The sequence below is a fragment of the Curtobacterium sp. PhB172 genome (assembly GCF_003752545.1).
Classification (GTDB): Bacteria; Actinomycetota; Actinomycetes; order Actinomycetales; family Microbacteriaceae; genus Curtobacterium.
Map to the genome: position 1 here is coordinate 54,681 of NZ_RKIF01000005.1, position 111,824 is coordinate 166,504.

General features: G+C 71.1%; 111 protein-coding genes (2 of these 111 cut by a window edge). 51 read left to right on the top strand and 60 right to left on the bottom strand.

Features of this window, described 5'->3' with window-relative positions:
• The 14 genes from EDF42_RS01230 to EDF42_RS01295 all read right to left on the bottom strand — a co-directional run.
• Positions 1–108, bottom strand: partial view of a DIP1984 family protein gene (locus tag EDF42_RS01230; protein WP_123339224.1) — the start only. Its footprint begins 357 nt before the window's first position; 108 of the gene's 465 nt are visible here — the first part of the coding sequence; its start codon is at positions 106–108; its stop codon lies beyond the left edge, outside the window.
• Between the two features lie 45 nt (positions 109–153).
• Positions 154–1,485, bottom strand: coding sequence for a glutamate-1-semialdehyde 2,1-aminomutase (hemL, locus tag EDF42_RS01235; protein ID WP_123339225.1), 1,332 nt, complete (start codon positions 1,483–1,485; stop codon positions 154–156).
• On the bottom strand, positions 1,482–2,537 hold the full coding sequence (gene hemB / locus EDF42_RS01240; protein WP_260212631.1) for a porphobilinogen synthase: 1,056 nt from the start codon (positions 2,535–2,537) through the stop codon (positions 1,482–1,484). Before hemB ends, hemL begins: the two co-directional genes overlap by 4 nt.
• Positions 2,534–3,250, bottom strand: a complete 717-nt coding sequence (locus EDF42_RS01245) for a uroporphyrinogen-III synthase (protein ID WP_123339227.1) — start codon at positions 3,248–3,250, stop codon at positions 2,534–2,536. The genes hemB and EDF42_RS01245 overlap by 4 nt, the downstream gene beginning before the upstream one ends.
• 35 nt (positions 3,251–3,285) lie before the next feature.
• Positions 3,286–4,245: a hydroxymethylbilane synthase gene (gene hemC, locus EDF42_RS01250; RefSeq protein WP_123339228.1), complete on the bottom strand. Its 960-nt coding sequence runs from the start codon at positions 4,243–4,245 to the stop codon at positions 3,286–3,288.
• Positions 4,242–5,477 carry a ferrochelatase gene (locus EDF42_RS01255; RefSeq protein ID WP_123339229.1) on the bottom strand — a complete coding sequence of 412 codons (1,236 nt, stop codon included), beginning with the start codon at positions 5,475–5,477 and terminating at the stop codon, positions 4,242–4,244. Before EDF42_RS01255 ends, hemC begins: the two co-directional genes overlap by 4 nt.
• A complete protein-coding gene (hemQ, locus tag EDF42_RS01260) occupies positions 5,474–6,217 on the bottom strand; it encodes a hydrogen peroxide-dependent heme synthase (protein WP_123339230.1) in 744 nt (247 codons plus the stop codon). Before hemQ ends, EDF42_RS01255 begins: the two co-directional genes overlap by 4 nt.
• Positions 6,218–6,284: 67 nt before the next feature.
• Positions 6,285–6,515: a DUF3618 domain-containing protein gene (locus EDF42_RS01265; RefSeq protein WP_111083767.1), complete on the bottom strand. Its 231-nt coding sequence runs from the start codon at positions 6,513–6,515 to the stop codon at positions 6,285–6,287.
• Between the two features lie 32 nt (positions 6,516–6,547).
• Positions 6,548–7,006 carry a phage holin family protein gene (locus EDF42_RS01270; protein WP_123339231.1) on the bottom strand — a complete coding sequence of 153 codons (459 nt, stop codon included), beginning with the start codon at positions 7,004–7,006 and terminating at the stop codon, positions 6,548–6,550.
• Complete coding sequence (locus EDF42_RS01275; RefSeq protein ID WP_017887727.1) at positions 7,003–7,257, bottom strand: hypothetical protein; 255 nt, start codon at positions 7,255–7,257, stop codon at positions 7,003–7,005. The genes EDF42_RS01270 and EDF42_RS01275 overlap by 4 nt, the downstream gene beginning before the upstream one ends.
• A 100-nt stretch (positions 7,258–7,357) precedes the next feature.
• Complete coding sequence (locus EDF42_RS01280) at positions 7,358–8,698, bottom strand: NAD(P)/FAD-dependent oxidoreductase (RefSeq protein WP_123339232.1); 1,341 nt, start codon at positions 8,696–8,698, stop codon at positions 7,358–7,360.
• A complete protein-coding gene (gene hemE / locus EDF42_RS01285) occupies positions 8,695–9,801 on the bottom strand; it encodes a uroporphyrinogen decarboxylase (protein WP_123339233.1) in 1,107 nt (368 codons plus the stop codon). The genes EDF42_RS01280 and hemE overlap by 4 nt, the downstream gene beginning before the upstream one ends.
• Before the next feature lie 27 nt (positions 9,802–9,828).
• Positions 9,829–10,494 carry a hypothetical protein gene (locus EDF42_RS01290; RefSeq protein WP_148053808.1) on the bottom strand — a complete coding sequence of 222 codons (666 nt, stop codon included), beginning with the start codon at positions 10,492–10,494 and terminating at the stop codon, positions 9,829–9,831.
• Between the two features lie 5 nt (positions 10,495–10,499).
• Entirely contained in the window at positions 10,500–12,341 is a 1,842-nt protein-coding gene (locus EDF42_RS01295; RefSeq protein WP_123339235.1) for an alpha/beta hydrolase, read from the bottom strand.
• A 111-nt stretch (positions 12,342–12,452) separates the two neighbouring features.
• On the opposite strand from EDF42_RS01295, the gene EDF42_RS01300 reads away from it, so the two are divergent.
• Both EDF42_RS01300 and EDF42_RS01305 read left to right on the top strand, forming a co-directional pair.
• Complete coding sequence (locus tag EDF42_RS01300) at positions 12,453–13,775, top strand: glutamyl-tRNA reductase (RefSeq protein WP_123671556.1); 1,323 nt, start codon at positions 12,453–12,455, stop codon at positions 13,773–13,775.
• Between the two features lie 23 nt (positions 13,776–13,798).
• Entirely contained in the window at positions 13,799–14,203 is a 405-nt protein-coding gene (locus EDF42_RS01305) for an NUDIX domain-containing protein (RefSeq protein WP_260212658.1), read from the top strand.
• Between the two features lie 4 nt (positions 14,204–14,207).
• Here the strand turns inward: EDF42_RS01305 and EDF42_RS01310 are convergent, their stop codons facing one another.
• A complete protein-coding gene (locus EDF42_RS01310) occupies positions 14,208–14,483 on the bottom strand; it encodes a hypothetical protein (protein WP_123294504.1) in 276 nt (91 codons plus the stop codon).
• Positions 14,480–14,947, bottom strand: coding sequence for a hypothetical protein (locus tag EDF42_RS19165; RefSeq protein WP_260235074.1), 468 nt, complete (start codon positions 14,945–14,947; stop codon positions 14,480–14,482). The genes EDF42_RS01310 and EDF42_RS19165 overlap by 4 nt, the downstream gene beginning before the upstream one ends.
• Between EDF42_RS19165 and EDF42_RS19170 the strand changes: the two genes are divergently transcribed.
• Positions 14,874–15,281, top strand: a complete 408-nt coding sequence (locus tag EDF42_RS19170; RefSeq protein WP_260212659.1) for a DUF4232 domain-containing protein — start codon at positions 14,874–14,876, stop codon at positions 15,279–15,281. The two genes, EDF42_RS19165 and EDF42_RS19170, sit on opposite strands and share 74 nt — an antisense overlap.
• Positions 15,282–15,411: 130 nt before the next feature.
• Positions 15,412–15,831: a GNAT family N-acetyltransferase gene (locus EDF42_RS01320; RefSeq protein WP_260234961.1), complete on the top strand. Its 420-nt coding sequence runs from the start codon at positions 15,412–15,414 to the stop codon at positions 15,829–15,831.
• Between the two features lie 42 nt (positions 15,832–15,873).
• On the opposite strand, the gene EDF42_RS01325 is transcribed toward EDF42_RS01320, so the two are convergent.
• From EDF42_RS01325 to EDF42_RS01335, 3 genes are read right to left on the bottom strand one after another with little or no spacing between them, the layout of a single operon-like run.
• Positions 15,874–16,812 carry a serine hydrolase gene (locus tag EDF42_RS01325; RefSeq protein ID WP_123671250.1) on the bottom strand — a complete coding sequence of 313 codons (939 nt, stop codon included), beginning with the start codon at positions 16,810–16,812 and terminating at the stop codon, positions 15,874–15,876.
• Positions 16,812–18,776: a M13 family metallopeptidase gene (locus EDF42_RS01330; RefSeq protein WP_123671557.1), complete on the bottom strand. Its 1,965-nt coding sequence runs from the start codon at positions 18,774–18,776 to the stop codon at positions 16,812–16,814. Before EDF42_RS01330 ends, EDF42_RS01325 begins: the two co-directional genes overlap by 1 nt.
• A gap of 39 nt (positions 18,777–18,815) precedes the next feature.
• Positions 18,816–20,264, bottom strand: a complete 1,449-nt coding sequence (locus EDF42_RS01335; RefSeq protein WP_123339240.1) for a hypothetical protein — start codon at positions 20,262–20,264, stop codon at positions 18,816–18,818.
• A gap of 98 nt (positions 20,265–20,362) precedes the next feature.
• On the opposite strand from EDF42_RS01335, the gene EDF42_RS01340 reads away from it, so the two are divergent.
• The 6 genes from EDF42_RS01340 to EDF42_RS01370 all read left to right on the top strand — a co-directional run bounded on the left by EDF42_RS01340 (position 20,363) and on the right by EDF42_RS01370 (position 26,658).
• Positions 20,363–21,700 carry a uracil-xanthine permease family protein gene (locus tag EDF42_RS01340; protein ID WP_123671251.1) on the top strand — a complete coding sequence of 446 codons (1,338 nt, stop codon included), beginning with the start codon at positions 20,363–20,365 and terminating at the stop codon, positions 21,698–21,700.
• A gap of 368 nt (positions 21,701–22,068) precedes the next feature.
• Positions 22,069–22,881 carry an isocitrate lyase/phosphoenolpyruvate mutase family protein gene (locus tag EDF42_RS01350; protein ID WP_123339242.1) on the top strand — a complete coding sequence of 271 codons (813 nt, stop codon included), beginning with the start codon at positions 22,069–22,071 and terminating at the stop codon, positions 22,879–22,881.
• Positions 22,882–23,057: 176 nt separating this feature from the next.
• On the top strand, positions 23,058–23,861 hold the full coding sequence (locus tag EDF42_RS01355) for a hypothetical protein (protein ID WP_148067586.1): 804 nt from the start codon (positions 23,058–23,060) through the stop codon (positions 23,859–23,861).
• A complete protein-coding gene (locus EDF42_RS01360) occupies positions 23,861–25,039 on the top strand; it encodes a sensor histidine kinase (protein ID WP_123671253.1) in 1,179 nt (392 codons plus the stop codon). The genes EDF42_RS01355 and EDF42_RS01360 overlap by 1 nt, the downstream gene beginning before the upstream one ends.
• Complete coding sequence (locus tag EDF42_RS01365; RefSeq protein ID WP_123339245.1) at positions 25,036–25,692, top strand: response regulator transcription factor; 657 nt, start codon at positions 25,036–25,038, stop codon at positions 25,690–25,692. The genes EDF42_RS01360 and EDF42_RS01365 overlap by 4 nt, the downstream gene beginning before the upstream one ends.
• Before the next feature lie 99 nt (positions 25,693–25,791).
• A complete protein-coding gene (locus EDF42_RS01370; protein WP_260235067.1) occupies positions 25,792–26,658 on the top strand; it encodes an arginase family protein in 867 nt (288 codons plus the stop codon).
• A 13-nt stretch (positions 26,659–26,671) separates the two neighbouring features.
• Here EDF42_RS01370 and EDF42_RS01375 read toward each other — a convergent pair whose 3' ends face one another.
• Complete coding sequence (locus EDF42_RS01375) at positions 26,672–27,493, bottom strand: ornithine carbamoyltransferase (protein ID WP_123671255.1); 822 nt, start codon at positions 27,491–27,493, stop codon at positions 26,672–26,674.
• Positions 27,494–27,623: 130 nt separating this feature from the next.
• Here EDF42_RS01375 and EDF42_RS01380 point away from each other — a divergent pair, with 130 nt between their 5' ends.
• From EDF42_RS01380 to EDF42_RS01400, 5 genes are all read left to right on the top strand, one after another.
• Entirely contained in the window at positions 27,624–28,946 is a 1,323-nt protein-coding gene (locus EDF42_RS01380; protein WP_123671256.1) for an MATE family efflux transporter, read from the top strand.
• 68 nt (positions 28,947–29,014) lie between these two features.
• The gene (locus EDF42_RS01385) at positions 29,015–30,187 is read left to right on the top strand and encodes a lipopolysaccharide biosynthesis protein (RefSeq protein WP_148067588.1); all 1,173 of its coding nucleotides are present in this window, start codon (positions 29,015–29,017) and stop codon (positions 30,185–30,187) included.
• A 191-nt stretch (positions 30,188–30,378) separates the two neighbouring features.
• Positions 30,379–30,768, top strand: a complete 390-nt coding sequence (locus EDF42_RS01390; RefSeq protein WP_123339250.1) for a tautomerase family protein — start codon at positions 30,379–30,381, stop codon at positions 30,766–30,768.
• A gap of 678 nt (positions 30,769–31,446) precedes the next feature.
• Positions 31,447–31,989 carry a VOC family protein gene (locus EDF42_RS01395; RefSeq protein ID WP_123671258.1) on the top strand — a complete coding sequence of 181 codons (543 nt, stop codon included), beginning with the start codon at positions 31,447–31,449 and terminating at the stop codon, positions 31,987–31,989.
• Positions 31,982–32,785, top strand: a complete 804-nt coding sequence (locus tag EDF42_RS01400; protein ID WP_185040710.1) for a MerR family transcriptional regulator — start codon at positions 31,982–31,984, stop codon at positions 32,783–32,785. The genes EDF42_RS01395 and EDF42_RS01400 overlap by 8 nt, the downstream gene beginning before the upstream one ends.
• 110 nt (positions 32,786–32,895) lie before the next feature.
• Here the strand turns inward: EDF42_RS01400 and EDF42_RS01405 are convergent, their stop codons facing one another.
• Together EDF42_RS01405 and EDF42_RS01410 are read right to left on the bottom strand one after the other, a co-directional pair.
• On the bottom strand, positions 32,896–33,552 hold the full coding sequence (locus EDF42_RS01405) for a hypothetical protein (protein ID WP_123339253.1): 657 nt from the start codon (positions 33,550–33,552) through the stop codon (positions 32,896–32,898).
• On the bottom strand, positions 33,549–35,288 hold the full coding sequence (locus EDF42_RS01410; RefSeq protein ID WP_123671558.1) for a CocE/NonD family hydrolase: 1,740 nt from the start codon (positions 35,286–35,288) through the stop codon (positions 33,549–33,551). The genes EDF42_RS01405 and EDF42_RS01410 overlap by 4 nt, the downstream gene beginning before the upstream one ends.
• A 116-nt stretch (positions 35,289–35,404) precedes the next feature.
• On the opposite strand from EDF42_RS01410, the gene EDF42_RS01415 reads away from it, so the two are divergent.
• Positions 35,405–36,043, top strand: coding sequence for a TetR family transcriptional regulator (locus EDF42_RS01415; protein WP_123671260.1), 639 nt, complete (start codon positions 35,405–35,407; stop codon positions 36,041–36,043).
• Here EDF42_RS01415 and EDF42_RS01420 read toward each other — a convergent pair.
• The gene (locus EDF42_RS01420; RefSeq protein WP_123671261.1) at positions 36,009–36,947 is read right to left on the bottom strand and encodes an amidohydrolase family protein; all 939 of its coding nucleotides are present in this window, start codon (positions 36,945–36,947) and stop codon (positions 36,009–36,011) included. The two genes, EDF42_RS01415 and EDF42_RS01420, sit on opposite strands and share 35 nt — an antisense overlap.
• A 48-nt stretch (positions 36,948–36,995) precedes the next feature.
• Between EDF42_RS01420 and EDF42_RS01425 the strand changes: the two genes are divergently transcribed.
• Both EDF42_RS01425 and EDF42_RS01430 read left to right on the top strand, forming a co-directional pair.
• Entirely contained in the window at positions 36,996–38,087 is a 1,092-nt protein-coding gene (locus EDF42_RS01425) for an amidohydrolase family protein (protein ID WP_123671262.1), read from the top strand.
• Positions 38,084–38,680: a TetR-like C-terminal domain-containing protein gene (locus tag EDF42_RS01430; RefSeq protein ID WP_123671263.1), complete on the top strand. Its 597-nt coding sequence runs from the start codon at positions 38,084–38,086 to the stop codon at positions 38,678–38,680. The genes EDF42_RS01425 and EDF42_RS01430 overlap by 4 nt, the downstream gene beginning before the upstream one ends.
• Before the next feature lie 59 nt (positions 38,681–38,739).
• Here the strand turns inward: EDF42_RS01430 and EDF42_RS01435 are convergent, their stop codons facing one another.
• A complete protein-coding gene (locus EDF42_RS01435; protein WP_185040712.1) occupies positions 38,740–39,867 on the bottom strand; it encodes a LacI family DNA-binding transcriptional regulator in 1,128 nt (375 codons plus the stop codon).
• A 106-nt stretch (positions 39,868–39,973) separates the two neighbouring features.
• Here EDF42_RS01435 and EDF42_RS01440 point away from each other — a divergent pair, with 106 nt between their 5' ends.
• The 11 genes from EDF42_RS01440 (at position 39,974) to EDF42_RS01490 (ending at position 50,588) form a co-directional block, all read left to right on the top strand.
• Positions 39,974–41,368 (top strand): MFS transporter, encoded by a 1,395-nt coding sequence (locus tag EDF42_RS01440; protein WP_260234965.1) that lies wholly within the window; start codon positions 39,974–39,976, stop codon positions 41,366–41,368.
• Between the two features lie 9 nt (positions 41,369–41,377).
• Positions 41,378–42,073, top strand: coding sequence for an endonuclease NucS (gene nucS / locus EDF42_RS01445; protein WP_017887754.1), 696 nt, complete (start codon positions 41,378–41,380; stop codon positions 42,071–42,073).
• 224 nt (positions 42,074–42,297) lie between these two features.
• The gene (locus EDF42_RS01450; protein WP_123339258.1) at positions 42,298–42,540 is read left to right on the top strand and encodes a hypothetical protein; all 243 of its coding nucleotides are present in this window, start codon (positions 42,298–42,300) and stop codon (positions 42,538–42,540) included.
• A gap of 11 nt (positions 42,541–42,551) precedes the next feature.
• The gene (locus EDF42_RS18775; protein WP_185002932.1) at positions 42,552–42,764 is read left to right on the top strand and encodes a hypothetical protein; all 213 of its coding nucleotides are present in this window, start codon (positions 42,552–42,554) and stop codon (positions 42,762–42,764) included.
• Between the two features lie 159 nt (positions 42,765–42,923).
• Positions 42,924–44,837 carry an alpha/beta fold hydrolase gene (locus EDF42_RS01460; RefSeq protein ID WP_123671264.1) on the top strand — a complete coding sequence of 638 codons (1,914 nt, stop codon included), beginning with the start codon at positions 42,924–42,926 and terminating at the stop codon, positions 44,835–44,837.
• Positions 44,837–45,433: a DUF5819 family protein gene (locus EDF42_RS01465; RefSeq protein WP_123339260.1), complete on the top strand. Its 597-nt coding sequence runs from the start codon at positions 44,837–44,839 to the stop codon at positions 45,431–45,433. Before EDF42_RS01460 ends, EDF42_RS01465 begins: the two co-directional genes overlap by 1 nt.
• Entirely contained in the window at positions 45,430–46,224 is a 795-nt protein-coding gene (locus EDF42_RS01470) for a bifunctional 2-polyprenyl-6-hydroxyphenol methylase/3-demethylubiquinol 3-O-methyltransferase UbiG (RefSeq protein WP_185002935.1), read from the top strand. The genes EDF42_RS01465 and EDF42_RS01470 overlap by 4 nt, the downstream gene beginning before the upstream one ends.
• A complete protein-coding gene (locus tag EDF42_RS01475) occupies positions 46,221–47,159 on the top strand; it encodes an ABC transporter ATP-binding protein (protein ID WP_123671265.1) in 939 nt (312 codons plus the stop codon). The genes EDF42_RS01470 and EDF42_RS01475 overlap by 4 nt, the downstream gene beginning before the upstream one ends.
• Entirely contained in the window at positions 47,149–48,345 is a 1,197-nt protein-coding gene (locus EDF42_RS01480; RefSeq protein WP_123671266.1) for an ABC transporter permease, read from the top strand. The genes EDF42_RS01475 and EDF42_RS01480 overlap by 11 nt, the downstream gene beginning before the upstream one ends.
• Positions 48,346–48,627: 282 nt before the next feature.
• The gene (locus tag EDF42_RS01485; RefSeq protein ID WP_111057287.1) at positions 48,628–49,302 is read left to right on the top strand and encodes an HAD hydrolase-like protein; all 675 of its coding nucleotides are present in this window, start codon (positions 48,628–48,630) and stop codon (positions 49,300–49,302) included.
• On the top strand, positions 49,299–50,588 hold the full coding sequence (locus EDF42_RS01490) for a CynX/NimT family MFS transporter (protein WP_123339264.1): 1,290 nt from the start codon (positions 49,299–49,301) through the stop codon (positions 50,586–50,588). The genes EDF42_RS01485 and EDF42_RS01490 overlap by 4 nt, the downstream gene beginning before the upstream one ends.
• 50 nt (positions 50,589–50,638) lie before the next feature.
• On the opposite strand, the gene EDF42_RS01495 is transcribed toward EDF42_RS01490, so the two are convergent.
• Positions 50,639–51,472 carry an SDR family oxidoreductase gene (locus EDF42_RS01495; RefSeq protein WP_123671267.1) on the bottom strand — a complete coding sequence of 278 codons (834 nt, stop codon included), beginning with the start codon at positions 51,470–51,472 and terminating at the stop codon, positions 50,639–50,641.
• 37 nt (positions 51,473–51,509) lie between these two features.
• Complete coding sequence (locus tag EDF42_RS01500) at positions 51,510–52,148, bottom strand: nucleoside/nucleotide kinase family protein (RefSeq protein WP_123671268.1); 639 nt, start codon at positions 52,146–52,148, stop codon at positions 51,510–51,512.
• 54 nt (positions 52,149–52,202) lie between these two features.
• Here EDF42_RS01500 and EDF42_RS01505 point away from each other — a divergent pair, with 54 nt between their 5' ends.
• Together EDF42_RS01505 and EDF42_RS01510 are read left to right on the top strand one after the other, a co-directional pair.
• Positions 52,203–52,571 (top strand): VOC family protein, encoded by a 369-nt coding sequence (locus tag EDF42_RS01505; protein ID WP_123671269.1) that lies wholly within the window; start codon positions 52,203–52,205, stop codon positions 52,569–52,571.
• 76 nt (positions 52,572–52,647) lie between these two features.
• On the top strand, positions 52,648–52,836 hold the full coding sequence (locus tag EDF42_RS01510) for a hypothetical protein (RefSeq protein ID WP_148053812.1): 189 nt from the start codon (positions 52,648–52,650) through the stop codon (positions 52,834–52,836).
• 127 nt (positions 52,837–52,963) lie between these two features.
• On the opposite strand, the gene EDF42_RS01515 is transcribed toward EDF42_RS01510, so the two are convergent.
• From EDF42_RS01515 to EDF42_RS01535, 5 genes are all read right to left on the bottom strand, one after another.
• Positions 52,964–53,404, bottom strand: a complete 441-nt coding sequence (locus tag EDF42_RS01515) for an NUDIX hydrolase (protein ID WP_123294468.1) — start codon at positions 53,402–53,404, stop codon at positions 52,964–52,966.
• Positions 53,405–53,482: 78 nt separating this feature from the next.
• The gene (locus EDF42_RS01520) at positions 53,483–54,073 is read right to left on the bottom strand and encodes a TetR/AcrR family transcriptional regulator (protein ID WP_123671270.1); all 591 of its coding nucleotides are present in this window, start codon (positions 54,071–54,073) and stop codon (positions 53,483–53,485) included.
• Positions 54,074–54,153: 80 nt separating this feature from the next.
• A complete protein-coding gene (locus tag EDF42_RS01525) occupies positions 54,154–55,476 on the bottom strand; it encodes a carboxylesterase family protein (RefSeq protein WP_123671560.1) in 1,323 nt (440 codons plus the stop codon).
• 10 nt (positions 55,477–55,486) lie between these two features.
• Positions 55,487–56,719 carry an MFS transporter gene (locus tag EDF42_RS01530; protein ID WP_123671271.1) on the bottom strand — a complete coding sequence of 411 codons (1,233 nt, stop codon included), beginning with the start codon at positions 56,717–56,719 and terminating at the stop codon, positions 55,487–55,489.
• Positions 56,720–56,723: 4 nt separating this feature from the next.
• Positions 56,724–58,022, bottom strand: coding sequence for an MFS transporter (locus EDF42_RS01535; protein WP_123294465.1), 1,299 nt, complete (start codon positions 58,020–58,022; stop codon positions 56,724–56,726).
• Positions 58,023–58,277: 255 nt separating this feature from the next.
• Between EDF42_RS01535 and EDF42_RS01540 the strand changes: the two genes are divergently transcribed.
• Together EDF42_RS01540 and EDF42_RS01545 are read left to right on the top strand one after the other, a co-directional pair.
• Positions 58,278–59,078, top strand: a complete 801-nt coding sequence (locus EDF42_RS01540) for a sugar phosphate isomerase/epimerase (protein ID WP_185002937.1) — start codon at positions 58,278–58,280, stop codon at positions 59,076–59,078.
• A complete protein-coding gene (locus tag EDF42_RS01545; protein ID WP_123671272.1) occupies positions 59,054–60,190 on the top strand; it encodes a Gfo/Idh/MocA family protein in 1,137 nt (378 codons plus the stop codon). The genes EDF42_RS01540 and EDF42_RS01545 overlap by 25 nt, the downstream gene beginning before the upstream one ends.
• A gap of 117 nt (positions 60,191–60,307) precedes the next feature.
• On the opposite strand, the gene EDF42_RS01550 is transcribed toward EDF42_RS01545, so the two are convergent.
• The 6 genes from EDF42_RS01550 to EDF42_RS01575 form a co-directional block, all read right to left on the bottom strand.
• Positions 60,308–60,922, bottom strand: a complete 615-nt coding sequence (locus tag EDF42_RS01550; protein WP_111083743.1) for a TetR/AcrR family transcriptional regulator — start codon at positions 60,920–60,922, stop codon at positions 60,308–60,310.
• Positions 60,923–61,059: 137 nt separating this feature from the next.
• On the bottom strand, positions 61,060–61,596 hold the full coding sequence (locus tag EDF42_RS01555; protein ID WP_123671273.1) for a MarR family winged helix-turn-helix transcriptional regulator: 537 nt from the start codon (positions 61,594–61,596) through the stop codon (positions 61,060–61,062).
• 18 nt (positions 61,597–61,614) lie between these two features.
• Entirely contained in the window at positions 61,615–61,797 is a 183-nt protein-coding gene (locus EDF42_RS01560) for a hypothetical protein (protein WP_123292879.1), read from the bottom strand.
• A 450-nt stretch (positions 61,798–62,247) separates the two neighbouring features.
• Entirely contained in the window at positions 62,248–62,874 is a 627-nt protein-coding gene (locus EDF42_RS01565) for a hypothetical protein (protein WP_123671274.1), read from the bottom strand.
• Between the two features lies 1 nt (position 62,875).
• Positions 62,876–64,915 carry a primary-amine oxidase gene (locus EDF42_RS01570; RefSeq protein ID WP_123671275.1) on the bottom strand — a complete coding sequence of 680 codons (2,040 nt, stop codon included), beginning with the start codon at positions 64,913–64,915 and terminating at the stop codon, positions 62,876–62,878.
• Positions 64,916–64,995: 80 nt separating this feature from the next.
• Positions 64,996–66,489: an APC family permease gene (locus EDF42_RS01575; protein WP_123292882.1), complete on the bottom strand. Its 1,494-nt coding sequence runs from the start codon at positions 66,487–66,489 to the stop codon at positions 64,996–64,998.
• A 208-nt stretch (positions 66,490–66,697) separates the two neighbouring features.
• On the opposite strand from EDF42_RS01575, the gene EDF42_RS01580 reads away from it, so the two are divergent.
• From EDF42_RS01580 to EDF42_RS01600, 5 genes are all read left to right on the top strand, one after another.
• Positions 66,698–68,215 carry an APC family permease gene (locus EDF42_RS01580; protein WP_123671276.1) on the top strand — a complete coding sequence of 506 codons (1,518 nt, stop codon included), beginning with the start codon at positions 66,698–66,700 and terminating at the stop codon, positions 68,213–68,215.
• Entirely contained in the window at positions 68,212–68,862 is a 651-nt protein-coding gene (locus tag EDF42_RS01585; protein WP_260234974.1) for a helix-turn-helix domain-containing protein, read from the top strand. The genes EDF42_RS01580 and EDF42_RS01585 overlap by 4 nt, the downstream gene beginning before the upstream one ends.
• Positions 68,863–68,905: 43 nt before the next feature.
• The gene (locus EDF42_RS01590) at positions 68,906–69,592 is read left to right on the top strand and encodes an SDR family NAD(P)-dependent oxidoreductase (RefSeq protein ID WP_123339278.1); all 687 of its coding nucleotides are present in this window, start codon (positions 68,906–68,908) and stop codon (positions 69,590–69,592) included.
• Positions 69,593–69,842: 250 nt separating this feature from the next.
• Positions 69,843–71,054, top strand: a complete 1,212-nt coding sequence (locus EDF42_RS01595) for a sensor histidine kinase (protein WP_123339279.1) — start codon at positions 69,843–69,845, stop codon at positions 71,052–71,054.
• Positions 71,051–71,725: a response regulator transcription factor gene (locus EDF42_RS01600; protein WP_123339280.1), complete on the top strand. Its 675-nt coding sequence runs from the start codon at positions 71,051–71,053 to the stop codon at positions 71,723–71,725. Before EDF42_RS01595 ends, EDF42_RS01600 begins: the two co-directional genes overlap by 4 nt.
• Here the strand turns inward: EDF42_RS01600 and EDF42_RS01605 are convergent.
• From EDF42_RS01605 to EDF42_RS01635, 7 genes are all read right to left on the bottom strand, one after another.
• Positions 71,722–72,483: a triose-phosphate isomerase family protein gene (locus EDF42_RS01605; protein WP_123339281.1), complete on the bottom strand. Its 762-nt coding sequence runs from the start codon at positions 72,481–72,483 to the stop codon at positions 71,722–71,724. The genes EDF42_RS01600 and EDF42_RS01605 overlap by 4 nt on opposite strands.
• A complete protein-coding gene (locus EDF42_RS01610; RefSeq protein ID WP_123339282.1) occupies positions 72,480–74,186 on the bottom strand; it encodes a dihydroxyacetone kinase family protein in 1,707 nt (568 codons plus the stop codon). The genes EDF42_RS01605 and EDF42_RS01610 overlap by 4 nt, the downstream gene beginning before the upstream one ends.
• Entirely contained in the window at positions 74,183–75,574 is a 1,392-nt protein-coding gene (locus tag EDF42_RS01615; protein ID WP_123339283.1) for an MFS transporter, read from the bottom strand. Before EDF42_RS01615 ends, EDF42_RS01610 begins: the two co-directional genes overlap by 4 nt.
• 118 nt (positions 75,575–75,692) lie before the next feature.
• The gene (locus EDF42_RS01620) at positions 75,693–76,454 is read right to left on the bottom strand and encodes an SDR family NAD(P)-dependent oxidoreductase (RefSeq protein WP_123339284.1); all 762 of its coding nucleotides are present in this window, start codon (positions 76,452–76,454) and stop codon (positions 75,693–75,695) included.
• Positions 76,455–76,465: 11 nt separating this feature from the next.
• The gene (locus EDF42_RS01625; protein WP_123339285.1) at positions 76,466–77,419 is read right to left on the bottom strand and encodes a 3-hydroxyacyl-CoA dehydrogenase family protein; all 954 of its coding nucleotides are present in this window, start codon (positions 77,417–77,419) and stop codon (positions 76,466–76,468) included.
• Positions 77,416–78,414, bottom strand: a complete 999-nt coding sequence (locus tag EDF42_RS01630; RefSeq protein ID WP_123671277.1) for a sugar phosphate isomerase/epimerase — start codon at positions 78,412–78,414, stop codon at positions 77,416–77,418. Before EDF42_RS01630 ends, EDF42_RS01625 begins: the two co-directional genes overlap by 4 nt.
• A 92-nt stretch (positions 78,415–78,506) precedes the next feature.
• Positions 78,507–79,223, bottom strand: a complete 717-nt coding sequence (locus EDF42_RS01635; protein WP_123339287.1) for a GntR family transcriptional regulator — start codon at positions 79,221–79,223, stop codon at positions 78,507–78,509.
• An 89-nt stretch (positions 79,224–79,312) separates the two neighbouring features.
• Between EDF42_RS01635 and EDF42_RS01640 the strand changes: the two genes are divergently transcribed.
• Complete coding sequence (locus EDF42_RS01640) at positions 79,313–80,185, top strand: phosphotransferase family protein (protein WP_123671278.1); 873 nt, start codon at positions 79,313–79,315, stop codon at positions 80,183–80,185.
• Positions 80,186–80,228: 43 nt separating this feature from the next.
• Here EDF42_RS01640 and EDF42_RS01645 read toward each other — a convergent pair whose 3' ends face one another.
• The 5 genes from EDF42_RS01645 to EDF42_RS01665 form a co-directional block, all read right to left on the bottom strand.
• Positions 80,229–81,218 carry a matrixin family metalloprotease gene (locus tag EDF42_RS01645; protein ID WP_148067590.1) on the bottom strand — a complete coding sequence of 330 codons (990 nt, stop codon included), beginning with the start codon at positions 81,216–81,218 and terminating at the stop codon, positions 80,229–80,231.
• A 113-nt stretch (positions 81,219–81,331) separates the two neighbouring features.
• Positions 81,332–82,249, bottom strand: coding sequence for a GNAT family N-acetyltransferase (locus EDF42_RS01650; RefSeq protein ID WP_221180995.1), 918 nt, complete (start codon positions 82,247–82,249; stop codon positions 81,332–81,334).
• Between the two features lie 83 nt (positions 82,250–82,332).
• Positions 82,333–84,276, bottom strand: a complete 1,944-nt coding sequence (locus EDF42_RS01655; RefSeq protein ID WP_260234977.1) for a prolyl oligopeptidase family serine peptidase — start codon at positions 84,274–84,276, stop codon at positions 82,333–82,335.
• A gap of 2 nt (positions 84,277–84,278) precedes the next feature.
• On the bottom strand, positions 84,279–86,063 hold the full coding sequence (locus tag EDF42_RS01660; protein ID WP_123671563.1) for an N-acetylglutaminylglutamine amidotransferase: 1,785 nt from the start codon (positions 86,061–86,063) through the stop codon (positions 84,279–84,281).
• Complete coding sequence (locus EDF42_RS01665) at positions 86,063–88,630, bottom strand: carboxylate--amine ligase/circularly permuted type 2 ATP-grasp protein (RefSeq protein WP_123671281.1); 2,568 nt, start codon at positions 88,628–88,630, stop codon at positions 86,063–86,065. Before EDF42_RS01665 ends, EDF42_RS01660 begins: the two co-directional genes overlap by 1 nt.
• 86 nt (positions 88,631–88,716) lie before the next feature.
• Here EDF42_RS01665 and EDF42_RS01670 point away from each other — a divergent pair, with 86 nt between their 5' ends.
• Positions 88,717–89,433, top strand: coding sequence for an ABC transporter ATP-binding protein (locus tag EDF42_RS01670; protein WP_123671282.1), 717 nt, complete (start codon positions 88,717–88,719; stop codon positions 89,431–89,433).
• Positions 89,430–90,719 (top strand): hypothetical protein, encoded by a 1,290-nt coding sequence (locus EDF42_RS01675; protein WP_123671283.1) that lies wholly within the window; start codon positions 89,430–89,432, stop codon positions 90,717–90,719. Before EDF42_RS01670 ends, EDF42_RS01675 begins: the two co-directional genes overlap by 4 nt.
• A 363-nt stretch (positions 90,720–91,082) precedes the next feature.
• On the opposite strand, the gene EDF42_RS01680 is transcribed toward EDF42_RS01675, so the two are convergent.
• The 5 genes from EDF42_RS01680 to EDF42_RS01700 are packed head-to-tail and all read right to left on the bottom strand — an operon-like array spanning position 91,083 to position 96,762.
• Entirely contained in the window at positions 91,083–91,943 is an 861-nt protein-coding gene (locus EDF42_RS01680; protein ID WP_123671284.1) for an ABC transporter permease, read from the bottom strand.
• Positions 91,940–92,875: an ABC transporter permease gene (locus EDF42_RS01685; protein ID WP_123339295.1), complete on the bottom strand. Its 936-nt coding sequence runs from the start codon at positions 92,873–92,875 to the stop codon at positions 91,940–91,942. Before EDF42_RS01685 ends, EDF42_RS01680 begins: the two co-directional genes overlap by 4 nt.
• Complete coding sequence (locus EDF42_RS01690) at positions 92,872–94,092, bottom strand: PotD/PotF family extracellular solute-binding protein (protein ID WP_221180461.1); 1,221 nt, start codon at positions 94,090–94,092, stop codon at positions 92,872–92,874. The genes EDF42_RS01685 and EDF42_RS01690 overlap by 4 nt, the downstream gene beginning before the upstream one ends.
• On the bottom strand, positions 94,089–95,276 hold the full coding sequence (locus EDF42_RS01695) for an ABC transporter ATP-binding protein (RefSeq protein WP_123292904.1): 1,188 nt from the start codon (positions 95,274–95,276) through the stop codon (positions 94,089–94,091). Before EDF42_RS01695 ends, EDF42_RS01690 begins: the two co-directional genes overlap by 4 nt.
• A 31-nt stretch (positions 95,277–95,307) precedes the next feature.
• Positions 95,308–96,762: an aminobutyraldehyde dehydrogenase gene (locus EDF42_RS01700; RefSeq protein WP_123671285.1), complete on the bottom strand. Its 1,455-nt coding sequence runs from the start codon at positions 96,760–96,762 to the stop codon at positions 95,308–95,310.
• Positions 96,763–96,895: 133 nt separating this feature from the next.
• Between EDF42_RS01700 and EDF42_RS01705 the strand changes: the two genes are divergently transcribed.
• The 4 genes from EDF42_RS01705 to EDF42_RS01720 are packed head-to-tail and all read left to right on the top strand — an operon-like array spanning position 96,896 to position 101,521.
• The gene (locus EDF42_RS01705) at positions 96,896–97,378 is read left to right on the top strand and encodes an Lrp/AsnC family transcriptional regulator (RefSeq protein ID WP_035809531.1); all 483 of its coding nucleotides are present in this window, start codon (positions 96,896–96,898) and stop codon (positions 97,376–97,378) included.
• Positions 97,375–98,817 carry an aspartate aminotransferase family protein gene (locus EDF42_RS01710; RefSeq protein WP_123292906.1) on the top strand — a complete coding sequence of 481 codons (1,443 nt, stop codon included), beginning with the start codon at positions 97,375–97,377 and terminating at the stop codon, positions 98,815–98,817. The genes EDF42_RS01705 and EDF42_RS01710 overlap by 4 nt, the downstream gene beginning before the upstream one ends.
• 2 nt (positions 98,818–98,819) lie before the next feature.
• A complete protein-coding gene (locus tag EDF42_RS01715; RefSeq protein ID WP_123671286.1) occupies positions 98,820–100,184 on the top strand; it encodes an FAD-binding oxidoreductase in 1,365 nt (454 codons plus the stop codon).
• Entirely contained in the window at positions 100,184–101,521 is a 1,338-nt protein-coding gene (locus tag EDF42_RS01720) for an NAD(P)/FAD-dependent oxidoreductase (protein ID WP_123671287.1), read from the top strand. Before EDF42_RS01715 ends, EDF42_RS01720 begins: the two co-directional genes overlap by 1 nt.
• A gap of 5 nt (positions 101,522–101,526) precedes the next feature.
• On the opposite strand, the gene EDF42_RS18600 is transcribed toward EDF42_RS01720, so the two are convergent.
• Entirely contained in the window at positions 101,527–101,994 is a 468-nt protein-coding gene (locus tag EDF42_RS18600) for a hypothetical protein (RefSeq protein ID WP_148053814.1), read from the bottom strand.
• Between the two features lie 91 nt (positions 101,995–102,085).
• Between EDF42_RS18600 and EDF42_RS01725 the strand changes: the two genes are divergently transcribed.
• A complete protein-coding gene (locus EDF42_RS01725) occupies positions 102,086–102,427 on the top strand; it encodes a VanZ family protein (protein WP_123671288.1) in 342 nt (113 codons plus the stop codon).
• Between the two features lie 493 nt (positions 102,428–102,920).
• Positions 102,921–103,574, top strand: coding sequence for a DUF1345 domain-containing protein (locus EDF42_RS01730; protein WP_123671289.1), 654 nt, complete (start codon positions 102,921–102,923; stop codon positions 103,572–103,574).
• A gap of 6 nt (positions 103,575–103,580) precedes the next feature.
• Here EDF42_RS01730 and EDF42_RS01735 read toward each other — a convergent pair whose 3' ends face one another.
• Complete coding sequence (locus tag EDF42_RS01735; protein WP_123671290.1) at positions 103,581–104,399, bottom strand: SDR family oxidoreductase; 819 nt, start codon at positions 104,397–104,399, stop codon at positions 103,581–103,583.
• Between the two features lie 106 nt (positions 104,400–104,505).
• On the bottom strand, positions 104,506–104,946 hold the full coding sequence (locus tag EDF42_RS01740) for a VOC family protein (protein WP_123339303.1): 441 nt from the start codon (positions 104,944–104,946) through the stop codon (positions 104,506–104,508).
• Between the two features lie 60 nt (positions 104,947–105,006).
• Here EDF42_RS01740 and EDF42_RS01745 point away from each other — a divergent pair, with 60 nt between their 5' ends.
• The 4 genes from EDF42_RS01745 (at position 105,007) to EDF42_RS01760 (ending at position 110,015) form a co-directional block, all read left to right on the top strand.
• Complete coding sequence (locus EDF42_RS01745) at positions 105,007–106,041, top strand: nitrilase-related carbon-nitrogen hydrolase (protein ID WP_123671291.1); 1,035 nt, start codon at positions 105,007–105,009, stop codon at positions 106,039–106,041.
• Positions 106,038–107,048 carry an agmatine/peptidylarginine deiminase gene (locus EDF42_RS01750; protein WP_123671292.1) on the top strand — a complete coding sequence of 337 codons (1,011 nt, stop codon included), beginning with the start codon at positions 106,038–106,040 and terminating at the stop codon, positions 107,046–107,048. Before EDF42_RS01745 ends, EDF42_RS01750 begins: the two co-directional genes overlap by 4 nt.
• Before the next feature lie 161 nt (positions 107,049–107,209).
• Positions 107,210–108,631 (top strand): APC family permease, encoded by a 1,422-nt coding sequence (locus tag EDF42_RS01755; RefSeq protein ID WP_123671293.1) that lies wholly within the window; start codon positions 107,210–107,212, stop codon positions 108,629–108,631.
• Between the two features lie 19 nt (positions 108,632–108,650).
• Positions 108,651–110,015, top strand: coding sequence for an NAD-dependent succinate-semialdehyde dehydrogenase (locus EDF42_RS01760; protein ID WP_123671294.1), 1,365 nt, complete (start codon positions 108,651–108,653; stop codon positions 110,013–110,015).
• Between the two features lie 84 nt (positions 110,016–110,099).
• On the opposite strand, the gene EDF42_RS18780 is transcribed toward EDF42_RS01760, so the two are convergent.
• The 3 genes in view from EDF42_RS18780 to EDF42_RS01770 are tightly spaced (at most 36 nt apart) and all read right to left on the bottom strand, a layout consistent with a single transcriptional unit that may run on beyond the window.
• Positions 110,100–110,261, bottom strand: a complete 162-nt coding sequence (locus tag EDF42_RS18780) for a hypothetical protein (RefSeq protein WP_185040715.1) — start codon at positions 110,259–110,261, stop codon at positions 110,100–110,102.
• 36 nt (positions 110,262–110,297) lie between these two features.
• A complete protein-coding gene (locus tag EDF42_RS01765; protein ID WP_123671295.1) occupies positions 110,298–111,686 on the bottom strand; it encodes an NAD(P)/FAD-dependent oxidoreductase in 1,389 nt (462 codons plus the stop codon).
• Positions 111,683–111,824, bottom strand: the 3' portion of a protein-coding gene (locus EDF42_RS01770) for an NAD-dependent succinate-semialdehyde dehydrogenase (protein ID WP_123671296.1). 1,391 nt of this gene lie beyond the right edge of the window; 142 of the gene's 1,533 nt are visible here — the last part of the coding sequence; its start codon lies off the right edge, out of view; the stop codon is at positions 111,683–111,685. Before EDF42_RS01770 ends, EDF42_RS01765 begins: the two co-directional genes overlap by 4 nt.

The following is a 111,824-nucleotide window of genomic DNA, read 5'->3' on the forward strand; positions in this document are numbered from 1 at the left end:
GGGCTCCTCACCCTCTTGGTAGCGGGCGTTCGCGGCGATGCGGCCGCGCAGTTGTTCGATGCGCTTCTGCAGGTCGGCGCGCTCGATGAGGGCCTCGGCGAGTTGCATGTGGCCAGTCAACCAGCCGCGGCTCCAGCACGGAGCACCCGCCCCCTACGCCGCCGCGGCGGCCGCTGCCTTCGCTGCTGCGGGCAGCGCGTCGAGGATCCGCCCGACGGCCCGCTCATCGTGGGCGGCCGTGACGAACCATGCCTCGAACACGCTCGGCGGCAGGGTCACGCCGGCGTCGAGCATCGCGTGGAAGAACGGGGCGTACCGGAACACGTCCTGCGCCCGCACGTCGTCGTAGTTCCGCGGGGCGGTGTCCGTGAAGGCGAACGAGAACAGGTTGCCGGCGCGCTGCACGGTGTGGGCGACGCCCTCGGCCGACAGTGCGTCCGACGTGGCCGCGGAGATGACCGAGGCCGTGCGGTTCAGCGACTCGTACACCGACGGCGTCGCGGCCCGGAGCGTGGCGATGCCGGCGGCGACCGCGAGCGGGTTGCCGGACAGGGTGCCCGCTTGGTACACGGGGCCGAGCGGGGCGAGGAAGTCCATGACCTCGCGTCGGCCGCCGAGCGCGGCGAGGGGCATGCCGCCACCGATGACCTTGCCGAACGTGATCAGGTCGGGCTTCCACCCGGCGCCGTCGGGGACGACCTTCGACGCCTCGAGGCCCCACCAGCCGGCCGACCCGACGCGGAACCCGGTCAGGACCTCGTCGACGATGAGCAGCGCCCCGTGCGCCTGCACGATCTGCGCGAGCGCGCGGTTGAACCCGCGCTCGGGAGCGAGCACGCCCATGTTCGCCGCGGCGGCCTCGACGATGACGCCGGCGATGCGCTCGGAGTGCTCGTCGAACGCTCGGCGGACGGCGTCGAGGTCGTTGTACGGCAGCACCAGGGTCTGCGCCGCGGTCTCCTCGGTGATGCCCGCGCTGCCCGGCAGGGCCAGGGTGGCGACACCCGATCCGGCCTCGGCGAGCAGGGAGTCGGAGTGCCCGTGGTAGTGCCCGGCGAACTTCACGAGCAGGTCGCGGCCGGTGTAGCCGCGGGCCAACCGGATCGCCGTCATCGTGGCCTCGGTGCCCGTCGACACCATGCGGAGCTTCTCGATGGGGCCGTCGCCGTCGACCGACACCCGCTGCTTCACGAGCTCGGCGAGCTCGGTCTCGCCCGGGGTCGAGGCGCCGAAGGACAGTCCCCGCGCGGCGGCCTGCTGCACGGCCTCGACGGTGCCGGGGTGCGCGTGTCCGAGGATCGCGGGACCCCACGACGCCACGAGGTCGACGTACTCGCGCCCCTCGGCGTCGGTGACGTACGCGCCCTTCGCCGACACCAGGAAGCGCGGGGTGCCGCCCACCGATCCGTAGGCACGGACGGGCGAGTTCACGCCGCCGGGGATCGCGTTCTTGGCGCGGCCGAACAGCTGGTCGTTCGTGGTCATTCGGGGGCCTTCCCGGTCGAGGCGATGCCGGCGACTGCGGCGGTGGTGCCGGAGGTGCGGAGACCGGCCTCCTGGTTGAGCTTCCGTGCGATGTCGACGGCGAAGTAGGTCAGGATCGCGTCGGCGCCGGCACGCTTGATGCCGATGAGCGACTCCATCGCGGCGGCGTCGCGGTCGATCCAGCCGTTCTGTGCGGCTGCCGTGATCATCGCGTACTCGCCGGAGATCTGGTAGGCCCAGACCGGCACGGGCGACGTCGCAGCGGTCTCGGCGAGCACGTCGAGGTAGCTCATCGCCGGCTTCACCATGACGACGTCGGCACCCTCGTCGACGTCGAGCGCGACCTCGCGCAGCCCCTGTCGACCGTTGGCGGCGTCGATCTGGTAGGTCCGCCGGTCGCCGACGAGCGACGACGAAACGGCCTCGCGGAAGGGGCCGTAGAAGGCGGACGCGTACTTGGCCGCGTAGGCCAGCAGCGCGGTGCCGGTGTGACCGGCGACGTCGAGCGCGTCACGCGCGGCGGCGATCTGGCCGTCCATCATCCCGCTCAGGCACACCAGTTCGGCGCCGGCCTCTGCCTGAGCGACCGCCATGTCGCGGTACCGCAGCAGGGTGGCGTCGTTGTCGACGGAGCCGTCCGCCGCCAGGACGCCGCAGTGGCCGTGGTCGGTGAACTCGTCGAGGCACAGGTCGGACTGCACGACCAGCTCGTCACCGACCTCTTCCTTCGCCACGCGGATGGCCACGTTGAGGATGCCGTCGGGGTCGGTCGCCCCGGATCCGGTGGCGTCCTTCGTGGTCGGGACGCCGAACAGGTTCACGCCGCCGATCCCGACCTCCGCGGCCGTCACCAGGGCGCGACGGAACGAGTCGAGCGAGTGCTGCTGCACGCCCGGCATGCTCGAGATGTCGACGGCGTCGGTGGCGCCCTCGCGGATGAACATCGGCAGCACGAGCTCGGCTGGGTGCAGCCGGGTCTCGGCGACGAGCCGTCGCATCGCGGGGGTGGCACGGAGTCGACGGGGGCGGACCTGGGGGAAACGGCCGGTCACGGGTGGCCTTCCTGTTCGGGGGCGGTGGGGTTCAGGGCCTCGACGACGGCGTCGAGCAGGGCTTCTGCGGACCGGGTGGGTCCGATCACGTGGACCGGCAGTCCGGCTGCGCGCGCGTCGGCGGCGGTTCCGGGGCCGATGCAGGCCACGAGGGTGCGGGGGTCGAGCGGGGTCATCCGGCGGGCGATCTCGCGGGCGACGCTGCCGCTCGTCACGAGCACCGCGTCGGGCACCGCGTCGAGGGTGATCGGCTCGTCGCCGGTCCCCACGGTACGGTACGCGACCACGTCGTCCACGTCGATGCCGCGGGCCCGCAGCCCGTCGACGAGGGTCGGCGCGGCGATCTCGGAGCGCGGGAAGAGCACGGTGCCGTCGGTGTCCGGCAGCGCGTCGACGAGGGCAGCGGCCGAGGCCTGCTCCGGCACGAGGTCGACGACCCAGCCCGCAGCACGCGCGGCACGGGCTGTCGGCTCACCGACCACCGCAACGCGGACACCGGACGGGAGGCCCGCCACGCGTTCTGCGAGCACCGTCACGGCCGTCGCACTGGTCACCACCACCCACGCGTACCCGGCCATGCGGGCGACGGCACGGTCGAGCGGGCCGCAGTCGAGCGGCGGCTCGGTGGTGATGATCGGGACGACCCGCGGGTCGAGCCCGCGCTGCCGAGCCGCCGTCGCGACGCGCTCGCCCCACGCGCCACCCCGGGGGATGACGACGACGGGAGCGGGCGTGTCCGTGACGGGCTCTACTTCACCGAGTCGGCGAGGTCCGCCAGGTCACCGGCACCGTTCTCGAGCAGCTCGGCGGCCACGCGGCCACCGACCTCGAGTGCTTCGGCAAGACGGTCCTGCGCGGATCCCTCGAGCACGGCCGCGTGCGACGCCGTGCGGTACTCGGCGCCGTCGGGGCTGTAGACCGTAGCGGAGACGAGCAGGAGCTCGGCGTCCACGACCGCGGTCGCACCGATCGGGGCGGAGCAGCCGGCCTCGAGCTTCGCCAGGACCTCGCGCTCGGCCGACACCGTCAGGCGGGTCGGGGCGTGCTCGATCTTGCGCAGTGCGGCGAGCAGGTTCGTGTCGGTCTCAGCAGCACGGGTCTCGATCGCCAGCGCGCCCTGCCCCGGAGCACTCGGCCAGAAGCCGAGGTCGAGCAGTTCGGTGGCGGCCGACAGCCGGTCGATGCGGGTGAGCCCGGCGGCGGCGAGCACGACGGCGTCGAGGTCGTCGTCCACCCGGCCCAGGCGGGTGTCGATGTTGCCGCGGATGTCGATGACGTCGAGGTCGGGGCGCTTCGCCTTGAGCTGCGCGACGCGACGCGGTGAGCCCGTGCCGACCTTCGCGCCCTCGGGCAGGCTCTCGACGGTCGCGCCGTTCCGCGCCACGAGGACGTCGCGGGCATCGGCACGCTTCGGCACGGCAGCGATCGTCAGGCCCGGGTACGGCGCGGTCGGCAGGTCCTTCAGCGAGTGCACCAGGACGTCGACCTCGCCGGCGACCAGGGCTTCGCGCAGGGCGCTGGCGAACACACCGGTGCCCCCCAGTGACGCGAGCGAGGCGCGGTTCGTGTCGCCCTCGCTCGTGACCGTGACGAGCTCGACCGGACGACCGGACGCCGCTGCCAGGCGGTCGGCGACGTCCTGCGACTGCGCGACCGCGAGCCGGCTGGCGCGGGTGCCCAGCCGGATCGGGGTCGGTGCGTCGGTCACGGGGCGACGCCGGCGGCGGCGGGCTTGAAGCCGGCGCGGACGTTCTCGCAGCAGCCCGGGCGGCACACGTCGTACCAGGGACCGATGTCGGTCAGGTGCGGACGCTCGCTGGTGGGGGTGCCGTTGACGCGCTCGAGCACCAGGTCGACGAGACCGGAGACGTAGGCCGGGTCGACACCGGGGGTCTGCGTGCGGACCGACCAGAAGCCGAGCTCCTGCGCGGTCTCGGTGGCTTCCTCGTCGAGGTCCCACATGACCTCCATGTGGTCGCTCACGAAGCCGAGCGGGACGATGAGCACGGCGCGGGTCGAGCCGCCCTTGAGCTCCTCGTTCATGTAGTCGTTGATGTCGGGCTCGAGCCACGGCTGCGTCGGGGGGCCGGAGCGCGACTGGTACACGAGCTTCCAGGCGGGCTTGGACGTGCCCTGCAGGTGTGCGTGCTCGGGCTGCTCGAGCAGCTCCGCCCACGCCTGGTCGAGGACGACCTGCGCGACGGCGAGGTGCTGGGCCTCGTAGGCGCCGTGCTCGTCGAAGCCGCGGTAGTCCGGGCCGGACTTCGCAGCGTCGGTCGACGGGATCGAGTGCGTCGAGAACAGCACGTGCAGCTCGGTCGCGACCTCGAGCCGAGCGTTCTCGGCGATGGCCTTCGCCATGCCGTCACGGACGCCGTCGACGAACGGGCGGACGAAGCCGGGGTGGTCGAAGAACTGCCGGATCTTGTCGATCTCGATGGTGCCGAGCAGACCGGTCTCGTCGAGCACGCGCGCATAGTCCTCGCGGTACTGGCGGCAGCTCGAGAACGACGAGTAGGCGCTCGTGGCGATCGCGATGAGCTTGTTGTAGCCCTTGTCCGCGGCCTCGGTGAAGGCCTGCTCGAGGTAGGGCTCCCAGTTGCGGTTGCCCCAGAGCACCGGCATGTCGATGCCACGCGAGGCCAGCTCGGCCTCGAGCGCCGCCTTCAACGCGCGGTTCTGCGCGTTGATCGGGCTCACACCGCCGAAGTGCCGGTAGTGGTGCGCGACCTCTTCGAGCCGCTCATCGGGGATGCCGCGGCCGCGGGTGACGTTGCGCAGGAAGGGGATGACGTCGTCCTGGCCCTCGGGGCCACCGAAGCCGGCGAGCAGGATCGCGTCGTAGGCGGTCGGGACCTCGACGTGCTCCGGGCCGGAAGCGGCCGCGGGGGTGGCGGCGAGGACGGGCTGACCGTTCGTGATCAGGCTGGTGTCGGTCATGACAGCACCTCCGGGAGTTCGGCGGTCGTCACGCGACGACCCGTGAAGAAGGGGACCTCTTCGCGCACGTGCAGACGGGCCTCGGTGGCACGCAGGTCGCGCATGAGGTCGACGAGGTCGACGAGCTCGGGGCTCTCGAGCGGCAGGATCCACTCGTAGTCGCTCAGGGCGAAGGTCGCGATGGTGTTCGTCAGGACGCGGCGGTACTTGGCGCCGGCGATCCCGTGGTCGCGCAGCATCTTCGAGCGCTCGTCCTCGGGCAGCAGGTACCACTCGAAGGAGCGGACGAAGGGGTACACCGTGATCCACGCCTCGGGGTCCTTGCCGCGCAGGAACGCCGGGGTGTGCCGCTTGTTGAACTCGGCTTCGCGGTGCATCGCCATCACGTGCCACACCGGCTCGGTGTCCTGGAACAGCCCGGTGCGGCGGATCTCGCGCAGCACGGCCTGGATGACCTGCGCGTCGTCGCCGTGCAGCCAGATCATGACGTCGGCGTCGGCACGGAAGCCGGAGACGTCGTAGAAGCCACGGACGGTCACCCCGCGCTCGGCGGCGGACGCGACCACGGCGTCGAGCTCGGCCACGGCGTCGTCACCGACGCGGTGGACCGGGCCGAGCGGCCTGCGGAACACGGCCCAGAGGGCGTACGCCGTCATGAGGTTGGGATCGATCCCGATCGCAGGGTCGGTCTCGTGCGGAGAGGTGTGCGCGGATGCAGGAGCGGGCGCGTCGGAACTCATGGGTCCTTGTCCTATCGGTTGCCAGGGTTGTGGCCGCCCCGCACCCGGTGGACCGCGCTCGGGCGGTCTACCGCCGTCGGAGCACCATCACGACGATACCCCCGACCACCGCTACTCCGGCTGCGAGGCCGGCCAGGTACGGGACCGGCTTCTCGTCGATGCCGCGCTTGACCTTCGACGCCGCGATGCCGATCTGCTTCGGCACGTTGAGCTTGTCCTCGATCGCGTCGAGGGTGTCGAACAGCTGGGCGCGGGTCGCGGCGACGCGGTCTGCGAGATCGTCGTGCGGATCGGTCACGGTTCCTCCGTCGGTGGTGCGGCTGTCGGGGCTCAGAACCGGCCGCCGACGTCCGGCTTGCGGCTGCCGTACTGGCTCGGCGGAGTGGGCTTCTTGCCCATCCCCTTCACCGCGTTGATGTCGTTCTTGACGCTGTCGATCGTGCGCTTCGGCGTGATCGGCAGGCCCTTCTTCAGGCGCTTCCAGCCGATCCACCCGAGGATGGCGGCGACGATCAGCATCACCACGGCGATCACGAGCGCTGCGAGCCAGGCCGGCATCACGGTCGCCAGGCCCATCACGGCGGCGGTCAGGAGCACGCCGATCGCGTAGAGCACGATGACGAGTGCACCGACCAGCAGCCCCGCGGCGAGCCCGAAGATCTTGGCCTTCGTGAGCATCTCGGCCTTGAGCAGGTCGATCTCACCCTTGACCAGGCCCTTGACGAGCTTCGGGACGTCGCCCACCAGACCGAACAGCGAACGCGACTTGCGGTCGCGGGTGTCGGTCATGAGGTGGTGGTGTCCTTCTTCTGGCCGACCTTGCGGACGGCCTTCTTGGTCGTCTCACCGATGAACTCGGCGACGTCCGGGGTCTTGTCGGCGATGAAGTCCTCAGCGACGTGCACGCCCTTCTGGACGCCGTTGCTGTTCCAGACCTTGCCGCTGACGGTCTTGATCTGCTCGTACCGCGCCCGTCCGGCTCGCGATCCCAGGACGTACCCGAGTGCGGCGCCGGCGACGAACAGGAGCTTTCCGCGCATGTGCGATTCCTCCGTTGGTTCAGTGTGCGGTGGTCATGCGCCGAACGGAATACGTCCGACGGTCTCACCAACAGTAGCCCCCGGGCGGTCTGGGGTCCGCTCAGGAATCCAGGATCTGTCCAGCGGCGGTGCGGGCGGCCGCGATGATCCCGGCCAGGCCCCGTCCGGTCGCGACCTCGCCGACACCGACGACCCCCGCTCCGAGACCGGCAGCGGTCAGGTCCGGACCGTGCCAGCGGACGCGCGCAGCACCCACGACGTGCGCCGCCGTCAGGGGGACGCCGAGCAGCGTGGCCGCGTCGTGCAGCGCCCGGGTGCCGACGGGTCCGTCCGGGTCGACCGGGAGGCTCGTGGCCGCGTCGTCGGGACCGCTCGCGCCGTGCGCGCTGGTCGCGTCGGCCGGCGTCGCGTAGCTCAGGCGCAGCACGTGGCGGCCGGCAGCCGCCTCGGCGAGCCACGGCCACTTCACCGTCGCGTGCGTCAAGGCCTTCGCCGACACGGCCTGCGCGTCCGGGTGCACGAGCATCCCGGTTCCGCGGGGGGCTGCGTCGAGCTCGGGCTGGTCGACGACGAGCGTGACGAGCTCGATCCCGGTCCGGTCCGGTGCCGCGGTGCGCTCGGGGTCGGGCACCGACGACAGGGTGTGCTGGGCGGGCAGGCGTTCGACCGTGCCGTCGACGGAGACGACCTCGACCGCGTGCGCCTCGATCCGGGTCGCCCGGGTGTGCAGCCGGACGTCGACGCGGTAGGTCTCCATGTCGGCGACGAGTTCGTCCACGAGCCGGACGATCCCGCCGCGGATCCCCTGCACCGGGGTACCGGCGGCCGCGCGGGCCCGGAGTGCCAGGACCGCGCGGGCCAGCGAGCCCTCGCGGAGCAGTGCCGCGCGGAGGCCGGGAGCCACTCGCTCCGGGTCGAGCTGGTCGGGGTGGGTGGAGTGCACGCCGCCGGCGATCGGGACGACCAGGTCGTCGAGGACCCGCTCCCCCATGCGCCGCCGGACGAGTTCGCCCAGGGACTCCGCCTTGGCGCCGACCGGTCCGGGCAGCAGCGAGTCCATCTGTGCGCGGAGCCCGCCCTTCTGCCCGACGACGGCGAGCACGTCGGCGGCCATCGGGGTGCTCGGGATGCCGAGGAGCCCGGTCGCGGGGATCGGGGACGTCCGACCGTCGCGGGTCATCAACCAGGCACCGCGCGGGTCCGGGGCGACGACGTCGTTGCCGAGCCCGAGTTCGATCGCCAGTCGGCCGACGGCGTCGGTGCGGGTCGCGAACGAGTCCGCCGCCATGTCGAGGTCGATGCCGCCGACCGTGTGCCGGCGGATCATGCCGCCGAGCACCCCGGACGACTCGACCAGGACGACGTTCGCACCACCCTTCGCCAGGTCACGGGCGGTGACGAGTCCGGCGATGCCGCCGCCGACCACGACGACGTCGGTCACGCGGCAGACCCGTCGCCGAGCGAGTGGACCAGCTCGACGACGCGCGTCAGCACCGTCGGGTCGGTCTCCGGCGGCACACCGTGGCCGAGGTTCACGACGTGGGCGCGGGCGGCGCCACCGCGGCGGACGACCTCGCGCACGTGCGCTTCGAGGACCTCCCACGGGGCCGCGAGCATCGCCGGGTCGATGTTGCCCTGCACGCTGACGCCGGTGCCGACGCGGCGGACGGCATCGTCGAGCGGGAGCCGCCAGTCGACCCCGACCGCGTCGACGCCGATGGTGTCGGTGCCGAGCGTGGTCATGTCGGCGAGGACCTCGCCGCTGCCGACGCCGAAGTGGATGCGCGGTACGCCCAGGTCGGCCACGTGGGACAGCGACTGCGCCGAGTGCGGTGCGACGTACCGGACGTAGTCGGCGCGCGACAGGGATCCGACCCACGAGTCGAAGAGCTGTGCGGCCGAGGCCCCGGCGAGCACCTGGGCCCGCAGGAACACCCCCGACACCTCGGCCGCCCAGGCCAGCAGCCGCGACCACGTCTCCGGCTCGGCGTGCATGAGGGTGCGGGCGCGGATGTGGTCCTTCGAGGGGCCGCCCTCGACCAGGTACGCGGCGAGCGTGAAGGGTGCGCCTGCGAATCCGATCAGCGGGGTGTCGCCGAGCTGCTCGACCGTGCGGGCGACCGCCTGGCGGATCGGCTCGAGGGCCGCCGGGTCCAGCGGTTCGAGGGCGTCGACGTCCGCCGCGGTGCGGATCGGTGAGCCGAGCACGGGGCCGCGACCGGGGACGATCTCGACGTCCACGCCCGCGAGCTTGATCGGCACGACGATGTCGCTGAAGAAGATGCCGGCGTCCACCCCGTGCCGGCGGACGGGCTGCAGCGTGATCTCCGACGCCATCTCGGGGTCGAGGCACGCGTCGAGCATGGCAGTGCCCACCCGGAGCTCGCGGTACTCGGGCAACGACCGACCGGCCTGCCGCATGAACCACACCGGCAGCGTCTCCGGACGGTCACCCCGCAGGGCCCGGACGAGCGGCGAACCCGACGTACGCCCGGAGACGAGCGGGTGCGAGGCGGGGAGGGCGGTGGTCGGTGCGTCGGTCACCGGACGATTCTCCCACCGGCTGCCGGGTCAGATCTTCGGCGGGCTGACGATCGGCGCGTCCCACTCGGGGAACGGCGGGTACACCCCGGGCAGCGACTCCTCCGGGTAGTTCCGCTCACTCCGCCCAGCGACGGCTCCTCGCAGTGAGCGAGCGTCGTTGGTCCAGAACGGTTCGCTGTACACGTCGAGCGAGTACCGGCCGTTGGACTGCACCGTGTAGAACACCTGCCACCCATCCCCCGTCACACCCCGAACGTCGTGGTCATCGCCCAGCGTGCGGTCGTACACCTGCCAGCCCTGCGCGGTGAAGTACTCGACCATCGGCTCCAAGTCCGCTGGCGCACCCGACGCACCACTCGGCGACCACAACCGGGCGGTGTGCAGGAAGTAGCTGTTCTCGACATCCGATCCGCGCAACGGCACGACACCCTCACCGCCACCCGGAACGCGGTCGCCACTGTTCCACTCCCATGCACCGTCGTACACCTGCACCTGCGCGTCCTCGAGGATCCGCTGCATGTGGCCGTACCGATCCCGGTACCGGTCGTACTCCTCGTGCAACGACAACCGCGCCACGTCAGCCCGGGTCATGCCCGCTGCGTCCTTCTGCATCTTCGTCCCTCCCACCCCACACCCCGACAGCACGACCACCACGACGAGCGCGGTGACGACGATGCGGAGTGTGCGGTGCATGGTGTTCATCTTGGTGCCCCGGTGGCGATGACCGACGCGATCGCTCGCTGCGAGGTTGAACCCGGCGTGAGGTAGCCGACCTTGTCCGGGTCGTCCGGGAACATGTCGTGCCCGGTGACGCCCTTGGTACCCGCAGAGTCGTCGGCGCTGAAGGTCGTGACGCCCGCGACGGTGCCGGGGTCTTTGCGACCGCCGATCAGGCCGATGCCCGCGATGTGGTCGTTCGATCCCGTGGTGGCGTAGACCCGGTCGACGTTGAGCCGAGGAGGTGCCGTGTCGCTGGCGACACCGGCGGATCCGTACGTGACGAGCGTGTCGACGCGGTACCGCGTCTGGACGAGCGCCTCGGCGGCGGTCGTGGAACCGTACGAGTGCCCGAGGACCGTCAGGGACCGGGGAGCGCCGCCGCGGCTGTCGTGGATGCCGTCGAGGAACCCGGCGAGGTTGACGCCGCCGTCACTGGCGCGGTGCTGCTGCGGCACCTCGGGGAAGCCCGGGGTGCGGTAGCCGAACCACGACACGATCGCGAATGAATCCGCGTCGACTGCTTTCCTCCTTGCAGTGTCGAGCAGGAAGTTCGCGGCGGTGACCTTCTCGCTGGCACTACCGAGCGTCGTGCCCGCGCCGGAGACGTTCACCGACACGTTCGACGCCCTGTCGAGGTCACCCAGCGAGATCGCCGCCACGAGGGCCCCGTTCGACGCCCCGAAGCCCACGAGTTGCGCCACTGCAGCAGTCGGCGAACGGAGCGCTGCAGCGAAGTCGTCGGCATCCCGCAGGCCGTCGCGGAGCGCGCGCACCTGCTCCGTGAACTCGTCCAGGTCGATCGCGGTGGGGGTGGCCGCCAGTCCGAGCAGGCGGTAGACCCGCCCGGGATCCCGCAGCGCCACAGCCAGCACCGCACGCGACGCGATGTCCCGCGTGACGGCCGGCAGCCCGTCGAGGTTCGCGAACTCGATCTTCGTCGCCAGGGGCAGCGCGCGGACATCCGCCGCGGTGAAGCCCAACGCGGCCCACGCGGCGGCGACTTCCGCCGGTGTGAGCGTCGGGTCCAGCAGCTCCCGCAACCCCGCCGGCAGTGCGGACGTACCCGCCGCGTCGAGCACGACGTTCGCGAGCGTGCCCGCACCACCCGCCGCCGCGAACGCCGCTGCGATCCGCTCCGCCCACGACGCGTCCTCGGCGTTCTCGATGACGTACCGCTCGAAACCGTGTGGCAGCGTCTCGGCGTCGACGGGCACCCATCCGCACCGACTCGTGAACCCCGACCACGCGTTCCGCAGCCGGACCATGTCCTGCTCCGCCGTGCGGTTCAGTCCCCTCGTCGCCGCTGCGAACCCTCGCAGCCCTACAGGATCCGCCCCGCTCCGCCCGCCCGAGTCCGTTCCGCCAGTGCGCTGCCGGTGCCGGTGCCGCGCGCGGAACGCCGCCGAGACGGGTGTCGGGCACCCCGGGGCCTCGGACGGCTTCGGGTCGAACACGTCGCCGGCGATGTCGAGCACCGGTGCCCACGGGCCAACGCCGGCGACCCGAGCGGCATCACGATCGGTTTCCCGCGTCCGCCACGCAGCGAGGTCGGCGATCCGCTCGCGTTCCTGACGCGCTTGGCGTTGTACGACCCACAGCTGCTCGGCGAGGTCCTCCAGCGCCCGGGCAAGGCGGCTTCGATCCTCGGACTCCATCGCGCGGGTCTGCCGGAACATGGTCGCGTACGCACCGTGGAAGTCGTCGAGCGCGCCTTCCGCTGCGCTCCGCCACGACCAGGCACTGCCGCCGAGACGCTGCGCGACCTCGGTCGCGCACACTGCCAAGCGACGCGCCGCATCGTCGTCGAACTCGATCCCCACATGACCCCCATGCCATCTCGACCGGGTTCAAATGTAGCACTTCAGACAATACATTCCACACTGGCTCCCTTCGCGGTGGACCGGGATGGAACGCGGGTTACCATGGAAGACGTGCTCATCTGTCTCACGGCGTCGCATCGCAACGCCAGCTTCGACCTCTTGGAGCGACTGAGCATCGCTGCCCCGGCCGCAGCAGGCCATCTCGTCACGGACTCCGACGTCCTGGACGGCGCCGTCGTCCTCGCCACGTGCAACCGTTTCGAGGCCTACCTCGACTTCGCCGGCGACGACCGCGACTCCGCCGTCGCCGCCACCGTGCAGGCCGTGGCCGCTGCGAGCGACCTGGACGCCACCGAACTGCGTGATTCGGTCAACGTGCTCGGCGGCAAGGACGTCGTGCAGCACCTGTTCGCCGTGTCGAGCGGGCTCGAGTCCGTCGTCGTCGGCGAGACCGAGATCTCCGGGCAGGTCCGCCGCTCGCTCGAGGACGCCCGGAGCAACGGCACCACCACCTCGGACCTCGAGCGGCTGTTCCAGGAAGCCGCCCACACCTCGCGCGGCGTCAAGACCCGCACCCGGATCGGCGCCGCCGGTCGTTCGCTCGTGCGCCTCGGCCTGCAGCTCGCGTCGTCGCGCGTCACCGACTGGGCCCACACCCGCGTGCTGCTGATCGGCACCGGGAGCTACGCGGCCACCACCATCGCGGCCCTGCGCGACCGCGGCGCCGCGCACATCCAGGTGTTCTCGCCCTCGGGCCGTGCCGCCTGGTTCGCCGCGAAGCACGACCTCGTCGCCGCCCGTGACCTGCGCCACGCGATCGGCACCAGCGACGTCGTGATCACCTGCACGTCGAGCGAGCTCCCGGTCGTCGCACCAGCCGACCTCGACGACGGCATCCGCCGCATCGTCATCGACCTCGGACTCCCCCGCAACGTCGACCCGGCCGCTGCCGGTGTGGACGGCGTCGAGCTGCTCGACCTCGAGACCATCAGCCTGCACGCCCCGATCTCCGAGCTGAACGCCGAGTCCGAGGCCCGTGCGATGGTCGACGACGCCGTGTCCCGCTTCCGGGCGCAGGCGCTCGAGCAGTCGACCACCCCGGCCCTCGTCGCGTTCCGCAAGCACGTGTTCGACATCCTCGACGACGAGATCGACCGCGCCAAGCGCCGCGGTGACGCCGACGGCGAGTCCGCCGAACACACCGAGCGGGCGCTCCGGCACCTGGTCGGCGTGCTGCTGCACCGTCCGTCGGTCCGAGCGCGCGAGCTCGGCCGCGCCGGTCGTGGTGAGGAGTTCGTCGGGGCCATCGACGCCCTGTTCGGCGTGCGACCCGAGCCCGAGGCAGAGCTTCCGGCGCCCGTCGTCCCGCTCGCCGACCGCACCGCACTGGACCCGACCGTCTCGAAGCGCGCTGACGAGGCGGACGCGAGCTGAGCCTCCCGTCAGCTCCCGCGACCCTGCGTGTCAGCGCGCTCCTGCTGGTGCGGGACCGACGCGTCCTGATGGTGCGTGCGCGAGCGCGCGACGTGCTCTACCTGCCCGGCGGCAAGGCCGAGCCGCACGAGACCGACCTTGACGCCGCCATCCGCGAAGCCCACGAGGAGACCGGCCTGCGGGTGACCGCCGATGACGTCGACCCGTTCGGTGTCGTCCTCGAGCCCGCCCACGGGCAGGCGCCCGGCACGATGGTCGCGATGACGCTGTTCCTGGTCCGACCAGGAGGCCCGTTGGACTCCGCCACGCCCGTCGCCTCGGCCGAGGTGGACGAGGTCGAGTGGGTCACCTCGACGGACGCCGGTCGCTGCCCGCCAGCGGGCGTGGAGACGCTCCGCCGCCTGGTGGCGGCGGAGCGCATCGACTAAGTCGTCAGGCCTGGTCCTTGTCGACGTAGTGGCCGGTCTCGCCGTCCTGCGTCGGTTCGGCCTCGCCGGGGATGTCCGACTCGACGTACTCGCCGTCGGGTCCGCTCGACTCCGGGCGCGCCTCACCCGGGATGTCGCTCGCGACGAACTCGCCGACGGGCTCCGTCGTCGTGACGCGCTCCTCGCCGGGGATGTCGCTGTCCGTGAAGGCACCTGCGCGGGTCTCGACCCCGTCCGCGCGACCCTCGTCGCCACGTGCCTGTTCGTGCTTGCCCGTCATGTCCGACCTCCGCTGCTCGGGTTCCTTGCTCCGGAGTGTGCTCGCGGTCCCTGGATGCCGACCGAACCGCGGTCTCCCGGTGGTGGTTGCCTGTGCACCATGCAACGCAGCAGTCGATCGAAGTTCCTGCTCGCCGTCACCGGGCTCGTCGCAGTCGGGGCGTTGGCGGGTTGTGCCTCCGGCGGGGAACCCTCCGCCACCGAGACGGTGACCGCACCCGCGCCGTCGCCGTCCGCATCGTCGTCCTCGTCGACGTCATCGTCGTCCGCAACGCCGTCGTCCGGCTCGTCGGCGGCGGCCGGTACCGGTTCCGGGTCCTCCGGATCCGGGTCGTCGGGGTCCGGGTCGGCCGCTGGCAGTCGCTGTGCCGCGTCCTCGCTCGCCGCCAGCATCGAGCCGGGCAGCGGCGGTGCGGCCGGAAGCGTCATCGTGCACCTCGCTCTGCAGAACACCGGGTCGACCACCTGCACCCTGCAGGGCTGGCCGGGCGTCTCGTTCGTCGGCGGTGGCAACGGCAGTCAGATCGGTGCCGCGGCGACGCAGGAGAAGAACTCACCGCACCCGACCGTGACCCTGGCCGCCGGGCAGACCGCCGTGGCACCGCTCAAGATCGTCCAGGCCGGGAACTACTCGAAGGCCGACTGCTCGCCGAAGACCCCGGACGGCTTCCGCGTGTACCCGCCCGGATCCGAGCAGTCGCTGTTCGCGAAGGACGCCGACTACCAGGCGTGCTCGTCCGCCGATGCGTCGCTGCTGTCCGTGCAGGCGCTCGTGCCGGAGGGGCAGGCGACGTCGTAGCGGGAGCTGCGGGGTTGCCGCTGCGGAGCGCCGCACAACCAAAGTCACTGCGCGCCACGCAGTTGCACGGTTCGAGATCACTTCGGCTGTGCGGAGGCGTGGTCAGCGTCGACTCGGGCACCATGGAACCGTGACGTTCACGATCAGGGACGAACGACCAGGTACGGCCGAGCTCGTGGCGCTGTACGACGCCGTCGGGTGGACCGCCTACACCGATGATCCCGAGGCCCTGACGGCTTCGATCGCCGGATCCCACTCGGTGCTGACCGCCCGCGACGCTGCCGGTCGGCTGCTCGGTCTCGTCCGCACGATCTCCGACGGGATGACCATCGTGTACGTGCAGGACGTGCTCGTCGTGCCGTCAGCGCATCGGCTCGGCATCGGCGGTGCGCTGCTCGATGCGGTGCTCCGTCGGTACGAGGACATCCGGCAGACCGTCCTGCTGACCGACGCCGAACCGGGCCAGCGGGCGTTCTACGAGTCGCTCGGGTTCATCGAGGTACACGACGTCGAGCCGCAGCCGCTGCGCTCGTTCGTGCTGCTCCGCTGAGCGGAACGACACCGGACCGACGCGGGACTGCGCCCGCCCGGGTCAGCGACGAGCGGGTGCGTGCACGGCCTCGAGCACCTCGGTGCCCATGGTCCGCAGCGCCTCGATCACCGCGAGGCGCCGCTGCAACGAGGCATCGTCGAACGTCACCGTCACGGCGTAGCTCACCGACGACCCCGGGCCCCGGAGGATCCCCGCCTCGGCCCGCACACCCGTGCTGGACCCGGTGACCGTGACGACCTGCAACCCGTGGTCGAGCGCACGGTGCGCCAGAGGGTCGAGGCCGAACGAGCCGGCGACCAGGTTGAGGTCACTCGCCAGCGACAGCCAGCCGAGCACCCGGTTCGAGACCGCTTCGTCCACGACCTCCCCGAGCGCCAGTCCGCGCATCACCCACGCGAGCTCACCCGTCGGGGCCACCGAAGCGTCCGGGGCGTCGTCCGGACCACGACGGTCGCGCACCCGGTCGATCAGCGCGGTCCGCTCGATGCCGAGCGATTCGGCACGCTCGCGGACGGCGTCGATGCCGACCGTCGACAACAGTGCGTTCATCGCCCACGTGTCACCGGTGGCACCGACCAGGGTCGCCAGGTCGGGCACCTGCATCGTCGGTTCCTGCAGGAACTGCCACAGGCCGGCACCGGTCGCGGTGTCCCGCGCCATGCGCTGGAGGCGGTCGCCGTGCAGGCGGCCGTCCTCGAGCTGCGCCGCGACCTCGATCAGCAGCAGCACCCTGCCGAGGCTCGCGACGGGCTGCACGACGGTGTCGTCGATCGCCAGCAGGGCCTTGCCGGTCGAGGTGTCGATCACCGAGGCGCTGACCCCGGCACCGTCGAGGGCGAGGGCGCCGAGGGCCTCGGTCGTGGCGCCGAAGCGGTCGTCCGGCCGACCGCTGTGCCGACCGCGTGCCCGGCCGCCACCATCCGAGCGGTCCTCCGGCCGCCGACGGCGTGACGACCGAGCCGCGTCCGGCTCCACCATCACCAGATCGCGACGCGCTCGGCGGGGTCGAGGTACATCGCGTCCTTCTCGGTCACGCCGAACGTGTCGTAGTAGCCGTCGATGTTGCGGACGACCTGGTTGCACCGGAACTCGTTCGGCGAGTGCGGGTCGATCGACAGCAGGCGCGCGGCTTCCTCCGGACGGATCGCCATCTGCCACGCCTGCGCCCAGCTCAGGAAGAACCGCTCGGCACCGGTCAGGCCGTCGACGACCGGGGGCTCCTGGCCGTCGAGCGACAGCAGGTACGCCTTCCACGCGATCGACAGGCCACCGAGGTCGCCGATGTTCTCGCCGATCGTCAGGGCACCGTTGACGTGGCCGTCCGGCACCTCGGTCGGGACGAGCGCGTCGTACTGGGCGATGAGGGCCTTCGTGCGCTCCTCGAACGCCGTGCGGTCGGCCTCGGTCCACCAGTTCTCGAGCTTGCCGTCGCCGTCGTACTGCGAGCCCTGGTCGTCGAAGCCGTGCCCGATCTCGTGGCCGATGACGGCACCGATCGCACCGTAGTTAGCGGCGGCGTCGCGGTCGGCGTCGAAGAACGGGAACTGCAGGATCGCCGCGGGGAACACGATCTCGTTGAAACCGGGGTTGTAGTACGCGTTGATCGTCTGCGGGGTCATGAACCACTCGTCGCGGTCGATCGGCTTGCCGATCTTGCCGAGCTCGCGGTCGACCTGGAACGACGCGACGGCGCGGACGTTCGCGACGAGGTCGTCGGGCACGACCGGCAGCGCCGAGTAGTCGCGCCACTTGACCGGGTACCCGATCTTCGGCGTGAACTTGTCGAGCTTGTCGAGGGCACGCGCGCGGGTCTCGTCGGTCATCCAGTCGAGCGCCGTGATGCTCTGCCGGTACGCCTCGACCAGGTTGGCGACGAGGTCGTCCATCGTGGCCTTCGAGGTCTCGTCGAAGTGCTCCTGCACGTAGATCCGGCCGACGGCCTCGCCCATCGCGCCCTCCACCAGGGAGACGCCGCGCTTCCAGCGCTCGCGCTGCTTCGGCGCCCCGGTGAGGGCGGTGCCGTAGAACGAGAAGTTCGTGGCCGAGAACGCGCTCGTCAGGTACGCGGCCGAGCCACGGATGACCTGCCAGCGCAGCCAGTCCTTCCAGACCTCGAGCGGCTGGTCGCGCAGGAGTTCGGCCAGGCCCGTGATGAACGACGGCTCGCGGACCACGACGGTCTCGAACGCGCCGGCCGGTGCGTCGATGGCCTGCCACCACGTCTGCAGGTCGATGCCCTCGGCGAGCGCCGCGACCTCGGCCCAGGGCAGCTTGTTGTAGGTCTTCTGGCTGTCGCGGGTGGTGACGTTGTCCCAGTGCTTCGACGCCAGGGCCGTCTCGAGCGCGATGACGTGCTCGGTGCGGTCGCCGCCGTCCTCGAACCCAGCGAGCGGGAACATCGCCGCGACGAACTCGCGGTACTTCGTCCGGATGTCGGCGAAGCGCTCTTCACGGTAGTAGGACTCGTCGGGCAGGCCGAGACCGGACTGCTCGAGGAACACGACGTAGGACTCGGGGTCGCCCGGGTCGTTGTCGACGAAGAGCTGCAGGAAGCTCGGCAGCCCCAGACGCTCGAAGCGTCCGACGCTGGCGATGAGCTCCGGCACGGACTCGATGGCCGTGATCTCGGCGAGGAGCGGCTCGATCGGCGCGGTGGCGAGCTCTTCGAGCCGTGCTTCGTCGGTGAAGGAGGAGAAGAGGTCACCGACCTTGCGCTCCTCGGTGCCGGGTGCGGCCTGCTGCGAGCGCTCGATGATCGCGCGGACGGCGAGTTCGGCGGCCTCCGCCAGCACCGTGAACGAGCCGTAGCGGGCCTTGTCGTCGGGGATCGGCGTCTCAGCGATCCAGGTGCCGTTCACGTGGCGGTACAGGTCGTCCTGGGGGCGCACCGCGGGGTCGAGTTCGTCAGTGTGGATGCCGGAGGCACGTGCGACGTCGGTCATGCCGTCCACGATAGCCACCGACGCCATGTTCGAGCGGAGTCAGTCGCGGTGGGCTGCGCCACGACGCAACCGGCGGGCCACGACGAGCGCCCCGAGGCCGGACGCCAGGAGCGCAGCGGCGATCCGGATGGGTACGCCGGGGTCGGTTCCCGTGTACGCCAGTTGCTTCGCCGAGGCGACGGTGATCCGGCCCGCTGCCGCGTGCTGCGCCGTCGGGTGGGTACCGGTGGACACCTCGGGCCCGGAGCCCGTGCCGTGACCGGGGCCCTGGCCGGGCTCCGGCCGCGGCGTCGGGCGGACCGGGAGCTTCGGCAGCACCAGGCGGAGCGCACCCTGTTCGACGCCGTCCACCCGCTGCCGCGCGACGACCACGTCGCCCGGCAGCAGCGTGCGCGGGACCGTGAGTTCCCAGCCGCGTCCGATCGACGTCGCGATCGGGTGTCCGTCGGCGCTCTCGATCGCGGTGCCGTCCTCGGCCTCGAGCGCGACGACCCCACCGATCTCGCCGGTGCCCGTGAGCCGGACGGACCCGTCGGCGAGGACGTCGACCGTTCCGGTGAGTGCGAGCGGGACCGTGACCCGCGCCTCGGTCGCGCCGAGCTCGGTCCCGCCGTCGAAGGTCGTCACGGTGACGGAGTAGAAGCGGGCCGTGGCTGGGATGGGCAGCTCGACGGACCACGAGGTGTCCGCCGCGGTCGTCGCCGTCACCGGGTGGCCGTCGGGGTCGAGGACCGGCCCGTCGGCGTCCGCGAACCGCAGCGTCGTCCCGACCGGTGCCCGTCCGGTGATCGACACCCGTTCCGTCTCACGCGAAGCGGTCGCGGTGGACACGATCGCCGCACCCGAGACCGTGTACACGTCGTCGACACCGCCGTTGTGCGTGCCGTCGAAGTACTGCCACGCCTCGATGTGGTGGTCGCCGAAGGCCAGGTCCCGCAGGGTGGCGGACCAGGCACCGTCCGCATCTGTATCGGTCTCGCCGACGGTCTCCCTGCCGTCCTTGATCACGATGTGCGCTCTGGGGTGCCCGGAGCCGTCGAGGGTGATCGTGCGGGCGAGGCCGTCGACGGTGGCGAGCATCTCCGGCGGGGTGAGCACGAGGACGTCCACCGGGACGTCGACCTGTCGTCCGGTCACCTGCGAGGTGACGTGGAGCACGCGTGCACCCGATCGCACCCGGACCGGGGTGTTCCACGACCCGTCAGGGCCGGCCTCGGTCCACGTGGTCTCGACACCGTCGCCCGTGATGCCCACGCTGCCCCCGGCCGGCCCGGTCCCGACGAGTGTGACGACACCCAGTCCGTGGTCGATCGACCGCACACCGGCGGTGAAGTCGGCCCGCGGTGTCTGCCGCGTCGCAGCGGCACTGGACCCGTTCGCGGCGCTGGCCGACGTGGCCGCCAGGACGGGCGACAGCGCGACCGCCGCGACGGCGACGGTCGCCAGGGCGCGACGTGCTGGGGAGATGGACGGGGACGACTGCGGCATGGTGCTCCTCCGGTGGTACTCCACACACCATATACAAGTTGTCCACAGGTGGGAACCGCGGGACGTCACGGGCGTACGGCTGCCGGTACGGTCATCGCATGGGACTTCCGTGGAAGCTGCACGGCGACGGCAAGACCGTCTCCGCGACGACGATCGTGGCACCGGACGAGCGACTCACCTGGGGCCGGACGATCGGTCTCGGCGTGCAGCACGTCGTCGCGATGTTCGGCGCCACCTTCCTGGTGCCGCTGCTGACGGGCTTCCCGCCGTCGACGACCCTGCTCTTCAGCGGGATCGGCACGATCCTGTTCCTGCTCATCACCGGCAACCGGCTGCCGAGCTACCTCGGGTCGTCGTTCGCGTTCATCGCGCCGATCGGCGCCGCGACGAAGATCGGCGGCATCCCCCTCGCCCTGTCGGGCATCATCGTCGTCGGCGCCCTGCTCGCGATCGTCGGGCTCGTGGTGCACCTGGCTGGCGCCGGCTGGATCGACCGCCTGATGCCCCCGGTGGTGTCCGGTGCGATCGTCGCCCTGATCGGGTTCAACCTGGCTCCGGCGGCGAAGAACAACTTCACGGCCGCCCCGGTGGTCGCGGTCATCACCCTCGCCGCGATCATCCTGGTCACCGTCCTGTTCAAGGGGTTGATCGGTCGCCTGTCGATCGTCATCGGCGTCCTCATCGGCTACGTCGCAGCACTGATCGGCGGTCAGGTCGACTACTCCAAGGTCGACGCGGCACCGTGGATCGGCCTGCCGACGTTCACCGCTCCCGCGTTCGACCCGTCGCAGCTCGCGATCTACCTGGCGTTCGTGCCGGTCGTGCTGGCGCTCGTCGCCGAGAACGTCGGCCACGTGAAGGGTGTCGGACAGCTCACCGGCCGTGATCTCACGCCCCTCACCGGGCGTGCGCTCTTCGCCGACGGCATCTCCACCGTGCTCGCCGGTGCCGGCGGCGGCTCCGCCACCACCACCTACGGCGAGAACATCGGCGTCATGGCCGCCACCCGCGTCTTCTCCACCGCCGCGTACTGGGTCGCCGCGATCGCCGCCGTCCTGCTCGGCCTCTCCCCGAAGATCGGTGCGGTCATCTCCTCGGTCCCCGCCGGCGTGCTCGGCGGTGCGACGACCGCCCTGTACGGCCTGATCGGTGTCATCGGCATCCGGATCTGGGTCGAGAACCGGGTCGACTTCTCGAAGCCGAAGAACCAGCTGACCGCTGGCATCGCGCTCATCATCGGCATCGCGGACTTCACGTTCGCGTTCGGCCAGGCGAGCTTCGGCGGCATCATCCTCGGCACCATCGCCGCGATCGTCGTCTACCACCTGATGGACCTGATCGGGCGGGCGCGCGGCACCGACGAGGCGACGCCCGCTGCCTCAGAGGAAGCGCACGCCGCCATCGGCGGCGTCCCCGCCGAGCCGCGCGCCGACTGACGCGAGTGGTCGGCCGGAACGCGCGTCCGGCCTGACGACGTGGGACCACCGGACGGGAGGCCCGTGGCGGCGCCGCCACGGGCCTCCCGTCCGTCACGACGCACGTCGACGACGTGGGCCGGCCTCGGCGCGGCCACGACGAGACACACAATCCGGGAGCGCGATCCTGGTTCCGAACGAGTGCCACGGCGCTGCTCACGATGAGCGCGGACTACCTCGACCTGCTCGACCGGTACGGAGTCGCGTGGGTGGAGCTGCGGACCGACAGCCCCGGACGGATCGCCCACCAAGACGACGTGCAGATCGTGCAGTGCCGCTGACCCACCCGTCGGACTGGCCGTTCTGAGCCGGTGTGCTGAGATTGCACGATGAGCACGCACCTCGAGCGCACGCGCACCTTCACCGCGATGCACGTCCCCGGCGCACCGGTCGTCCTGCCGAACGTGTGGGACGTCGCGTCCGCGCGCATCGTCCTCTCGGCCGGAGCGCGTGCGATCGCGACGACGAGCGCCGGCGTCGCCTGGTCAAGCGGCCACCGCGACGGCAACGACCTGACCCGGGACGGCGCACTGGACGCCGTTCGGCCGATCGCGGCGGCGGTCGACGTCCCCTTCACCGCCGACATCGAGCGCGGGTACGGCGAGACACCGAGCGACGTCGCCTCGACCGTGTCCGCGTTCCTCGAGCTCGGCGTCTCCGGCGTGAACATCGAGGACTCCCTCCGGCCGGTGGCGGAACAGGAGGACCGCATCCGCGCAGCCCGCCAGGCTGCGGATGATGCCGGCATCCCACTCTTCGTCAACGCTCGGATCGACACCCACCTGCGGGGCGGGCCCGGCAGCGACGCCTGGGCGGAGGAGACGCTCACCCGCGCGAACGCCTACGCCAGCGCCGGCGCCAGTGGCGTCTTCGTGCTCGGAGCACTGTCGGCCGCCACGATCTCGATGCTCGTGGACGCGATCGAGCTGCCCCTCAACGTCGCGTTCGGGCCCGGGACCCTGTCGGTCGGTGACCTCGCCCGGGCGGGAGCGAGCCGGGTCAGCGCTGGATCGGCCATCGCCGAAGCCGCGTACAGCGTCGCCAGCGATTGGGCTGCACAGATGTTCGGCACGCCGGGTGCTGTCGTCTCGGCACCACCGACGCTCGGCTGGGCCGCGATCAACGAGGTCGTCCGCGACTGAACCCCGGAACCGGTGCCGAGCGTGTGAAACTCGCAGGTTCCGTCCGCCGGGTCCTCCCCGAGGAGGAGGTTCGCCGACCCCACATCTCGTGTCCGGGGAGGACGCCGCGGTGTGGTCACGCTCCCTACCGTTGTCTCGTCGGGATGCGCCCGACGTGGTGGAGGGTGATGATGACGATGACGAACACACCGGCAACTGTGGATCGCCGTGGGGTGGTGTGGTTCACGTTGGCGGGAGCGCTGACGATCGCAGTGGTCGTGTGGCCGGCAGCGATCGCCGGTTGGTCCTCGGGGACGCACCTGTCCGTCGCGGCGCTTCCCGGAGCCGTGGCCTCTGGGTTCGCGCAGTGGGTGGGGTCCGGGCGGACGTCGAGTTCGCCGTTGGCCGCCGCGGTGTCGTTCTGGACCGTGTTCCACGTCGTGAAGGCGATCGTCGCGGTCGCCCTGCTGGTCGTCTTGGTCCCGGTCGGGCAACGTGTCTGGACCGCGTTCGCACGGGCACGATCGCGGGGGCGTCGCGTCGGGCTGTTCCTGGTCGGCGTCCTGGGTGCTCCGATTGCCCCGGTCGTGCTGCTGGTCGTGATGGCGAACGTGCAGGGTGCGGTGGCTCCGCTGTCATCGGTGCTGAACTTCCTCCCGATGGACGGCACCTCGGTGCTCCAGGTCCGCGGTGAGCTCGCGTCCGGGACGATGACCCCGCCGTTGGCGGCGCTCATCGATGACTTCCGCCGCTACCACGCAGCACTCGTCGTGACCGCGGTCGCTGCGATCATCGTGGTCGTCGCCGGGACAGCGGCGATCTGGGTGCAGCGGACCCGGACCCCGAAGGCCGATCGGCGTCTCCGCCGGGTGCTCGCCGGCGGCGGGATCCTGCTCCCCGGAATGCTGCTGTTCCTCGGGATCGTGCTCCTGGCGAACCTGTCGACCGTCGCGGACACGGCACCCGCCCTGGCCGCGTTCTTCGACGGCAGCGGGATGTGATGGTCCTGGGTCACGACCGCGCGGTACGGCAGTGGTGGCGGGCGCACCCGATCGTCGCGGATGCCGTCATCGCCGGTGCCCTCGCCGTCGCGGTGACACCGCAGCTGGTCTTCCACGCCCGGGCCGGTGACCCGCTGCTCGTGGCGTACGTCACGCTGTCGCTGGCGATGATCGCGCCGCTGACTGTGCGTCGACGATGGCCCGTTGCCGTCTTCTTCGGCATCAGCGTCGTCGCCGTCGTGCAGTGGTCGATCGGGGTGCAGCTCGCTGCGGACGTGAGCGTGCTGGTCGCGCTGGCGACCGTCGCCGCCCACCGCCCGGTGCGGGACACCGCGATCACGGTCGCGATCGCCGAGGTGGGTGCGGTGGCCGCGTCCGCCACGTGGCCGCACGGGCTCCACTTCACCGAGATGCTGACCGTCCTCACCGTGTTCGTCCTCGCGGCGACCGCGTGCGGTGCCTCGGTCCGCAACCACCGCCGCGTGGTCGCGGTCCTGCAGGAGCAGAGCGCTCGCGCACAGCGTGAACGTGAGCAGCAGACAATGCTCGCGGTCGCCGACGAGCGCAACCGGATCGCGCGGGACATGCATGACGTCATCGCCCACGGCCTCGCCGTGATCGTCACCCTCGCGGCGGCCAGCACCGGCAGGGCGGCTCGGCAACCGGAGCGCGTGGACGAGGCCGTCGGGTTGATCGAACGCACCGCCCGCACGGCCCTTGCCGACACCCGTCACGCGGTCGGGACGATCCGAGCGAGCGATGGACTGCTGCCCACGCCGAGCATCGACGGGCTACCGGCGCTGCTCGACCTCGTCACCGCAGCCGGCCTGCGTGCCACACTGCAGACCGCCGGCGCCGTCGACCGAGTTCCGGCAGCGATCGGGGTCGCCGTGTACCGGGTGACCCAGGAGGCCATCACGAACACCCTCAAGCACGCGAGCGCGACGACGTTCACCGTGAACATCAGGGCCTCGCGAGACGCGCTCGTCCTCAGCATCGAGGACGACGGCATCGGAGTCACGTACGAGACCCGAGCCGGAGGCTCCGGGCTGGTCGGGATGGAAGAACGCATCACCCAGCTCGGCGGCATCCTCGATGCGGGACCCGATGGCACCCGCGGATGGCGGATCGCTGCTTCGATCCCCATCGCCATCCGGCCCGGAGGAGCACGAGCATGACCATCCGCGTGCTCCTCGTCGACGACCAGGCCCTCATCCGGATGGGGTTCCGGCTCATCCTCGACGACACAGAGGACATCACGGTCGCCGGCGAGGCCCCGGACGGTCGGAGCGCCGTCCGTCAGGCGAACGCACTTCGCCCGGACGTGATCCTCCTCGACATCCGGATGCCCGGCATGGACGGCCTCGAAGCCACCGGACGGCTCCTCGCCGAGGACCCCGACGCGAAGATCCTGATCCTGACCACCTTCGACCTCGACGAGTACGCCTACCGGGCGCTGCGTGCCGGTGCCAGTGGATTCCTGTTGAAGGACGCGCCGGTCGCCGAGCTCCTCGCGGGCGTCCGCGCCGTCGCTGCCGGCCATGCCGTGACCGCGCCCCGCATCACGCGGCTCCTGCTCGACCGCTTCGCACCGCAACTCCCCACCAGGCCACTCCGGGCACCAGACGGGCGCGCACTCCCGAACCTCACCCAGCGGGAGAACGAGGTGCTCCTCCTCGTCGCGAAGGGCCAGTCGAACGCCGAGATCGCCGCAGCGCTCGGCATCGGCGAAGTCACCGTCAAGACCCACGTCGCCGGAGTCCTCACCAAGCTCGGCCTCCGCAACCGCATCGCCGCAGCGATCTACGCCCACGAACACCACCTCACCTGACCGACAGCGAGGCGGGCACGGTCTGACACACTCAGTCGGGTGATCGCGCTCGTCTCTGCCCCGACGAATCTCGGCCTGCGGCCACCACAGCCAGGCGCGGTGCCCGGCACGGCGAAAGCACCCGAGGCGCTCCGCGAAGCCGGCCTCCACCGCCGGTTCGCGGAGCAGGGAGCTGCTGATGCCGGCGTGGTCCTTCCCGGCCGTTACGTCGATGACGACGCAACCCGTGCTCCCGGTGTCGTTCGCAACGAACGCGCCGTGATCGACCACGCGCGGCGGCTCGCCGACCGCATCGACACGGTGCTCGCCTCCGGAGCCGCACCGTTGGTCGTCGGCGGAGACTGCAGCGTGCTGCTCGGCGCCGGCCTCGCGATGAAACGACGGGACGGCGTCGGATTGGTGCACGTCGACGGCCACACCGACTTCCGGAACCCGGGCAACAGCGACGCGTGCGCGAGCGTGGCCGGGGAGGACCTCGCCGCCGCCGTCGGGCACCACTGGCCGTCGCTGTCCGACATCGACGGTGCCGGCCCGTACTTCGATGCTGCACGAACTGCTCACGTCGGCTGTCGCGACGACGACGCCGAGCTCGCGGAGGTCCGCTCGGTGCTCGGCGCAGTCGTCCCGACCTCGGAGTGGCGCGCCCGTGGCACTGCCACAGTCGTCAAGGCCCTGCGGACGACGGCGGGTGCGGCGGGCTACTGGTTGCAGGTCGACGTCGACGTGCTCGACGCAGCGGTGATGCCCGCCGTCGACAGTCCCGATCCGGGCGGCTGCACGCCACACGAGCTGATCGAGCTGCTCCGCGCGCTCGCTCCCCGTGCCGTCGGCGCATCGATCACCGTCTACGATCCGGATCTCGACCCGGACGGCACGCATGCCCGACTCCTCACAGAGGTCATCACGGCCAGCCTCGGCGGCCTCGGCCGTGAGCTGCAGGAGCCGCGACCTGGAGCGGATCGGTGATCAGGACGCCTGCTCAGTCGAGGCCGAGGCAGAACGCCATGACGGCTTGCTGTACCGGGAGGAGTCCGGCCTTGAAGTCGTGTCCGACGAATGCGGCGTGTTCGACAGCGTCGACACTGACCTCACGGCCACGCACGAACGGCGGACACGGGTTGAAGCGGACTCCCGGCGGCGCGAGGTCGAGGAGAGCCGCCGTGATCCGATACTGCTCGAGCGCGTCAGCATGCGCACCGGGACCGTCGGTGAGGACAACGTCCGCAGACCGAACAGCGGCCTCGAGGTCGTCGGTCCACGCAGCTCCCGGGGTTGCGAGTTCGGCCGGGCAGCACTGGATGAGGTCGAGTTGCAGGACGCGAGCGGCTTCCTGCCACGCCCTGGCGATGTTGCCGTCCGCGCCCACGAAGAGGAAGCGCATCACGGTGATGTCGCCCCGCTGCCGCAAGGCGTGAAGGTCGGACAGCACCTCGCACGGATGGTTGTCGTCCGTCATCGCGTTCACGACCGGCAACGCGTGAGCCGCGGCCAAGGCGTGGAGCACGGCGAGGTCGTGGTGGCGCACCACGACGATGTCGACCCAGTTCTCGAGGTAGCGAGCGACATCTGACAGTGCCTCCGGCTTGTCGAGTGTCGTGTCCGGGAACACGATCGGTTCGAGCCCCATGAGCGAAGCGCCCCGCTCGAACGTGGCCCTGGTGCGCAGACTCGTCGGCGGGAAGAACATGACCGCCGCGCCCTCCGTCACGGGCCCCCGGCCCGCACGGAATGCGTCAGCCAGGTCGAAGACCGCGTCGACGTCAGATGCAGACCAGTCATCGAGCTTGACGAGAGAACGCATCCGAGCAGCGTAGGGGCCTGTGCACCGAGCCATCCAGCAGGACCGGCCAAGTCGACGATGGCGACCATCACCGGGTGTGCGAACGACGCCCGTGCCGCATCCCCGCCAGAATGGCCCGGTGCCCCGAACGATGACAGCCGCAGTCACTGCCGAACGGCGTGCGGTCGACCGCGACATCGTCCGGCTGGCGGTACCCGCGCTCGGCGCGCTCGTGGTCGAGCCGCTCTTCCTGCTGACCGACACCGCACTCGTCGGGCACCTCGGCGCGACGCCGCTGGCGGCCGTCGGACTCGCGAGCGCCGTGCTGTCGACCGTGACCGGGCTGCTGGTGTTCCTGGCGTACTCGACGACGCCGGCCGTGGCGCGCGCGCTCGGTGGTGGTGACCGTCGAGGCGCCGTGCACGCGGGCATCGACGGGATGTGGCTCGCGCTCGTGCTGGGAGTGGTGCTCGCGCTCGTCGGGTGGCCGCTCGCCGGGCCGCTCGTCGACCTGTTCGGTGCGTCGCCCGAAGTCTCAGCGGCAGCGACCGCGTACCTGACGGTCTCACTCATCGGGCTGCCCGGGATCCTGGTCGTCACCGCCTCGACCGGCCTTCTGCGCGGGCTGCAGGACACGAAGACCCCGCTCGTCGTCGCGACCGTCGGGTTCGTCGCGAACGGGCTGTTGAACGCGGCCCTGATCTACGGCGCGGGCTGGGGCGTCGAGGGGTCCGCCGCCGGCACCGTCATCGTGCAGTGGGCGATGGCGATCGTCTACGTCCGGATCGCCGTGCGGGCCGCGCGATCATCGGGAGCGCCACTGCGGCCCGGCGCCTCGGGCGTCGTCCGGGCGCTGCGGTCCGGGGCCTGGCTGTTCCTGCGGACCGCGTCGTTGCGGATCGCGATGCTCGCGACCGTCGGCGCGGCCGCCGGACTCGGCACGACAGGACTCGCGACGACGCAGGTCGGGCTGACCGTCTTCTCGACGCTGGCGTTCGCGCTCGACGCCCTGGCCATCGCCGGGCAGGCGCTCGTCGGGCACGGGCTCGGGGCGCGGGACCCGGAGCGGGTCCGGCTGGTGACGCGGCGGCTCGTACTGCTCGGGATCATCGGTGGGGCGCTGCTCGGGGCGCTGACCCTGGCCGTGAGCGGAGTGCTCGGGCCGGTGTTCTCCGACTCGTCCGCTGTGCAGGACGCGCTGCCGCTCGTGCTGGTGCTCATCGCCGTCGGGATGCCCGTCGCCGGGTACGTCTTCGTGCTCGACGGGGTGCTGATCGGCGCAGGGGATGAGCGGTACCTGGCGATCGCGGGCGGCGTGAACCTGGTCGTGTACCTGCCGTTGCTGTGGTGGGCTGGTGGGACGCTCGCGGGGCTGTGGGCGGCGTTCGCCCTCGGGTACATCGGGGTCCGGGCGGTGACGCTCGGGCTGCGCGCGCATCGGCGTGGATGGGTGGAACAGGCGTTGGCGCGGTGAGCGGGTCTGGTTCTTCCAGCAGGGCTTCTGTGCCTGTGGCTCCGTCGTCTTCTGTGGCGTCGTCGGCCGTGCTCGCCACGGTCGGGATCGGGGTGCAGGGCGTCGCGAAGCTGCTCGTCACCGTCGTCGTCGGGCGGGTCTTCGGCACCGAGACCCTCGGGCAGACCACGGCACTGTTGTCCCTGTCGGTGTTCGTCGCGCTGCTCTGGCCGAACGCCGCGGGCAACACCGCCTCTCGGTACCTGGCGATCGCGCTGCGGGGTCGGCGGTCGGACGCCGCGGTGAACCGGCTGCTCGGGGTCTCGATGCTGGTGTCGAGCGTGGTGCTCGCCGCGGTCACCGTGCCGGTCGCGCTGGCCTGGGGCAACGGCCCCGGGATGGCGCTCGGTGGCGTCAGCGTCGTCGTCGGCTACGGCCTGTACTGCTACGGACGCGGAGCGCAGCTCGGCTACGACCGGGCGCCGCGTGTCGCGCTGTGGGACTCCGTGACGAGCGTCCTGGCGCTCGGGTTGCTCGTGGTGGCGTGCGTCGCCCGCCTCGAGCCGTTCGTGCTGCTGCCCCTGGCCATCGGGTACACGGTGTTCGCGATCGCCTGCTGGCCGCGGGGCAACGGCTTCGCACCGGTTTCGCGCGAACCCGCTGCCGGGGTGCTCGGGTTCGCGGCGTGGAACGTGCTGGCGGTCGTGACGTCGAACGGGTTGCTGCAGTTGACGATGATCTCGGCGCAGGTGACGTCGTCAGCGCACGACGCCGGGGTCTACGCGGCGGCGTTCACCCTGGCGACGCCGGCGTCGATGCTCGGGCAGGCGCTGGGGCAGGTCCTCGTGCCGGCGTTCGCGCACCGGACCGATGGTGGATCGTTGCGGTCTCGCGGAGCGCTGCTGCTCGTCGTCGGGTTCGCTGCTGCTTCTGCCGTCGTGTTCGGCCTGGTCGCGCTGCTCGCCGGGTGGTTCCTGCCGATCGTCTACCCCGCCGAGGGTGCCGCTGCCGTCGCGGACCTGCGGTACCTGATGGTCGCGGTGTGGGTGTTCACCGTCGGGCTCGTGCCGGCGGCGTTGTTGCTCGCATCGGGGAGGTCGCGGCAGGTCGCGCTGGCGTCGGTCGCAGGCTTCGTCGTCGGGGCGGTGCTCATGGCGGTGCTCGGGCCGGTCGCGGGAGTCGCGGGTGGGACGACGGGGTTCTTGGTGGGGAGTGCTGTCAACCTCGTGGCGGTGGTGGGGCTCGGGGTGCGGCGGCGCTGATTCCTCCGCACATGGTGGGCGTCCGTGGGGCGCCTCTTTGACGTCCCGTCGTTCGGAATCGTTTCGGACCACCTATCCGAGAACGCCCCCATCAGGAAGCACGGGGCTCGAGGGGGGAGCTGGACCGATGCGCACGAAGTCGCGGTAGTCGACCGGCTTACAGGACGCCCCGCGCTCGCTAGCGTCGGGTCATGGCACAAGTAGTCGTCTTCGGCCTTCGTGCGTCTCTCGATGCACATCGTGCTGCCCTCTCCGATGCGATCCATGGCGCGATCACGAAGGCGCTCGACTACCCGCCAGAGAAGCGGTTCCAGCGGTTCATCGGTCTCGACTCCTCCGATTTCGTCTACCCGGAGGACCGGGGTCCGAACTACACGATCATCGAGATCTCGATGTTTGAGGGCAGGAGCGACGGGGCGAAGCGAAGGCTCATCAGCGAGCTCTTTGCCCGAATTGAATCCGCTGCCGGCATCTCGTCGCACAGTATCGAGATCACGATCACCGAGACGCCGAAGGTGAACTGGGGCATCCGGGGCCGGAACGCCGCCGACCTCGCGCTCGACTACACCGTCGAGGTCTGAGGGCGACGGACGCCGACCTGCTCGCCCGCGGGAGCCCGCGCTGGAGGGTATTGGCTTTGACTTCCGGCGCGCAGGTCGGTGAACGTCGCGCCTGCACTGCGTTGTGCAGTTCTAATCTGTCGACATGGTGCGATCCCGTGAGAAAGCGGCGCTGAGTTGGCTACGCCGAGCGACGCTTCCCGCGGTGGTCGTTCTCGCTGGCGCAGTCTTCGCGGTCGGGATGTTCAGCCTCGGCAAGATCCGTTACAGCTACGTGAGCTGGGAATCGGTGGCTGTCGCCTCACAGGTCGCGATCCCGTTGGGAGTTGCGGTGGCCGCTACCGTCGCACGTGTCGGAGTGATCGCGAGGAACCGTGCGGAAGACGAACTCGTGGCGCATCCGGTCCGCCGTGCATCGACCGTTGTGGGAGTGCTGGCATTCGTCACTGCCGTTGTTGGCGGTCTGCTGTTGACCGTGGGCGGTTGGCAACTTGTCCTTCCGGCGGCAGCCATCTGCGGTTGCCTGGCCGCGGGATGCGCTGGTCTTCTTCTCCGACGACCAAGAGCAGACCCTCGAGACGACGAGTCAGATCACCACGGGGCAGCGCACGCCCGGTAGCCGATCGTTCTCCGGACGCGGGCCGCAACTCGGTGAACCGGATTTGACCCTCACGCCGCGTGAGGGCAGAACGTGGACCCATGACCAGCTACTACAACGCCTTTGAGATGAGCCCGGTCCCCGCCCCCGGCCCTGACGTGGTCGCGCCTGAGCCGTTCCACGGGATATACGGGATGCCGTCGTTCGTGACGATCCCGACAACCGACCTGGCCGCTTCCGTCGACTTCTGGACCCGCGGCCTGGGCTTCTTCGACCTGTTCAGCGTGCCGGGCCAGCTCGTGCACCTGCGCCGGTGGGCCTTTCAGGACGTCCTGCTGGTCCCAACCGCGTCCGCTCCGGATCAGGCGCCGGCGCCGGCGGTGAGCGTCAGCTTCGCGTGCGTCCTGAACCAGATCGACGCCCTCGTCACCGCGTGCCGAGCCCACGACGCGGGCGTGGTGAGCGAGCCGCGGGACACGCCCTGGGGCACCCGCGATGTCGAGGTGATCACGCCGGAGAAGGTGCGAGTCGTCTTCACTGCCGCGAAACCCTTCGAGCCGACCAGCCAGACCGCCAAGAACCTCGAAGCGATCGGCATCACCGCACCTGACGCCGACGGCGAGAAGAATGGAGCGCATGCCTGATGACAGCGACGCCGTGGACCTGACTGTTGGTCAGGCCGCGGCGCGCCTGGGCGTGACGGTCCGGACGTTGCATCACTGGGACGAGATCGCCCTTGCGAGGCCGTCGTCACGGTCAGCTGCCGGGTACCGGCTCTATGCCGAAGGCGACCTCGAGCGGCTGCGGCGCATCGTCGTCTACCGCGAGCTGGGGCTCGACCTGGAAGCCATTCGGAACGTTCTCGACGATCCGAGTGCGGCTGTTGTCATTGCGCTGCGCGCCCAGCAGTCCCAGCTTGCGGCGCGGATCGAGCATCTCAGCGCGCTGGGCGATGACCTTGCCCGGATGGCCGACGCCCACGAGCACGGGCTGCTCATGACCGCTGAGGAGCAGACCGCGATGTTCGGGTCTGGATGGAATCCGCAGTGGCCGGCTGAGGCGCGGCAACTCTACGGCGAGACGCCGGAGTGGCGGCACTACGCCGAACGCTCCGCGTCACGCACTGTGGACGACTGGCAGGCCGTCGCCGATACGTCGGCGGCGCTTGATCAGGCCCTTGCCGACGCCATGGATGCTGGTGTCGAACCCGGTAGCCCGGCCGCGGACGGTCTCGTTGAACAGCATCGCGAGGTGTTCTCCGCCTACTTCCCGATCACCCGGCAGATGCAGGTCGTCCTCGGCCGCATCTACGAAGCCGATCCCGCGTACGCCGCACACTACGACGGCATCCGAGCCGGGCTCGCCTCATGGTTGCGTCGCATCATCGACGCCGGCGCACGCGCCCGCGGCATCGACCCCGACACCGCCACCTGGCAGTAGGACTCGCAGCTCACGGTCGCGCGCGGAGCGGCCGACGTCGACGTGGGAGCGAACGCTGCCCTGAGCCACCGTCTCGATGACCGATGGGCTACCGGACTGCGCTGCTACGGTCACCGCTCGTTGGCGGCTCGGAGGATCCAGCTGCGGAACTCGACGGCGAAGTGCTCGAGGTGCTGCTCGATCACCGCCGGGGCGCAGGTCGCCGGCAGGGTGACGGACAGACGTGCGGTGAAGCCGTCCTGCTCCTCGTCGAAGGAGTTCGCGATCGACCCGATCACCGTCCCGTCCGCCAACAGCATGTGCGACCGGCGACCGGCAGGCGCTTCTGCGGCGGGCAGCTCCTGCTCGACGACGGCACTGTCGTCCCAGGGCCGCATGAAGAACGAGCAGACGTACTCATCGAGGGTCTCGACGATGTTCACGTTGCGCCCCGGCTCGGCGTGGATCCCGTAGTGCTCCGGGTGTCCGGCGAGCATGACGTCCTCGCGGGCGAACGCGGCGCCGAGCCACGCACCGAACTGCGCGGCACTGATGCCCCGTGCACGGAGCGTGGTCGTGCCGGTTGCCTGCTCGCCGCCGGAGCGTTCGAGGTGGGCGCGGAGGAACGCGTCACCCGCAGCGATCTCGTCGGCCAGGAGCTCGAGCAGTCGCTCGCGTCCCAGCTTCCGTTTCAGGAGCGCGAGCGCCCGGCGGGCCGAGAACAGCTCGAACCCGTCGATGGTCGAGTCGGTGTCCTCGCCGGCCAGGCGCACGGTCGCGCCGGTCACCGTGCGGCCCGGACGGGGAGCTGGAGGTACGAGGCCTGGTCGCCGCCGGTGTGCACGACGTGCCGCCCGGTGTTCGCGCCGACGTACTCGCGGATCGCCGGCATGAGCGTGCCGAGCAGGTTCCGGGAGCTCACGATGAACCGCAGCTGCTCGCCCGCGTGGAAGCGCAGTCCGACCGGGAACAGGTCGATCTCGATCTCGGCGACCTGCCCGGCAGCGAGCTTCTCGACGCGGTCGAACGAGTGCGCGGGGACGTCGTCGGTCGACAGAGCCTCGTCGAGGTGCCGAGCGGACACCCGGAGGCGTCCGTCGGAGCCCTTGTAGCGCAGGATCGTCGCGCCGTGGTCGGTGAGGTCGTGCGCCATCGCCGACTGGTTCGGCACGGTGAACGCCTGCAGCGGCGTTCCCCCGCGGTCGAGCTTCTGGACGAGGACGAACAGGTCCATGTCGTCGGCGCCCCGGGCCTCGACGAACAGGTGCGCCTTCGGGTACCCGACCAGGACGGTCTCCTCGTCGAAGCGGGTCAGGAACGAGACGGCGTCCGGGTTCGCGTCGACGGCGTAGGACGCTTCCGCAGGCGCCTCGGGCGCGGCCGTGGTCAGCGTTCGCGTCCGGGCGTCGAGGTAGTACTTCGTCGAAGCGGCGTCCTGCGGCGGGAACGACTCAGCCGGCACGGCGACCTCGTCTCCGCCCTGCAGGTCGAGGACCGAGTACCGGACGTTCGGAGTGGTCTCCCACCCGTTGTCGGCGCCCTTGAGGAAGTGGTCGAAGAACCGGCGGAGGTCCTCGACGTTCGCCGGGTCGTAGTAGTCCGGCCACTCCTGGGTGTTGTGGATCCGGAGCCACTTCTCGTCGCTGGCGATCCGACGCCAGGCGCGGAAGGTCCCGGCGGTGTGCAGGGTGTTCGAGTAGCTCGCGACGACGTACGCCGGCACCTCGATCTGCGAGAAGTCAGGGATCTTCTGCTCCCACAGGTCGGTCATCAGCGGGTGGGCGTCGACCTCGGCGAGGATGTCCTCCTTCTGGCCCTTCCCGAAGAAGCTGCCGTCCTGCAGCTGCTGTGCGAACCCGGTGTCGGGCATGCCGCCGCGCATCACGAGGTCGCGGTAGACGTCGCTGACGCCTTCCCACGGGTTGATCGCGACGAGGTGCGGGGGCTGCTCGGCGGCGGTGAACCACTGCGACACGGCGAGGTAGCTCGTGCCGCTCATGCCGACCTTGCCGTCGCACCACTCTTGCTCGGCCAGCCACTCGATGACGTCGTACGCGTCGCGGCCCTCCTGCCGGTCCCAGAGCACGCTGTCGCCCTCGGAGTCGACCACGCCGCGGATGTCGACGTTGCAGATCGCGTAGCCGTGCTCGACCCAGTACGCCGGGTCCGGTGCCTCGAACTTCTCGAGTCCGGACACCGTGCTGTTCGGCAGTCCGACGAGCCCGAACACCCCCATCACGCTGAGCGACGTGCCCTGCGCCTTGCCGTACGGGCTCCATGCCACGATCACCGGCACCGGCTCGGTGCCGACCGGGCGGAACACGTCGACGTGGATGGTCGTGCCGTCGCGCAGCTGCATCGCGACGTCCTTGTCGAACACCGTGTCGACGGGCAGCGGCTTGAACTGCGGCGCGATCCGGAACCCGGCCTCGAGGGTTCGGGTGCCGGGCTCGAAGGGGGTGAGCACACCCGTGCGCGGCGCGGGCAGCGGGGTGGAGGGGACGGTCATCCTCTGGTCGGTCATCGTGTTCTCCTTCGTGCGGGAGTCCTCCGTGGGCTCGTCGTCGAGGCGAGCGTACGTCCGATCCGGCAAGAACTCAACGTGTGTTGAGAAACCCGTCAGCGGAGTAGATTGCGGGCATGGACGGAACGACGGAAGCAGCGACGACCTCCCGCGTGGGTCGCCGTCCCGGGGCGGCCAGCACCCGCACGACGGTCCTCGCGGCGGCGAGTGCGCGGTTCGCCAGCGACGGTTTCGCCGGCACGACGATCCGGGCCGTGGCGGCGGACGCCGGCGTCGACCCTTCGCAGGTGATGCAGTTCTTCGGGTCGAAGGCCGACCTGTTCGCAGCGGTGATGGCCGTTTCCCCGTCCGCGCTCCGGCGCTTCGACACGGCCTTCGAGGGTCCGGACGAGCATCTCGGCGAGCGTGTCGTCCGGGCGTTCCTGCAGGCCTGGGAAGGCGCCCCGGAGGAGTCGGAACCGCTGATGGCGATGCTCCGAGGTGCGATGGTCAACGAGGACGCGACGGCGCAGCTGCGGGACTTCATCCAGGCCCGCCTCGTGCACGGAGCCTCCGGCGCCGATCACGAGGACCGTACGCTCCGGGCCGGGCTCGCCGCGGCCATGCTCGTCGGGATCATCACGAGCCGGCAGGTCTTCGGGGTCCCTGCCGTGCTCGCAGCCGACCACGACACCGTCGTCGCGATCGCCGGACCCGCGATCCAGAGCGTCCTCGCCGGAGTCAGTCGAGCAGACGCCGAGCGTTCCGGGTCGTGAGTTCCCGCCAACTCGTCGCGTCGTGCGGCGGCTCGGCATCGTCGAGCGCGGCGATCTGCGCGTCCACGCCCTGCGTCGGCGTCCAGCACGAGTCGCTGCCGTAGAGCAGCCGGTCCGTCCCGGCGACCTCGGCGAGTACTGGCACGTCCAGCGGGAACGGCGTGCCTGCCGTGTCGAACCAGAGCCGCCGCATCGCGTCCTTCCAGGGCATCGTGCCGGCGGTGGCGCCGAACAACTGCTGGAACAGGGCGATCCGGTCAGAGAGGACCGGCAGGGTCGCGCCCGAGTGCGGCACGATGACGCGCACGTCCGGGTACCGGTCGAGGACGCCGGCGAACACCAGGTCGACGATGCTCCTGGTGCTGTCGAACATGAACTCCAGCATCGGGCGAGGACGCCCGAGGGCGGTGTGCTCCCACCCGACGGACGAGGTCGGGTGAACGAAGACGGCCGCGCCGCGGGCGTCGAGCTCGGCCCAGAGCGGCTCCAACGCGGGATCTCCCAGGTACTGGCCGTGCGCATTGGACTCGAGGACGACGCCGACCGCACCCGGTCCCTGCAACGTGCGCCGGGCCTCCAGGACCGCACTGTCGACATCCGGCACCGGGAGGGACGCGAAGTACGAGAACCGGTCCGGGTGCGCGGCCGCGATCGCGGCGGCTTCGTCGTTGAGCGTCCGCGCGAGCTCCGCGGCTCGGTCGTCGTCCCCGAAGTGCACTCCGGGCGACGAGACGGACAGGACCGCTCGGGCGATCCCGCGGCGGTCCATGTCACCGAGCTGGCCGGCGAGCGACCAGCTCGGCCAGGCGGGCATGCCGTCCGGCTGTTCGTACCCGGCTGCTCGGGCCGCTGCGACGTAGTCCGCGGTGACGAAGTGTGCGTGGACGTCGATCAGTTCGGACATCGATGGCTCCTCGTTGCGTGTAGTGAACGATTCTGTATCGTATACCGCATGACCACGACCATTCGCAACGTCCGCACCAGCTCCGGCGGGGTGACCACAACCGAGGCTGTCGACGTCGAGTTCGACGAGCACATCAGCACGGTCCGCCCCGCGGGGACCGTCGCTCCAGCCGGCGGTCCGGTCGTCGACGGAACGGGGCAGTTCCTCGTTCCGGGCCTGATCGACACGCACGTCCACCTGGGCTCCCCGGCGGCGCTGTCGTCCGCAGTCCGAGCCGGCGTCACGACGATGGTCGACCTCGGGACACACCCGGACTCCCTCGTCGACGAGCAGCGACGAGCACCAGGGGCCCCGGGGCTCCTCAGCGCGGGCTCGGCCGCCTCGGCACCGGGCAGCACCCAGATCGCTCGGATGGGCTTCCCGGACGCGAGCGGCGTGAGCAGCGCAGCCGATGCCGAGCGGTACCTGGACTGGCGGGCCGCGAACGGGTCGGACCTGGTGAAGATCATCATCGAGGACCCCGACGCCACCGACGTCCCCGCGCTCGTCGTCGCAACGATCACGGCCCTGGTCGACGGTGCACGCAGCCGGGGGCTCCGGACCGTGGCCCACGTCGTGACCGCCGCGTCGTTCGTCCGCGGGCTCGACGCCGGGGTCGACATCCTCACGCACGCGCCCCTCGACCGGCCGCTGCCGGACGCGACCGTCCGGCGGATGGCGGCCCAGGGCACCATCGCGTCACCGACCCTCGTGATGATGCGCGCGATGGCCCGCGCGCGACTCGGGGACCGTGCCGACGCCGCGTTCGAGAACGCCGTCGAGAGTGTGCGCCGGATGCACACCGCCGGTGTGCCAGTCGTCGCCGGCACGGACGCGAACGAGACCCCCTTCGCGCCGGTTCGCCACGGCGAGGCCCTCCACGAGGAGATGCTCCTCTTGCGGGACACCGGGATGACGAACGGCGCGGTACTGACCGCTGCCACGGATGGGGCAGCGGCGGCATTCGGTCTACACGATCGCGGGCGTGTGGAAGTGGGGCTGCGTGCGGACCTCCTGCTCACGACCGGCGATCCCCTCGTCGACCCAGCCGTCCTCGCTCAGCCGGGCGCTGTGTGGGTCGGTGGGACACTCATCTCGTGAACGCTCCCGTCCGGCGGCGCGGTGCTGACCTCGAGCACGCGATCTTCGCCGCCACACTCGAACAGCTGGCTGACCACGGCATGGCGGGCCTCACCTTCGAGAACGTCGCCGCGGCAGCCGGTGCGGGCAAGGCCTCGCTCTACCGGCGCTGGACCGGTCCGGAGCAGCTCGTCCTCGCCGCCCTCGCCTGGACCGAAGACACCGCGGAGCGGAGCGATCACCCCGGGCGGACCCGACTCCAGCCGGTCGGTGACCTCCGCGACGAACTCATCGCGTTCCTGTCCGATCTCGCCGACGGGCTCACCACCCCCGTCGGACGGGTCCTCGCACCACTTCTCCTGGAGCGAGAGCGACGACCCGAGATGTGGCAGCACATCGTCGCACTGCTCATCGAGCCGCGCCAACGTCTCGTGACCGAAGCATTCGGACGTGCCGCGGCCCGTGGCGAGATCCCCTCGAGCGCTGTCAGCCCATCACGCGTCAGCGCTGGCGCCGCACTCGTGCTCGCCCGTCACCTCACCACTGGTCCGCTGTCCCGCGACGACATCGTCGAGGTCGTCGATGACGTCGTGCTTCCCGCCCTGTCGCGGTGATCCTCGCGAAGTCGCGCTGACCGACTCGTAGGGGTCTGGCGGAATGCGGACGGGTGGGATCAGCGCACAGCCGGCGGCGGCCCCGTCGTGTCCCCCACCCGCAACTCCGAGACGAACGACGCCGGCTGCGGCTCCGCCCCCTCGAGCATCGCCAGCGCAGCACGAGCGGCAGCCTGGCCCTTCTGTACGAACGGCTGCACGAGCGTCGTCAGGTGCCGGATCGGGGTCCGGTGCAACAGGCTGTCGTCCACCGTGATGCCGTCGAACCCGACGACACTGACGTCCTCGGGCACCCGCAGCCCGGCGTCGAGGGCAGCCGAGATCACCCCGACGGCGATCAGGTCACTCTGCGCAATGACCGCGGTCGGCCGTGGCCCGTCCGCAGCGAACAGCTCGACACCAGCCAGACGTCCTTCTTCCACCGAGCTGCCAGCAGTTTCGATCGCCACGGCGGAGGGGTAGACCTCGCGCACGCCCCGGAGCCGTTCGAGCGTGGTGAACGCGATGCCCGAGGCGAAGCGGTCGTCGTCGATCAGACCCCGCCGACGAGCAGCGTCGAGCGGCAGCGTCACCACCGTGACGTCGGCGTGCCCGAGGTCCTGCAGGTACGCAGCAGCACGGCGCGAGGCATCCCGGTTGTCGAGCTGGACGGGCACGGCACCCTCGATCTCGTCCGCCTCGATCGCGACGACGGGGATCTGTCGACGCCGCAGCACCGCCACGGCGGGGTCGATCCGGACGTTGCACCCGACGAGCACGACGGCGTCCATCGGGGCGTCGACGAGTGGGCCGGCCCCCTGTTCGTCATCGAGCGGACTCCGGACCAGCAAGAGCGAAGCCCCCGCAGCCCCGGCCACCTCGGCGATGCCGTCGAGCGTCAGGACGTTCACCGGATCGCGGAACGCATCGCTCAGGCGCTCGTCCATCACGACGCCGATGACGCCGGAACGCCCGCGGCGGAGCGAACGCGCACGGGGGTCGGGGCCGCCGTAGCCGAGCTCTGCGGCGGCGGCGAGGACTCGGGCCTTGGCGTCCTCGGACACCGGGCCGCTGCCGCTGAACGCGAGCGAGGCCGTCGACGGCGCGACACCGGCGGCGCGGGCGACCGCGGCCAGCGTCGGGCGCGACGGACGGGTGCCGCCGCCGCGGGAAGGCGACGCGCCGAGTGCTGTTGCCGGTTCGTCCATCGCCGGTTAGCGTAGCGGGAACAAGCGGTCGAATCGATTCGATAGCGGCCGACACCGAACAGAACGCGCACCGCGACCACCAGCAACGAAGCACGATGGGACCACCATGACGACGCCGTCCACCCGCACCGTTCCGACCACCAGGGCCTGGATCATCGCGGTGTTCGTGGTGTTCACCCTGTCCGGGCTCGACATCGCGACGTGGCTCGGCCGGATCCCGAGCGTCCGCGACTCCCTCGGGGCGAGCACCTTCGAGATGGGCCTGCTCGTCCTGGGCATGGCCGTCGGTTCGATCGGTGGCCTGACCTTCGCCGGCCACATCGTCGCCAAGCTCGGCGCACGTCGTGGGATCCAGATCGCCGCCGCCTGTCTGGCGCTCGGCATGGTCTTCGCCGGCATCGCGGTCACGCTCGGGTGGGGGTTCGCCGCCATCTGGATCGCCCTGATCGCCTTCGGGTTCGGCAACGGCCTGTGCGACGTGTCGATGAACGTCTCCGGCGCCGCTGCCGAGAAGGCCGGCGGGCGCACGATCATGCCGCTGTTCCACGCAGCGTTCTCCCTCGGCACACTGGCCGGCGCCGGGCTCGGTGCCCTGGCGGAGCGGCTCGAGATCCCGGTCTCCGTGCACTTCATCGTGCTGGTCGTCATCACGAGCGCCGTGATGCTCGTCGCCGTCACGAAGTTCCAGGACGAGCACCGCTTCGCCGAGCAGGTCTCCACCGACACCAGTCCGGTCGCCACGCCGCTCACCCGCATGCAGGTCTGGGCGCAGCCCTCCACGATCCTGATCGGCGTGATCGTGCTCGGCATGGCCCTGGCCGAGGGCTCCGCGAACGACTGGCTGCCGCTCGCGATGATCGACGGCCACGGGCTCGACAACGCCGCCGGCGCCGGGGTGCTCACCGTGTTCCTCGCCGCGATGACCGTCGGCCGCGTCGCCGGCAGCCCCCTCATCGACAAGTTCGGGCGCGTCCCGATCCTGCGGATCAGCGCGGCCGTCGCCGTGGTCGGCCTCGGCATGCTCATCTTCATCGACAACGTGCCGCTCGCGATCGTGGGAGTCGTGCTCTGGGGCCTCGGTGCCAGCCTCGGTTTCCCGATGGGCATGTCGGCCGCCGCCGACGACCCCCGCACCGCGGCCGCCAAGGTCAGCGCCGTCGCCACCATCGGGTACGTGGCGTTCCTGGCCGGTCCTCCGCTCATCGGGTTCCTCGGCGAGCACGTCGGTCTTTTCGGTGCGCTTCTGGTCGTCTTCGTGTTCATCATCGCGGCGGGACTCGCGTCGGGTGCTGCCCGTGAGACCGGCGCCGCCGCCCGGCCGACCCGCGGGGGCGGCGACGGACACGACGGGGGCAAGCCGCGCCTCCCGGCCGACAGCGCTAACCACACCGACAAGGTCGACAACGTCGACAACGTCGACAACGCGACGATCGCTGCCGATGCAACCAGCACTGCCGACGCGACGAGCGCGCCGTCCGGGTCGGGACGCGACGCCCGTTAGGCTTCCCGGGTGCGTCTCGTCATCGCCCGCTGCTCCGTCGACTACGCCGGACGGCTCTCAGCCCACCTGCCGCTCGCGACCCGTCTGCTCATGCTCAAGGCGGACGGCTCGCTGCTCGTGCACTCCGACGGTGGCAGCTACAAGCCGCTGAACTGGATGAGTCCGCCGTGCTCGATCGAGATCACCGAGCCCGACGAGGAGCAGTCGGTCGCCGGCATCACCCAGGTGTGGACGGTGACGCAGAAGAAGACGCAGGACAAGCTCATCGTCTCCCTGTACGAGGTCGTGTCCGACGAGACCCACGACCTCGGCGTCGACCCGGGCCTGGTGAAGGACGGGGTCGAGGCGCACCTGCAGCAGCTCCTCGCGGAGCAGATCGAACTGCTCGGCGACGGCCACACGCTGGTCCGCCGCGAGTACATGACCGCCATCGGGCCCGTCGACATCCTGGCGCGCGACGACGCCGGGGCGAGCGTCGCGGTCGAGATGAAGCGCAACGCCAACATCGACGCGGTCGAGCAGCTCACGCGCTACCTCGAACTCATGAACCGCGATCCGCACCTGCGTCCGGTGCAGGGCGTGCTGGCGGCGCAGACAGTGGCACCGCAGGCGCGCACCCTCGCCGAGGACCGCGGTATCCGCGTCCTCGTGCTCGACTACGACGCGATGCGCGGCATCGAGGGCGGCCACACCCGCCTGTTCTAGAACAGGCCCGGACCCGGGTCCTCCTTCTGGGGTACGGAGACCTGAGGTTTCCGTGTCAATCGCATGTGACGCCCCTCGAAAGAGGGGTGAACCTGCGACCCCTGTGACCGAACCTGTAAGAGTTGACAGGGGGGAGTCGCGGGGCGACCGGCGCAGCTGTCCTCCGTCATCTCGTCGCCCTCGAGGCGGTGCCGGCCGTGATCGATGTCGACAACGGAAGAGGAATGGGGAAGACCATGACGTCACTCGCGTCACGTGTGAACAGCGATCGATCGATCGCGAACCTGCAGATGGACCGCACCAACTGGTCCGGAGCACCAGGGGAGCTGCCCGTGCTGGCCACCCCGGCCACCGTCACGGCCGCTGCCGCGTTCGTGGCAGCCAACAAGGGAGCGGTCGCCGGCGCGGCTGCCTTCGCCGGGCTGTTCGGTGCCGGCGTGTGGGTCGGCGTCGCGACGGCCGACTAGGGGTGGTGACGATGCTGCTCGAGAAAGTGAACGCGGACGCCGCGCTCGCGACGTTGCCCTTCGCCGACGTGTCCAGCCGAGGGTTGAGCGCCTCCGTCCCGGTCCTCGCGACGCCCGCCACGGCCGCGGCCTTCTGCCCCGGTTTCGTCGCTGCGTTCAAGGGCGCAGCGGCGGGTGCCGCCGCCTTCACGGCCGGGTTCACCATCGGTCAGGCCATCGGCTGACCACCTGTGCCGGCCGACGGTTCCTCGTCGGCCGGCACCCCGCTCGACCGCGCAGCGGTCGGGTCACGTACGTCCTCGTCCAGACGGGTCGCACAAGCGACTCCCTCGCCCAGGAGGCCACACACCCATGCACCAGCGACCCGCGAGCGGGGACCGCGCGTGAACGCCCGGTCCGTCCTCGCGCACCTCCCTCCGCTCCGCGCTCCCCGTCTCCGGGCGATCACAGCCGGCATCGGCGACGTGCTGACCGCCGTGTCGCGACCGCGCACGGCGCTGCTCGCGGCCGAGCGGATGAGCGCGGTCACGCAGGTGCTCAGCAGCGTCGAGTACCTCTTCAGCCGACGTGACCAACGTCCCGGCGGCCTGGGTGACTGGACGTACGGTCGCAGCGCGATGGCTACCCGGTTCCCCCGGCTGATGCCGTTCCTCGACCGCGTCTCGGACGAGAAGATCGACAACGTCGTCCACGTGCTCCGGATCGGCGCGGGGTTGTCCCTCTTCCTGCCGTTGCACGTGACGGCACACCGGGCCCCGGCGAACGCCTTCCTCGCTGCGAGCGCGCTCGTGCTGCACCCGAAGAACCACTACGGCTCGGACGGGTCCGACCAGCTCGCCTTCCTCGTGCAGACCTCGGCAGCCCTCGGCCGTGTCGGTCGCGGTTCACCCCGAGCGGCCGAAGCGGCGGTGTGGTTCCTGGCGATGCAGGCCGCGTTGTCGTACAGCGTCTCCGGCCTGGTGAAGATCGTCAGCCGGACGTGGCGGACCGGCGAGGCGCTCCCGGGGATCCTGCGCACCCGCACGTACGGCGACGAGGGCCTCTACCGGTTCCTGACCGCGCACCCCCGCCTGTCCCGACTCGCCGCCCACGCCGTCCTCGTCCTCGAGACCGCGTTCCCGCTGGTCTTCGTGCTGCCGACCCGCGCGGCCTACGGGGTCGTCGGGGCGATGGCCGCGTTCCACCTGGCGAACGCGCGGTACATGGGACTCGCCCGGTTCGTGTGGGCCTTCATGGCGACCTACCCGGCCATCCTCTCGGTGGTGCAGGGGCGCGCGGCGCGGTCGCTGACGGCAGGCGCGCACCGCTCGCCCGCTCGGCTCCCGGCGATCGTCGCCTCGGTCACCGGCATCCTCGCCGTCGTCGGCGTCGGTTCCGCGCTGGTGCGCCGCGCCGGGATCGAGCGAGCGGACGGGCCGGAGGCCCGGCGGCACCGCACCCCGTCACGGAACGTGCTGTCCTACCGCCTCCGGCGCGCACCCGGTGCGGAGGCTCTGCCGCTCGTCGTGTTCGAGAGCGGCCACCAGTCCTCCGCCACCTACTGGCACTGGTACGGCGAGGAGCTCGCCGGACGGGTCGACACCCTGTTCTACAGCCGCGCCGGGTACGGCGCGAGCAGCTACTTCTCACGTGACAGCTACAGCCTGCAGGAGTCCGTCGACGACCTGCTCGACCTGGTCGACGCGGTCGCCGCCGATCGGGACGTCGTGCTGGTGGGGCACTCGCTCGGCGGGTACCTCGTCACCCGTGCGGCGGAGCGTCTGGGGTCACGGGTGACCGGGATCGTGCTCATCGACCCGACGCACCCGGGCGAGGTCGCCGTGTCCGCGGTGCAGGCCGAGGGTGCCCGCATGCTCGACATGTCGATGCGACTCGTCGCACCCTCGCTCCGGCTCGGACTCGGTGTGATGCTCGACGTCCCGCCGTGGGTGTTCCTGTACCCGGACGAGGTCGCAGCGCGGCTGCGGGCCGAACTGCGGGACCACGCCCTGTGGTCCACCGCCAAACGGGAGTGGACGAGCCTGTACCAGGTGTTCCGCGCACCGGTGGGGAGCCTGCCGACGACCTCGGCTCGTGTCGACGTCGTCGCTGCCGACCGGACCCTGCGGGAACACCCGCACCAGCGGGCGCTCGACGAGGAGTTCGTGGCCGCCGGTGCCGACGGTCGTCTCACCGTGGTCGACGGAACCGATCACCTCGGTCTCCTCGCCGACCGTGCCGTCGTCACCCGGATCGCCGCCGTCGTCCTCCAGCACACGACGCCGCGGGTGCCCGTGGAAGCGGAGGGTGCGCGCTGATGGGCCGCCGACCCGCACCCACCACCGTCATCACGACCGCCGTCGAGGCGGTGTTCGCCGGCTGGTTCGTCCTGACGCTCCTGACCCAGCACCCGCAGCGGAGCTTCGACCGGCTCCGCAGCCTGGACCCGGTCGGGCTGACGATCCCGAACTGGCGGTTCTTCGCTCCCGAGCCGGCCACCCAGGACTTCCACCTGATGTACCGGACACGCGGTGCGGACGGCCAGGTGTCCCCGTGGCACGAGGCCTCCAGCATCGTCCGCCGGCGGCTCGTGCACGCGTTCTGGTTCCCCGGCCGACGCCGTGAGAAAGCGTTCTTCGACGTCGGCATCGACCTCATCGCGCTCAACTCGCTCGAGGTCGAGCAGATGCAGCAAGCGTCCTCGTACCGGCTCGTGGCCAACTACATCCGGCACGCCGTCGAACGCCGCGAGCGCGCCGGCGACCTCGAACCGGGCAGCGACGCCTTCCAGTTCATGGTGGTGCTCTACAGCGGCTACGACGAGTCCGGCGATCCCGAGTACCGCTTCGTCTCCGGGCTCGTCCCGCGGATCGAGGGTGCGGAACTGCCCGCGCCGACGGAGGACCGATCGTGATCGACAGCAACATCGACCGGGACCGCCAGGACATCGACCGCTCCGGTGGGTACGGCGGAGCGTGGGCGAGCGTCTACGACCGGGTGTTCGAGCACGGTGGCGCGCTCGAGGCCGAGGCGCTCGGGAGTCTCGTCGCTCCCGCGTCCCGGATCGTCGAACTGGGTGCCGGGACCGGCCGGGTGGCGATCCCGCTGGCGCGCGCGGGACACACCGTGCGCGCCGTGGAGGTGTCGTCCGCGATGGTGGACCGCCTGCGGGACAACCTCGGTGCCGAGGACGCCTCGACCCGCGCCCGGACGACGGTGGTCGACGCGGACATGCGGGACCACTCCGAACCGAGCGGATCGGCCGACCTCGTCGCCTGTGTCCTCGGCTCGATCTCCTGCCTGCCCGACCCGGCCGACCGGGAAGGCGTTGTGCGACGAGCCTCGTCCTGGCTCGCGCCGGGTGGCCACCTCGTGGTCGAGGCGTACGACCGAGCGACCGCGGTCGGCAGGTTCGGCATCGAGCCCCTGCCGGTCGTCACCGAACGCCCGGACGGTGCACGCCTGACGTCGACCTACCGTCTGGACACGGCGGCGGACACCTGGTCCGTCGCGCACCGGTGGGAGGAACCGCGGTCCGTGACGCAGTTCGACGAACGGGTCGCCTTCGTCGAGCCCGACGAACTCGCCGCGTGGGCGGAGGACGCCGGCCTCGAACGGGTCGCGCTGCTCGGCGACTGGTACGGCACGCCCTACGAAGCGGGCGAGAACCCGCTCTGGGTCGCGGTCCTCCGGCGGCCGGCATGAACCCGGCCGGCACCATCGAGGTCCGCGACCTCGACAAGCGCTTCGGGTCCCGGCTCGTGCTCGACGGGGTCTCCTTCACCGTGCCGTCGGGGCAGGTCACCGGCTTCATCGGCAGCAACGGCGCCGGCAAGAGCACGACGATGCGGATCCTGTTGGGCCTGCTCGAGGCCGACAGCGGGACGGTCTCGGTCGGTGGGCGCCCGATCGACTCCGCCTACCGCAGCGGCATCGGGTACATGCCCGAGGAACAGGGTCTGTACCCGGAGATGCGGGTCGGTGACCACCTCGTGTACCTGGCCCGGCTCCACGGTACGGGACGCCGACAGGCTCGTGCCGAGGTCGCGCGGTGGGGGGACGTGCTGGGGATCCGGCATCGTTTCGGCGACGTCGTCCGTGAACTCAGCCTGGGCAACCGGCAGCGTGTGCAGCTCGTCGCCGCCTTGCTCGGCGACCCCACGGCGCTCGTGCTCGACGAACCGTTCTCGGGCCTGGACCCGAGCGGCGTCGACGCGATGGGCGCGGTCCTCGCCGACACCGCACGGTCCGGCCGCCCGATCCTGTTCTCGAGTCACCAGCTCGACCTCATGGAGCGCGTGTGCGACCGGGTGGTCATCATCCACGACGGGCGGATCGTCGCCGAGGACCGGGTCGACGACCTCCTCGAGGGGACGGAGAACCTCCACGTCGTGCGCACCGCCACCCCCGTCGCTCCGGGTGTGCTCGCCGAGCTCGGTGCGGACGTCGTGACGAGCGGCCGCCATGCGCTCAGCGGCACGACGACCGATCCGGATCGCCACGTCGTCCGGGTACCGTCCGGCACCGAGGCGGACGTCTTCCGCCGCCTGGCCGCCGGCGTCGACGTGATCGGCGTCGAGCGGGCCCGCGCGACCTTGTCCGACCTCTACCGAGACGCGGTGACGCAGGATGCTCTCTGATCGACCACGGCTCGACCTCCGACAGGTCGGCCACATCGCCGGCCGCGAGGTCCACGTCGGACTGCGCATGCGGTCGTTCTGGATCGGCATGGTGGTCAGCTGTCTCTTCATCGTGGCGCTCGCGCTCGTGCCCAGACTGCTGGCCGGCAACACGGCCTCGACCGCGCTCGCGTTCGCCGCGACGCCCGAGGCCGTCGCCGCGCTCTCGTCGGACGACCGGGGCGCGGTCCCCGGCGTCGACATCCGTCCCGTCGACTCCGCGGGCGCGGCGGCCAGGGCACTCGATGCCGGCGACGTCGCGGGGACGGCAGCGGTGGCCGACGGCCGGGTCACGGTCACGATGGCCGACAGCGCCGACGAGGCCGCCGGCCTGGCCGTCGCAGCCGCGATCAGGACCGGCACACTCGAGATGATGGTGGCCGACGCCACCGGGAGTCCGGTCTCGGTCCCCGAACCGGTGGTCCGTGCCGTCTCCGACTCGTCCGGCGACGCAGCACGACTCGTGCTCGCGTACGTCGTGTCCATCGTGCTGTTCACCCAGATCGCCGGCCTCGGCGGGTCGGTCGCGCAGGGAACGATGGAGGAGAAGACGACGCGGGTCGTCGACATCCTGTTCTCGCGCGTGCGCCCCGTGTCCCTGCTCGTCGGCAAGGTCGTCGGCACCGGGCTCTTCGGTCTCATCCAGATGGCGATCCTCGCCCTCGTCGGGATCGGCGCCGTGCGGGTGTTCGGGACGGCTGGCCTGCAGGACCTCATCGCCCCGGCGGCGCTCGTCAGCATCATGTGGTTCGTCCTCGGGTTCGCCTTCTACGGCTTCATCTACGGGGCGGTCGCCGCCACCGCGAAGCGGCCGGAGGCACTGTCCTCGTCGTTGCTGCCCCTCCAGCTGCTGAACGCAGCGGTGTTCGTCGTCGCGATCCTCGCGCTCCAGGGCATCGGGGATCCGTGGGTCCGCGTGATGAGCCTGATCCCGCCGTTCTCCGCGATCCTCATGCCGATGCGGCTCGCTGCCGGCGAGGTCGCCGGTGTCGACCTCGTGGCGTCCGTGGCGGTGATCGCCGCGGCCACGGTGATCGCCGCGGTCGGCGGTGCGAGGGTCTACCACCGGTCCATCACCGGCCGCCGCAGCCGTCTCCGCAGGCCGGTCCGCTCGCCCCGGACCCGCCCGCAGCACCCGAACCCCTGACAAGCACCACACCCACCGCACGACACCGACAGGAGCACAACGTGGAGACCACAACAATCATCTGGATCGTCGTCATCGCCGTGATCGCCGGCCTCTCGCTCACCGCCGGGGGTTGGTTCTCGCGGAAACGCCGCTGATCGGCGAGCGCCGTCCGTCGACGTCGCCCTCCGGGCACCACGAGGACCGTCCGGTCCCCGGCCTGGAGGCGCGGCGCCGGTCCACCCCGTCGCCGCCGCGACCCCGGGTGGTCGCCCGCTACGGCCCGGCTAGGGTGGACAGGACATGACCAGCCCGTTCTCCGCCATCCTGTTCGACCTCGACGGCACCATCAGCGACTCCGCGCCGGGCATCCTCGAGAGCCTGACGCACACCTTCCGCACCGTCGGCGTCCCGGTGCCGGACCACGACACCCTGATGTCGTTCGTGGGCCCGCCGATCATGGACACGTTCCGGGTCGCGATGGGCATGGACGACGAACTGGCCGACCGCACCCTCGCCGTCTACCGCGAGCACTACTTCTCGCACGGGGCGCTCGACTCCGAGATGTTCCCGGACATCGACGTCGTGCTGCGCACCCTGCACCAGGCGGGGCTGCCGATCTCGACGGCGACGAGCAAGCCGGAGACCCCGGCGACCTACATCCTCGAGCACTACGGACTCACCGGGGACATCGACATCATCACGGGTGCGAGCGACGACGAGGTGCGGTCGAGCAAGGCCGACGTCGTCGAAGAGGCACTGCGACGCCTCGAGGCCCACGGCTTCGACACCAGCCGCCCGGTGCTGATCGGCGACCGGAAGCACGACGTCGAGGGCGCGACCGTGCACGGCGTCCCGGTCGTCTTCGCCGAGTGGGGCTACGGCTCCCCCGACGAGGCCGAGGGCACCATCGCCCGCGCCGCCACCCCACTCGACCTGCTGCCGATCCTGCTGCCGTCCGCGACGCCGTCCGCATGAGCGGCGACGTCGTCGGGCGGGGGCTCCGCGGTGCCGCCTGGCTGCTGCCGGCGGCCATCGTCCTGATCGCACTGAACTTCCGCGGCCCGATCGTCGCGACCGCCCCGGTCATCGGCGACGTCCGCGCCGACCTCGGCCTGACCGCGACGATCGCCGGGCTGCTGACGACGATCCCGGTGCTGTGCTTCGCCCTCGCGACGCCGTTCGCCAGCTGGGTCATCGCGAAGGCCGACCCCGAGCGTGCGGTGTCCCTGTCGCTCGTCATCGTGCTCGCCGGCACCGTGGTCCGTTCGATGCCGTCGTCGGCCGCACTGCTCATCGGCACCGCGGTGATCGGCATCGGCATCACGATCGGCAACGTGGTGATCCCCGTCGTCATCCGGCGGGACACCTCGCCGGAGCGTGTCGGCCTGGTCACCGGCGTCTACACGTCGGCACTCAACGTCGGGTCGATGATCACCTCACTCGCGACCGCTCCCCTGGCGGCGCTGTGGGGTTGGCCGATCGCCATCGCCGTGTGGGCGGTCTTCGCAGTCATCGCCGGGTTCGCCTGGACGTACGCAGTGGGCGCCCGGGCCGCATGGCGCCGCCCGGTGCGCTCGGACGACGACGAACCCCTGCCGATCACCGGTCCGATCGACCAGGTGCTCGACACCGGGGCGATCCGGACGATCCGCGCCGACCGGGCCGCGGCGGCCGCTGCTGCCACCGCCGCCGAGCCGGTCCGCCCCGCACGACGGCTCATCACGTGGGGCCTCACGCTGGCCTTCGGCGGCCAGGCGTTCTCGTACTACGCCCTGACCGCCTGGATCCCGACCCTGCTGCACGACGAGATCGGGTTCTCGAAGGCGTCGTCCGGGGCGAGCTCGTCGGTGTTCCAGATCCTGGCCGTGGTCGGTGCGCTCGGGGTCCCGCTGCTCGCGGCGAAGTGGCGGCCGCGGGCGATCATCGCGCTCGTCGCGTTCCTGTGGCTGGCGATGCCCCTCGGGCTGCTCTTCGCCCCGCAGCTCTGGTTGCTGTGGTCGGTGCTCGGCGGCGCGGCCCAGGGCGGCGGCATCACCGTGATCTTCATCGTGATCGTGCGGATCGTGTCGAGCGACGCCGATGCCCGTCGGATGTCCGCGTTCGTGCAGGGCGGCGGGTACCTGATCGGCTCGGCCGGACCGCTCGTCGCCGGGGCGCTGCACGGTGCGACCGGGGACTGGACGGCACCGCTGCTCGTCGTGCTCGTGTCGGTGCTGACGCTCGGGGTCGTCGGCACGATCGCCGCGCGCCGCGTGTCCTGAGCGGCCCTGCTTGTTCGCTCGCTGCGGAGCGCTTCGTGAGCACGCGCCCACTACCGCCCGGCGAGCACCTCACGCAGGGACATCGGGCGCCGGCCGGTGATCCGCTCGACGTCGCCGGACACGTGCGCGAGCGCCCCCTCGGCGATCGCCGTGTAGGTGCTCACCCACGCATCGGCCTGCCACGGCTCGGGGTTCCACTGCGCTCGTGATGCGTACGCCTCGTCCAACGTCTCCGGGTGGTACGTCACCGTGCGGCCGCGCACCTCGGACACCACCGCGGCGGCTTCGGCGAGCGTGATCGCCGCAGGCCCGGTCAGCTCGTAGGTGCGGTCCACGTGGGCACCCGGGTCACGCAGTACGGCCGTGGCGACCCGGGCGACGTCCGCACGGGCGACCGCCGCCATGGCGCCGTCGCCTGCTGGGCCGCGGATCACACCGTCCTCGCCGACCAGGTCCTCGACGAAGTCCAGGTAGAAGCTGTCCCGCAGGAACGTGTACGCCGTGTCGGTCGCGCGGATCGCCTGCTCGGTCGCCCAGTGGTCGCGGCCGAGGGTGAAGGTCGCGTCCTCGGCCGCGCCGAGGAACGACGTGTAGACGACGTGCCGCACACCCGCTTCGGCAGCTACTGCGACGAAGGTGCGGTGCTGGTCGAGCCGGTCCTCGGCCTCGGCCGCCGACACCATCAGGAGCACGTCGACCCCCTCGAGCGCCGCCCGGCTGGCGTCGGCGTCGGCGAACGTCGCGACCGCGACCTCGACGCCGGGCAGCTCCGGGGCGCGCGCTGCGTCGCGCACGATCATCCGGAACGGTACGCCGTCCGCGGCGAGCGCGCGTGCGACGGCGCCCCCGATGTTGCCGGTCGCTCCGGTGATGGCGATGGTCATGGTCGCTCCTTCGATCGGTGTCGCGTCGGTCTGACGGTCACGTCCGCACCGTCCTGGAGGCACGGATCACCGTGGGCGCGACCCTCGCCGCGTTCACGCCGTCGACCTCCACCGCCCACGCGCGCGCGGCGTCGTGGTCGCGTCCGTGACGCATGTGCCGACCGACCAGGCGGTCGACCCGAACCCCGTCGTCGACGGCGCAGAACCAGGTCTCGGTGAACAGGTCGCCGAGCGCTGCCCACGGTTCGGCATCGTCGAGCAGGTAGTTCCCCTCGGAGACCACGAGCCGGGCGGTCGGCGGGACGGCGATGCTGCCGGCGACGGGCTCGTCGATGCGGCGGTCGAAGTCCGGCGCCCACACGGTGGTGTCGGTAGCGACGAGTCGTCGGACCAGGGCGACGTAACCGTCGGCGTCGAACGTGTCGACGGCGCCCTTGCGGTCGTGCCGGCCGAGGGCGTCGAGCGCCGCGTTCGACAGGTGGAAGCCGTCCATCGGCACCTGCACCGCAGTGCCGGCCCCGAGTCGCTCGTCGACGGCGGCGACCACGCGGCGGGCCAGGGTCGACTTGCCGGCACCGGGAGCACCCGCGATGCCGAGCACTGCCCGGGTCCCCGCCGAGGCCAGCTCGACCGCACGCTCGACGGCGTCGTCGACGCTGCTGTCCGGGTGGCTCACGGCCCCATCCTGGCAGAGCGCGCCGACACCGGACCTTGGTGGTTCACTGGCCGCATGGTCGATGCGACGAAGGCGTTCAGCGGGTTCTCGGTACGGGACGTCCCGGAGGCGAAGGAGTTCTACCAGGACGTCCTGGGGGTCGAGGTCTCCGAGGACCACGGCATGCTCTTCCTGCAGCTCGGCGACGGCCACGCTGTCCTCGTCTACCCGAAGGGCCCTGCGCACGAGCCGGCTGCCTTCACGGTGCTGAACTTCCCCGTGCCGGACGTCGACGCCGCGGTGGACGAGCTCACCGCGAAGGGCGTCACGTTCCTGCAGTACGAGGGGATGACCGACGAGAAGGGCGTGAACCGCAAGGGCGGGCCGCTCATCGCCTGGTTCACCGACCCGTCGGGCAACGTCCTGAGCGTCGTCGCCGAGTGAACATGTTGTGTTCAGAAAGCTCGCGCCGGTTCCACTGACCGCCCTACCGTCGTCCCACACCGACGAGAGGACGGCCATGACCGCTGTGGTGGGACGACATTGGACCCGCGAGGAACTCCTCATCGAACGCGCGCGGGTCCGGGCGCAGTGGGACCTCGATGAACGAGAGTTCGCGCCGACCGAGCAGTGGCGCGACCTCTTCATCGACGAGTTTCTGGCACAGGACTGGCTCGACAGCATCTCCTTCCTGCTGGGTGAGCGATGACCGGCAGTGCGGAGTCAGCGGCGCAACAGCAGATGGAACTCGCGCAGGCTCTCCTGGACGCTTGCCTGCCCGGACACGGGGCGCGAGTCGACTACGACCTCGACGTGCCGAGCCGCCGGATGAGGGGTCAGCGGGTGAGCGCACCCGCCCACGCCAGCGCGACGGGTACGAGCAGCCCGTGCCGGTGGTGCGGGAGCTCGGCGATCGGCAGCCAGCGCGACTCGTCGGTCGACCCGTCGATCTCGTCGCGCAGTGTGCCGCCGACGACCGTCGCGCGGAACACGACCTGCACGGCCTTCATCGGGCGACCGTTGGCGTGGATCCGGCGCTCGGCGGGGACGACGTGGTGCCGGACACCGAGCAGGGCGCCGACCTCGGACTCGTACCCGGTCTCCTCGCGGACCTCGCGCACGACGGCCTGCTCGACGGTCTCGTCGAACTCGACGCCACCGCCCGGCAACGTCCAGGTGCCGGCTTCGGGGAAGCGCAGCTTCGCCAGGAGCACCCGGTCACCGTCCGTGATCACGCCGTACGCGGCGAGCCGGGTGTCGTAGTCGGTGTACTCCATGGGCCGACCATGCCAGGTGGGCGAGCCGACGCACGCAAGCCGCGCCGTGCCTCCCGTCCGTGCTCCCGCCCGGAGTCCTCAGGCGTCGACGCGCGCTGCTGCCCAGCCGACCCGCATCCGGGCGACGGCGCGGTCGAAGCCGCTCAGCGGCTCGGCGTCGTCGCGGACCATCGCCTGCAGCTGCAGCCCCTCGAACAGTGCCATGAGCTGCTCGGCAGCGTGCCGGGGCGAGGCGCCCCGCGGCTCGCGTGCAGCGACGACGTCACGGACCAGGGCGAGGGTGAGGTCCTCGAACGCCCGGGTGTACTGGGTGCGGAACCACCCGGCTGCGGGGTGGCCGGGGTTCGACGCAGCGCTGAGCACGGCGATCCGGAGCCGGACGAGGGCCGGGTCCGTGATGCCGGCCTCGAGTCGGGCGCGCAGGTACGCGACGGCACCGTCTCGTTCGGCGACGGGCCACAGCGCGAGTCGGCTGCCGTTGTTCCACCGGTCGATGACCGCGACGACGAGGAGTTCCCACATCGGGAACGCTCGGCTGACCTCGGCGACCGGCACCCCGGCGTGCTCGGCGACCTCGTCCGGTCCGACCCGGTGGAAGTCCGTCGCGCGGTACGCCTCGATCGCACCGGACACGATACGTGCACGGAGATCGGCGTCGGGCGTGGGCATGCTGACGATTGTCCGGTCCCGGGGGCGACCACGCGACCGCCAGTTCAGGGGGCGCGAAGACGGCCAGTGCCGATCGAACGTCAGTGCCGATCGAACGTCAGCGTCTCGTCGTCCGGGGCGGTGACGGCGCCGGTCCGGGCGAACTCGGCCCAGATCGCACGGAAGGCCCGGCCGCGCCGCTCGACCTCGGGCCAGTCGCGCTCGGGGACGAAGCGGGTGCCGGCCCAGGCCTCGCGGCCGCCGAGCAACAGCGGCAGGTCGCTCATGTGGACGGCGCCGGTCGGCGCGGTGGTCACGCCACGGAGGAGCCGGTAGGACGTCGCTCGCCCGCCGGCTCGGCGGTGCCGCGCGGTGAAGCGTCGGACGTCGCGGCCGTAGATGACGTCGGAGAGCGGACGGACCACCCACCAGCGGAGCGCCGGGCGCAGGATCCGCGACCGAGCGACCCGGGACAGACCGGGGACCAACGGCACGTACATGCCGGTCTCGTCCGTCGCGGACCCGATCAGGACGTCGACGTCGGGAGCGACTCGGCTCCAGGCGTCGTCGAGGTCGCGTTCGGCGGGCAACGGGGCGAATCCGTACTGGGTGCCGAACGGCATCCCGCCCGCGAGTCCGTACGGCGCAGCTGCCCGGGTGCCGAGGGCCTGCCGTTCGAGCAGGTCGTCGAGCGGGGTGTCGGCGTGCACGGCACCGACGGCCCGGATCATCGCGCGGTTCATCCGGGACCGACCGCGGGACAACCCGAGCGGTGCGCTCTGGATGATCGCCCGGCGGAACAGCCCGGCCGCGCCGTCGCTGATCATCAGGTGGGCTGCTGCGTCGCCGCCGGCCGACTGCCCGAACACCGTGACGAGGTCGGGGTCGCCCCCGAACGCGGCGACGTTCGCCTGCACCCAGCGGAGCGACTCGAGCAGGTCGAGCAGTCCGAGGTTCGCCGGGATCGACGCCCCGTCACCCAGGAACCCGAGGACTCCGAGCCGGAAGGTCACCGACACCACGATCACGCGCTGCTCGGTCACGAGGTCGCGGGCGTCGTAGATCGGCAGGTCGCCGCCGCCGATGACGTACGAGCCGCCGTGGATCCAGACCATCACGGGCAGCCGCTCGTCGGGCGTCACATCGGCAGGCAGCGTGATCGACAGGCGCTGGCAGTGCTCGTCGACGGTGATGTCCTCGACCTCGCCGAGCAGCTGGTCGACGAACTGCGCGTGCGGCTGCGGCGCCACAGGGGACGGCGTCGACGCGTGCAGTTCGCTCGCGAAGGGCGGCATCGGCTCCGGCGGCGCGAACCGGTCGGCCCGCGCGTAGGGGACCCCGAGCACGCGGACGACGTCGCCGTCCACCGTCCCGACGATCCGGCCGGCCGGGGTGTCGAACGGGGCAGGCGTCGCGTCGAGCATGGGCTCCACGCTACCGAGGGTCGCTGACCCGCTCGTGGGTCGGCTCGGCGACCGGACGCAGCGACCCGGATGCGGCGAAGGCGGCCACGAAGAGCACGGCGATCAACCAGAGTGCGCTGAGCGCGCCGACCTGCTCGGCGATCGCGCCGATGACGGGCGGGCCGGCGAAGTTCGCGAAGTACCCGATCGACGCGACGACGCTGACCCGGGCAGCCGGATTCGGGCCGCTCTGCGCCGCTGCCGACATGCCGAGCGGGAACCCCATCGAGACGCCGACCGCCCAGAGGACCACACCGATGAGCGTGAGCCACCAGGTCGTGCCGACGATGAACAGGACGGCGCCGAGGATGCCGAGCGCGGTCGTCCAGCGGACCGTCCGGACCCGTCCGAGCCGGTCGACCACGGGGCCGGCGAAGACGCGCGTCGCGGCCTCGGAGACCGCGAACACGGTGAAGAAGAGTGCGCCGACCGTCGCCGTCTGGCCGTGTCCGTCGGTGGTCGCCAGGGCGAGCCAGTTGTTCGCCGACCCCTCGCCGAGTTCGACGCCGAGCATCACGACGCCGATCAGCAGCAGTCGGACGTCCGCCCAGCCGCGCGCCCACTGCCGCAGGCGCTGCCGCGGGGTGAGCGTCGTGTCGTGTTCCTCGGCGCGCGTGCCGTCCGGGATCGCACGCATGGCGATCACGCCGACCACCAGGATGACGACGGCCTCACCGATCAACTGGGCCGAGGGGGTGATGCCCAGCCACGCGCAGAGGGCGGCGATCCCGGCGCCGAGGGCCGCGCCTCCCGACCAGGCGGCGTGCATCAACGGGAGCAGCGTGCGACCGGCGAGCGCCTCGATCGCCGTGCCCTCGACGTTCGCCATGACGTCGAGCGCGCCGATCCCGGCACCGGCGACGACGAACCCGACGCTCGCGAGCGGCACGGAGTGCAGCGCAGCGGCGATGCCGATGAGTGCCAGTGCGGCGGGGACCAGGACGGCGACCGCAGTCAGGGCGCGTCGGCCGCCCAGGCGCCGGAGCAGCGGGGCGGCACTGAGCAGCCCGCCGATCGAGCCGATGGTGACCCCGCCGAGCATGAGGCCGATGGTGCCGATGTCGACACCGAGTTCGACGCGGAGCTCCGGGAGCCGTGGACCCCAGCCGGCCAGGCTGATCCCGCCGATGGCGAACGCGACGATGATCGCGTTCCGCCACCCGGCGAGCTGGCTGCGGTCCACGTCGACCCCGGAGGTGTGCATCCGGCTATCGAACCCGCTTGATGGGGATCACCACAAGGGCACCGATGATGGCGATCGCGCCGGCGGCCCAGCACATGAGCGTGTAGTTGTCGGCGGCGTCGCCCGACCCGATCTTCAGGAAGAACAGTGCGACGGCCGGAGCGAGCGACTGCGGCAGCGCGTTGGCGATGTTGATGACCCCGAGGTCCTTGCCGGGGCGGTCGGCGTTCGGCAGCACGTCGACGACGAGCGCCGTGTCGATGGCCGAGTAGATGCCGTAGGCGAAGCCCATGATGACCTCGGCCACGTAGAAGCCGTTCACGGTGTCGGCGTGCGCGAGCACGACCAGGCCGACGGCGAACATCGCCGTCGAGCCACCGACGAAGACCTTGCGACGGCCGATCTTGTCGGACGCCCACCCGGACAGCGCCGCGCTGACCAGGAGCGCGATCGTGTAGAGCAGCACACCGAAGGCGACGGCCGCTGTGGCCTCCTTCGCGTCCTCGATGCCGAGGTGCTTCTCCATGTAGAGCAGGCGGTAGGTCGTGAACATGAAGGTGGCGAAGATGATCAGAAAGCGCGACCACCAGGCGAACGCGAAGTCCGGGTTCTTGATCGGGTTCGTCCAGAACGAGGCGATGAGGTTCAGGAACGTGAACTTCTTCAGCTTGTACGTCGGCAGGTCGTCACGGGCGACCACGGCGTACACCGCGACGAGGATGATCGCCAGGATGCCGGGTGCGATGAACAGCACGGGCAGGTTCGCGACGAAGAACACCGACAGGTAGGTGCCGGCGAGCACGGCGATGTTCTGCGCGAGGGCGATGATGCTCGACGAACGGCCGCGCTGCAGCTGGGGGACGTTGTCGGCGAAGCTCGCGAGCAGGGTGGCCAGCGTCGCGTTGGCGGCGAGCTGGGCGAGGAGCCAGGCCAGCGTCAGGTTCAGGACGTCGGGCGAGTAGGCGATCCAGGCCAGGGCGATCGCGAACACGACGACACCGCTCAGCAGCCAGGGCCGACGACGACCCCAGCGGGTGCGGGTGCGGTCGGACAGCGCGCCGGCGAGGGGGTTCATGATGAGCGCACCGAACGCGCCGATCGGCAGCACCGACCCGATGACGTTCGCCGCGTCGTCGCCGACCAGGGCCTGCGCCTTGAGCTGCATACTGACGTAGACCGGTGCCATGAGTGCGACGAAGAGGCCGAACTGCCCGAGGAACAGGGCGATCTGGTAGCCGATGCCCACCTTCACGGTGCTGATCGGCTGGGTGATGCCCTCTTCGGGGTGCAACAGTGCCGGGCTGCCGGGTTCGGGTGTGCTCATGACGCCTCCTTGAGTCGATGCTGGTGGCCAAAACCGTCCTGTGCACGGTTTTGACTGGCTGAGCATACATCGACAGGTGTCGTTCATGTACTGACGTGCGACACGGGGGGACGCAAAAACTACACACCGGGTGGTTTTTGGGGTAGCGTCGTCATCGATCTCGCCGTGGAGCATCGCTCCTCGACGGACTGCGACACCCGGTGCTTCGACACCTGGGAGTCGCGACCCCCAGACAGGACCGAAGGAGCCTCTGCAATGCCCACCACTTCTGTGCAGCTGTACTCGCTGCGAGACGCCATCGCCGAAGACCTCGACAAGGCCATCGCCCGTGTCGCCGAGATCGGGTACGAGAACGTCGAGCCCTACGCGTTCGTCGAGCGTGCCACGGACCTCGAGCGTGCCTTCGCCGCGACCGGCCTCAAGGCACCGTCCGGCCACGTCGCCGTGATCGACGCCGAGGACACCGCGCCGATCTGGGACGCCGCCGAGCGCCTCGGCATCCAGACGGTCATCGACCCGTTCATCCCGACCGACCGCTGGCAGACCGCCGACGACGTCGCGAAGATCGCCGAGCGCGTCAACGTCCTGACCGCCGAGGCAGCCTCGCGCGGCCTGAAGTTCGGCTACCACAACCACCAGTGGGAGTTCACGAACAAGGTCGACGGCCGCACGGTCTACGACCACTTCGTCGAGCAGATCAGCCCGGAGACGGTGCTCGAGCTCGACACCTTCTGGGCGACCGTCGGCGGCGCCGACGCCCCCGCCGTCCTGCGGGCACTCGGCGACCGCGTCGTCGCCATCCACGTCAAGGACGGCAAGGTCGACGGTGACATCCTCACCGCACTGCCCTCGTCGGAGAGCGCGCTCGTCGTGCCCGAGGCGCTGCAGCGTGCGTTCGAGAACCAGACCCCCGCGGGCCAGGGCGACGTGAACGTGGCGGGCATCCTCGCCGCGGCGCCGCAGGCCATCCGCGTCGTCGAGTTCGACGCCTACTCCGGCGACGTCTTCCAGGGCATCACCGAGTCCCTCGCATGGCTGAAGGACAACGACAAGTGAGCCGCATCGGAGTCGGCATCATCGGTGCGGGGAACATCTCGGACCAGTACCTGACGAACCTGACCCAGTTCGCCGACGTCGAGGTCCTGATGGTCGCCGACCTCATCCTCGAGCGCGCCGCGTCCCAGGCCGAGAAGTACGGCGTGCCCGCGTCCGGCACGGTCGAGGAGCTCCTCGCCCGCGACGACATCCAGATCGTGGTGAACATCACGGTCCCCGCCGAGCACGCCAAGGTCGGCCAGCAGATCATCGCTGCCGGCAAGCACACCTGGAGCGAGAAGCCGGTCGCGACGAACGCCTCGGACGCGCAGGAGCTGCTCGCAGCCGCTGCGGCCGCCGGTGTCCGCTACGCCTGCGCCCCCGACACCGTCCTCGGTGCCGGCATCCAGACCGCCATCCGAGCCATCGCCCGCGGCGACATCGGCACGCCGCTCACCGCGACGACGATGTTCCACGTGCCCGGACCGGACCAGTGGCACCCGGACCCCGAGTTCCTGTACGCCCAGGGCGCCGGTCCGCTGTTCGACATCGGCCCGTACTACGTCACGACGCTCCTGCACGCCTTCGGCGCCGCCTCGCGCGTGCAGGCCGTGTCGTCGAAGTCCCGCGAGACGCGTGTGATCGGTTCCGGCCCCCGCGCCGGCACCGAGTTCGCCGTCGAGGTGCCCACGCACCACGCAGCGCTCATCTCGTTCGAGGGCGGCCAGTCGGCCCAGACGACCCTGTCGTTCCAGCACGCACTGCCCCGCAACGGCTTCGTCGAGATCAACGGCTCCGAGGGCACCATCGTGCTGCCGGACCCGAACGTCTTCGACGGCGACAGCACGCTGTGGACGCTCGGCAAGGACGAGCCGACCACGCTGACGCACAAGGGCTCCACCTGGGGCCGTGGCACGGGTGTCGTCGAGCTGGCCCGCGCGATCGCCGAGGGCCGCCCGGAGCGCGCCTCCGGTGCCGTCGCGTCGCACGCGCTGGACGTCATGCTCGGCATCCGCGACGCCGCCGAGTCGGGTCAGTCCGTCGAGATCACCTCGTCGATCGACCCGATCCAGCCGCTCCCCGAGGACTTCGACCCCGCCGCCGCGGTCCTCGCCGAGGCCGCGAACGCGTAGTCACGTCGTGCGTCGCGCACCGCGCCGCACCTGGTGAGCAGAAATGGTCGGGTCCCGAACGGGGACCCGACCATTTCTGCTCACGAAGCGCACGCGCCACGCGCGCACGCGCCGCGCTCACTCCGGCGGCGCCGGCACGATCTGCTCGAGCAACCGCAGCACCTTCTCGCCGTCGACCGCCTCGGGGTCGAGCAACCACTGCACCTGCAGCCCGTCGGACGCCGCGATGCTCAGCGAAGCGAGGTCGACCGGGTCCAGGTCGCTGCGGATCCGCCCCGCTGCCTGGTCCGCCGCGATCAACGCGGCCAGGTCGGCCCGGAGCCGCGTGAACCGCTCCCGCATGAAGTCACGGGTCGCCGGGTGCCCCTCCTGCACGGCGTCGGCCGCGAGCGTCGTGTAGAGCTGCACCAGGCCCGGCACCGCACGATTGCGCGAGGCACTGTCGCGCATGTCCCCGATCGCCGACTTCAACCGGTCAGGCGCCCCCTGCTCGCGCACCTCGTGCTCGCGGTAGACGGCGAGCAGCAGTTCGTCACGGCTGGGGAAGTAGTGGCGGAGCGCCGCGTGGGTGATCCCGAGGGCTTCGGCCACGGACCGCAGCGACGATGCGTCGACGCCCTGTTCCGCGACCATGCGGATCATCTCGTCGAGGATCTGGGTCCGGCGCTCGGCTCCCTTGCGGTACCCGCCGCGTCGCGGCGGGGCCGCGTCGTCGTCGGCGGGGTGCGTCATGCACCCAACTTACCGCTGGAAGGTTTTTCCGCCACCGTCTGGAGGCCCGCAGCGATCCGGTACCGCGCCTCCCGTCGACGGGTGCTCGCGTCGACCGCCTCGGTCGCGTCGGGCCGGTCGCGCCAGCCCCGGGCTCGTCAGCCCTGGTCGTCGACGGTGTACTCGTCGACCGGCGTCGGCTCACCATCGGCGAGCGCGTCGACGATCCTGGTCAGCGACTCCGCGAGGACGGCGTTGTCGGCGTCGGACAGGTGGTCGAGGACCCCGACCACGGCCTCGTGGAAGCGGGCGTACGAGGCATCGATCTTCTCGGCGGCGAGGTCCGTGGGTTCGAGGACCTGCGCGCGACGGTCGGTGGGGTGCGCAGTGCGGACGAGGAGTTCCTTGTCGACGAGCGCGTCCACGAGCTTCGTGACCGAGGCGTTCGACACGGTCAGCATGACGGCGAGGTCCTTGGGGCCCATGGTGCGGCCGTCACGGTGGGCCTGGAGCATGTACCGGATCGCCAGGGACTCGTTCTTGCTCAGCCCGCTCTCGATGCGTGCGGACTCGATCTGCTGCTCCTCGGCGTGCTGGAGGCGCAGCAGCGCGTCGACGGCGGTCTTCGCGGCCTCGGATCGAGGTTCGTGGGCGTAGAGGTGGACGTGCTCTCGACGGACGACGGTCAACGGCATGTGATCATGCGCTCCTTGCTACGCGGCGGGGACGGTGAAGAAGTCGGCGTACGCCGGCTCGGCGCGACCGGCGAGGAGCGACGGGTCCTCGATGCGGCGCTCGACGTAGGCGTCGATGACGGCCGGGTCGGTCAGACCGATGCGGGTGTGGCTGCCACCGATCCGTGCCGCCCGAGGCATCCCGGAGTACGTGCTGTGCATGTCTGATCCCGCCCTTCTGCGGCCGTTCGTCCCCTGCGGACGCTCGAACTCTTTCACGATGTGAACGTTTTCCGCAACGAACGATTCGCAAACTGTACGTTTCGCGCGCCGAACCGTTCGCTTCGCACATCAGCGCGCGGCGGCGGCCTGCGGTCGAAGACCCTCCGATACGCTGCACATCAGATGCCACTCTCGCCGGGGAGTGCATCCGGGCAAAGATGAAGCCCACCACCGCAGCAACGGTGGTGGGCTTCGATCAGCTCTCCGAGTGGAAAGCCAGGGAAACAAGTCTTCCCGAGCTGAGCGCTCGGCAGCAAGTGTACGCGGGCACGCTCTCGTAGGAGCTTGCTCGTGACCGTGGCGCGGTTCTTGTACGACCTGGGGCGGAAGGGCTAGGTGCTCGAGGCATCCCGCGGCGGTTCCATCGTCGCGGGATGCCTTCCGGAGCCGTCAGACCATCGCTGCGGCCATGACCGCCACCGCGATCCCCATGGCGAGCGTCTCGACGACGGGGAGCGCGCGGGTCCGACGCCGGATGCCGTCCCGCACCATGTGGGCGGTGAGCAGCAGGTAGCCGGTGGTCAGGCCGCCGAGGACGACCTGCCACGTGACGGCGACCGCACCACCGTGCCCGTGCATGCCGACACCCGCCATGCCGGTCATGCCGGGGTCGTGCGCCATGCCGACCCCGAGCGCCCCCATCACCAGCAGACCGAGCGCCGCGTGCAGTCGCCCGAACCGACCGTGCGCCGACGCGACCCGGATCGACGGAGCCGACCCGGGCCTCCCGTCCGAACCGGACGCACCGGACGCACCGGACGCACCAGACGCACCGGACGCACCGGACGCGCTCTGCACCCGGTGCACCGCTGCGACCACCACGGCGAGCAGCGCGAGCACCACGAACCAGAGCACCCCGGGCAGCACGCGCGGACCGAAGGCCCCGTCCACCATCGCGGCCACCATCACCACTGCCGCCACCACGTCGACCGCACGGCCGGGGCGCCACGCCCCGACCGTGCAGCAGGCCCCGGCGGACGCCGGCACGATCGCGGCGAGCCCGAGCAGGTCGGTCACGTCAGTGTCCGTGCCCGTGGTCGTGCTGGTGCTCGGCTGCGTCGTGTGCGGCCCCGACGGCGCCGGAGACGTGGTGCGAGCAGTGCGACCCGGCGGACGCCCCGATGGCCGCCGGCACGTTCAGTGCCGGGTTCCGCGGGAAGAACCCGTACGGCTTGAGCGTGAACTTGGCGTAGTCGACCGGCATGACGGGCCAGTCCTCGGGCCGCGGGAAGTGCGTCGGGCCGAAGGTGTGCCAGAGCACGATGTCCTCGCCGTCGAGCGGACGGTCCCCCTCGACGTACCGGGCGACCCCGTCGCCGCCGGGGTTCTGGTGCACGAAGTCGCCGGCGGCGAAGCGCTCCGCCGGGTCGTACTGCGTGACGTACAGGTGCTTGCGGGCGAACTCGGCACGGGCGGCGACCGAGGACGAGTCGTCGGCGAGCAGCACGGGGGCGTCCTGCGGGTACAGCACGTAGCCGGTGGGGCGGTCGAGTTGGTTGCGCTCCTCGGTGTTCGACACGAACCACGTGCGCGCCTTGGACGCGTCGGCGAGACGACCCGACGACGACTCCGACGCGATGCGGGTCACCGACTTCGTGAACGCGTTGCCGTGCTCGTTGCCCGGTCCGACCGGCACCCGCACGGCGTCGACCTCGTCCACGGCGTTCGACAGTCCGTCGACCATCATGTCGAGCCGCGCCGAGAACAGGTGCTGGTGGTACGGGGCACCGAGGCCCGGGGCCACCTCGGAGGCGTACGGGTAGTCCCCGCCGTCGACGGAGCGCCCCGGGTACGAGCTGGTGAAGAGCACGCCGGTGAGCTTCGCCTCGCACTCGATCGTGCCGTCCAGGTACAGGTACCAGTAGAAGCCGTAGTCGTAGTTGCCGACGGTGGTGAAGAACGAGATCACCAGGCGCCGGGACCGACGGACCTCCTGCGAACCGGTGTAGATGTCGCCGTGCTTCCAGAGCGTGCCGAAGTCCTCCTCGTGCATGCAGATGCCGTTGCGGATGGTCTGCGGGTTGCCGAGCTCGTCGGCCAGGACGGCGTCGAAGTACTGGATCTCGCCGACGCAGTCGCAGCCGAGCTCGAGCGAGTTCGTGAACCGACCGAACAGGTACTCGCCGGTGTCGAAGTAGTTCTGCCAGAACCGCACGGGCGACGGGTCGCCGTACGGCACGAGCATCTCGTCGATCGAGGCCCGGTACACGATCGGGCGCAGCCGCTCGCCGTCCTGCCACGAGAGCTGGCGGAGCACGAGCCCCTCGCGGGCGTCGAAGCCGACCTGGAACCGCCAGTTCGCCCACTCGACGAACTCGCCGTCGACGCGGAACGACGGCCCCTCGGGCTGGGTGATGACGATCGGCTTGAGGTCGAGCGGTTCGCCCTGCATCGCGGGGTCGTCGAAGTTCCCCGAGGTGGTCGGCACGGGCATGTCCGCCACGTCCACGATCCGCGTGACGGCCCGGTTCGCCGCGTCGACGTACGCCGACAGGCCGTCGACGGGGTGCGCCCACACGTGGTCGGCCGGGTGGTCCTGCTTGAAGGCGAGCACGCGCAGGATGCGCCGACCGACCTCTTCCGGGTAGTCGTAGTACCCGGCGGACAGCGGCACGCACTTGACCTCGTCGGCGGACAGGCCGCGCTTCGCCAGGGCAGCGACCCAGCGCTCGTCCGCGTTCGCGATCTCGCCGACGGCGTCGAACTCCTCGATCAGGACGGGCAGCTGGCCACGGGACCCGTCCAGCACGTCGGTCCGCAGGACCGCGCCGGTGGTGATCGACACGACGCGGTCGGTGGAGCGACCGGTCGCCATGTCGAGCAGCATCACCCGGGCCGTGCGGTCCGGCAGGGGGCCGTCGCCGGCCTGCCACGCCAGGACCTCCTGCTTGTGCGGCTCCTCGAGGCCGACGTAGGCGAAGCGGGTGGTGTCGGTCCAGTCCGGCTGCGCCGTGACGAGGTCGCGGACGGCGGTGAACTCGTCGGGCGTCAGGCTGCCGAGCGGGTGCGTGGTGGTGGCTGCGTCGGTGGTCACGGTGGTCGGTTCGGTGATCGTCATGTGCGTGGTGCTCCTTGCGCGTTGCGTCGTGCGTGGGGTCAGGTCGGTTCGGCCGGGAGGCGCGTGGTGCGCCTGGCGGGTCAGCTCTCGGTGGCGAGACGGTCGAGCATCAGCTCGTAGCGGCTCCGACTGCGGCGTCGCAGCACCACCGCCTGCACCACGCCGATGACGGGGACGACCACGACCAGGCCGGTGAGCACGATGCTCACGACGCCGAAGACGCTCGCGCCCGAGGCGTCGACGTCGCCGACGAGCGTCGGGAAGTTCACCCAGATCAGGACGGCGGCGGCGACGAGTCCGAGGAACCCGAGGACGGGCGCGACGATGGTGTTCCAGACCCGCCGGTCCCCGGGGTTGCGGCGGAAGTACACGATGACGGCCAGGCTCGTCGCGGCCATCAGGATCGCGACGCCCAGGGTGGCGACACCGGCGAACCAGCTGAACACCTGCAGCACCGGGTCCAGGCCGAGCACCGCGAACAGCACCATCAGCACGGCGGCGGTGACGGTCTGCACCAGGCTCGAGGTGTGCGGCGACGCGTGCTTCCGGTGCACGTCGCCGAGCCGGCCGGGCAGCAGCGACGCGTTCGCCATCGAGTGCTGGTACCGGGTGATGACGTTGTGGAACGACAGGACGCAGGCGAACATGCTCGTCAGCAGCAGCACGTTGAGCACGGCTTCCCCGGCGCTGCCGATGTACTGCGCGGCGGTGGTGAGGATGAGCGACCCGGGGTCCTTCGCGACCTCGGCGAGGATGCCGTCGGGGCCCCAGGCCATCACGAGCCCCCACGACGCGAGCGTGTAGAAGACACCGATGCCGATCACGGCCGTGTAGGTCGCACGCGGGATGGTCCGCTCCGGGTCCTTCGCCTCGTCGCGGAAGATCGCGGTGGCCTCGAACCCGATGAACGCGGCGATGGCGAACATCAGCCCGACGCCGGGCGACCCGGACATGATCTGGGTCGGCTCGAACGGGGCGAGGGACAGGCCGTCGGCCCCGCCGCGGAACACGATCGCCGCGACCAGGACGAGCACGATGCCGACCTCGCCGACGAGCATCACGCCGAGCACCTTGCTCGACAGGTCGATGTGCCGGTAGCCGAGCATCCCGACCAGGGCCACGACGACCAGCGACCAGACGTACCAGGGGATGTCCGGCCCGCCGAGGCCCGTGACGGTGACCCCGAGCAGGTACCCGATGTAGCCGTGCACGCTGACCTGGATGGTCGTGTACGTCAGGAGCGCCAGCGTGGCGGCTCCCGCGCCGGCCGGACGACCGAGCCCGTGCCCGACGAACGTGAAGAACGCGCCGGGCCGCGGCACGTGCCGGGTCATCGCCGCCAGGCCCACCGAGAAGAGCAGCAGCACGACGGCCGACGCGGCGTACAGCGACGGGAACCCGACCCCGTTGCCGAGCAGCATGCCGAGCGGGGCGGCGCCGCCGACGACGGTGAGCGGGGCAGCGGCCGCGACGACCATGAACACGATCGCGGTGACGCCGAGCGAGCCGCGCATGGTCCGCTGCGGCGCGGGTGCGGCTCCGAGTGACGCGGGGTCCTTCGTGATGCTGGACATCGTGGCCTTCCGGTTCGGGTGGGTGGGACGCAGGTGGTGGTGCTGGGTGTGACCACGGTCCCGTGCCGCCGTTGCGGTGTCGTTCCACCGGCGTGAAGCCCTGTCGCCGCCGAATGGGACGTGCTCGTCGGAGGCGTCTCATTTGCGTGAGACGCCGCCGAAACACCACCGAGACACGGGCGCAACGGCGCAGCCCTACGGTTGCCGCATGACCGCGCTCGACCGAGCCATCGCCGACCCGCCCCGGGTGCCCGGCGTCGGCACGCGCTCCCCCGTCGACGGGTTGTCGCGGCGGAGCATCGGCCCGGTCGACGTGCTCGCGCAGTCGGTGTCCGCCGTGGCACCGTCCGCCGCCGCGACCACGATCCCGGTCCTCGTCGCGACGGTCGCGGGGCAGGGTGCCACGTGGTCGCTCCTGGCGGCGATGGCGCTGTCGTTCCTGGTCGGGCGGACGGTGAACCAGTTCGTCCGACGCGTCGCCGGCACCGGGTCGCTCTACACCTACGTCTCGCTCGGGCTCGGCCCGGTCGCCGGGGTCGTCGCGGGCGCAGCACTCCTGCTCGGGTACGGCTTCATCGCGATGTTCTCGCTCACCGGCAGCGGCTACTACCTCGACTACCTGCTGTCCCGCTTCGTGCCGGCCGCCGGCGACGACGCCCTGGTCACGATCGTCGTGGTGCTGGTGATGGGCGCGGCCGTCTTCGCGGTGATCGCGCTCGGGGTCCGGTTGTCGACCCGGCTGACGTTGCTCGTCGAGTCGCTGTCGGTGGCGGTCATCGTGGTCCTGATCGTCGCGCTGGTCGCGCGCCTGCACCCGGCCGACGCCTCCGCCGTCGCCCTCGGGCCGACCCAGCCGGCGTCGTTCGCGGTCGGCACCGCCCTCGCCGTCACCGCGTTCGTCGGGTTCGAGAGCGCGTCGGTGCTCGGTGTGGAGGCCCGGCGCCCGTTCCAGGCGATCCCCCGCGCGATCTCGTGGACCGTCCTGGTCGCCGGCGTCCTCTACGTGGTCAGCGCAGCGGCCCAGCAGATGGGGTTCGCCGCCGTGGGCGCCGACCTGGCGTCGAGCGCCTCGCCCGTGAACGAGCTGGCGAACGCCTTCGGCATGCAGTGGATCGGGTGGGCGCTGGACCTCGGGATCGCGGCGTCGTTCGCGGCGTGCGCGATCGCCTCGACCACGGCGCTCGTGCGGGTCCTGTTCGCGATGGGCCGCGAGGGGGTCCTGCCCCGGGTGCTCGGTCGGGCGTCACCGCGCTTCCGGACCCCGTTCGTGGCCGGCGCGGTCGCGTGCGGCGTGCTCACGGTGCTGCCGGTCCTGGGCCTGGCGAGCGGGATCCCGACGTGGACGCTGATGGAGGCGGAGCTCGTCGTCGCCGCCCTCGGGTACATCGCCGCGTACGCCCTGACGTGCTTCGCGGCCCCGGTGTTCCTGCGGCGCATCGGCGAGCTGACGGTGGGGGTCGCGGTGGTCGCCGTCACGACCGGGGTCCTGCTGACCGCCGTCCTGCTCACCTACCTCGGGGTCGAGGCCGCGTCGTCCCGTTGGCCGGCCGTCGCCCTCGCCGTCGGGACGGTCGCCGCGGTGGTGGTCGCGTTCCTGGTGGCCACGCGTCGGCGACCCTGGCGGCGGGGTCGGAGCCACGCCGTGTACGACGTGCCGGTCGAGGCGGACCTGCTGGGGGCCTCCCGTCCGTCCGCCGGAACCGGCCACCAGGCGGAGGTGCGGTGAGCGAACCCGGACTCCGCGCGCGGCAGCCGAAGGCGATCCAGAACGCCCTCGCGGTGCTGGAGGCCGCCGCGCACGCGGGACCGGGCGTCACCGCCCAGCAGATCTCGGAGGCCCTCGGGATGCCGCGGGCCACCACGTACCGGCTCATCACCCTGCTCGTCGAGGACGAGTACCTCGTCCGGTTGCCGGACCTGCGCGGTTTCGCCCTCGGCCACAAGGTCGCCGACCTGGCCGGGGTGTCGCCGGCTCCGGCACTCGCACCGCTGCCCCGGGCCGTGCGGTCGGTACTCGCCGACGTCCGCTCCGCCGTCCGGGCGGGCGTGCACCTGGCGCGCTACGACGCCGCCGGAGTGCGCGACATCGACGTCGACCCGGACTTCCCGTTGCTCGACGAAGCCGCACTGCGGGCCACACCCGGGTCGAGTGCGATGGGGCGGTTGCACGCCGAAGGGGGCCTCGGACCGGTGCACCAGGTCGGCTCGTTCACGGCGGGGTTCGGGTGCCTGGCGCTGCCCGTCCGCGGCGAGCGCGGAGAGCTCGTGGCGGGGCTGACCCTGTCGGCGCCGGCGGCCCGGGTGTCGTCGCCGGGTGACGCGTTGGTGCACCTGCGCCGGGCGGTGACGCGGCTCGAGCCGCTGCTCGGGTGACCGGCTCGCGGACAGCCGTGCGGGGCCGGCATAGCGTGGGCGCGTGGACCTCGAACTCAAGAACCGTGTCGCACTCGTCGTCGGAGGCAAGGGGTACATCGGTACCGCCGTCGCCGACCGCCTCCGGGCCGAGGGGGCGACCGTCGTCGTCGCGTCCCGCAGCGCCGACGACTCCGACGACAGCGTGTCGATCGACACCGCCTCGCAGGACTCCGTGGACGCGGGTATCGCCACCGTCCTCGAGCGGCACGGGCGCATCGACGTGCTGGTCGTGACCGCTGCCCCGAGCGCGAGCACCCTCGACCCGGCCCGGAAGTCCGACCCCGAGCAGGTCCTCGACGCGATCGACGGCAAGGCGCTCGGGTTCCTCCGCGTCGCGAACGCCGTGCTCCCCGCCCAGCGCGAGGCCGGGTTCGGCCGCGTGGTCGTCGTGAGCGGGCAGAACGCCTACTTCTCCGGCAACATCACGGCGTCACTCCGGAACACGGCGGTGAGCGTCATCGCGAAGAACCTGGCCGACGACGTGGCGGGTACCGGGGTCACGGTGAACGTCGTCAACCCCGGGACCGTGACGGACAACCCGTCCGCCGAGGTCCGTCCAGGGGGCCCCGGCGACTCGACCCCGCAGCAGATCGCTGACCTCATCGCGTTCCTGTCGTCGCCGCTGAACGCGGTGTCCGGCGAGTCCGTCTCGGTCGCGCACCGCCAGCGGGGATCCGTCGTGGTCTGATCCCCGAGTACCGGGTGCTCGCCCCTCGCTTCACCCGCAGGGACGAAGCGCTTCGCTCCTGCGCCCGATGCCCCGGCGACTCCGGACCGCGAGTCTGGAGACATGGAGTCCTCGACGAAACACACGATCGCCACGCTGCTGCTCTGCGCCGCGATCGTCGCCACCACCGTCATCGCCCTCGCCGCCATGACCCCGGGCGCGTGACGTCGGTCCGCGCTGCCCGGCGTGGGCGGCATGCGATGATCGAGCCGTGACGGACCGGCGCACGTTCATCCGGCCGCTCGCCACCCGTTCGATCGTCGTCGACGTGGCGTGGGCGGTCCTGGCGGCGTTGGTCTTCCTGCTGCCGCTCGAGGTCGAGCTCGAGCACGCGAGCTTCTTCGCCGTGCTCGCTGCCGCCGGCGCGATCGCGCTCCGACGAGTCTCCCCGTCGGCGGCGATGCTCATGGTGGTCGTCCTCGGGATCATCCAGGTCGGCGGCGGCGAGCGCCCGTCACTCGTCGACCTCGCCATCTTCGTCGTCATCGGCACCGCGGCGGTCGTCGGGACCCGGACCGAGGTCATCCTCTCCGGGGTGCTCGCGCTCGTCGCGGGCGTCGGCGCGACGTTCTACCTCGCCGTCACCGGCTTCCGGTACCTGGTGCTGCTCAACGGCCCCCGCGACCAGGCGTTCCTCGCCATGGCCGCACCGGTCACCGCGCTCCTCGGGGTGTGGGCGGGCGGGGTCGCCGTCCGGGCCTTCCGGTCGCGCGACCGCGAATCCGTCCGTCGAGCCGATGCCGAGGCTGCCGCGTCGCGTGCCGAGGCCGTCGCCAGCGAAGCCGAGGCGACCGCCACCCGTGCCATCGACGTCGCGGAGTCCGAGCGCATCCGCGCCGACATCGCCCGTGACGTGCACGACGTCGTCGGCCACTCGCTCGCGGTGATCATCGCGCAGGCCGACTCGGTCCCGTTCCTGGCCGACGAGGCCCGCATCCGCGAGGTCAGTGCCACCATCGCCAGCACCGCCCGCAGCTCGCTGCTCGAGGTCCGGCAGGTCCTCGGGCACATCGACGGCTCCGGGGAGACGACCGATCCTGGCTCGCTCGAGGAGATCGTGCAGGGCATCCGCGACGCCGGGGTCGACGTCGACCGCACGGTGCGGGGCGTCCCGGTCCCGCTCCGACCGGACACCGGCACCGCCGCCCGGCGCGTGCTGCAGGAGATGCTGACCAACGCGCTCCGGCACGGTGCTCCGGGGCTGTCCGTCGTGGTCCGTGAGACCTGGCGGAGCGCCGACCTCGTGCTCGAGGTCGAGAACGTCGTGGGTGACGGCACCACCGGGGGCTCCGGCCGGGGCATCGACGGCATGCACACCCGCCTCACCGCACTCGGCGGGTCGTTCGACGCCGCCGCGCTGGACGACGTGTTCGCCGCACGCGCCCGCATCCCGTTCGACGTCCAAGGGGGACCCGTCCGATGACCGAACCGATCAGGATCCTGCTCACCGACGACCAGGCGCTGTTCCGCGCCGGTCTGCGCGTGGTGCTCGACGCCCAGGACGACATGCAGGTGGTGGGCGAGGCCACGGACGGTGCCGAGGCCCTCGCCCGCATCCAGGAACTCCGGCCCGACGTCATGCTGCTCGACATGCGGATGGCCGGCATGGACGGCGTCGAGACCGTCCGGCAGCTGTTCTCCGGCGCCGTCGAGGGCCCGCTCCCCCGCGTCGTCGTGCTCACCACGTTCGGCCTCGACCCCGCCGCCGCGACCGCGATCCGGCTCGGTGCGAGCGGCTTCCTGCTCAAGGACGCCACCCCGACGTTCCTGTTCGCGGCGGTCCGGGCGGTGCACGAGGGCAGCTCGGTGATCGCCCCGAACGACCTCGCGCAGCTGTTCGGGGCCGACGTCGCGAGGGCACCGGCGCCGCAGCCGCCCGAGTTCCAGGCGCTGACCGAGCGGGAGCGGGTGGTGTTCGGCTGGGCGTCCCGCGGGCTCTCGAACGCCGAGATCGCGACGAAGGAGTACGTCACCGAGTCGACCGTGAAGACCCAGATCTCGAGCATCCTCGGCAAGCTCGCGCTGCGGGACCGCGTGCAGCTCGTGGTCTACGCGCACGACCACGGACTGGCGGGCACCCGCGACGGGTCCTAGCCTGCGGCCTCGTCGAGGATCGCCTCCACCGCAGCCGGGTCGTGCGCGAACCGACCGAGGAACAGCCCGCTGATCCGCCCTGCACCTCGCGTGAGCAGCCCCGGCCCGGCGCTGCCCCCGTACAGCACGGTGCTCCCGCGCAACTCGGGTCGCGTGGCGAGGTGCTGCTCGATCCCCGCGAGCACCGCCACGATGTGGTCGTCCGGCGCCGGCGCGGGCGCACCGATCGCCCACACCGGCTCGTAGGCAACGGTCATCGCCCCGGCCAGACCGTCCGCGATGGCCGTCGAGACACCGCGGTCGAGCTGCGCGGTCACCTCCGCCACCGCTTCCGCTGCACCCGACGGGGAGGACCGGGTCGTCTCTCCGACACAGAGGAGCGGACGCAAGTGGTTGCGGAAGGCCGCGTGCACCTTCGCGGTGACGGTCGCGTCGTCCTCGTGGAACAGGGAGCGTCGTTCGGCGTGCCCGATCTCGACCAGGTCCACCCCGATCTCCAGCAGTTCGGCGCCGGAGACCTCGCCGGTGAACGCTCCTTCGTCGGCCCACGACAGGTCCTGCGCGGCGAGGAGCACCCCCGACCCGGAGAGCACGTCGCGCACGGGCACGAGCGCCGGGAACGTGGGCGCCACGAACAGCGAGGCCGCTCCCGACCGGGTCGCGGGGTGCCGCCGGGCGATCTCCGCGACGGCCGCGGCCCACTCCAGGGTCCGGGCGTGCGAGAAGTACGTCTTCAGCGACACCCCGATGGTGATCACGGTGCGAGGGTCTCCACGATGAGCGCGAACGACACCGCACCGGGGTCCGGTGTGCCGACGGCCTGCTCGGCGTGGGTGCGTGCGCGGCCCATCTTCGGCACGAGCGACGCGGTGGCGTCGGCGGCCTCGCGGGCGGCGCTGACGGCGTCGGCCCAGGCGTCCGCGAGCGACGCTCCCGCGTCGACCCGGGTGCGCAGCACCTCGTCGAACGGCACGAGCGCGTCGACCATGGTCTTGTCGCCGGTGGTCGCACCGAACGCGAGGACGGCCTCGGTGGCGGCGTGCACCGCGCTCTGGACCGTGGCGGCTGACGGACGCTCGTCGTCCCCGAGGACGCGACCCAGTGCCTCCAGGGCGGCTCCCCAGATCGCACCGGACGTGCCGCCGGCCTTGTCGGACCACGCGTCTGCGGCGACCCGCAGGACGGAACCGACACCTGCGCCGGCGGTTACTGCGTCGGTGGCTGCGGCCGCTGCGGCGTGAGCCCCGCGCTGCATGCCGATGCCGTGGTCGCCGTCACCCGCGACGGCGTCGATGCGTCCGAGCTCGTCGGCGTGCTCATCGAGGAGCGCGCGGACGGCGGCGAAGCCGGCTGCGACCTGCTCGCCGACCGCGCGCGATTCGCCGCTCGCCGCGCCGATGGCGACGCCCTCGGCGTCCGCCTCCACGGTGGAGGGATCGACGCGTTCCTGCGGGACGGCACCGCCCTTGCGGTACGCAGGGGTGTCCGCGGCTGCTGCCCAGAGTTCCTCGAGTTCGTCGTCGAGCCAGAACAGGGTGAGCGAGACGCCGGCCATGTCGAAGCTCGTGACGAGTTCGCCGACCTCGGGCTCGACGATGACGACCCCCGCGTCGGCCAGCCGCTGCTGCACCGAGCGGTAGACGACGAAGAGCTCCTCGTACTTGACGCTGCCCAGCCCGTTGAGGATCGGGACGACACGCGCGCCGTCGGGTGTCACGCTCTCCGGCAACTCGTCGAGCAGTCGGGTCACCAGCAGCGACGCCAGGCCGTCCGCGGTGGGGACGTCCGTCTCGTCGATGCCCCGTTCGCCGTGGATGCCCATGCCGATGGCCATCCGCCCCTCGGGCACCGTGAACAGGGGTTCGTCGGCACCGGGCAGCGAGCAGCCGGAGAAGGCGACGCCGAACGACCGCGTGCGGTCGTTGGCGCGCTCGGCGACGGCCGTGACCTCGTCGAGGCTGCGGCCCTGCTCGGCGGCGGCACCGGCGACCTTGAAGACGCAGAGGTCTCCCGCGATGCCACGCCGTTCCTGCGCGCGGTCCGCGGGCGCACTCACCACGTCGTCGGCGACCCGGACCGTGCGGACCGGGATGCCGTCGGCCTCGAGTGTGCGGGCCGCGGCGTCGAAGTTCAGGACGTCACCGGCGTAGTTGCCGTAGCTCAGCAGCACCCCGCCGCCGTGCTCGGACGCCCGCGCGACACCGGCCACCTGCTGGGCACTGGGACTGGCGAACAGGTTGCCCATCGCGGCACCGGCTGCCAGGCCCGGCCCGACGAGACCACCGAACGCCGGGTAGTGGCCGGAGCCGCCACCGATCACGACGGCGACCGTGCCCTCGGGGCTGGTGGTGGCGCGGGCGACGCCGCCGTGCACCTTCCGCACCCATCGTCCGTTCGCGGCGACGAAGCCGTCGGTCGCCTCGTCGGCGAAGTCCGCCGGGTCGTTGAACAGTCTGGTCACGCGTTCGTCTCCTTCGACGTCGTGGTGCGGACATGCGAGGTGTCGAGGAGATCATCCGCCTTCGACCCCCGGAAGAACTTCGTGCAGAAGATCATCACGGCCGCGACGAACGCCAGGACCCCCAGCGAGACGATCCCGAACGCACCGCTGTCGGTCGGCACCACCTCGTTGATCGCCGTGCGCATGATCGGGGCGACGAACCCGCCGAGGTTGCCGAGCGAGTTGATCAGGCCGATGCCCGCCGCGGCGGCTGCCCCGGTGAGGAACGCCGTCGGGTACGCCCAGGTGATCGGGCCGACGGCCAGGAAGCTCGCGACCGCCAGCGTGATGAACACGATGCCCAGGATCGGTTGCCCGTTCGCGCCGGCCCACGCCGACCCGAGGATCGACAGCCCGGTCGTGATGTAGAACATGGTGCCCCAGCGACGGCGGCGACCGACAGAGTCCGCCTTCGACCCGACCAGGTAGCAGGCGACGAGGCCGACGAGCCACGGGATCGCGGTCACGAGGCCGACCTGCCATCCGACGTCCTGCCCGAGCAGCGAGGAGACCTGCTGCGGCAGGTAGAACGTCGTGCCGTACACGGCAACCTGCAGGCAGAAGTAGATGATCGTGAAGTACCAGACCCGGCCGCTCGCCATGGCCTTCCAGATGCCGGTCGGGCCGTCCGCGCTGCGGGCGGTGTCCTCGCGCGCCATCGCCGCCGTGAGCGACTGCTTCTCGCCCGGCTCGAGCCACTTCGCCTGCTGCGGACTGTTCGTCAGGAACACCAGGGCCGCGATGCCGGCGAGGACCGCGAGGATCCCCTCGCCGAAGAACATGACCTGCCAGCCGTGGAACGGGGTCGCCTGGTCGCCGAAGCTCAGCAGTCCGCCGGACAACGGGGCGCCGATCATCTGCGAGAACGGCTGCGCCAGGTAGAAGATCGCGAACATCCGCACGCGCACCTTGTTCGGGAACCACTCCGACAGGTACATGATCACGCCGGGGAACAGCCCGGCCTCGGTCACACCGAGGATGAAGCGCAGGACGATGAACATCGTGTCGTTCGTCGTGAAGGCGAACAGCGCGGCGACGATGCCCCACGTGACCGCGATGCGGGCGAGCCAGAACCGGGCGCCGAAGCGCTTGAGCAGCAGGTTCGACGGGATCTCGAAGATCGCGTAGCCGATGAAGAAGATGCCGGCACCGAGCGCGAAGGCCGCGTCGGAGATGCCGCGGTCGACGCTCAGGGCCTCTTCGGCGAACCCGACGTTGGTGCGGTCGAGGAACGCGACGAAGTACAGGATGACGAGCATCGGCATCAGGTGCTTCGTCGCCTTGCCGATGGCGGACTTGAGGCCGGGGTCGTTCGTCGACCCGAGCGCGGGGGCAGGGGGAAGTGACACGGGTTCGCTCCTTTGCGAGCACGGTGCGGTTTCGGGGCGTCCGACGGTCGGTCGGCCGGTCGGACGGGAGGCACGGATCGCGTCGCGCGGACGGCGCGCGATCCGTGGCCGGTCGGCTCTAGTGCATGTACAGGCCGCCGTCGACGTTCAGCGTCTGGCCGGTGACGAAGCCGGCGTCCTCGCTGATCAGGTACGCGATCGCCGCGGCGATGTCCCGCGGCGTACCGATGCGCGGCAGCACGCCGTCCGCTGCCATCTCGGTCTTGCGCTCCTCGGTCAGGGTGCCGCCCATGATGTCGGTGTCGATCGGACCGGGGGCGATCGCGTTGACGGTGACGCCGCGCGGGCCGAGCTCGCGGGCCAGGCCACGGGTCAGGCCGATCACGCCGGCCTTCGCCACCGTGTACGGGGTCTTGCTGAAGGTGCCGCCGCCGCGCTGGGCGGAGACCGACGACAGGTTCACGATGCGGCCGTAGCCGTGCTGCACCATCGACTCCGCTGCCCGCAGGCTGGCGAAGTGCACGCCGTCGAGGTTGATCGACAGCACGCGGTGCCACTCCCCCTCGGGCAGGTCGAGGTAGGCGTGCGCGGACGAGACGCCGGCCAGGTTGACGAGGGCGACGACGGGGTCGAGTTCGGCCTCGATCGTGTCGAACGCCGCCCGGACCGCGGTCTCGTCGGCGACGTTCGCGCCGACGCCGACCGCACGGACGCCGTGCTGCTCGCGGATCTCGGTGGCGACCTGCTCGCTGGCGGTCTGGTCGAGGTCGATGATGCCGATGTCCCAGCCGGCCTCGGCCAGGTGGTGGGCGGTGGCGCGACCGATGCCACGCGGTGATGCCGCTCCGGTGAGGACGACGGTGCGGTCCTGGTTGCTCATGCTCGTCCCCCTCAGTGGATCGGCGCCGGGCCGAGGTCGTCGAGCAGCTTCTGCATCGCGACGTAGGCCTTGTTGCGGTAGGCGACGAGCTCCGGCGTCCGGTCGGCCGGCACCTCGAGGTACCCGGCGCCGGACTTCGTGCCGAGCTCGCCCGCGTCGACGTGCTGCTGCAGCGACGGCGGGGTGGCGAAGCGTTCGGGCCAGCGGGTCTGCAGCGACTCGAAGCAGAACGCGTAGACGTCGAGGCCGGCCATGTCGGCGATCGCGAACGGGCCGAAGAACGGCAGGCGGAACCCGAACGTGGTCCGCACGATGGTGTCGATGTCGTCGGGGGTGGCGATGCCCTCGTCGGCGATCTTCGTGGCTTCCTCGAACAACGCGTACTGCAGGCGGTTCAGCACGAACCCGGTCGAGTCCTTCACCCGCGCCGACTGCTTGCCGGTCGCGGCGACGACGGTCTCGCCGACCGCGATCGCGTGCTCGCTCGTGGTCGGGTGCGGGATGAGCTCGACGCCGGGGATGAACGGGGCCGGGTTCGAGAAGTGCACGCCGAGGAACCGCTCCGGGCCGACGACCGCCTCTGCCAGCGACTCGATCAGGATCGTCGAGGTGTTCGAGCCGATGATCGCGTCGGGGCGGGCGGCTTCGCTGATGCGGCGGAGGGTCGCGTGCTTGATCTCGATCTTCTCGGGGACGGCCTCCTCGATGAAGTCGGCCTCCGCGACCGCTTCCTCGATGGAGGCGGCTGCGCTGAGGTGGGCGTCGACGCGCGCCACGGCGTCCGCCGGGAAGAGGCCGTCCGCGACGAACTGCTCGGTCTCTGCGATGAGCCGGGCTCGGTTGGACGCGGCGATCTCGGCCGAGACGTCGGCGATCCGGACGGTGTGGCCGGCGAGGGCGAGGACCTGGGCGATCCCGCCGCCCATGTAGCCGGATCCGACGACGGCGATGTCGAGGGTGCTCATCGGGTTGCTCCTTGGTTCTTCGTTCCGACGCTCGTGGTCGCGAGCACCGATCGGATGTACTGCTGGTTGGTAGCGCAGACGCCGAGGCTGTCCCCGCCGTACTGCTCCGTCATCACGATCCCGCGGAACCCGTCGGCGACGGCATCGCGCAGGACCTGGCGGTAGTTGATGAGACCCGTCTCCATGGTGCTCGGCGCACTCGTCGCCCAGCTGCCGTCGCCGGCCTCGTCACGCGTGTAGTTCTTCACGTGCAGGTAGTTCGTGCGCGGCATGGTCTTCGCGAAGAGCTCCCGCCAGTCCTCGATCGGCCGGTGCAGGCGGATCAGGTTCGCGACGTCCGCGTTCAGGCCGACGTTGTCGAGCCCGATGTCCTCGACCAGGCGCACGGCACTGTCGGCGGTGCCGAGGTAGGTGTCCTCGTACAGTTCGAGCGCCATCGGCAGTCCGACGGAGGCAGCGTGCTCACCGAGCTCCCGCAGGCGCTTGACCGCCGCGTTCCAGACCTCGGGGTCGTCCGGGTCCTTCGGGCCCTGCGCGGTCCAGAACCACAGCGCGCGCTTCTGGGCCTCGTTGAACGGCTGGTGCAGGCCCGTCGAGAACACCTGCATGCCCCACTCGGCCGCCGCGTCGATGGTGCGGTGGGCGTAGGCGAGGTTGTCCTCCTCGTGTCCGGGCTGGATGACGCTCTTGCGCTGCAGGTGCACCGAGGGGATCCCGATGCCGTGCGCCTTCGCGACGGCGAACAGTTCGTCGCGACGCGATCGCTCGAGGTCCGCGGGGCGGATGTGGCTGTCGGCGAGTTCGGCGAGCGAGAACCCGGCGGCTGCGATCTGGGCGAACACGTCGTCCCAGACCTCGGCCGGGGCATCGTGGAACGCGGTGCCGTCGCGCGTGACCTGGGCGAAGCCGTGCAGACAGGCGGCGATCGGCCAGGTGTCCGACGTCCAGGTGGTGGTGTCCCAATCCTGGTCGACCCAGTCCTGCGGTGTGCTCACGGAATGCTCCTTCGCATGTCGGGGTTCGGCGGTGAACCTCTTTCCTATAGGAAAGATACTCGCACCTCGACAGAGCGCAACCCCTGTGGCGATCAGCTCGAGTGCGAAGCGTCCGCGCGCGACCGGAGCCGGACGGCGTCGATGTGGTGCCGCATCGCCGCGACCGCTTCGGTCGGCCCGACCGCGAGGGCATCGACCACCGCTCGGTGCTCGTGCACGGCGCGGTCGGTGTCGTCCCCGCCACCCTCGACGATCTGCCGCATCCGGTGCACGCGGGTCGTGATGATCTCGGACATCTCCTCGAGGAACGGGTTCCGCGTCGCGTCGAAGATCACCTGGTGGAACTGCCAGTCGCTCCGGAAGAACCGGGCCATGAGTTCTTCCGACGCCTCAGCCGCACCGACCGCCGCGACCTCGTCGGCCACCGCAGCCTGCTCGTCGAGCGCCGTGCCGAGCCGCTCCCGCAGGGCGTCGACGTCACCGCGTGCGGCGAGCTCGACGGCACCGCTCTCCACGATGAGCCGGGCGTCGAACAGTGCCTCGAGTTGGTCGCCGGCCAGGGGCGGGGAGACCCGGTAGCCCTTGTTCGCTTCTCGGGTGACGAGGCCGGTGCGCTCGAGCTGCACGAGGGCTTCGCGCACCGGCGTCGGGGAGACGCCGAGCGTGCGAGCGAGCCCGTCGATCGACAGGCGCATGCCGGGTTCGACGTCGTGACCCATGAGGAACTCGAGCACCCGGTCGTACACACGGTCACGCAGGCCCAGCTGCGCGATGCGCTCGCTCCCGAACCCGGGCATCGTGCTCGTCATGCGTCGATCCTAGAGAATCCACGAACGGCCATCGTCGAACGGGCGACAGGGGCAGCGGGGACGCGCCCGGGCTCCGGTAACGTGCCGCCATGCAGTGGAGCGACACCGGACTCGACGGCCACCAGATCGCGTTCGTGCTCCGGACGTTCCCCGACGCGGTCGTCGTCGCGGACGAATCGTGGGGTCTGCTCGACACGAGGGTCCTGCACGTCGTCGCCGGAGGCCGAGCCTGGACCGTGAAGGCGTCGGGCCAGGAGAACACGCACTTCCCGCGCGAACTCGAGGCGCACCGGACCGTGACCGACGCGCTGCGAGCCACCGGGGACACCGGCGCCCTCGTCGCCGCGGACGGACAGCACCGGGTCCTGGTCCTCGAACGCGTCCCCGGCCACCTCGCGCTCGGCACCGCCGACGAGCACGCCCCCGACGTCCACCGTCAGGCCGGCACGCTGCTCCGCCGCCTGCATGACCAGGGCACCCGGCACGATCCGGAGTTCCTCCTGCGGGAACAGGCCAAGGCCCTCGCCGCGCTCGAGGCCCCGCACCGGATCTCGGCGGACGTCGTCGCCCGGACCCGCGCGGCACTGGAGCGACTCCCCCACGACCACCCGGACGAACCCCTGGTCCCGACCCACGGCGACTTCCACCCGCGCAACTGGATCGTCGACGTCGACGTCGAGAACGACGTCAGCCGGCTTCGCGTCATCGACTTCGGCCGCTTCGGCTGGCGCCCGGCGTCGTTCGACCTCACCCGGCTCGCGGTGCTGCACTGGCAGCGCGATCCCGAGCTCGAGGCCGCGTTCTTCGCCGGCTACGGTGACGATCCGCGCGGACCCGATGCGTGGCGGTGGCTGCAGCTGCGCGAAGCGGTGGGGACGGCCGCGTGGGCCTACGCCGTCGGCGACGAGGGCTTCGAGGCGCAGGGCCACGACATGCTCCGCGACGCCCTCGCCCGGTTCTGACCGTGGACCGGCGGACCCGGACCCGGACCCGGACCCGGACCACTCAGTAGATCGCGTCGATCCCCATCAGGTCGCCGAGCCCGAGCCCGCGCTGTGCGGTGTCGCACGTCGTGGCCGAGGGCCGCATCACGAGGCCGCTGTTCTTCGCCGTGTGGCCGAGGCCGTACGCGTGACCCCACTCGTGCGTGGCCACCCCGCGCAGGTCGAACCGATCACCGGAGCACGTCGCTGCGGCGGACCAGTTGACCGAGGTCGAGTACCGCTGGTCCGTCTCGACCGCCGTGCCGGACCGCGACCAGACACAGGTCACCCCGAGGGTCCCGGACGGCAGCGATCCCCACCCGACGACGCTCGACGCGTTGGCGGTTCCGCACCCGCCGGTCGCCGTGACGCCCATGGACTGCTTGAGCGTTCCGAGGTGCTTCTGGTCGGCCGTCGAGTTGATCGTCCGGCCGCACGCCGTGACCGCACCGGTCCAGGCGTCGGCTCCGGCACCGATGGCCGACGGCCCGGTCACCTTCTGGTTGTTCGGGTTGTAGCTCCACTGCACCGGTGCGGTCCACCGGAACCCGAGCCGGGTGTACGAGGTGTTGGTGCAGCTGGTGGCGGCCTTCGTCGCTGCCGTGGTGGCTGCCCCGCGCGAGACCACGCCCGCACGGTCCGGCACCGCCGTGCGCGCACGCACCGCCGTCCGTTCCTGCTGCACGGCCGCCGCCGATCCGGACCACACGTCGTCGACGCGCACGGCGACGCCCGTCCGGCCGGTGTTCGTGATCGAGACGTCGCCGGCGTCGTCCGCCCCGGTCGCTGCGACGGGCATGGCGGAGACCGTCGTCCCCGCCGCCGGCACGACGAACTGCCGTCCGTCGGGCAGGACCACGGTCGGTGACGCCACGGCGCAGCCGCTCGCGAGCTGCTGGACCGTGACCCGGTCCCCGCTGCACGTCGTGGCCGCGACGGCCGGCGCAGCGGCTCCGATCCCGATGACGACCGAGGTCAGCGCGATCCCGAGTGCGACCGCTCCTGCGGTCACGGACGACGTCTTCACGATGGTTGCTCCCCTGTCCAGGCGCGCCGAGGACTCCTCGGTGCGGTCCAGACAGTGTGCGGAGCGCCCCTCGGGTCGTCAACCCCCCGAAGTGCCGGTCAGGGCACCCGCACGAACCGGGGCGCCCCACGGTCCCGCAACCGGAACCCGAGGTGCTGGTACAGCCCGATCGCCCCGGTGTTCCCGGCAGCCGCGTGCATCAGCGGCGTCTCACCGCGCTCCCGGATCCCGTGCGCGACGGCGAGCACCAGCCGCCGCCCGAACCCCTGGCCTCGGTACTCCGCATCGGTGCACACGGCGCTGATCTCGGTCCACCCCGGCGGGTGCAACCGTTCCCCCGCCATCGCGACGAGCCGCCCGTCGCGCCGGATGCCCAGGTACGTGCCGAGCTCGATGGTGCGCGGCAGGAACGGCCCCGGCTTCGTCCGCTCCACCAGGGCGGTCATCTCCGGCACGTCGTCGGGCGTCAGCACGACGGCCTCGTCGTCGGGGACCCCCTCGATGGCCTCACCGGTGAGCTGCACGCCCCCGGCGCCCTCGACGAGCTCCCACCCCGACGGCAGGACAGCAGCGGCACCGACGCCGAGCATCCCGCCCGACCCGAGCAGCGCCCGGACGTCCTCCCAGTCCTGCGCAGTGGGTTGCTCGGGGATCCCCGTCCACACCGACACGTCGGTCTGGTAGCGGACCACGTCGCCGCGCCGCTCGGCGAACCTCGCGTGGTGGCTGTTCAGCGCGGCCATCGCGGGCGCGTCGAGCATCCGCGTCGGGGTGCCGTCGTCGCCGATCGTCAGGTCGAGGGTCCGGAGCGCTTCACCGCGGGCATCACCACCACGGAACCCGAGGTCCTCGATCCGCCGACGATCGCCGTCCGCCCACCCGGCGGTGTCCGCGACGACCCCGGAGGCGTAGTTGTTCGTGGCGCGTTGGACGACCTGCTCGACCTCCGCTGCCGAGGCCACGCGGACCTCTCCCGGTCGGGGCAGCGCGGTCGAGGTCGGCGCAGTCGTCGTCATCCCACCATTCTCTGCCCGCGGCGAGCGCCGCCGGCGCATCGTTGCACCCCGTGACGGCGCGGTGCGAGCACCCCGCCAGCGCCTCACGCCAAGCGCGCCGCCACGAACTCGACCATCCGCCGCACCAGCAGCGCCCGCGACGATGCCCGCCGGTACTCGTGCCCCTCGCCTGCGAGCTCCAGGTACTCGACGTCGTGCGACCGCTCCCGCAGCGCCGCGACCACCTGGTGCGCCTCGCCGATGGGGACGTTCGTGTCGAGCTCGCCGTGCACGACGAGCAGCGGCGCCGTGACGTCGTCGATGGCACGCATCGGCGACAGGGCCGCGAGCAGCGCTTCGTCGTCGACGGGGTGCCCGTACTTCGTCGCAGCGGCAGAGGCGATCCACGGTTCGGTGTCCCGGTAGAACGTGGCGAAGTCACTCATCCCGCACACGGCGACACCGGCCGCGAACACGTCGGGCGTGAACGCCACCGACGCGAGGGTCACGTACCCGCCGTAGGAGCGGCCCTCGACGGCCACCCGGGAGCGGTCGGCGTACCCGTTCGACACCAGGAACCGTGCGCAGTCCACGACGTCGGCGAGCGCGTTCCACCGCAGGGCCAGGTCGTCGGCGTGCACGAACTCGTGTCCGTACCCGGACGATCCGCGGATGTTCGGGGCGAGGACGGTCACGCCCGCTGCGGCGAGCGCCTGGTGCTGCGGCGAGAACGTGGGTCGTTCCTGCGACTCCGGTCCGCCGTGCAGGTGGACGAGCGCTGCGCGCGGGCCGGGAGGAACGTCCCGCGTCACGTCGTCGGCATCCGCCACCGACGCGGCCGGCTCCACCGCCCGGTACAGCCAGCCGGTCAGCTCCAGTCCGTCACGCGCGGCGAACCGCTCGAGCGTCGGCTCGACCAGCTGCACGTCCGGCAGCGTGGGCACGTCGGTGACCCGGCTCCAGGTGAGTGCGTTCGTGTCGAGCCGCCACAGTTCGCGGGGTCGGGTCGGTCCCTCGACGGCGAGCAGCACGCTCCGGCCGTCGCGGCTCAGCACCGGGTCGGTGACGACGTACCCGGGCAGGTCGGGCACCGGGGTGCGCGAGGCGTCGTGGGTGTTGATGAGGTCGAGCTCGCTGCGCCCGTCGACGTTCCAGACGAGCAGCAGGGTCCGACCGGCGTCGTCGGCGTCGAGGTACTCGAGCTCGGCGTCGGCGCGCTCGATGATCCGTCGGGGTGTGCCGCGCCAGCCGTGCGGGCCGACCGGCTGCGCGACGAGTCCGCGGCGGGGCAGTCCGGCCTCGGTGGCGACGTAGGCGACGAGGGGGCTGGTCTCGCTCGCGGGCGAGGGCCGCAGGAACGCGATCTCGGCGGACCCGTCGGGGTCGTCGGCGAACAGGGCGTGGCTCTCGTCGGTCAGCCGGTCGACCACGACGACGAACTCCTGCCCACGCTGCCCGTCACTGAGCACGACGAGCCGTTCCTCCACCGACAGGTCGAGGATGTGGATGAGTTCGCCGACGGCCAGGTCGTCGCGGTCGCCGGACACCGGGTCGACCAGGTACGAGCGGGCCGGCTGGTCGGCTTCGGTCGAGGGCAGCGTGATGACGACCCGGTGCCCGCTGCGGCTCCACGGGCCGAGTTCGGCGTGCTGGTACCGCGAACCGGCGATCTGCGCGGCGTCGGTGCCGTCCGGCCGGACCACCCAGACCTGCTGCTTCACGCCGCCGTCGGTCGCGATCGCCACGGCGAGCCACTCCCCGTCGGACGACCACGACACCCGGATCACGGGGTCGTCGGACAGCGCGATCCGGACCGGTTCGGGCAGTTCGCCGTCGACGACGACGTCCTGCACGAACACCTCGGGGGTGCCGTGCCGGTCGGACACGAACGCCACGCGCCGGGCGTTCCGGGTCATGGTGGGGCCCCACGACCCCCAGGCGGCGGCGAGCCGCTCACCCAGGTCGGCCGCGGCCCTGGTCGTGACCGAGGGACGGACGTCGGCCGACGACGCGACGCTCGCCGCGCCTCCAGTCCGGAGGGAACCCACGTTCACCGCACCCCCTGCTGCTGCAGCCACATCTCGATCAGGCCGAGCTGCCAGAGCGCGTTCGCGCCGATCTCGGTCCGCGTGCTGTTCGGGTCCTGGAGCATCCGCTCGACCGTACCCGGGTCGAACAGGCCGCGTTCCCGCGCTTCCGGCGCGTGCAGTGCCGTGCGCACCCGCTCCAGGTAGGGGCCCTCGAGCTGCCGGATCGCGGGCACCGGGAACGACCCCTTGCTGCGGTCGATGACACTGTCGGGGACGGTGCCGCGCGACGCCCGCTTCATGACGCCCTTGCCGCCGTCCGACAGCTTGAGCGCGGGCGGGATCCCGCTGGCGAGCTCGACGAACTCGTGGTCCAGGAACGGCACGCGCGCCTCGAGCCCCCACGCCATCGTCATGTTGTCGACGCGCTTCACCGGGTCGTCGACGAGCATCGTCATCGTGTCGCTGCGGAGCGCAGCGTCGACGCTCGTCTCCGCGCCCGGAACCGCGAACGCAGCGTCCACGAACGCCGACGGGGTGTCGTCGTCGCTCTTCCAGCGCTCCCCGAGCAGCCCCTGCAGCGCCGGCCAGCGGCGGTCCATGAACACGGAGCGGTAGGCCTCGGCGGCCTGGTCGCGGGGGACGTCGGCGAGCGGCGGGTACCAGTCGTAGCCGGCGAGCACCTCGTCGGCACCCTGGCCGGACTGCACGACCTTGACGTGCTGCGAGACCTCCTGCGACAGCAGGTAGAACGCGACGCAGTCGTGGCTGACCATCGGCTCGCTCATGGCGGCGACGGCACCGTCGATGCCGTCGAGCAGGCGCGTCGAGGGGATGTGGATGCGGTGGTGGTCGGTGCCGAAGTGCTCCGCGACCTGGTCCGAGTACTCGAACTCGTCGCCGGATTCACCGCCCGCAGCCTCGAAGCCGATGCTGAACGTGGCGAGGCCCTGCTGCCCGGCCTCGGCGAGCAGTCCGACGACCAGGGACGAGTCGATGCCGCCGGACAGCAGCACGCCCACGGGGACGTCGGCCACCATGCGGCGCTCGACCGCGGTGCGGAGCGACCCGATGAACGCCTGCTCCCAGTCGCGATCGGTCCAGTCGGCCTTGCCCGGGTCGCGTTCGAACCGCGGCTCCCAGTAGACGGTGTCGCGGGATGTGCCGTCGCGCTCGATCACCCGGACCGTGGCGGGCGGGAGCTTGCCGACGCCGGACAGGATCGTGCGGGGTGCGGGCACGATCGAGTGGAAGCTCATGTAGGACGCGAAGGCGACGGGGTCGATGGACGTGTCGATGCCGCCGCCGGCCAGCACCGCGGGCAGGGACGACGCGAAGCGGAGCCCGCCACGTACCCGTGCCACGTACAACGGCTTGATGCCGAGCCGGTCCCGCGCGAGCACGAGTCGGCCGCTGGCGTGTTCCCAGATCGCGATGGCGAACATGCCGATCAGGTGCTCGACGAAGGCCGTGCCCCACTCGGCGTAGGCGACGGCGATGACCTCGGTGTCCGACGTCGAGAAGAACTCGTGGCCCTTGCCGCGCAGCTCGTCACGCAGCTGCTCGTAGTTGTAGACCATGCCGTTGTAGGCGATCGTCAGTCCGGCCCGGGGCAGCACCATCGGCTGCGCACCGGCGGTGGACAGGTCGACGATCGACAGCCGTCGGTGCCCGAGCGCGACCGGCCCGCGTGCCCACAGCCCGTCACCGTCGGGGCCGCGGTGCACCATGCACCCGGTCATCCGCGCCACCGCTCCGACGTCCGGGGCCGTGCCGTCGAACCGGATCTCGCCCGCGAGTCCACACATCAGCGCTCTCCCTCGGCCGCCGCCGTCGCGGCGGATCCCACGATCCACGTGTCCTTGGCCCCGCCGCCGCGCGACGAGTTCACGACCATGCTGCCCTCGGGCGCGACCCGGGTCAGCGCGACGTCGGCCAGGTGCGCGTCGTCCGCTCCGGTCCCGGTCAGGTAGACGAACGCGCGCAGGTCGACGTGCCGTGGGTCGAGGCCCGCCGGTCCGATGGTCGGGTGCGACGACAGCTGCACCACTTCCTGCCCGACCCAACCAGCAGGATCCGCGGCGATCTCACGCCGTCGCTCGGCCACCTCGGGAGCGCTCGCGCTCGGCCCGATCAGGACCCCGCGTCCGCCTTCGCCGTCGACCGGCTTCGTCACGAGTTCTCCGACCCGGTCGAGGACCGACAGGCGTTCGCCCTCGATGCTCGTGCGGTACGTCGGCACCGACTCGAGCAGCGGCTTCTCGTCCAGGTAGTACCAGATCAGGTCCGGCACGTTGACGTACATCGCCTTGTCGTCGACCAGGGCGTTGCCCGGAGCGTTCGACAGGTGGACGTGTCCGGCCTCGGCGACGTCGAGGACGCGGGCGCCCAGCTCCGGCGCGTGGTCAGCAGTCAGGGCCCGCACGTCGCGGTCGATCCGCAGGTACAGCCCGTCGAGCACGTCGCCGGTCGTCGCGTCGACCACGCGTCCGTCACGGACGTCCAGGTCGGACCCGGCCAGGAGGCGCAGCCCGGCTCCGTCGGCGAGCCTGCGGTGCTCGAACCACGCGCCGGCGGCTGGGCCGTCGCTGACGAGTGCGAGCACCGGTTCCGGGTTGCCGGTCACCGCGGTCGCGTTGGTGCGCAGGGTCTCGCGCAGGCGGTCGGTCACGCCGTGCGGATCCCGCAACAGCGCCGGACGGGGCGCGTCGGGCACGACGGCGTCCATGAGCTCGCGGAGGGCGATGCCGTACGCCACCCCGGAGGGCGAGCGCACGTTGTCCTCGAGCACCCGCCAGCCGCCGAACTCGTTCCGCACCAGGTCGAAGCCGAGCACGGGTGCCCGCACCGCGTGACCGGGCAGGCGCGAGGCGTCGGGGTCCCAGCCGTTCGCACCGACGAACTGGTGCTCGTCCATGACCCCGTCGGCCACGATCCGCCGCTCGCCGTACACGTCGCGCAGGAACAGCTCGATCGCCCGTGCGCGCTGCCCGAGGCCGCGCTCCAGCTGCGACCACTCGTACGCGCTGATCGTCCGCGGCACCAGGTCGCACCCGAACGCCTGAACGCCGCCGTCCACGACGAAGCCGACCTCGTGCTCGCGGGCCCAGGCGTCGCGTGCGGCGCAGTGCTCGTTCGTCGTGTCGGCGTCCCAGGCGGTGAAGTACGTCGCCAGGTCGCGGAACGCCGGACGGGGGCGGGCACCGGGGCCGACCGCTTCGTCGCCGGCGCGCACGCGGTACCCGGGGACCGCGACCGCCGGGTCCTCGTCACGTCCGGACGGCGTGCCGGCGGTGTCCTCGACCACCAGGGCGACGACGTCGTCGAGCTCACCGCGCTCGGCGTACGCGGTGCGCTGTCGATCGGTGGAGTTGCCGCGGGCCAGGGTGTCCTCGAGCAGGTCCGTGACGGTGCCCCAGTCGCCGAGCTCCTCGAGTTCCGGGCGCAGGCGGGACACCAGTTGCCGGACGGCGACCTCGGCGGGCAGGCGGTCCGGGTGCTGCCCGAGGCCGAGCAGTTCGCCGCTCAGCCCCGTGCGCGCTGCCTGCCACATCGCTGCACGGTGCAGGGGTTCGCTGCGGGGGTGCCACTCGGCGCCCGACTCGACGGCGATCTCGGCCTTCCGCACCGCGGCCCGGAACAACCCGGCGATGAGCACCGCGTCGTCGACGATCGGGGTGGCGTCGCAGACCCGGAGTTCGAGCGTCGGAGCGTGCGACGACGGCCGCACGTCGAAGTACGCCATCTTCTTGTCGGCGATCACCCCCGACGCGATCAGGTCGTCCAGCACCTTGTCGTACTCCGCCGCGTTCGACACCCGTCCGAAGCTGCCGGCCGACGGCCACCGCTGCCAGATGATGCTGCGGAACGACGAGTACCCGGTGTCCTGCCCGTTCCAGAACGGACTCGACGCGCTCAGGGCCAGCAGCACCGGCAGCACCGGCGCGACCCGTTGGGCGATCTGCACCGCCAGGTCGCGGTCGCTCACCCCGACGTGCACCTGCAGGCCGCAGATGAGCTGCTCGTCGACGAGCATCCGGTACTGCTCCTGCATCCGGCCGTAGCGTCCGCCGCTGGTCAGTTCGAAGTCGGCGTACTCGGACCGCGGCGCCGTCCCGACCGACGCGATGGTGACCCCTGCCGGTGCGATCGCGGCGCTGAGCTCTCGGCGCAGGTCGACGATCACCCGCCGCAGGTCGTCGAGGGTGCGCACCACGGGGGTGTTCGTCTCGATGGTCGTGCGCTGCAGTTCCGCGCCGAAGCGGTCGGCGGGCAGCTTGGGCAGAAGGCGCGGGGCCTTCGCGGAAAGTCGGCCGGACTCGAGGTCGATGAGGTGCAGCTCTTCCTCGGCGCCGAGCGTCAGCTCTGCACTCATGGCTGGAACCTACGCGCGGCGGCTGTGGTGCGCGCCGCGGCACACTGCCCGACGCATGCTCGTAACATATGTCATATATTGGATCGATGACTGCACTCATCGAGTCCACGGCGCTGACGCGTCGGTTCCCCAGTTCCGCAGGCCGTGACGTGACCGTCCTCGACGATGTCACCTTGACCATCGGCCGCGGCGAACTCGTCACGATCGTCGGGCCCAGCGGCTCCGGCAAGTCGACGCTCCTCCAGTGCCTGTCCGGACTGGACGCCCCGACCGCCGGCACCGTGCGCATCGACGGCACCGACCTCGCCACTCTCCGCGGAGACGCCCTCGCAGCGTTCCGCCGAGACCACCTCGGGTTCGTGTTCCAGTCGTACAACCTCATCCCGGCGCTGACGGCGTTCGAGAACGTGGCGCTGCCCCTCCGACTGTCGACCGGATCCGTCGATCGCGCCGTCGTCCGGGACGCCCTCGACGCGGTGGGACTGACGGCGGTCGCCCGGTACCGTCCCGGACAGCTCTCCGGTGGACAGCAGCAGCGTGTCGCGATCGCCCGCACCATCGTCACGGCACCCGACGTGGTGTTCGCCGACGAACCGACCGGCGCCCTCGACACCGAGTCCGGTGCCCGTGTGCTCGAACTCCTGCGAGCGGCGGCCGTCGGGCAACGCTCCGTGGTGATGGTCACGCACGACCTCGAAGCCGCGGCGCTCGGCGACCGAGTGCTCGTCCTGCGCGACGGTCGGCTGCATCGTGAGCTCATCGATCCGTCGGTGACCGACGTCCTCGCGGCGGTGTCCCGGTGATCACGCGACTCGTCCTCGCCGAGGTCCTCCGGGCCTGGCGACTCTGGGTCTCGACGTTCGTCGTCATGGTCCTCGCAGCCGTCGTCGCGCTCGTCTGCGCTGGCGACGTCTCGACCGCTGCGGGGATCGCCGACCTGGCGGACGCCGACGCCCTCCGCAACCACGCGCTGGTGTTCGGCGCGATGAACGCCATCGTCGTCATCGGGGCGCTCAACGTCCTCGTGACGTTCTCGATCCGGATCCAGCGCCGGAACCACGCGCTCTGGCAGTTCGGTGGCATCGGCCCGGCGCTGATCCGACGCGTGGTCTTCGCGCAGGCCGCGACGGTGTCACTGGCCGCGTTCGCCGTGGCCCTCGCGGTGATGCCCTTCACGCTGCAGTCCCTGATGGCCTTCCTCTCCGCCCCGATGCGGAGCACGGGCAGCCCGGCCCTGGAACCCCGTCTCGGCGTGCCCGAGGGGCTCATCGCCTTCGCAGCCTTCGAGCTCACCGTGCTGCTGAGTGCGATCGGTGCCGCGCGGGCCGCCTCGAGCACTCCGGCGCTGTTCGCCGTCCGTGAGCCCGAGCTCGAACCACCGCGACCGAGCGTCGGCCGCAAGGTGATCGTGTGGGTGTCCGGCGGGGTTGCCATCGCGCTGTACGCCCTCAACCTCATGGGCGAGCGCGGGATCTCGATGGTCTTCCTCGTGCCGGTCATGGTCTGCGTCATCGCCGCGGCACCGTGGCTCTGCCGAGCGCTGGTCTCCGGGTGGACTGCGGCACTGCCAGGGTCACCCGCCGCGTGGTTCCTCGCGCGCGAGTCGCTGCGGTACCACCTCACGCGCAGCCACTCCGCGATCGCCCTGCTCTCCGTGGCGATGCTGCTCGGGTCGCTCACCGGCTTGGCGGGCGTGTGGGACTCCCCCGCGTACTACCTCGGCGGCCTCGCGATCTTCGGCGGGCCGGTGCTCATCGTCCTCTTCACCGGCGCTGCCACCGTCGTGATGACCACGCTCAGCCGACGACGCGACGTGGCCCTGCTCGTCGCGACCGGCGGCACGTTCCGGACGGCGCTCGTCGCGGCGGTCCTCGAAGCCGTCGCCGTCGTGGTCACGGCTGTCCTCATCGCGCTTCCGTTGGCGTTGGCGAGTGGGCCCGCCGCACTGACGACCTGGACGGACCCGCTCCGGCCACTGCCGTTCGTGGTCGCGATCGGGCTCGTCATCATGGTCGCCGCGACGGTCTCGCCAGTGCTGCAGGCACGGCGTCGGGCGCTCGGCCCGCAGCTCGTGGACACGGCGGTCTGAGCACACGACGGTCACCCCGTGCGGACCTCGCCACCCCGCGCGAGGTTCCACGCACCGTGCCCGGTTACAAGCACGCACCATGCGGTCAACCTCGCACCAGCCCGCGCAACCCGCACCGTGCTGTGGACGCACCGCACAGGCGGACGGGAGGCACGGCGCCCGTCCGCCACGCGCCTCCCGTCCGCACCGTGCGCACCGTGCGCACCGTGCGCACCTCGCCACCCCGTGCGAGGTTCCACGCACCGTGCGCCGCTACAAGCACGAACCATGCGGTCAACCTCGCACCAGCCCGCCAAAGCCGCACCGTGCGACCCGCGCCAACCTCGCACCAGCCCGCACAACCCGCACCGTGCAGGCCGGCGCCTACCCGCGCGTCCGGGCCAGGCGCCGGTTCAGCGCCCCGTTCAGCAGCGCCACGAGCAGCCCCACCGCGAACACGAGCGTCCCGAAGCACAGCACCTGCGGCGGCATCCCGGCCTTCGCGGCGCCGTAGACGAACAGGGGGAACGTGACCGCGGGCCCGGCGACGAACGAGGTGATGACGTAGTCGTCGATCGACATCGCGAGCGCGAGCAGCCCGGCCGCGAGCATGCCCGGTGCGAGCAACGGCAGGGTCACGAGCCGGAAGGCCTGGAACGGCGTCGCCCCGAGGTCGCTCGCTGCCTCTTCGAGCACCCGCGACGTGCCGGAGATCCGGGCGCGGAGCACCACCACGACGTACGCGACGTCGAACGCCACGTGGGTGATGAGCACGGTCAGGAACCCGGTGCCGAGCCCCACCGACAGGAAGAACGACAGCGACGCCGAGCCGACCACGATCGAGGGCGCCGCGATGTCCGCGAACACGACGGCGTTCACGGCACCGCGACCGGGGAACCGGTACCGCTCGAGCGCGAGGGCCAGCGGCAGCCCGATCGCGACCGAGATGATCGCGGCCAGGAACGCGACGACGACCGAGGTGACGAACGCGGCTCCGAGCCCGGACACGTTGACCAGGTTCGCGTACCAGTACGTCGTGAAGCCGTTCCACGCGAACGACAGCCGGTTCGTCGGGGCGTCGTTGAACGAGTACACGATCATGTAGACGATCGGGACGAGCGTGATCGCGATGGTGACCCAGTAGACGATCGCGAGCCACGGCCCGCGGCGGTTCACGCCGTGGCGGTGGACGACGGGCGACGAGGTGGTCACGGTGGACGGACGAGAGGGTGCGACGGCGGTCATACGAGGTCCTCGAGGTCGTCGGTGCCGGAGACGCGGGCGTAGATGAACAGGATGATGCCGAGCACGACCATGAGCACGGTCGACAGTGCCGCGGCGACGTTGTACTGCTGGTTGCCGGAGTAGGCGTCCTGGATCGCCTGGCCGATCGTGTACGTGTTCGTGCCGCCGAGCAGCGCCGAGTTCACCGGGTCGCCGACGCTGTCGATGAACACGAGCAGGACGCCGGCGAAGATGCCCGAGCGGGACAGCGGCAGCGTGGTGTGCCAGAACGCCCGGAACTTGCCGGCGTAGAGGTCGTTGGCGGCCTCGCCGAGTCGCGGGTCGATGCGTTCGAGCGCGGCGTAGATCGGCAGCACCATGAACGCCAGGTCGTTGTAGGCGTCGCCGAAGATCACCGCGCCGCCGGTGCCGAGGATGTGGAAGTCCTTGCCTGCCAGGCCGATCGCCTGCAGGAAGGTGACGACCGGACCCTGCGACGCGAGCACGAACGCCCACATGTCGGTGCGGATGATGAACGACACCAGGAAGCTCACGAACACGAGCATGAGCAGCGGGTTCTTCCACCGCGGGGACACCCGGAAGGCGATGAAGTACGCCACCGGGTACCCGACGATGATGGTCACGACCGTGGCGGCGGCGCCGTACCAGAGGGACCGGAGCAGGAACGTCAGGTAGGGCACCTGCGGGTCGATGAACAGGGAGCCGTAGATCCCCCAGTTCCACGTGAAGGTGTACCCGTCGTCCGGGTTGCCCGACATGAGCGAGACGATGAGCCCGGAAACGAGTGGGATGACGAAGAACACGCAGAGGTAGGCGGTGCCGACCAACGCGAGCAGGAAGGGCGTGCTGCGACGGCGGCCCCGACGGACCGGTGCCGGACCAGCACCCGGTGTCGGTGCGGCACCCGGGCCGGCGACCCCGACGGCGGTCACGACTGCACCACCGCGTTGAAGATGCCGTTCCACTCCGAGTACTCGTCGTAGTTCTCGAACACCCGGAACTCGTGCGACCGGTCCAGCACGTCGGAGTCCGGGAAGACCAGCGGGCTGTCCGCCACCGTCGCGTCGTCGAGCTCGTCACGGACGTAGGCCTCGGCGCTGGGGACCGGGCAGACGTAGTTGACCCAGTCCTCGACGATGCCCGCGATCTTCGGCGTGTAGTAGAAGTCCATCCACTCGAGGGCGGCCACCGGGTTCGCTGCCTGCCGGGGGATCATGAGGTTGTCGTGCCACATCATCTGGCCCTCCTCCGGCGTCACGAACTTCAGGTCCTCGAACCCGGACTGCTGCGCCTGGAAGACGTCGCCGGACCAGGCCTGGGTGATCCAGGTGTCGCCGTTCTCGAGCTTGTTGATGTAGCTCTGGTCGTAGAAGCCGGTCACGCTCGGGCGCAGTTTCCGCAACCACGCCTGCGCTTTCCGCCAGTCCGCCGGGGTGGACGTCTCCGGGGCGATGCCGTTCGCGAGCAGTCCGAGGGAACCGAGCTCGGTGTTGTCGCTCATCAGCCCGACGCGGCCGGCGAACGCCGGGTCGAGCAGGTCCTGGAACGAGGTGATCTCGCGGTCGATGTACTTCGGGTTGTAGGCGATCCCGGTGAACCCGGTCTGCCAGACGACGGAGTGCTTGTTGCCGGGGTCGTACGTCGGGTCCTTCACCGAGTCACCCGCGTTCGCCGCGAAGTTCGGCAGCCGCGAGTGGTCGAGCTCGCACACGAAGCCGTTCTTGATCATCTGGGTCAGCTCGAACCCGTTGGTCATCACGACCAGGTCGTAGCCGGTGGCACCCTGCGCCCGCAGGATCGGCGAGACGGTCGCGTAGAACGTCGCGTTGTCCTGGATCACCGCCTGGTAGTCGACGCTGATGCCGGTGGCCTGCTGGAACAGCGCGAGCGACTCGGACTTGCCGTGGTCGGAGTCGATGTAGAGCGGCCAGTTCGCGAAGTTCAGCTGCTTCGTCGCCTTGGCGTCCTTCCAGAACGCGGTCCAGTCGACGGCGTTCTCGGCGCCGGAGGCGGCTGAGCCCTTGATGCTGCAGCCCGTGAGCAGCGCCGCGAGCGCGGCGGCTCCTCCGCCGGCGAGCAGGCCGCGTCGGCTGACGCGCACGGACGTCAGTCCGCGCAGCAGGTCCGGGCCGGGTCCCCCGCCGGTCACGCGAGCGATCCTGCCGTGGCGGGTGCGGACTGGAGGCCCGTGGCGGCGTGGGTGGTGACGGTCTGGTCGGACGCGGGGTGCGCCTCCAGGCCGAAACCGTGGTCGACGCCCCACGTGAGCCAGACCTCGGTGCCGGTGGCGATCCGCGGTCCGCCCTTCGAGTTCTGCGCGAAGACGGAGACGCGGCCGGCGCCGGGGACGTCCACCAGGTACTGCGTGCTGACCCCGGAGAACGAGACGTCGACCACACGGCCGGGGCCGAGGATGTTGCGGCCGGCTTCGGGGGTGGGCTCCGAGGTGCGGATCTTGAGCTTCTCGGGACGGACGCCGACGACGACGCTGCCCGAGGTCCGGACGGCGCGGTCGGCCGGGACGGCGATGGTGCCCGCCGGCGTTGCGACCACGAGCAGCGGGCCGTCGGTGCCGCGGACCTCGCCCTCGAGCAGGTTCGACTGGCCGAGGAAGTTCGCGACGAACGCGGTCCGGGGCAGTTCGTACAGGTCCTGGGGGCTGCCCATCTGCTCGATCCGGCCGCCGTTCATGACGGCGACCGTGTCGGCCATCGTCATCGCTTCTTCCTGGTCGTGGGTGACGTGCAGGAAGGTGAGTCCGACCTCGGCCTGGATCGTCTTGAGTTCGAGCTGCATCTGGTGGCGGAGCTTCAGGTCCAGCGCACCGAGCGGCTCGTCGAGCAGCAGGAGTGCCGGCCGGTTGACGATCGCGCGGGCCAGGGCGACGCGTTGCTGCATGCCGCCGGACAGGGAGGCGGGGCGCTTGTCGGCCGAGGCGTCGAGTTCGACCAGGTGCAGGGCCTCGCGCGCCTTCGTCATCGGGTCCGGGATCCGTCGCCGCTTCAGGCCGAACGCGACGTTGTCGAGCACGCTCATGTGCGGGAACAGCGCGTAGTTCTGGAACACCGTGTTGACGGGCCGCTGGTAGGGCTTCGTGTCGGTGACGTCCTCGCCGCCGATCGTGATGGTGCCGCTCGTGGGCTCCTCGAGCCCGGCGACGAGCCGCAACGTCGTGGTCTTGCCGCAGCCGGAGGGGCCGAGCAGGGCGAAGAACGAGCCGGCCGGCACCGTCAGGTCCAGCGCGTCGACCGCGGTGTGTCCGGGGAACGACTTGGTGATCTGCTCGAGTCGGAGATCGGCTCCGGATTCGGCGAACGTGCCGGTCATTGCCATGGTGCCTCCTGCTGCTTCGGAAGGATCGGGGTCAGCCGATGTAGGACATGACGTGCTTGATGCGGGTGTAGTCGTCGAACCCGTACTGGGACAGGTCCTTGCCGTAGCCGGAGTGCTTGAAGCCGCCGTGCGGCATCTCGGCGACGATCGGGATGTGGGTGTTGATCCACACGCACCCGAAGTCCAGGTCACGGGCGAAGCGCATCGCCCGTGAGTGGTCGGTCGTCCACACCGAGCTCGCGAGCCCGTACTCGACGTCGTTCGCGGCACGCAGTGCTTCGTCCTCGGTCGTGAAGCGCTGCACGGTCTGCACGGGACCGAACACCTCTTGCTGCACGATGCGGTCGGTCTGGCGCAGGCCGGACACGATCGTGGCCTGGTGGAAGTAGCCGACGTCGCCCTGCCGCCCGCCGCCGAGCTCGATCGTGGCGTGGTCGGGCAGGGTGTCGACGAAGGACCGGACCTGGGCGAGCTGGTTCGCGTTGTTCACCGGGCCGAAGTACGGGGTGGTCGTGTCGGCGCCGGTGGTCGCGGTCGCACGTGCCGAGGCGGCGAGCGCCGCCACGAACTCGTCGTGGATGCCGTCCTGCACGAGCACCCGGGTGGCGGCGGTGCAGTCCTGCCCGGCGTTGAAGAACCCCGCGGCGACGATCCCGGCGACGGCGGACGGGATGTCGGCGTCGTCGAACACGATCACCGGGGCCTTGCCGCCGAGCTCGAGGTGGGTGCGCTTCAGGTCGCCGGCGGCGGCGCGGGCGACCTCCGTGCCCGCGCGGACCGACCCGGTGATGGACACGAGCTGCGGGGTGGGGTGGTCGATCATCGCGGCGCCGGTGGTGCGGTCGCCGACGACGACGTTGAGCACGCCGGGCGGCAGGAACTCGGCGGCGACCTCGGCGAGCAGCAGGGTGGAGAGCGGGGTGGTGTCGCTCGGCTTGAGCACGGTGGTGTTCCCCGCGGCGAGCGCCGGGGCGAACTTCCACACCGCCATGTTGAGCGGGTAGTTCCACGGGGTGACCTGGGCGACGACGCCGATGGGCTCGCGCCGGACGAACGAGGTGTGGTCGGCCATGTACTCGCCGGCGCTGCGGCCCTCGAGGTTGCGGGCGGCTCCGGCGAAGAAGCGGATCTGGTCGACGGACAGCAGGATCTCGTCCTCGACCAGGGTGGCCCGGGGCTTGCCGGTGTCGAGGGACTCGAGGTCGGCGAACTCCGATGCCCGCTGCTCCATGGCGTCCGCGATCCGGAACAGCGCGAGCTGCCGTTCGCCGGGGGTCGTGCGGCGCCAGGTCGCGAAGGCGGTGCTCGCGCTGGTGAAGGCCGCGTCGACGTCGGCAGCCGTGGACACGGGGGACGTGCCGTAGACCTGCTCGGTGGTGGGGTCGACCAGGTCGAACCGGGTGTCCGTGCCCGACTCGACGAACGACCCACCGACGAAGTTGCGCACCTCGTGCGTCGTGGTCACCGTTTCCGTCGTGTCCAGCATGGCGGTGATCCTGACACGGATTCCGGCGGCGCGGAAGACGGATTCGGAGGTTGTGGAGAACCGTAACAACGGAAATCGTCGCGAAACACGGTGTTCACAACGGAATCCCTTGCGCGCTCCGAGCCTCGCTGCCATGCTGTCCGGCATGGCGGCAGCACCACGACGTCCGGGACCGATCGACGACACCTCGAAGCGGATCATCGAACAACTCCAGGCGGACGGCCGCCGTCCCTACGGCGAGATCGGCAAGGCCGTCGGTCTCAGCGAGGCGGCGGTCCGGCAGCGCGTCCAGAAGCTCACCGAGACCGGCGTCATGCAGATCGTCGCGGTCACCGACCCGATGCAGCTCGGCTTCCACCGGCAGGCGATGATCGGCATCCGGGTCAGCGGCGACACCCGAACCGTCGCCGATGCCCTCGAACAGCTGCCGGCGGTCGACTACCTCGTCATGACCGCCGGCAGCTTCGACCTGATGGTCGAGGTCGTCTGCGAGGACGACGACGACCTGATCGAACTGCTCAACGGCACGATCCGGGCCATCCCGGGCGTCGCCGGCACCGAGACCTTCGTCTACCTGCAACTCCGCAAACAGCTCTACGACTGGGGAACGCGATGACCATCTCAGACCAGACGACCGGACAGCCCACGCGGCTCCACTCCTACGACCCGTTCGCCCCGGTCGACGACGCCGACCTGCAGCGGAAGTCCCGGGACCACCTGTGGATGCACTTCGCCCGACACGGCGCGAACCAGGCCGGTGCCGACGTGCCGATCATGGTGCGCGGCGAGGGCCACCACGTCTACGACAGCCACGGCAAGGGCTACATCGACGGGCTCTCCGGCCTGTTCGTCGTCGCCGCCGGCCACGGTCGGAAGCGCCTGGCCGAGATGGCCGCGAAGCAGGCGGAGACGCTGAGCTTCTTCCCGATCTGGTCCTACGCGCACCCGGCGGCCATCGAGCTCGCCGACCGCCTGGCCGAGCACGCCCCCGGCGACCTCAACAAGGTCTTCTACTCGACGGGCGGCGGCGAAGCGGTGGAGACCGCCTTCAAGCTCGCGAAGTACTACTGGAAGCTCCAGGGCAAGCCCATGAAGCACAAGGTCATCTCGCGCGCGGTCGCCTACCACGGCACCCCGCAGGGTGCCCTGGCGATCACCGGCATCCCGGCGATGAAGCAGATGTTCGAGCCCCTGACGCCCGGTGGGTTCCGGGTGCCGAACACGAACTACTACCGCGCCGAGGAGATGGGCTTCCCGGGCGGCACCGAGGAGCAGTTCGGCTTCTGGGCGGCCGAGCGCATCCGCGAGATGATCGAGTTCGAGGGCCCCGACACCGTCGCGGCGGTGTTCCTCGAACCGGTGCAGAACTCCGGCGGCTGCTTCACCCCGCCGCCCGGGTACTTCCAGCGGGTGCGCGAGATCTGCGACGAGTACGACGTCCTGCTCGTCTCGGACGAGGTGATCTGCGCCTTCGGCCGGATCGGCACCATGTTCGCCTGCGACACCTACGACTTCGTGCCGGACATGATCACGTGCGCGAAGGCGATGACCTCGGGCTACTCCCCCATCGGCGCGACCATCATCAGCGACAAGCTCTTCGAGCCGTTCTCCAAGGGCGACACGACCTTCTACCACGGGTACACGTTCGGTGGGCACCCGGTGTCGGCCGCCGTCGCGATGGAGAACCTCGACATCTTCGAGGAAGAGGGCCTGCTCGCGAACGTGCGACAGAACGCCCCGCTGTTCAAGGCCGAGCTCGACACCCTGAAGGACCTGCCGATCGTCGGTGACGTCCGCGGTGACGGCTACTTCTACGGCATCGAGCTCGTCAAGGACAAGGCCACCAAGACGACCTTCGACGACGACGAGTCCGAGCGGCTGCTGCGCGGGTTCCTGTCGAAGGCCCTGTTCGACGCCGGGCTGTACTGCCGGGCCGACGACCGCGGTGACCCGGTCGTGCAGCTCGCTCCGCCGCTGACCATCGGGCAGCCGGAGTTCCGCGAGATCACCTCGATCCTGCGGAGCGTCCTGTCCGAGGCCTCGTCGAAGATCTGACCGTGAGCGGCTACCGGGGCGTCTCGTTCTGGCTCGACCAGCTCGCGTCCACCGGACGCGACGACCTGGCGCCCCGGCCACCGCTCGACGGCGACACGACCGCGGACGTCGCGATCGTCGGCGGTGGACTGACGGGTCTCTGGACCGCCTGGTACCTGCACCAGGCCGACCCGGGCCTCCAGATCGTCGTCCTGGAACGCGAGATCGCCGGGTTCGGCGCCTCCGGCCGCAACGGGGGCTGGTGCTCGGCGCTGTTCCCGCGCTCCGCCGAGTCCGTCGCGCGCGAGCACGGCCACGACGCCGCCCTCGCGCTGCGCGCAGCGATGCGCGACACCGTCGACGAGGTCGGCCGTGCAGCGTCCGAAGCCGGGGTCGACTGCGACTACGTGAAGGGCGGCACCGTCCTCTACGCACGGTCCGCCGTGCAGGAACGCGCGGCGCACGACGAGGTCGCCTCGTCGGCCGAGTGGGGCGACGCCATGACCTGGCGCCCGGCGCGATCCGGCGACGCCGCCGGATCGGCGGGGGTCGCGTGGACCCCGGACTGCGCGCGGGTGCAGCCCGCAGCACTGGTGCGTGGCCTGGCGGCCGCCCTGGAGGCCCGGGGCGTCCGGATCGCAGAGCACACGCCCGCCTCGTCGTGGGACCACGGACATGTGGTCACGTCGCGTGGGACCGTCACGGCCGGCGCGGTCGTCATCGCGGTCGAGGGGTACGGCGCACAGCTCGAACAGACGAAGCGGCGGATCCTGCCGCTCTACTCGCTCATGATCGCGACCGCTCCGCTACCCGCGGCGGTGTGGGACCGCATCGGCCTGGAGCACGGGCAGACGTTCTCCGACTACCGGCACCTGCTCGTGTACGGCCAGCGCACGGCGGACGACCGACTGGCGTTCGGCGGACGCGGAGCCCGTTACCACTGGGGGTCCGCGATCACCCCCGGCTACGACCGGGTACCACGCGTGTTCGAGCACCTGCGGCGTTCCCTGGTGGAGCTGTTCCCCGCCGTCGCCGACGCCCCGATCACCCACACGTGGGGCGGCCCGCTCGGGGTGCCGCGCGACTGGTGCGCGTCCGTCACCTGGGACGGGCACGTCGGCACCGCCGGCGGCTACGTCGGTGACGGACTCTCCACGACGAACCTGGCCGGGCGGACGCTCGCCGACCTCGTGCGCGGGGTCGCGTCGCCGCTCACCGCGCTGCCGTGGGTGAACCACCGCTCACCCGACTGGGAGCCCGAGCCACTCCGGTTCCTCGGGGCGAACGCCGGGCTCGTGGCGACCGACCTGGCCGACCGCGAAGAAGCCCTGACCGGACGGCCGAGCCTGGCCGCGCGGCTGATGGCACCGTTGACCGGAGGGCACTGATGGTTGCACTCGATGCCGACGTCGTCGTGGTGGGGGCCGGGGTCGCCGGGCTCGCTGCTGCCCGGGCACTCGCACTCGACGGCCAGCGGGTGGTCGTGCTCGAGGCCCGCGACCGGATCGGCGGCCGAACCTGGACCGACACGGCGCTCGGCGTGCCCGTGGACCTCGGCGCCTCGTGGATCCACGGTGTCGACGGCAACCCGCTCTGGGCCCTGGCTCCCCGCTTCGGCATCGAGACCGTGGAGTTCACCGTCGGGAGCTTCCAGTTCGACGGCCGGCCGATCGCGTGGCACGGCCCCTCCGGCGCACCGCTGTCCGCTGCGGAGGCGTCGGCGTTCGTCGCGGACCTGCACACCGTCGACGCCGCCCTGGACACCGTCGTCGCACACGCTCCACCGCCCTCGACGTACGCGGCCGCCGTCGACACCGTGCTGCGGTCCCTGCAGTGGCAGGGCGACCGGGCCGCGCGGGTCCGCGAGTACATGGCCCACCGCTCCGAGGACCTCTGCGGCGCACCCGTGACCGTCCTCGACGCCCGCGGCCTCGAAGAGGAACACGTCCCCGGCGACGAGGTGGTGTTCCCCGGCGGCTACGCGCAGTACGCCGCCGCCCTGGCCGAGGGGCTCGACGTCCGGCTGTCCGCGGTCGTGCGGTCGGTGACGCAGTCCGCGACGGGTGTCGTGGTCGGACTCGCCGACGGGTCGTCGGTCACGGCGGACGACGTCGTCGTGACCGTCCCGCTCGGGGTGCTGCAGGCCGGCGACGTGACGTTCGACCCGCCGCTCGCCGAGGCGGTCACCGGTGCGATGGGCCGGCTCGGGATGGGGGTCTACGACAAGGTGTTCCTGCGGTTCCCGGAGCGGTTCTGGGGCGAGTCGTGGGTGGTCCGCCAGCAGGGGTCGGCCGGTGTCGACTGGCACTCCTGGTACGACATGTCCCGCGTGACCGGAGCGCCGGTACTGGCCGCACTGGTCGGCGGGACCGGCGCCCGGCGCCTCGAGACCCTGCCGGACGCCATGATCGTGGAAGAGGGCATCGGCGGCCTGCGGCGGATGTTCGGCCCGTCGGTCCCCGAACCCGAGGCGTTCCGCATCACCCGGTGGGCCGACGACCCGTTCGCACGCGGCTCGTACTCGTACCTGCACGTCGGGGCGTCGCCGGACGACCACGACCTGCTCGGTGCGCCGTCCGGCCGGGTGCAGCTCGCCGGCGAGGCCACGTGGGGCGACGACCCGGCGACCGTGCACGGCGCGCTGCTGTCCGGACTGCGGGCGGCCGGGCGGTTGCTCGGCTCCGAGGTCGACCCGCTCGTGCTCGCGACGCCCGTCAGCGGCTGATCCGCTCAGTCGAAGGCGGGGGTGTCGACCGAGCACGTCACGGGCTCACCCGCCGCAGCGGTCTCCGTGGCGATCTCGCGCTTGCCGTCGAGCAGGATCCGGCAGGTCGCCGTCGCACCCCGCGCCGGGGTCGCCCGGACCGAGGCGCGCTGCTCGGCGAGGACGATCGACTCGTGCTCCCAGGTACCCGTCTTCTGCGTGCTCGTCTCCTCCGTGCTCGTCTTCTGCGTGCTCGTCTCCTGCGTGCCGAGCCGGTGCACCTCCGGGGCGTCGCCGCGCTTCTCGGCGCCCTCGACGCGCACGTCGGTGAGCGCGGCCCCGCTCGGCTGGTCGACGCTGACCTCGTAGGTCACGGACCAGGCATCGCCCGTCTGCTGCTGGACGAAGCTGCACCCGGTCGCGAGCACCGCGACGGAGCCGGCGACCACAACGGCGGCGAGGAGACGGACGGTGGGACGGTTGCGTTCGGACATGCCATCAGCCTGCGCACCGAGCGCCCGCGGATCGTCCCCCGGGCGACGCGACCCCGTGCGACGACGGATCGATCCCGGGTCCTCCGAGCGGTTGACATCGGCTCCGTCCGCCCTGGCGGTCAGTACCGTCGACCCGGCGTCCGCGCAGGTCCTGTTCAACGTGCTGCTCTTCGTGCCCCTCGGTGCTCTCGCCCGGCACGCGGTCGCCCGGAGGCGCGTGTTCACCGGCCTGCTCGCGAACACCACCGGCGCCATGGTCGGCACGCTCCTCGCTCCGCTCGTGGGACTGCTCGCCGGGTCGGGGCGGGCCACCGACGCGGACGCCCCGCGCCCGGTCACCGCGGTGTGGGCGACCCGCGGCCGGCGCGGGTTGGCGCTCGCGGTGATCCGGGCGGACGTCGAGGACGACCGGGTGCCGGCGCGCGTCGACTGAGCGGCTCCCGACGGGTGCCCCGCGCCGGCAAGAGCGCGGGACACCCTGGGCTCAACCCTTGCGCCACACGTCGTGCAGGAACCGGGCCAGGGTCACGAGCAACGTCGCGATCCCCAACCACGGCACCTGACGGCGTCGACGCGGTTCGTCGTCGGAGGACATCCGAACCACCTTCCGTGTCAGCGCCGGCGGACACGAAGAGCAGGGGCCGAGGGACGTGCGACCCGACGGTGATCGAGTTACAGTTGTTCCGAGTTCAAGCTCGGGACGCGTTCTGTCCCTCGTTCTCCACTCGGAGAGCAAATCGAAGCCCATCGCTGTTTGCCCAGCGGTGGGCTTCATCCTTGCTCGGGCCACGCTCCGGCGGTGACGCGGCCCGCCACCAGCCTACTGATGTTCCAGGTGCCGGTGAGAGTGACACGGCTGCCCTGCTGACCGGACCCTCACGGGTCGCACGGGCCCGGAACGATGTTCGAGTGCCACACTCGGAGCCGTGACGACGACGCGGACCACACACCGGCACGAGCACCGCGCGCCGGTGGCGATCGCCGTCCTGGTGAACCTCGGGCTCAGCCTGTTCCTGCCGAGCGAGGTGCTGTTCTTCCCGTCGTGGGTGGTCCCGGTGCTCGGCGTCCTGCTGCTGATCCCGCTCGTCGTCTTCAACCCGCGACGACTGACCCGCGAGACGACCTGGTCGCGGTGGGTGTCCTTCTCGTTGGCGATCCTGCTCACCGTCGCGAACCAGCTGACCGTGGTCCGGACGATCGAGGTGCTCCTCGGTGGCCAGGCCGACGGCGGTGCCGTGCTGCTCACCGCCCTGCAGGTGTGGGTGAGCACGATCATCGCGTTCGGGCTCGTGTACTGGGAGCTCGACCGGGGCGGGCCGGTGGCCCGACGGCGTCCGGAGCTGTGGACGAGTGACGAGGCAGACTTCCAGTTCCCACAGGAGACCGACCCGAAGACCGCTGCGTGGCGACCGGTCTACCTCGACTACCTCTACGTCGCGATGACGAACATGGTCGCGTTCAGCCCGACGGACACGATGCCGATGACCGTGCGCGCGAAGATGATCATGGCCTACCAGGCACTCGGCGGGTTCATCCTGCTGGCCCTGGTCATCTCGCGCGCGGTCAACATCATCAGCTGAGGTCGCTCAGGAGCCGTGTGCTTCCTCCGACACCGGCTGCCACTCGCGCCAGGTCGCCAGGCGGGACGCGTAGTCCTGCTCGGCGATGCCGAGCGGCGCCTTGCCGAAGAAGACGCGCAGGGGCGGCTGCTCGGCGTCGACGACCTTCAGGATCGCCGAGCGGGTCGCCTCGGGCTTGCCGGGGTCGGCGGCCGACGGGCGCTTCGACGCGGCCTCGCGGACGTCGGCGTAGGCGGCGATCTCGTCGCTCTTCTTCGACGACGGTCCGGACCAGTCGGTCGAGAAGCCGCCCGGCTCGATGAGCGTCACGTGGATGCCGAAGCCGGCGACCTCCTGCGACAGGGACTGCGACAGCCCCTCGAGCGCCCACTTCGACGCGTGGTAGGCGCCGACGGTCGGGAACGCGCTGATCCCGCCGATGCTCGAGACCTGGATGACGTGCCCGGAACCCTGCTCCCGCATGATCGGAAGCGCGGCCTGGGTCACCCAGAGCGCTCCGAACAGGTTCGTCTCGAGCTGGGCGCGGACGTCGTCCTCGGTGAGTTCCTCGACCATGCCGAAGTGGCCGTAGCCGGCGTTGTTCACGACGACGTCGAGCGAGCCGAAGTGCTCCGCCGCGCGCTGCACGGCCGCGAAGTCCGCGGCACGGTCGGTCACGTCGAGCTGCAGTCCGAGGAACGTGTCCGGGTACTGGTCGACGAGTGCTTGCACGTCGTCGGTGTCGCGGGCCGTGCCGGCGACGGAGTCTCCACGTTCGAGGGCGGCTTCCGCCCACTCGCGGCCGAAGCCCTTCGACGCTCCGGTGATGAACCAGGTCTTGCTCATGCTGTCTCCTCCTGAGATCTGACGCGATCAGGCAACGCTCCCCGCTTCCGTGGCACCTGGAGGTCCGGGTGACGGACGCGGCAAGCGGACACCAGCGGACCGCGACTCAGGGTCGAGGTGCCGCGAACTCCAGGTTGACGTCGTCGGGGTCCTGCACGGACAGGATCACCAGGCCGAACGGCGGCAGGTCGGTGACGTCGCCGTGCTCGATGCCGGCGGCGTCCAGCCGCTCGACGGCGGCGTGCAGGTCGTCGACGGACCCGACGCGGAACGACACGTGGTCGAGGCCGACTCGGTCGGGATCGAACCGGTCCTCGGCGGGGGCGACCGGTCGCAGGCCGAGCGTCTGCCCGCCGAACGTGAACGAGCACCCGCCGTAGGTCCGCCACGGGTCGTCGTGGATCGTCGGGTCGTCGATCTGGTCGCTGAAGTCACTGCCGGGCGACATGCCGAACAGCTGCTCGTAGAAGGCCTTGCTCCGGCGGATGTCCGTGACCGTGAGGCGCACGTGCGAGAAGCCGAGCGGCGTGACGATGGGTTCGCTCATCACCCCACCCAACTCCCCCTGGGCCTTGCGCTCATTGACCATGCGATCAACAATGGCGGGATGGACGTCGTCATCGCTCCCCCGCACCCGTCTCCGCTGCACCAGGACACCGGCACCCCCCGCCGCTCGACCCGCGTCGCCCTCGTGCAGGTGCGTTGGCTCGAAGACCCCGCTGCCCACCGAGCACAACTCGCCGACGGCATCGCCACCGCCGCGGCCAACGGCGCCGCGGCAGTGTTCCTGCCCGAGCTCACCCTGCGCCGCTACCCCGGCGACACTCCGGCCAGTGGTGTCCCGAAGGACCTCGCCGAGTCGCTCGAGGACGGCCCGACGGTCACCTTCACCCGCGCACAGGCGATTGAGCACGGGGTGTTCGTCCACGCCTCGCTGTACGAGCGCCCTGCCGACGACGACCAGCCAGACGACCCCCGCGGCTACAACACCGCCGTCCTCGTCGCCCCCGACGGCACCCTGGTCGGCCGGACCCGAAAGACCCACATCCCGATCAGCGCCGGCTACTACGAGGACACGTACTTCCGCGCGGGGACGGACGACGACGCCTTCCCGGTGTACGAGCCGGCGGGTCTCGGCGCACGCGTCGGACTGCCGACGTGCTGGGACGAGTGGTTCCCCGAGGTGGCTCGGTCCTACGGCCTCGCCGGGTCCGAGGTCCTGGCGTACCCGACGGCGATCGGCTCCGAGCCGACGTTCCCGGACTTCGACACCGCGCCGATCTGGCGGCAGGTCATCGTCGCGAACGGCATCACCGCCGGCCAGTTCATGGTCGTCCCGAACCGCTGGGGCGACGAGGGCGACATCACGTTCTACGGGTCGTCGTTCATCTCGGACCCGTTCGGCCGCGTGCTCGCCGAAGCTCCGCGTGACGCTGACGCGGTGCTCGTGGCGGACCTCGACCTCGAGGCCCGGACGGAGTGGCTCCGACTGTTCCCCTTCTACGTGACCCGTCGCCCCGACCTCTACGCGGGGCTCGTCGCCCCGGTCGACGAGGACCGCCACGCGTACGGCGCACGCGACGCGATCGTCGCGGCCATCGGGGTGGCGGCGACCGACGCCGGACCGGAGGTGCGCGCATGACGTGGGTGATGCCTCCCGAGACGGCTCCGCAGGAACGCACCTGGATGGCGTTCCCGCGCCCCGGCCTGACGCTCGGTGACGACGCGGCGAGCGCCGAGGCGGCGCGACGGACGTGGGCGACCACCGCCAACACGATCAGCGAGCACCAGCCCGTCACGATCGTCGTGGACCCGGTCGCGCGAGCCGACGCTCGTCGCCTGCTGTCGACCGCGGTCGAGGTGCTCGAAGCGCCCCTCGACGACTTCTGGATGCGCGACATCGGGCCGACGTTCGTCGTCGACGACGTGACCGGCGAGCTCGGCGCCGTGGACTGGGTCTTCAACGGCTGGGGCGCGAACTCCTGGTCGACGTGGACCCGTGACGCCGAGGTCGCCGCCACGGTCGCGGCCGCCGCCGGTGCGCGGCGGATCCCGTCGCTGCTCGTGAACGAGGGCGGGGCGATCCACGTCGACGGCACGGGCACGGTCCTGGTGACGGAGACCGTGCAGCTCGATCCGCGACGGAACCCGTACGCCGACCGCGAGCGCGTCGAACTCGAGCTCGCCCGGACGATCGGCGCGACGAACGTGGTCTGGCTGCCCCGCGGCCTGACCCGTGACTACGACGGGTTCGGGACCCGGGGCCACGTCGACATGGTCGCGACCTTCGCCGATCCGGGCACGGTCCTGCTGCACGCGCAGCCCGACGCCGGCCACCCGGACCACCTGGTGATGCCGCAGATCCGTCGGGCGCTCGAGCAGGCCACGGACGCGACCATCGTCGAACTGCCGGCCCCGTCGACCCTGACCGACGACGACGGCCCGGTCGACTGGAACTACGTCAACCACGTGGTGGTGAACGGCGCCGTGATCGCCTGCGCGTTCGGTGACGCCGTTGCCGACGACCGCGCCCGCGGCATCCTCGCCGATGTGTACCCGGGTCGTCAGGTGCGTTCGATCGACGCTCGTCAGGTCTTCGCGCGCGGCGGCGGCCTGCACTGCATCACGCAGCAACAGCCGGCGGTCTGAGCCATCGCCGCGGTGTACAGCAACTGCCCGACGTCTGTACACCGCGGCCGGTCCACCGAGCACTCGCACATCGGTATGTTGCTCCGAACCAGTCCGGGCGACGCTGCCCAGCCCAGCTCCGGCGCTGCCCATCCCCCGACCCAGCAGGGAAGTCCACGCACATGGCATCACCGACCGCGGTCCCCACACCGACAGCACCGGCAACACCTGCGCGCGGCGGTTCCCTGAAGCGGAGCCTCGGACTCTGGGCGATCGTCGGCCTGGGCCTCGGCTACATGACCCCGACGGTGGTGTTCGACACCTTCGGCATCGTCTCCGGGCAGACCGACGGCGCCGTGCCGAGCGCGTACCTGATCGCGCTGGTCATCATGGCCCTGACGGCGATCAGCTACGGGAAGATGGTCCGGGTCTACCCGGCAGCCGGTTCGGCCTACACGTACGTGCGGGAGTCGATGCACCCGAACCTCGGGTTCATGGTCGGCTGGGCGTCCCTGCTCGACTACCTGCTGCTGCCGATGGTGAACGCCCTGATCATCCGGCTCTACCTGGAGCAGGTGTTCCCGGCGCTGCCGTCGTGGGTGACGGTCGTCGTCTACACGGTGTTCGTGACGACGGTGATCTGCCTGTCGATGCGCGGCACGTCGAACCTCAACATGGTGCTGCTCATCGGCGCGATCCTGGCGATGATCGCGTTCGTGGTCTTCACGGTCATCGAACTCGTCCACGGCGCCGGCGCCGGCACGATCGCGAGCACCGAGCCGTTCGTGCACGACGGCGTGACGATGTCCGCCCTGCTCACCGGTGCGACGGTGGTCTGCTTCTCGTTCATCGGCTTCGACGCCGTGACGATGTACACGGAAGAGGCGAAGTCGATCCGGATCATGCCGAGGGCGATCATGCTGACGGTGCTGCTCGGCGGCGCGATCTTCCTGGTGTCCGCGTACTTCGCGCAGCTGCGGTTCCCGACGAACACCCCGTTCGGCGAGTTCACCGACGACCCGCTCCCCCAGATCGGCCTGCTCGTCGGTGGCCCGGTGTTCCAGGCGGTCCTGGTGTCGGCCGGGTTCGTCGCCGCGTTGGCGTCGGGGCTCGCCTCGCACGCGAGCGTCGCCCGCATGCTCATGGTGATGGGTCGGAACAACGTCCTGCCGAAGCGGGTGTTCGGCTACGTCAACCCGCGCACGCACACCCCGGTGTTCAACGTGGTCTTCGTCGGGGCGGTCACGCTGCTCGCGATGAGCTTCTCGCTCGACACCATCTCGTCGTACATCAACTTCGGCGCGCTCGTCGCCTTCACCTTCGTCAACGCGAGCGTCATCGTGCACTTCGCCGTTCGGCAGGGCCGCCGCCACACCGCGGGTGACCGGTGGAAGTACATCGTCCTGCCCGGCCTCGCGATGGTCCTGACGGGTGTGCTCTGGTCGCAGCTCCACGCCGACGCACTGATCGCAGGAGGAGTGTGGGCTGCGATCGGCTTCGCCTACCTGCTCGTCATCACGAAGGGCTTCCGGGTGCTGCCGAAGAGCTTCGACGAGAACCAGCCGGTCACCGGCGTCAACAAGCAGCTGACCGACCAGGCCTGACCCACCACGAGAGGACGCCATGTACGCCGTCACCGACCCCACCACGGGCACGACCCTCGAGACGTTCCCGACCATCACCGACGACGAGCTGCGCGCCGCCGTCACCACCGCCCACCAGACCCACGGCGAGTGGGGCCGCACCAGCACCGTCGCCGACCGCGCGGCCCTGCTCCACCGCGTCGCGGACCTGTACCGGGAGCGTCACGCCGACCTCGCCGCCACGATCGTGCGCGAGATGGCGAAGCCGATCGACCAGGCCGAGGGCGAGGTGGACTTCTGCGCCGACATCTACGACTACTACGCCGACCACGCCGAGGAGTTCCTCGCCGACCAGCCGATCACGCTGGCCGACGGCTCCGAGGGCAGCGCCTTCATCCGGAAGTCGTCGATCGGCGTGCTGCTCGGCATCATGCCGTGGAACTTCCCCGCCTACCAGATCGCCCGGTTCGCCGGCCCGAACCTGCTCATCGGCAACACGGTCCTGCTCAAGCACGCACCGCAGTGCCCCGAGTCGGCCCTGGCGATCGAGCGGATCTTCCACGACGCCGGGTTCCCCGAGGGCGCGTACACGAACGTCTTCGCGACGAACGACCAGGCCGCAGACGTCATCGCCGACCCGCGCGTGCAGGGGGTCTCGCTGACCGGGTCCGCCCGCGCCGGTGCCGCCGTCGCCGAGATCGCCGGCCGGAACCTCACGAAGGTCGTGCTCGAGCTCGGTGGGTCGGACCCCTTCATCGTGCTGTCCACCGACGATCTCGACTCCGTCGTCGAGTCCGCCGTCACGACCCGCCTCGAGGGCAACGGACAGGTCTGCAACGCCCCGAAGCGCTTCCTGGTGGTGGACGACCTGTACGACGACTTCCTGGCGAAGTTCACGACGGCCATGTCGGCGGTCTCGCCGACGGACCCGTCCGTGCCCGGTGCCGAGCTCGGCCCGTTGTCGTCCCCGACCGCCGGGGACCGACTGCAGGAGCAGCTCGCGTCCGCCGTCGCGCAGGGTGCGACGGTCGTCACCGGTGGTGACCGCCAGGGCAACGCCTTCGTGCCGACGATCCTCACCGACGTCACGCCGGACAACGACGCGTACCGCGAGGAGTTCTTCGGCCCCGTCGCCGCCGTGTACCGGGTCGCCGACGAGGACGCCGCCGTCGCACTCGCCAACGACACCCCGTACGGCCTCGGCTCGTACCTGTTCACGACCGACTCCGACCAGGCACTCCGCGTCGCAGACCGGCTCGAGGCCGGCATGGTCTACGTCAACATCGTCGGCGCGGACAGCCCCGAACTGCCGTTCGGCGGCGTCAAGGGCAGCGGCTTCGGCCGCGAACTCGGCCCCCTGGGGGCCGACGAGTTCGTCAACAAGAAGCTGATCCGCATCGGCTGACGGACGCTCTGGACCCGGCTCCACGACGGACGGGAGGCACGGTGCCAGCTGGCACTGTGCCTCCCGTCCGCTCGTCGGTCGCCGCTACTGCTGCGGGTCGGCGGGCTCGCCGCCGGAGTCCGTGTCGCTGTCCTGCGCGGGGTCCTTCGTCGCGTCGCCCGTGGGCGACCCGTCGGGCAGGTCCTCGGTGTACTGCGCTTCGACCTCGCTGGGGTCGCTGGATCCGTTCGCCGTCGTGTCGCTCATGGCCCGGACGCTACGCGCGGTCGACGCTGCACCCGTTCAGACGGACGAGGCGGCAGCGCCGGAGCCGGCGGCGACCGGGGTGACGGCCAGGATCTCGTCGGCGACCTCGCGCCCGATCCGCACCGCCCCGTCGACGTGCTGGTAGCCCTGCCCGGCCAGGTCGCTCGACGCGAACCGGATCGGGCCGACGGCTGCACGCTGGTCGGCGCCGTAGCGGACGAGCCCGCCCAGGTCGAAGCTCGCCGCGTAGGCGCCACGGGTCCACTCCTCGGTGCCCCAGTCGCTCTCGTAGTAGACGACCGGGCGCAGGGCCTCGTCGCCGTAGTAGTGGGCGAGCGAACCGAGCACCCGGGCCTTCCGTTCCTCGGCCGACAGCGCGAACAGGTCGTCCGCGTGCTGGTCGGAGACGAACCCGACGAGCGTGCCCTGCTCGGAGCCGTGCTCGGTGTTGTCGTACGCCTCGTGCACGACCTCGTACGGGCTGAACGCGGTGCCCGAGAGCCCGGCGCCGCGCCAGAACGGCCGGCCGTAGACGGCGTGCACCTTGATGACGAAGCCCATCGACAGGTGCTGGTGCAGCTGGTGCTGGCGACGGGGCAGCGGGGGTTCGTACGAGATCCGCGAGTACAGGGGCGGCGGCACGGCTACGAGCGCCTGCCGGGCGTGGACCTCGATGCCGCCGTCGGCGAGCGCGACGACCCCGTCGTCGGTCCAGCGGAGGGTGCGCACCGGCGCGTTCAGGTGCACGGCGTCACCGAGGCGCTCGGCGAGCCGCTCCGACACCTGCTGCATCCCGCCGACGACGCGCTTGTCGAGGATGAAGTCGGCGTCGACCAGGTTCGTGAAGCTCCCGGCAGAGGCAGCCATCAGCAGGGCCTGCAGTGCCGAGAACGCGTGCGCCGGCTTGGTGAGCATGGCGCCGGCGATGAACAGTTCGACGTTGTCGGTGGCGACGCGGTCCGGGCTGAGCGCGTGCAGCCAGGCACGGAAGGAGACCTCGTCGAGTGCGGCGGCGTCCGGGGTCTCCCAGGGGCGCGCGGGGTCGACCGCTGCGACGTACTCGTCGACGACGGTCACGAGTCGCTCGATCTCGTTCGCCGTCGCCTCGGGCAGCGGGAAGATGTCGCCGGTGTACTCGGTGCGGGTGCCCTCGGCGTCGACGTAGACGCTCGAGCCCTCGCGGTACCGGTCGTACGTGTCGAGTCCGAGTTCGTCGAGGGTCTCGAGCAGTGCGGTCTGGTCGGGCGAGACCCACTGGCCACCGATCTCGAGCGTGACGCCATCGATGTCGTTCGTCCAGGTGCGGCCGCCCACGCGGTCGCGCGCCTCGAGCACCGTGACGGTCAGTCCCGCGGCGCGCAGGCGGTTCGCGGCGGTCAGGCCGGTGACACCGGCTCCGATGACGACGACGTCGCTCTCGATCATCGTGCTGCTCCTTCGGTGGTGGTGCTCCGGAACGGGTCCGGGGTCAGCGTGTACATGGTCTCGAGGTACTCAGCGATGCCCTCGCCACCGCCCTCGCGGCCGAGGCCGGACTGCTTCACCCCGCCGAACGGGGCCGAC

What these genes read in the sequence shown, in the direction of transcription:
- EDF42_RS18775 (WP_185002932.1), top strand. Translation starts at nt 42,552, where the DNA reads ATGCTGCTCGAGAAAGTGAACGCGGACGCCGCGCTCGCGACGTTGCCC.
- EDF42_RS01575 (WP_123292882.1), bottom strand. Translation starts at nt 66,489, where the DNA reads ATGTCCAGCATCACGAAGGACCCCGCGTCACTCGGAGCCGCACCCGCG.
- EDF42_RS01440 (WP_260234965.1), top strand. Translation starts at nt 39,974, where the DNA reads ATGACGACGCCGTCCACCCGCACCGTTCCGACCACCAGGGCCTGGATC.
- EDF42_RS18780 (WP_185040715.1), bottom strand. Translation starts at nt 110,261, where the DNA reads ATGAGCGACACGACGGCGAACGGATCCAGCGACCCCAGCGAGGTCGAA.
- EDF42_RS01350 (WP_123339242.1), top strand. Translation starts at nt 22,069, where the DNA reads ATGAGCACGCACCTCGAGCGCACGCGCACCTTCACCGCGATGCACGTC.
- EDF42_RS01490 (WP_123339264.1), top strand. Translation starts at nt 49,299, where the DNA reads ATGAGCGGCGACGTCGTCGGGCGGGGGCTCCGCGGTGCCGCCTGGCTG.
- EDF42_RS01410 (WP_123671558.1), bottom strand. Translation starts at nt 35,288, where the DNA reads ATGACCGACCAGAGGATGACCGTCCCCTCCACCCCGCTGCCCGCGCCG.
- EDF42_RS01705 (WP_035809531.1), top strand. Translation starts at nt 96,896, where the DNA reads ATGCTGTCCGGCATGGCGGCAGCACCACGACGTCCGGGACCGATCGAC.
- EDF42_RS01465 (WP_123339260.1), top strand. Translation starts at nt 44,837, where the DNA reads ATGGGCCGCCGACCCGCACCCACCACCGTCATCACGACCGCCGTCGAG.
- EDF42_RS01540 (WP_185002937.1), top strand. Translation starts at nt 58,278, where the DNA reads ATGCCCACCACTTCTGTGCAGCTGTACTCGCTGCGAGACGCCATCGCC.
- EDF42_RS01400 (WP_185040710.1), top strand. Translation starts at nt 31,982, where the DNA reads ATGCCTGATGACAGCGACGCCGTGGACCTGACTGTTGGTCAGGCCGCG.
- EDF42_RS01365 (WP_123339245.1), top strand. Translation starts at nt 25,036, where the DNA reads ATGACCATCCGCGTGCTCCTCGTCGACGACCAGGCCCTCATCCGGATG.
- EDF42_RS01550 (WP_111083743.1), bottom strand. Translation starts at nt 60,922, where the DNA reads ATGACGCACCCCGCCGACGACGACGCGGCCCCGCCGCGACGCGGCGGG.
- EDF42_RS01520 (WP_123671270.1), bottom strand. Translation starts at nt 54,073, where the DNA reads ATGCCCACGCCCGACGCCGATCTCCGTGCACGTATCGTGTCCGGTGCG.
- EDF42_RS01530 (WP_123671271.1), bottom strand. Translation starts at nt 56,719, where the DNA reads ATGCACACCTCCGGGGTCGACGTGGACCGCAGCCAGCTCGCCGGGTGG.
- EDF42_RS01720 (WP_123671287.1), top strand. Translation starts at nt 100,184, where the DNA reads ATGGTTGCACTCGATGCCGACGTCGTCGTGGTGGGGGCCGGGGTCGCC.
- EDF42_RS01415 (WP_123671260.1), top strand. Translation starts at nt 35,405, where the DNA reads ATGGACGGAACGACGGAAGCAGCGACGACCTCCCGCGTGGGTCGCCGT.
- hemL (WP_123339225.1), bottom strand. Translation starts at nt 1,485, where the DNA reads ATGACCACGAACGACCAGCTGTTCGGCCGCGCCAAGAACGCGATCCCC.
- EDF42_RS01340 (WP_123671251.1), top strand. Translation starts at nt 20,363, where the DNA reads ATGGGACTTCCGTGGAAGCTGCACGGCGACGGCAAGACCGTCTCCGCG.
- EDF42_RS01545 (WP_123671272.1), top strand. Translation starts at nt 59,054, where the DNA reads ATGGCTGAAGGACAACGACAAGTGAGCCGCATCGGAGTCGGCATCATC.
- EDF42_RS01740 (WP_123339303.1), bottom strand. Translation starts at nt 104,946, where the DNA reads ATGAGCGAACCCATCGTCACGCCGCTCGGCTTCTCGCACGTGCGCCTC.
- hemQ (WP_123339230.1), bottom strand. Translation starts at nt 6,217, where the DNA reads ATGAGTTCCGACGCGCCCGCTCCTGCATCCGCGCACACCTCTCCGCAC.
- EDF42_RS01360 (WP_123671253.1), top strand. Translation starts at nt 23,861, where the DNA reads ATGGTCCTGGGTCACGACCGCGCGGTACGGCAGTGGTGGCGGGCGCAC.
- EDF42_RS18600 (WP_148053814.1), bottom strand. Translation starts at nt 101,994, where the DNA reads ATGTCCGAACGCAACCGTCCCACCGTCCGTCTCCTCGCCGCCGTTGTG.
- EDF42_RS01330 (WP_123671557.1), bottom strand. Translation starts at nt 18,776, where the DNA reads ATGACCGACGTCGCACGTGCCTCCGGCATCCACACTGACGAACTCGAC.
- EDF42_RS01450 (WP_123339258.1), top strand. Translation starts at nt 42,298, where the DNA reads ATGGGGAAGACCATGACGTCACTCGCGTCACGTGTGAACAGCGATCGA.
- EDF42_RS01570 (WP_123671275.1), bottom strand. Translation starts at nt 64,915, where the DNA reads ATGACGATCACCGAACCGACCACCGTGACCACCGACGCAGCCACCACC.
- EDF42_RS01375 (WP_123671255.1), bottom strand. Translation starts at nt 27,493, where the DNA reads ATGCGTTCTCTCGTCAAGCTCGATGACTGGTCTGCATCTGACGTCGAC.
- EDF42_RS01650 (WP_221180995.1), bottom strand. Translation starts at nt 82,249, where the DNA reads ATGACGACGACTGCGCCGACCTCGACCGCGCTGCCCCGACCGGGAGAG.
- EDF42_RS01485 (WP_111057287.1), top strand. Translation starts at nt 48,628, where the DNA reads ATGACCAGCCCGTTCTCCGCCATCCTGTTCGACCTCGACGGCACCATC.
- EDF42_RS01495 (WP_123671267.1), bottom strand. Translation starts at nt 51,472, where the DNA reads ATGACCATCGCCATCACCGGAGCGACCGGCAACATCGGGGGCGCCGTC.
- EDF42_RS01695 (WP_123292904.1), bottom strand. Translation starts at nt 95,276, where the DNA reads ATGGCAATGACCGGCACGTTCGCCGAATCCGGAGCCGATCTCCGACTC.
- EDF42_RS01275 (WP_017887727.1), bottom strand. Translation starts at nt 7,257, where the DNA reads ATGCGCGGAAAGCTCCTGTTCGTCGCCGGCGCCGCACTCGGGTACGTC.
- EDF42_RS01560 (WP_123292879.1), bottom strand. Translation starts at nt 61,797, where the DNA reads ATGCACAGCACGTACTCCGGGATGCCTCGGGCGGCACGGATCGGTGGC.
- EDF42_RS01640 (WP_123671278.1), top strand. Translation starts at nt 79,313, where the DNA reads ATGCAGTGGAGCGACACCGGACTCGACGGCCACCAGATCGCGTTCGTG.
- EDF42_RS01680 (WP_123671284.1), bottom strand. Translation starts at nt 91,943, where the DNA reads ATGACCGCCGTCGCACCCTCTCGTCCGTCCACCGTGACCACCTCGTCG.
- EDF42_RS01580 (WP_123671276.1), top strand. Translation starts at nt 66,698, where the DNA reads ATGACCGCGCTCGACCGAGCCATCGCCGACCCGCCCCGGGTGCCCGGC.
- EDF42_RS01535 (WP_123294465.1), bottom strand. Translation starts at nt 58,022, where the DNA reads ATGAGCACACCCGAACCCGGCAGCCCGGCACTGTTGCACCCCGAAGAG.
- EDF42_RS01335 (WP_123339240.1), bottom strand. Translation starts at nt 20,264, where the DNA reads ATGCCGCAGTCGTCCCCGTCCATCTCCCCAGCACGTCGCGCCCTGGCG.
- EDF42_RS01755 (WP_123671293.1), top strand. Translation starts at nt 107,210, where the DNA reads ATGGCATCACCGACCGCGGTCCCCACACCGACAGCACCGGCAACACCT.
- EDF42_RS01555 (WP_123671273.1), bottom strand. Translation starts at nt 61,596, where the DNA reads ATGCCGTTGACCGTCGTCCGTCGAGAGCACGTCCACCTCTACGCCCAC.
- EDF42_RS01390 (WP_123339250.1), top strand. Translation starts at nt 30,379, where the DNA reads ATGGCACAAGTAGTCGTCTTCGGCCTTCGTGCGTCTCTCGATGCACAT.
- EDF42_RS01510 (WP_148053812.1), top strand. Translation starts at nt 52,648, where the DNA reads ATGACCGCTGTGGTGGGACGACATTGGACCCGCGAGGAACTCCTCATC.
- EDF42_RS01425 (WP_123671262.1), top strand. Translation starts at nt 36,996, where the DNA reads ATGACCACGACCATTCGCAACGTCCGCACCAGCTCCGGCGGGGTGACC.
- EDF42_RS01760 (WP_123671294.1), top strand. Translation starts at nt 108,651, where the DNA reads ATGTACGCCGTCACCGACCCCACCACGGGCACGACCCTCGAGACGTTC.
- EDF42_RS01660 (WP_123671563.1), bottom strand. Translation starts at nt 86,063, where the DNA reads ATGTGTGGACTCGCGGGCGAGATCCGGTTCGACGGCACGGCCCCGGAC.
- EDF42_RS01355 (WP_148067586.1), top strand. Translation starts at nt 23,058, where the DNA reads ATGACGAACACACCGGCAACTGTGGATCGCCGTGGGGTGGTGTGGTTC.
- EDF42_RS01310 (WP_123294504.1), bottom strand. Translation starts at nt 14,483, where the DNA reads ATGACGGGCAAGCACGAACAGGCACGTGGCGACGAGGGTCGCGCGGAC.
- EDF42_RS01750 (WP_123671292.1), top strand. Translation starts at nt 106,038, where the DNA reads ATGACGTGGGTGATGCCTCCCGAGACGGCTCCGCAGGAACGCACCTGG.
- EDF42_RS01635 (WP_123339287.1), bottom strand. Translation starts at nt 79,223, where the DNA reads ATGACGAGCACGATGCCCGGGTTCGGGAGCGAGCGCATCGCGCAGCTG.
- EDF42_RS01480 (WP_123671266.1), top strand. Translation starts at nt 47,149, where the DNA reads ATGCTCTCTGATCGACCACGGCTCGACCTCCGACAGGTCGGCCACATC.
- EDF42_RS01745 (WP_123671291.1), top strand. Translation starts at nt 105,007, where the DNA reads ATGGACGTCGTCATCGCTCCCCCGCACCCGTCTCCGCTGCACCAGGAC.
- EDF42_RS01505 (WP_123671269.1), top strand. Translation starts at nt 52,203, where the DNA reads ATGGTCGATGCGACGAAGGCGTTCAGCGGGTTCTCGGTACGGGACGTC.
- EDF42_RS01395 (WP_123671258.1), top strand. Translation starts at nt 31,447, where the DNA reads ATGACCAGCTACTACAACGCCTTTGAGATGAGCCCGGTCCCCGCCCCC.
- EDF42_RS01420 (WP_123671261.1), bottom strand. Translation starts at nt 36,947, where the DNA reads ATGTCCGAACTGATCGACGTCCACGCACACTTCGTCACCGCGGACTAC.
- EDF42_RS01765 (WP_123671295.1), bottom strand. Translation starts at nt 111,686, where the DNA reads ATGATCGAGAGCGACGTCGTCGTCATCGGAGCCGGTGTCACCGGCCTG.
- EDF42_RS01525 (WP_123671560.1), bottom strand. Translation starts at nt 55,476, where the DNA reads ATGCTCGACGCGACGCCTGCCCCGTTCGACACCCCGGCCGGCCGGATC.
- EDF42_RS01515 (WP_123294468.1), bottom strand. Translation starts at nt 53,404, where the DNA reads ATGGAGTACACCGACTACGACACCCGGCTCGCCGCGTACGGCGTGATC.
- EDF42_RS01270 (WP_123339231.1), bottom strand. Translation starts at nt 7,006, where the DNA reads ATGACCGACACCCGCGACCGCAAGTCGCGTTCGCTGTTCGGTCTGGTG.
- EDF42_RS01325 (WP_123671250.1), bottom strand. Translation starts at nt 16,812, where the DNA reads ATGGTGGAGCCGGACGCGGCTCGGTCGTCACGCCGTCGGCGGCCGGAG.
- EDF42_RS01620 (WP_123339284.1), bottom strand. Translation starts at nt 76,454, where the DNA reads ATGAGCAACCAGGACCGCACCGTCGTCCTCACCGGAGCGGCATCACCG.
- EDF42_RS01255 (WP_123339229.1), bottom strand. Translation starts at nt 5,477, where the DNA reads ATGACCGACACCAGCCTGATCACGAACGGTCAGCCCGTCCTCGCCGCC.
- EDF42_RS01435 (WP_185040712.1), bottom strand. Translation starts at nt 39,867, where the DNA reads ATGGACGAACCGGCAACAGCACTCGGCGCGTCGCCTTCCCGCGGCGGC.
- EDF42_RS01665 (WP_123671281.1), bottom strand. Translation starts at nt 88,630, where the DNA reads ATGAGTGCAGAGCTGACGCTCGGCGCCGAGGAAGAGCTGCACCTCATC.
- EDF42_RS01290 (WP_148053808.1), bottom strand. Translation starts at nt 10,494, where the DNA reads ATGCACCGCACACTCCGCATCGTCGTCACCGCGCTCGTCGTGGTGGTC.
- EDF42_RS01700 (WP_123671285.1), bottom strand. Translation starts at nt 96,762, where the DNA reads ATGCTGGACACGACGGAAACGGTGACCACGACGCACGAGGTGCGCAAC.
- EDF42_RS01670 (WP_123671282.1), top strand. Translation starts at nt 88,717, where the DNA reads ATGACTGCACTCATCGAGTCCACGGCGCTGACGCGTCGGTTCCCCAGT.
- EDF42_RS01380 (WP_123671256.1), top strand. Translation starts at nt 27,624, where the DNA reads ATGACAGCCGCAGTCACTGCCGAACGGCGTGCGGTCGACCGCGACATC.
- EDF42_RS01625 (WP_123339285.1), bottom strand. Translation starts at nt 77,419, where the DNA reads ATGAGCACCCTCGACATCGCCGTCGTCGGATCCGGCTACATGGGCGGC.
- EDF42_RS01710 (WP_123292906.1), top strand. Translation starts at nt 97,375, where the DNA reads ATGACCATCTCAGACCAGACGACCGGACAGCCCACGCGGCTCCACTCC.
- EDF42_RS01600 (WP_123339280.1), top strand. Translation starts at nt 71,051, where the DNA reads ATGACCGAACCGATCAGGATCCTGCTCACCGACGACCAGGCGCTGTTC.
- EDF42_RS01735 (WP_123671290.1), bottom strand. Translation starts at nt 104,399, where the DNA reads ATGAGCAAGACCTGGTTCATCACCGGAGCGTCGAAGGGCTTCGGCCGC.
- EDF42_RS01475 (WP_123671265.1), top strand. Translation starts at nt 46,221, where the DNA reads ATGAACCCGGCCGGCACCATCGAGGTCCGCGACCTCGACAAGCGCTTC.